The sequence below is a fragment of the Nostoc sp. genome (genome assembly GCF_036917555.1).
Classification (GTDB): domain Bacteria; phylum Cyanobacteriota; class Cyanobacteriia; order Cyanobacteriales; family Nostocaceae; genus Nostoc.
Window position 1 is genome coordinate 57672 of sequence record NZ_JBALDD010000015.1, and the last position, 115343, is coordinate 173014.

Annotated in this window: 84 protein-coding genes, 2 tRNA genes and 5 pseudogenes (2 of these 91 cut by a window edge); 41 read left to right on the plus strand and 50 right to left on the minus strand. The window is 41.4% G+C overall.

Annotated elements, in window-relative coordinates; all coding sequences use genetic code 11:
* From treS to V7K60_RS05430, 3 genes are all read right to left on the minus strand, one after another.
* Positions 1–3098, minus strand: partial view of a maltose alpha-D-glucosyltransferase gene (gene treS / locus V7K60_RS05420; protein ID WP_334923588.1) — the 5' portion only. 289 nt of this gene lie to the left of the window's left edge; only the first 3098 of its 3387 coding nucleotides appear in the window; its start codon is at positions 3096–3098; the stop codon falls past the left edge of the window.
* Positions 3099–3727: 629 nt separating this feature from the next.
* Entirely contained in the window at positions 3728–5713 is a 1986-nt protein-coding gene (dndD, locus tag V7K60_RS05425; protein ID WP_334923590.1) for a DNA sulfur modification protein DndD, read from the minus strand.
* 118 nt (positions 5714–5831) lie between these two features.
* The gene (locus V7K60_RS05430) at positions 5832–6086 is read right to left on the minus strand and encodes a hypothetical protein (RefSeq protein ID WP_334923592.1); all 255 of its coding nucleotides are present in this window, start codon (positions 6084–6086) and stop codon (positions 5832–5834) included.
* Between the two features lie 122 nt (positions 6087–6208).
* Here V7K60_RS05430 and V7K60_RS05435 point away from each other — a divergent pair, with 122 nt between their 5' ends.
* Positions 6209–6451: a helix-turn-helix domain-containing protein gene (locus tag V7K60_RS05435; RefSeq protein WP_298919525.1), complete on the plus strand. Its 243-nt coding sequence runs from the start codon at positions 6209–6211 to the stop codon at positions 6449–6451.
* Between the two features lie 12 nt (positions 6452–6463).
* Here V7K60_RS05435 and dndC read toward each other — a convergent pair whose 3' ends face one another.
* Positions 6464–8164, minus strand: a complete 1701-nt coding sequence (dndC, locus tag V7K60_RS05440; protein WP_334923594.1) for a DNA phosphorothioation system sulfurtransferase DndC — start codon at positions 8162–8164, stop codon at positions 6464–6466.
* Positions 8165–8337: 173 nt separating this feature from the next.
* Between dndC and V7K60_RS05445 the strand changes: the two genes are divergently transcribed.
* On the plus strand, positions 8338–9936 hold the full coding sequence (locus tag V7K60_RS05445) for a DGQHR domain-containing protein (protein ID WP_334923596.1): 1599 nt from the start codon (positions 8338–8340) through the stop codon (positions 9934–9936).
* Here V7K60_RS05445 and V7K60_RS05450 read toward each other — a convergent pair whose 3' ends face one another.
* The 9 genes from V7K60_RS05450 to argF all read right to left on the minus strand — a co-directional run bounded on the left by V7K60_RS05450 (position 9937) and on the right by argF (position 18798).
* On the minus strand, positions 9937–10881 hold the full coding sequence (locus V7K60_RS05450; RefSeq protein ID WP_334923598.1) for an HNH endonuclease: 945 nt from the start codon (positions 10879–10881) through the stop codon (positions 9937–9939).
* Between the two features lie 31 nt (positions 10882–10912).
* Positions 10913–11383, minus strand: a complete 471-nt coding sequence (locus V7K60_RS05455; RefSeq protein ID WP_334923600.1) for a DNA phosphorothioation-associated protein 4 — start codon at positions 11381–11383, stop codon at positions 10913–10915.
* 94 nt (positions 11384–11477) lie between these two features.
* Positions 11478–12029, minus strand: coding sequence for a Uma2 family endonuclease (locus tag V7K60_RS05460; RefSeq protein WP_334923601.1), 552 nt, complete (start codon positions 12027–12029; stop codon positions 11478–11480).
* Positions 12030–12064: 35 nt separating this feature from the next.
* Positions 12065–12634: a Uma2 family endonuclease gene (locus V7K60_RS05465; protein ID WP_334923603.1), complete on the minus strand. Its 570-nt coding sequence runs from the start codon at positions 12632–12634 to the stop codon at positions 12065–12067.
* Between the two features lie 285 nt (positions 12635–12919).
* Positions 12920–14992 carry an AAA family ATPase gene (locus V7K60_RS05470; RefSeq protein WP_334923605.1) on the minus strand — a complete coding sequence of 691 codons (2073 nt, stop codon included), beginning with the start codon at positions 14990–14992 and terminating at the stop codon, positions 12920–12922.
* Positions 14989–15162 carry a hypothetical protein gene (locus V7K60_RS05475; RefSeq protein WP_194043855.1) on the minus strand — a complete coding sequence of 58 codons (174 nt, stop codon included), beginning with the start codon at positions 15160–15162 and terminating at the stop codon, positions 14989–14991. The genes V7K60_RS05470 and V7K60_RS05475 overlap by 4 nt, the downstream gene beginning before the upstream one ends.
* A gap of 327 nt (positions 15163–15489) precedes the next feature.
* Positions 15490–16968, minus strand: a complete 1479-nt coding sequence (locus V7K60_RS05480) for a DNA phosphorothioation system restriction enzyme (protein ID WP_334923606.1) — start codon at positions 16966–16968, stop codon at positions 15490–15492.
* A 64-nt stretch (positions 16969–17032) separates the two neighbouring features.
* Positions 17033–17638 (minus strand): transcriptional repressor LexA, encoded by a 606-nt coding sequence (gene lexA, locus V7K60_RS05485; RefSeq protein ID WP_104909820.1) that lies wholly within the window; start codon positions 17636–17638, stop codon positions 17033–17035.
* A gap of 239 nt (positions 17639–17877) precedes the next feature.
* Complete coding sequence (gene argF, locus V7K60_RS05490; RefSeq protein ID WP_334923609.1) at positions 17878–18798, minus strand: ornithine carbamoyltransferase; 921 nt, start codon at positions 18796–18798, stop codon at positions 17878–17880.
* A gap of 366 nt (positions 18799–19164) precedes the next feature.
* On the opposite strand from argF, the gene V7K60_RS05495 reads away from it, so the two are divergent.
* Positions 19165–19236: transfer RNA gene (locus V7K60_RS05495), tRNA-Thr, on the plus strand.
* Positions 19237–19392: 156 nt separating this feature from the next.
* Here the strand turns inward: V7K60_RS05495 and V7K60_RS05500 are convergent.
* Positions 19393–19722 carry a hypothetical protein gene (locus V7K60_RS05500; RefSeq protein ID WP_334923610.1) on the minus strand — a complete coding sequence of 110 codons (330 nt, stop codon included), beginning with the start codon at positions 19720–19722 and terminating at the stop codon, positions 19393–19395.
* 15 nt (positions 19723–19737) lie between these two features.
* Positions 19738–20361, minus strand: a complete 624-nt coding sequence (gene pyrE / locus V7K60_RS05505) for an orotate phosphoribosyltransferase (RefSeq protein WP_334923612.1) — start codon at positions 20359–20361, stop codon at positions 19738–19740.
* Positions 20362–20467: 106 nt separating this feature from the next.
* Here pyrE and V7K60_RS05510 point away from each other — a divergent pair, with 106 nt between their 5' ends.
* Entirely contained in the window at positions 20468–20899 is a 432-nt protein-coding gene (locus V7K60_RS05510; RefSeq protein ID WP_334923614.1) for a hypothetical protein, read from the plus strand.
* 139 nt (positions 20900–21038) lie between these two features.
* On the opposite strand, the gene V7K60_RS05515 is transcribed toward V7K60_RS05510, so the two are convergent.
* Positions 21039–21111 (minus strand) — tRNA-Ile (locus V7K60_RS05515).
* A gap of 296 nt (positions 21112–21407) precedes the next feature.
* Here V7K60_RS05515 and V7K60_RS05520 point away from each other — a divergent pair.
* Both V7K60_RS05520 and V7K60_RS05525 read left to right on the plus strand, forming a co-directional pair.
* Complete coding sequence (locus V7K60_RS05520; protein WP_334923616.1) at positions 21408–22109, plus strand: hypothetical protein; 702 nt, start codon at positions 21408–21410, stop codon at positions 22107–22109.
* 66 nt (positions 22110–22175) lie between these two features.
* Positions 22176–23570, plus strand: coding sequence for a hemolysin family protein (locus V7K60_RS05525; RefSeq protein WP_334923618.1), 1395 nt, complete (start codon positions 22176–22178; stop codon positions 23568–23570).
* A gap of 31 nt (positions 23571–23601) precedes the next feature.
* Here the strand turns inward: V7K60_RS05525 and queC are convergent, their stop codons facing one another.
* The gene (gene queC / locus V7K60_RS05530) at positions 23602–24279 is read right to left on the minus strand and encodes a 7-cyano-7-deazaguanine synthase QueC (protein WP_334923619.1); all 678 of its coding nucleotides are present in this window, start codon (positions 24277–24279) and stop codon (positions 23602–23604) included.
* A gap of 337 nt (positions 24280–24616) precedes the next feature.
* On the opposite strand from queC, the gene V7K60_RS05535 reads away from it, so the two are divergent.
* From V7K60_RS05535 to V7K60_RS05555, 5 genes are all read left to right on the plus strand, one after another.
* Positions 24617–25699 (plus strand): Gfo/Idh/MocA family oxidoreductase, encoded by a 1083-nt coding sequence (locus tag V7K60_RS05535; RefSeq protein ID WP_334923623.1) that lies wholly within the window; start codon positions 24617–24619, stop codon positions 25697–25699.
* Positions 25700–26169: 470 nt separating this feature from the next.
* Entirely contained in the window at positions 26170–26793 is a 624-nt protein-coding gene (locus V7K60_RS05540) for a DedA family protein (protein ID WP_334923625.1), read from the plus strand.
* Between the two features lie 239 nt (positions 26794–27032).
* Positions 27033–28196, plus strand: a complete 1164-nt coding sequence (locus V7K60_RS05545) for a ParM/StbA family protein (protein WP_334923626.1) — start codon at positions 27033–27035, stop codon at positions 28194–28196.
* Between the two features lie 5 nt (positions 28197–28201).
* Complete coding sequence (locus V7K60_RS05550) at positions 28202–28681, plus strand: plasmid segregation centromere-binding protein ParR (protein WP_094347280.1); 480 nt, start codon at positions 28202–28204, stop codon at positions 28679–28681.
* A gap of 273 nt (positions 28682–28954) precedes the next feature.
* Positions 28955–29710, plus strand: a complete 756-nt coding sequence (locus V7K60_RS05555) for a SinI family restriction endonuclease (protein ID WP_334923628.1) — start codon at positions 28955–28957, stop codon at positions 29708–29710.
* 30 nt (positions 29711–29740) lie between these two features.
* Here the strand turns inward: V7K60_RS05555 and V7K60_RS05560 are convergent, their stop codons facing one another.
* Complete coding sequence (locus V7K60_RS05560; RefSeq protein ID WP_334923630.1) at positions 29741–30913, minus strand: DNA cytosine methyltransferase; 1173 nt, start codon at positions 30911–30913, stop codon at positions 29741–29743.
* Between the two features lie 309 nt (positions 30914–31222).
* Here V7K60_RS05560 and V7K60_RS05565 point away from each other — a divergent pair, with 309 nt between their 5' ends.
* The 3 genes from V7K60_RS05565 (at position 31223) to V7K60_RS05575 (ending at position 35298) form a co-directional block, all read left to right on the plus strand.
* Positions 31223–32659, plus strand: a complete 1437-nt coding sequence (locus V7K60_RS05565; RefSeq protein WP_334923632.1) for a phosphoglucomutase/phosphomannomutase family protein — start codon at positions 31223–31225, stop codon at positions 32657–32659.
* 72 nt (positions 32660–32731) lie between these two features.
* The gene (rdgB, locus tag V7K60_RS05570) at positions 32732–33319 is read left to right on the plus strand and encodes an RdgB/HAM1 family non-canonical purine NTP pyrophosphatase (protein ID WP_334923634.1); all 588 of its coding nucleotides are present in this window, start codon (positions 32732–32734) and stop codon (positions 33317–33319) included.
* Between the two features lie 341 nt (positions 33320–33660).
* Positions 33661–35298 carry a caspase family protein gene (locus V7K60_RS05575; protein ID WP_334923636.1) on the plus strand — a complete coding sequence of 546 codons (1638 nt, stop codon included), beginning with the start codon at positions 33661–33663 and terminating at the stop codon, positions 35296–35298.
* A gap of 279 nt (positions 35299–35577) precedes the next feature.
* Here the strand turns inward: V7K60_RS05575 and V7K60_RS05580 are convergent, their stop codons facing one another.
* The 3 genes from V7K60_RS05580 to thiD all read right to left on the minus strand — a co-directional run bounded on the left by V7K60_RS05580 (position 35578) and on the right by thiD (position 37904).
* Positions 35578–35916 (minus strand): P-II family nitrogen regulator, encoded by a 339-nt coding sequence (locus V7K60_RS05580; RefSeq protein ID WP_012410794.1) that lies wholly within the window; start codon positions 35914–35916, stop codon positions 35578–35580.
* A 347-nt stretch (positions 35917–36263) separates the two neighbouring features.
* Complete coding sequence (locus V7K60_RS05585) at positions 36264–36872, minus strand: hypothetical protein (RefSeq protein WP_334923638.1); 609 nt, start codon at positions 36870–36872, stop codon at positions 36264–36266.
* Between the two features lie 198 nt (positions 36873–37070).
* Positions 37071–37904 (minus strand): bifunctional hydroxymethylpyrimidine kinase/phosphomethylpyrimidine kinase, encoded by an 834-nt coding sequence (gene thiD, locus V7K60_RS05590; RefSeq protein WP_334923640.1) that lies wholly within the window; start codon positions 37902–37904, stop codon positions 37071–37073.
* Between the two features lie 806 nt (positions 37905–38710).
* Between thiD and V7K60_RS05595 the strand changes: the two genes are divergently transcribed.
* The gene (locus V7K60_RS05595; RefSeq protein WP_334923641.1) at positions 38711–41599 is read left to right on the plus strand and encodes a choice-of-anchor D domain-containing protein; all 2889 of its coding nucleotides are present in this window, start codon (positions 38711–38713) and stop codon (positions 41597–41599) included.
* Between the two features lie 324 nt (positions 41600–41923).
* Here the strand turns inward: V7K60_RS05595 and V7K60_RS05600 are convergent, their stop codons facing one another.
* Entirely contained in the window at positions 41924–42358 is a 435-nt protein-coding gene (locus V7K60_RS05600) for a hypothetical protein (protein WP_334923643.1), read from the minus strand.
* Positions 42359–42477: 119 nt separating this feature from the next.
* Between V7K60_RS05600 and V7K60_RS05605 the strand changes: the two genes are divergently transcribed.
* Together V7K60_RS05605 and V7K60_RS05610 are read left to right on the plus strand one after the other, a co-directional pair.
* Positions 42478–44328 carry a S8 family peptidase gene (locus tag V7K60_RS05605; protein ID WP_334923645.1) on the plus strand — a complete coding sequence of 617 codons (1851 nt, stop codon included), beginning with the start codon at positions 42478–42480 and terminating at the stop codon, positions 44326–44328.
* 114 nt (positions 44329–44442) lie between these two features.
* Positions 44443–44676, plus strand: a complete 234-nt coding sequence (locus V7K60_RS05610) for a hypothetical protein (protein WP_289796246.1) — start codon at positions 44443–44445, stop codon at positions 44674–44676.
* Here the strand turns inward: V7K60_RS05610 and V7K60_RS05615 are convergent.
* Positions 44663–44986, minus strand: coding sequence for a thioredoxin family protein (locus V7K60_RS05615; protein ID WP_094327275.1), 324 nt, complete (start codon positions 44984–44986; stop codon positions 44663–44665). The genes V7K60_RS05610 and V7K60_RS05615 overlap by 14 nt on opposite strands.
* A 371-nt stretch (positions 44987–45357) precedes the next feature.
* Positions 45358–46437: a recombinase RecA gene (gene recA, locus V7K60_RS05620; RefSeq protein ID WP_334923646.1), complete on the minus strand. Its 1080-nt coding sequence runs from the start codon at positions 46435–46437 to the stop codon at positions 45358–45360.
* 363 nt (positions 46438–46800) lie between these two features.
* Between recA and V7K60_RS05625 the strand changes: the two are divergent.
* Positions 46801–47394: pseudogene (locus tag V7K60_RS05625) on the plus strand (restriction endonuclease).
* Between the two features lie 18 nt (positions 47395–47412).
* Here V7K60_RS05625 and V7K60_RS05630 read toward each other — a convergent pair.
* Both V7K60_RS05630 and V7K60_RS05635 read right to left on the minus strand, forming a co-directional pair.
* Positions 47413–48396 carry a DNA-methyltransferase gene (locus V7K60_RS05630; RefSeq protein WP_334923647.1) on the minus strand — a complete coding sequence of 328 codons (984 nt, stop codon included), beginning with the start codon at positions 48394–48396 and terminating at the stop codon, positions 47413–47415.
* Positions 48397–48444: 48 nt separating this feature from the next.
* Complete coding sequence (locus V7K60_RS05635; RefSeq protein WP_334923648.1) at positions 48445–48687, minus strand: helix-turn-helix domain-containing protein; 243 nt, start codon at positions 48685–48687, stop codon at positions 48445–48447.
* A 158-nt stretch (positions 48688–48845) separates the two neighbouring features.
* On the opposite strand from V7K60_RS05635, the gene xseA reads away from it, so the two are divergent.
* From xseA to V7K60_RS05660, 5 genes are all read left to right on the plus strand, one after another.
* The gene (gene xseA / locus V7K60_RS05640; protein WP_334923650.1) at positions 48846–50114 is read left to right on the plus strand and encodes an exodeoxyribonuclease VII large subunit; all 1269 of its coding nucleotides are present in this window, start codon (positions 48846–48848) and stop codon (positions 50112–50114) included.
* Positions 50107–50334: an exodeoxyribonuclease VII small subunit gene (gene xseB, locus V7K60_RS05645; protein WP_094348247.1), complete on the plus strand. Its 228-nt coding sequence runs from the start codon at positions 50107–50109 to the stop codon at positions 50332–50334. Before xseA ends, xseB begins: the two co-directional genes overlap by 8 nt.
* A gap of 151 nt (positions 50335–50485) precedes the next feature.
* On the plus strand, positions 50486–52744 hold the full coding sequence (locus V7K60_RS05650) for an ATP-binding protein (RefSeq protein WP_334923652.1): 2259 nt from the start codon (positions 50486–50488) through the stop codon (positions 52742–52744).
* Positions 52741–53214, plus strand: a complete 474-nt coding sequence (locus tag V7K60_RS05655) for a response regulator (protein ID WP_334923654.1) — start codon at positions 52741–52743, stop codon at positions 53212–53214. Before V7K60_RS05650 ends, V7K60_RS05655 begins: the two co-directional genes overlap by 4 nt.
* A gap of 2 nt (positions 53215–53216) precedes the next feature.
* On the plus strand, positions 53217–57782 hold the full coding sequence (locus V7K60_RS05660; RefSeq protein ID WP_334923656.1) for a PAS domain-containing protein: 4566 nt from the start codon (positions 53217–53219) through the stop codon (positions 57780–57782).
* A 21-nt stretch (positions 57783–57803) separates the two neighbouring features.
* Here V7K60_RS05660 and V7K60_RS05665 read toward each other — a convergent pair.
* From V7K60_RS05665 to V7K60_RS05675, 3 genes and pseudogenes are all read right to left on the minus strand, one after another.
* Positions 57804–58508 (minus strand): annotated as a pseudogene (locus V7K60_RS05665) (Uma2 family endonuclease).
* 737 nt (positions 58509–59245) lie between these two features.
* Complete coding sequence (locus V7K60_RS05670; protein ID WP_334923658.1) at positions 59246–61018, minus strand: ShlB/FhaC/HecB family hemolysin secretion/activation protein; 1773 nt, start codon at positions 61016–61018, stop codon at positions 59246–59248.
* Positions 61008–61514, minus strand: a complete 507-nt coding sequence (locus V7K60_RS05675; protein ID WP_334923659.1) for a hypothetical protein — start codon at positions 61512–61514, stop codon at positions 61008–61010. The genes V7K60_RS05670 and V7K60_RS05675 overlap by 11 nt, the downstream gene beginning before the upstream one ends.
* A 217-nt stretch (positions 61515–61731) precedes the next feature.
* Here V7K60_RS05675 and V7K60_RS05680 point away from each other — a divergent pair.
* From V7K60_RS05680 to V7K60_RS05710, 7 genes and pseudogenes are all read left to right on the plus strand, one after another.
* A pseudogene (locus tag V7K60_RS05680) lies at positions 61732–62136 on the plus strand (IS4 family transposase); the annotation flags it as partial.
* A 152-nt stretch (positions 62137–62288) separates the two neighbouring features.
* Entirely contained in the window at positions 62289–63047 is a 759-nt protein-coding gene (locus V7K60_RS05685) for a sucrose-phosphate phosphatase (RefSeq protein ID WP_334923661.1), read from the plus strand.
* On the plus strand, positions 63047–63679 hold the full coding sequence (ruvA, locus tag V7K60_RS05690; protein ID WP_265269913.1) for a Holliday junction branch migration protein RuvA: 633 nt from the start codon (positions 63047–63049) through the stop codon (positions 63677–63679). The genes V7K60_RS05685 and ruvA overlap by 1 nt, the downstream gene beginning before the upstream one ends.
* Before the next feature lie 130 nt (positions 63680–63809).
* The gene (gene bioF / locus V7K60_RS05695; RefSeq protein ID WP_334923930.1) at positions 63810–64970 is read left to right on the plus strand and encodes an 8-amino-7-oxononanoate synthase; all 1161 of its coding nucleotides are present in this window, start codon (positions 63810–63812) and stop codon (positions 64968–64970) included.
* Positions 64971–64976: 6 nt separating this feature from the next.
* Positions 64977–65543 (plus strand): GGDEF domain-containing protein, encoded by a 567-nt coding sequence (locus tag V7K60_RS05700; protein WP_334923663.1) that lies wholly within the window; start codon positions 64977–64979, stop codon positions 65541–65543.
* Positions 65527–65721 carry an EAL domain-containing protein gene (locus tag V7K60_RS05705; protein ID WP_334923665.1) on the plus strand — a complete coding sequence of 65 codons (195 nt, stop codon included), beginning with the start codon at positions 65527–65529 and terminating at the stop codon, positions 65719–65721. Before V7K60_RS05700 ends, V7K60_RS05705 begins: the two co-directional genes overlap by 17 nt.
* 954 nt (positions 65722–66675) lie before the next feature.
* Entirely contained in the window at positions 66676–71706 is a 5031-nt protein-coding gene (locus tag V7K60_RS05710) for a PAS domain S-box protein (RefSeq protein WP_334923666.1), read from the plus strand.
* Between the two features lie 59 nt (positions 71707–71765).
* Here V7K60_RS05710 and V7K60_RS05715 read toward each other — a convergent pair whose 3' ends face one another.
* The gene (locus V7K60_RS05715) at positions 71766–71969 is read right to left on the minus strand and encodes a hypothetical protein (protein WP_334923668.1); all 204 of its coding nucleotides are present in this window, start codon (positions 71967–71969) and stop codon (positions 71766–71768) included.
* A 37-nt stretch (positions 71970–72006) separates the two neighbouring features.
* The gene (locus V7K60_RS05720) at positions 72007–72864 is read right to left on the minus strand and encodes a GNAT family N-acetyltransferase (protein ID WP_334923670.1); all 858 of its coding nucleotides are present in this window, start codon (positions 72862–72864) and stop codon (positions 72007–72009) included.
* 175 nt (positions 72865–73039) lie between these two features.
* On the opposite strand from V7K60_RS05720, the gene V7K60_RS05725 reads away from it, so the two are divergent.
* Positions 73040–73207, plus strand: coding sequence for a hypothetical protein (locus V7K60_RS05725; RefSeq protein WP_334923672.1), 168 nt, complete (start codon positions 73040–73042; stop codon positions 73205–73207).
* An 85-nt stretch (positions 73208–73292) separates the two neighbouring features.
* Here the strand turns inward: V7K60_RS05725 and V7K60_RS05730 are convergent, their stop codons facing one another.
* From V7K60_RS05730 to V7K60_RS05745, 4 genes and pseudogenes are all read right to left on the minus strand, one after another.
* Complete coding sequence (locus tag V7K60_RS05730; protein ID WP_334923674.1) at positions 73293–73868, minus strand: GNAT family N-acetyltransferase; 576 nt, start codon at positions 73866–73868, stop codon at positions 73293–73295.
* Positions 73869–74160: 292 nt separating this feature from the next.
* Entirely contained in the window at positions 74161–74829 is a 669-nt protein-coding gene (locus V7K60_RS05735) for a DUF1345 domain-containing protein (RefSeq protein WP_334923676.1), read from the minus strand.
* 301 nt (positions 74830–75130) lie between these two features.
* Positions 75131–75520, minus strand: a complete 390-nt coding sequence (locus tag V7K60_RS05740; RefSeq protein WP_334923678.1) for a DUF1499 domain-containing protein — start codon at positions 75518–75520, stop codon at positions 75131–75133.
* Positions 75521–75910: 390 nt separating this feature from the next.
* Positions 75911–76234 (minus strand): annotated as a pseudogene (locus V7K60_RS05745) (DUF4114 domain-containing protein); the annotation flags it as partial.
* Positions 76235–76425: 191 nt separating this feature from the next.
* On the opposite strand from V7K60_RS05745, the gene V7K60_RS05750 reads away from it, so the two are divergent.
* Both V7K60_RS05750 and V7K60_RS05755 read left to right on the plus strand, forming a co-directional pair.
* Complete coding sequence (locus V7K60_RS05750; RefSeq protein WP_334923680.1) at positions 76426–77574, plus strand: alanine--glyoxylate aminotransferase family protein; 1149 nt, start codon at positions 76426–76428, stop codon at positions 77572–77574.
* Positions 77575–77751: 177 nt separating this feature from the next.
* Positions 77752–78084, plus strand: a complete 333-nt coding sequence (locus V7K60_RS05755) for a hypothetical protein (protein WP_334923682.1) — start codon at positions 77752–77754, stop codon at positions 78082–78084.
* Positions 78085–78466: 382 nt separating this feature from the next.
* On the opposite strand, the gene V7K60_RS05760 is transcribed toward V7K60_RS05755, so the two are convergent.
* Positions 78467–79894, minus strand: coding sequence for a hypothetical protein (locus V7K60_RS05760; protein WP_334923684.1), 1428 nt, complete (start codon positions 79892–79894; stop codon positions 78467–78469).
* Between the two features lie 155 nt (positions 79895–80049).
* Here V7K60_RS05760 and V7K60_RS05765 point away from each other — a divergent pair, with 155 nt between their 5' ends.
* Positions 80050–80250, plus strand: a complete 201-nt coding sequence (locus V7K60_RS05765; RefSeq protein WP_334923686.1) for a hypothetical protein — start codon at positions 80050–80052, stop codon at positions 80248–80250.
* A 323-nt stretch (positions 80251–80573) separates the two neighbouring features.
* Here the strand turns inward: V7K60_RS05765 and V7K60_RS05770 are convergent, their stop codons facing one another.
* The 10 genes from V7K60_RS05770 to V7K60_RS05810 form a co-directional block, all read right to left on the minus strand.
* Positions 80574–81716 carry a glycosyltransferase family 9 protein gene (locus V7K60_RS05770; protein WP_334923688.1) on the minus strand — a complete coding sequence of 381 codons (1143 nt, stop codon included), beginning with the start codon at positions 81714–81716 and terminating at the stop codon, positions 80574–80576.
* Positions 81717–81796: 80 nt separating this feature from the next.
* Positions 81797–82759, minus strand: coding sequence for a glycosyltransferase family 9 protein (locus V7K60_RS05775; RefSeq protein WP_334923690.1), 963 nt, complete (start codon positions 82757–82759; stop codon positions 81797–81799).
* Positions 82749–82961 carry a thioesterase domain-containing protein gene (locus V7K60_RS35115; protein ID WP_442944343.1) on the minus strand — a complete coding sequence of 71 codons (213 nt, stop codon included), beginning with the start codon at positions 82959–82961 and terminating at the stop codon, positions 82749–82751. The genes V7K60_RS05775 and V7K60_RS35115 overlap by 11 nt, the downstream gene beginning before the upstream one ends.
* 39 nt (positions 82962–83000) lie before the next feature.
* Positions 83001–84257: a glycosyltransferase family 4 protein gene (locus V7K60_RS05780; protein ID WP_334923692.1), complete on the minus strand. Its 1257-nt coding sequence runs from the start codon at positions 84255–84257 to the stop codon at positions 83001–83003.
* Between the two features lie 27 nt (positions 84258–84284).
* Entirely contained in the window at positions 84285–88502 is a 4218-nt protein-coding gene (locus tag V7K60_RS05785) for an amino acid adenylation domain-containing protein (protein WP_334923694.1), read from the minus strand.
* 45 nt (positions 88503–88547) lie between these two features.
* Positions 88548–93182, minus strand: a complete 4635-nt coding sequence (locus V7K60_RS05790; RefSeq protein WP_334923696.1) for a type I polyketide synthase — start codon at positions 93180–93182, stop codon at positions 88548–88550.
* A 386-nt stretch (positions 93183–93568) separates the two neighbouring features.
* Complete coding sequence (locus V7K60_RS05795; protein ID WP_334923697.1) at positions 93569–102457, minus strand: amino acid adenylation domain-containing protein; 8889 nt, start codon at positions 102455–102457, stop codon at positions 93569–93571.
* A complete protein-coding gene (locus tag V7K60_RS05800; RefSeq protein ID WP_334923699.1) occupies positions 102454–104364 on the minus strand; it encodes a non-ribosomal peptide synthetase in 1911 nt (636 codons plus the stop codon). Before V7K60_RS05800 ends, V7K60_RS05795 begins: the two co-directional genes overlap by 4 nt.
* Positions 104365–104405: 41 nt before the next feature.
* On the minus strand, positions 104406–105395 hold the full coding sequence (locus V7K60_RS05805) for an aspartate/glutamate racemase family protein (RefSeq protein WP_334923701.1): 990 nt from the start codon (positions 105393–105395) through the stop codon (positions 104406–104408).
* On the minus strand, positions 105364–106167 hold the full coding sequence (locus V7K60_RS05810) for a hypothetical protein (protein ID WP_334923703.1): 804 nt from the start codon (positions 106165–106167) through the stop codon (positions 105364–105366). The genes V7K60_RS05805 and V7K60_RS05810 overlap by 32 nt, the downstream gene beginning before the upstream one ends.
* 632 nt (positions 106168–106799) lie before the next feature.
* On the opposite strand from V7K60_RS05810, the gene V7K60_RS05815 reads away from it, so the two are divergent.
* The 4 genes and pseudogenes from V7K60_RS05815 to V7K60_RS05830 all read left to right on the plus strand — a co-directional run bounded on the left by V7K60_RS05815 (position 106800) and on the right by V7K60_RS05830 (position 108951).
* Complete coding sequence (locus V7K60_RS05815) at positions 106800–106913, plus strand: pentapeptide repeat-containing protein (protein WP_334923932.1); 114 nt, start codon at positions 106800–106802, stop codon at positions 106911–106913.
* A 15-nt stretch (positions 106914–106928) separates the two neighbouring features.
* Positions 106929–107099: pseudogene (locus V7K60_RS05820) on the plus strand (pentapeptide repeat-containing protein); the annotation flags it as partial.
* A complete protein-coding gene (locus V7K60_RS05825; protein WP_334923705.1) occupies positions 107056–107439 on the plus strand; it encodes a pentapeptide repeat-containing protein in 384 nt (127 codons plus the stop codon). The pseudogene V7K60_RS05820 and the gene V7K60_RS05825, both read left to right, overlap by 44 nt.
* 738 nt (positions 107440–108177) lie before the next feature.
* Positions 108178–108951 (plus strand): MlaE family lipid ABC transporter permease subunit, encoded by a 774-nt coding sequence (locus tag V7K60_RS05830; protein ID WP_334923707.1) that lies wholly within the window; start codon positions 108178–108180, stop codon positions 108949–108951.
* Positions 108952–109102: 151 nt separating this feature from the next.
* Here the strand turns inward: V7K60_RS05830 and V7K60_RS05835 are convergent, their stop codons facing one another.
* Positions 109103–109549, minus strand: a complete 447-nt coding sequence (locus tag V7K60_RS05835; protein WP_334923709.1) for a hypothetical protein — start codon at positions 109547–109549, stop codon at positions 109103–109105.
* A 391-nt stretch (positions 109550–109940) separates the two neighbouring features.
* Between V7K60_RS05835 and cruF the strand changes: the two genes are divergently transcribed.
* Both cruF and cruG read left to right on the plus strand, forming a co-directional pair.
* The gene (gene cruF / locus V7K60_RS05840; protein ID WP_334923710.1) at positions 109941–110849 is read left to right on the plus strand and encodes a gamma-carotene 1'-hydroxylase CruF; all 909 of its coding nucleotides are present in this window, start codon (positions 109941–109943) and stop codon (positions 110847–110849) included.
* A 150-nt stretch (positions 110850–110999) separates the two neighbouring features.
* Positions 111000–112199: a 2'-O-glycosyltransferase CruG gene (cruG, locus tag V7K60_RS05845; protein WP_334923712.1), complete on the plus strand. Its 1200-nt coding sequence runs from the start codon at positions 111000–111002 to the stop codon at positions 112197–112199.
* Positions 112200–112335: 136 nt separating this feature from the next.
* Here the strand turns inward: cruG and rnhA are convergent, their stop codons facing one another.
* The 3 genes from rnhA to V7K60_RS05860 form a co-directional block, all read right to left on the minus strand.
* Entirely contained in the window at positions 112336–113244 is a 909-nt protein-coding gene (gene rnhA, locus V7K60_RS05850; protein WP_334923714.1) for a ribonuclease HI, read from the minus strand.
* Positions 113245–113670: 426 nt separating this feature from the next.
* On the minus strand, positions 113671–113820 hold the full coding sequence (locus V7K60_RS05855; RefSeq protein ID WP_334923716.1) for a hypothetical protein: 150 nt from the start codon (positions 113818–113820) through the stop codon (positions 113671–113673).
* On the minus strand, positions 113820–114563 hold the full coding sequence (locus V7K60_RS05860; RefSeq protein ID WP_334923718.1) for a M50 family metallopeptidase: 744 nt from the start codon (positions 114561–114563) through the stop codon (positions 113820–113822). The genes V7K60_RS05855 and V7K60_RS05860 overlap by 1 nt, the downstream gene beginning before the upstream one ends.
* 355 nt (positions 114564–114918) lie before the next feature.
* Between V7K60_RS05860 and V7K60_RS05865 the strand changes: the two genes are divergently transcribed.
* A protein-coding gene (locus tag V7K60_RS05865; RefSeq protein WP_334923719.1) for a macro domain-containing protein crosses the window boundary here: on the plus strand, positions 114919–115343 show its 5' portion. It continues 175 nt past the right edge of the window; only the first 425 of its 600 coding nucleotides appear in the window; it begins with the start codon at positions 114919–114921; its stop codon lies off the right edge, out of view.

A 115343-nucleotide genomic window follows, 5' to 3' on the forward strand; every position in this document is an offset into this window, starting at 1 on the left:
AGAGCTTCATTAACTGCATAGTTGAAAGATAGCAACATTCCTGCTACATCTCGTAGAGGCGATCGCTTTATGCGTCGTTCGCTGAAACTACGATCTGCTTCGCCTTCAAAATCAGGAATAATAAAGTCTTTTCCTGTGTAAAATACTTGCGATAAATGGTAGTTTCCATGATGACGAGTACGCAATGCAGTAATTTTTTGCCCAACAAGCAACTGAAAGCGTTCTAAGATTTTCTGTTGGCTATTAAGAACTTCTAATGCTAATGGTTGAGTATCGGTTGGCAAGTAGTTTGCTCGTTCTTTTAACAACCGAAATACTTGTCCAGTTAAGTTACGTGCATTTTGATATATCGAACGTTGATAAAGTGATGAAAAAGATTCTGGAGCAAACTCTGAGCTATCTATATTTGTAGCCAGCGCTATATGGAATTCAGCTGTGGATTTACCCAATAGTTCAACACTTTGCAGGTAAGAAGTGATAGTTGCAATTGCCAACTCTGGAATCTCAATTCTCTGTAAATCCAACAAGGAACCTGATGGCAGAGGCACTTCAGTAATAGTGGCGTGTTCTGTAGTCACTAAATCAAAGTACTTTTGCAAACTATCAAGGGTGTAGTCCCAGCCACTGCGGATATCTGAAATGAACTCTTGTAATATGCCTATAGTCGTGGGTTGGGCAGTTTTATTGCCTATTTTATTTGCAGGACGGTATTCTAAAGCACCAGCTAGGAAAACTGAGTGTTGCAAGCGTTTTTTCTGGTATAGGAAACGCCGGATTTCTAAATCTGGCTGCAAACCTTCCTCGACTTTGCGGAAGAGTTTCAACAACAAGTGATCGCCATAAACTATATAAGTATTGGTTTGTTCTTCTTTATTCAGGACAGTCGGCTCATGATTGGTTAACTGTCGGCGCAATTCGGAGAATGAATCAGTAGTAGTGCCAAATAATTCTCCGGTTATCCCTTTATAAGAGTGATGATTAGCGATCGCATCATCTAGCAATGAGGTGAGAAAGTTTTTGTCTGCTAAAGCATCAAATAAAATTCCAACTTCTTGAGTATTGGGTGCAGGAGTGTCTATTTTGCCTTGCACCCCAAGCCGTGCAATTACAGCTTGCGGCATTTCTGCCAAAAGATGTGTTGCTTGCTCACCTTCTGCATAGGCGAGAAATAACAGATAAGTTTCGTGGTTTCCCTGGCTATAATCTACCTGCAACCAAACAATTTGAGCTATCTGCTGGTTATAGGGTAAAGAAATCGCTTCAATGATTTGTGTTGATTGTACAGTCTGAGTTTTGCCGCCAAACCAGCTACAGGTATAGAGGTAATCCCGCAGTGTTGATTCTAGAATGCTTTTTGACTCTCGTTGCCCAGTCACATTCTGCCATGAACCATTTACCAGCAGAGTTACTAAGTCTGCTTGGGGTTTAGGGGGTTGAGTTGAACTAGATTTACGTTGTAAGGTGAACCAGTAAAACCCGTAAGGACTTAAGCTGAGGAAATAGGGCGATTCTGTAATCGCTGGGAACTCAGTGGAACCAAAAATTTCTACTGGTAGTAGTCCATTGAAGGTTGATAAATCTAACGCCACCGTTTGTACATAGTGAGATAAATTTGCTACTACTAAGACATCTTCTTCAGACGTGATCCGGCTGAAGGCAAAAACTTTGCGATTATTAGACTGTAGCAATTCAAAACGCCCTTCACCCAATGCCGGAAACCGTTTGCGAGTTGCAATTAAACGTTTCATCGAATACCAGAGAGAATTGGTATTAGTCCGTTGTGCCTCAACGTTGAGTGCTTCGTAGTGATATTCTGAGTCAACGATGACGGGTAGATACAAGCGTTGTGGGTTGGCGCGACTAAAACCGGCGTTGCGGTCAGAACTCCACTGCATAGGTGTGCGAACACCATTGCGATCGCCTAGATAAACGTTATCTCCCATGCCAATTTCATCACCGTAGTAAAGTACGGGGGTTCCTGGTAGAGATAACAGTAAACTATTGAGTAACTCAATTTGGCGGCGATCGTTGCCCAAAAGCGGCGCTAATCTGCGACGGATGCCTAAATTTACCCGCATCATCGGGTCTTGGGCATAAACCCCATACATAAAGTCGCGGTCTTCATCTGTCACCATTTCTAGAGTCAGTTCGTCATGGTTGCGGAGGAACAATGCCCACTGACAGTTATCAGGAATCGATGGAGTTTGCTGGAGAATATCTACAATCGGGAAATTATCTTCCATCCGCAATGCCATAAACAAACGCGGCATTAGGGGAAAATGAAAGTTCATGTGACACTCATCCCCCGCACCGAAATATTGCGCTGCATCTTCAGGCCATTGGTTCGCCTCAGCTAGTAACATCCGGTTAGGAAATTTCGTGTCGATGTGCGATCGCAACTCCTTCAAATACGCATGGGTTTCGGGTAAGTTTTCGCAGTTCGTTCCTTGCCGTTCGTATAGATAAGGCACAGCATCCATGCGTAGTCCATCTACACCCATCTCCAACCAAAAATCTAGAACATCAAATACTGCCTCGCGCACCAAGGGATTGTCATAATTCAAATCCGGCTGATGGGAATAGAAACGATGCCAGCAATAAGCTTGGGCAACTGAATCCCAAGCCCAGTTAGATGTCTCAAAATCTTGGAAGATAATTCGCGCTTCTTGGTATTTTTCAGGAGTATCACTCCAAACATAAAAATCTCGCTCCTGACTTCCTTTCGGGGCGCGACGTGCTCTTTGAAACCAAGGATGTTGGTCAGAAGTATGGTTAATAATCAATTCTATAATTACACGAATACCGCGCTGATGAGCAGCGCTCAAAAACGCTTTAAAGTCTTCCAACGTGCCATAAATAGGATTGACACTAGTGTAATCGGCAATATCGTAACCATCATCTCTGAGTGGTGAAGGAAAAAAAGGTAACAACCAAATGGCAGTAATACCTAAATCTTGTAAATAGTCTAGTTTTTCTGTCAGTCCTTGAAAATCACCAATACCATCACCATTACTGTCAGCAAATGTGCGAACACCTAGTTCGTAGATAATTGCATTTTTAAACCATAATGAGTCATCTTTCAAGCTGGAGTTTGGCATTATTTTAAAAAGATATGCGATCGCATATCTAAATAGAACTATATTTTTACTTGATATAATCGCTGAGGTTATCAGCTTATTTATCTTACACGAGTAATGTATACACTTTCTTACTTAAGTAATGAAACTACCAAACGAGCTATATTTAGTGATAAATAATCATACCAACTGCGTATATACATATAATTTTTTGAGGATGCCATGAAGATGCCATAATTTAACAAAATTTATTGTAAACTATATCTTTAGTTAGTGGTAAAGTTGTTAAGTATATTCTGTGATATAGACCTCAAAAAATTGCGTAGACGCGTAGCGGTGAGGGAGTCGCAGTCTTCTCTACGAGACGCTGCGCGTTGGCGGAAGCCTCTCGAAGAGAAGGCGGTTCCCGTCGTTAGCGACGCAGGAGCGTCTTGCGATAGCGAAGCGTTAGCGAGTCTTCTCCTTTGGCGTTAGCCTCTCCCTTTGGGAGAAGGGGAGACGCCAAAGGCGAACGAGCGTTACTCCCGAACCCGTTGGCGCACTTGTACTGAGCGACTTGTACCGAGCGAAGTCGAGGTAAGCCGAAGTAGCCTCTCGTAGAGAAAGGCTTGTCGTTAAACATCGCTCAATTTTTTAACAAACAATATCTCCTACCAAAAATATCCTGGTTGGATAGTTGTTTGGCGGCTGGCGGAGTCGTATTTGAGGAGATATTCACGGGTGATCGCTTCATTTTCTCGCAGTGTTTCGACTTCTTTTTTTCCAATCTCAGTGTCGGTGGAAAGCAAAATTACTTGATGGCTGGCGGATGGAAAGTAACGTTCAACTAAATTACTGCGGTGAGAGGAGTCTAGTCTACCTAGCGGCGTATCGATTGCTACTGGTAGGCGGTGTCCAGAGACTTTGGCTAAACCCCAGAGGAATGCGATCGCAAGTAGTTGTTTTTCGCCAGCAGAGAGGCGATGTTTAGGGACAGGTTTACCATTTAAATCATAAAGGGAAAGGCTAAAAGTCTTGGTATCAATAGTGATACGATGAACTAAATCTGATTTGTGGAGGAGATAAAGGAAGCAATTTTTCACTTCTTCCTCTAATTTATTGAGTTTTCGCAGAGTTAATTTTTCCCGAAAAATCTTGAGTGTTTCTTGAACTTTCGCTGCTGACGTAATAATATGTTCGCTATTTTTATGTTTAATATTTTCTACAGTATAATCACTTAATTCTTTTTTTGACTTAGCAATTATAGTTTCTAATTCAGTTAAACGGCGACGGATTGTTTCGTAATTTTCTTTAGCTTCAACAACCTGATTTTGTGCCGTTTCTAGTGCTTGACGCAGCTTTGTATAATCTTCAGGTGCTGCTGCTGTCTGCACTTGTCTTTCTAGAGTATGAATTTCTTCTTCTTTGTTTTTAAGAATAGCTAATTTCTCTTTTGCAGAAAGTTTAGTATTTTGTAAGTGATATATGAGATTATCTAGCTGACTTAAAGTTTCATCATCAGTTAATAACCAAGGTGCTTCTATCTGGATAGTCTTTGCATATAAACTATCTACATCTTGGACTAGGAATGATTGAATTTTTTCAACTTGTATCGTGGAAATTTCCCCTTGATTAAGCCAAGTGAGTAAGCGTTGATCTCGCTCAATTAACAAATCTTTAGAAATTTGTACCTGTTGATGGCGAAATTCCTTTTCTCCCTGTGCTTGCACCTGATTAAGCAAATTGGGAATTAATGCCAGAGGTAAAACATCAGCTGCTAATTCACACATGGACTGACGTACTTGTTCAACTTCCGTAGCTTTTGTATCCTGTTGTAGTTCTAGTTGATTGCGTTCGGCTGCAATCTTCCCGCCTTCAGAAATAAATTTATCAAAGGCTTGTTGCTGCTTTTGTTCTAACTCTTCTACCTGATTTTTGAGAGATTCTAATTTTTCTCCTGTTGTTTGATAATCTTCTTGCTGTTGGGTTAACCTAATTTCAATTTCCTCTAGATTTGCTAAATCCTTACTATTACCAACTTCTTTAAGTTTACGGTTAACTAAAATATCTAAATCAACTGCTAAACGATCTGCTAACTCTAGCCCTAAAAGTCCGCGAATTGCATCTACTACAACTGGTGGTGGTGTTTCCTGTTCTGCAAGTTCTTTAACCTGTTCACCATCAAAGAGAAATAAGTTAGAAATACCTAATGGTAGGAGATTTTCAATATATTCATCCCAGATATTTACCAAAGAATCAACAGGCCAGGTGTCATCGTCACCTAAAATACCTAGTGTATCTTTGCCATCTTTAAGGTTTTTTGTCCAAAAGCGTACAATACGGTATTTTATTAGTTCATCGTTTTCGATATGTTCAAAAACCAGTTCAATACGAGTATCTTTAAGTGGATCTGTTTTGCTGTTAACGCATTGAGTAAGAAAATCGCTATAACTCAAATTACCACGAGTAGAACATTGGGCGCGTTGTCCATATAGAGCGAGACGTATAGCATCCATAAGGGTAGTTTTTCCACCACCATTCATCCCACCTAATAGAATAATTGGGCGAGGATTTTCTTCACTTCTCGGGTCAAGATTGATTACTTGTCTTCCAGCGTAGGGGCCAAAATTTTGTAGAACGAGTTCAAGAAATATCATTAATCTGTGTTCAACCCGCGTAGACGAGTTTAATCTGTATAACTGCGATTTTTAATCTTAAGTATGTGTAGGATGTGCATTGCCCACCCTACCACATTTGTCAATAGCCAAATTATAGTCAGGCCGTCACAATATGCCTTGTTAATATACTCATTACTTCACCAAGATTAGAACTAGGTAATAGAGGACTCCATTCATTCACTTGAGCAAAACCTAGTTTGTAGAGAGTGAGAATCGTGTTGTTGACACCTGTTTTAGTTCCAAAAATTACTACTTTTACAGACTCTCTGGCTGGTGTTGTTGCTGTAGAGTCATCGGATGAAACAAGGGATGTAGGAGTTGGCAAGGTATCTGCCAAAAAGCTTTTATTCATCGAAATTTACCTGTTTGTTAGTCAAATAGTTATGTTATCTATAGGTAACATAACTATCTTACACCCTTTGTTACCGATGGGTAACATTTACTAGGTTATAAGCCTTTGACAAAATCAAAGGCATGGGAAAAGCAGGAAAAGCGCTGAAACGGGTATTGGACATTTATGGCATTAGCCAAAACAAGTTAGCAGTGATAATGGGAACAGGACGGCCAAACGTTCACCGTTGGGTAAACGAGATTAGAGATCCTGTCGCTGATACTGTATTAGAAATTCGTGATGCGCTGAATCAAATTAATCCAGCCGCAGCAGAAGAGTTTATCAGGCTTTACTTGGGAGATGCTGATGATGAGACACAGCCTTAAAGCAGTGTGTACCTATTTTTTAAATTTCATGTTTCCCCAAGTCTTTGTTTGGGCATCAGATTTTGTAAGGTTTGTTGCGTCAACTTTTGCATCAGGCGCGTAAACGCGTAGCGATTTGTCGTTAGACATCGCTTGTGTATCAGGTGTGGCAAAATCTGCTAAAGTTAGCTGCTTGACCTTTTCAATATCGCCTTGTTCAGCTGCTGTTTTCAAATCCCGCTTTAAATGAGCATTTTTAACTGCTTCATCTTTAGAACGCGAACTTGTAGCAAAGCATTTTTCAAGGGTGTCGTAGATTCCCACACGACGGGACATTTTACGAAATTGGCGTTCTGTGTCTAAAAGTTTAGCCATGAGTTCCAAGTGCATACTATCATCTGCACAGATTTCTTCTAACACAGCCCATTCATCACGACCTAGTAGGCTATAGTCAGCACCAGGACGGGGGTCTTGAAATTCTTCACCAGTCACTTCTTGATAAATCCGGGGTAAACTATCATCAAACTCGTGTTTTTCTTCTAGCCAAATGCGGCGAATTTCACTCATTTCTTCGAGAGTAATTAGGGTAATATCGCGCATATTTTCTGGCGCTGTCCGACGAGTTTTTGTTTGCGCTTCTAATAATTGTCTGAGCCAATATTCCCGCCAATATTTTGTGTAAGGGCCATAAATTGGTTCAATAGAGGCTTCACCATCTATTTGACGCTCAAAAAGTTGAACTTCTCCCCAGATGCGACGGAAGTCTCTTTTATCGCGGTCATCTCTATTATCTAATTCATTGCGGATATCTAATAATGGCTGCATCCATTCTTTCTCTTCATCATTTTGAATCATTGCCTCCATTGATTTATCTTTACTAACAATTGTGCAAACCCAGCACCCAAATCGAGAATCACCACAGCTAGCAGTAGAAGTATCAACAACTAGAGGACATTCATTATCTGCTGTAGCACCTCGATACATGGTGAACAAGTCTTTGTTGCTATATTTCCAAGGGTTTTGCCACTGATTTAGATAAATCCAAACTTCATCAGTACGCCAATCTTCGATGGGGCTATAAATTAAAGAATTAGGCAAGCTTGCACTATGGTAAAGCAAAGATGTAGGTGAACTTGAATCAGAAATGAGGCGGTCTTTTAGGCTACCTGCTTGATGTTTTTCCATTGAGATAGCACGTTTGATACTTTCAGCCTTGCGCGTACCTAAAACAAGAATAACTTCCCCATTTACTCTAACTACATCACGGACAAAGCGGTTAGAAGGATGAATTTTTAGACGGTCTGTACACCAACGGAATTTTCCTCGCGGCGTTGGATAACCTTTACCAATCAAGCTTACCCAGAATGTCTCTTTGATTTCTGGTTGTAATAAATGGGGTTCAATGGGCATTTTCTGTTCTTTAGCAGTAACCCTCATCCTTTCTAAGGATTTACGTACCCAAACAGAGACTACAGGGTTTTCTACCAGTGTGTCAGTTGTAATAACATGAATAGTCTTTTTTCGCTTTTCAACTGGTAGTGCTGCGATCGCATTCCAGATAAGCTGTAAGGTAGCAGTACTATCTTTTCCGCCCGAATAGCCCACCACCCAAGGTATCTCATCTAAACAATACAATTCTTGAATTTCAGTGGTGAGAGCTTGGATATAGTCCACTAACTCTGCTACAGTACGTGTTTGCTGAATTTTATTTTCTGGTTGTTGTGCTATAGTCATTTCTCCTTCTCTCTGGAAACACTGGCGTTAATATCCCGGCGAATAGAATTCGCGGCTATACAGACAAAACCCACCGAACTGAATTAAAAAAAAGTTTTTAAAAACTTTACTACTAATATCCAAATTTTTGGATAATTAAACGACATAATCCTATTCTGTTTTTAAAATTTAACATGAAAGATAGTGCATCTGACTCCGCTGCTGACATTGCTAGAGAGTACCTGGAACGGGAAAATAAGGAAAAACAAGTACTAGCTTTACTCCTAGAGAAGTTTTTAGGGAGAAAAGATCAGATTCTCGTTCAAAAAACCGAAATGGGTGGTACTGAGGCTTATGTTAGCTCTGTTACCTTGGAATGGTTTGCAGGTCGAGTTCACTTCGCCTCTGGCTTACCTCTATTTCAAAAAAAGTATAATCGTGAGACTGATAATGTCGAGATTGACGCGGATAGCATTGATGAAATTCAACAGCGTCCCTTAGATTGGTCACGTCAAGCGCCGCTAGTACAGTATTTAGCGGCTCGACACAACCACAAGTTTCCGCCAGTGCTGGTAGTAATTAATCAACCGTGGGTGGATAATTCTAAAGCTGCTGAGTGGGATAACGAAGGACGCGCCATTAAGTCTACGACTGATTTTATACCTCTAGATAAAGACGGTAAGGTAGGTCTGCTAAATATTTCTGAGGATGATGTAACCATTTATGCACTAGATGGGCAACACAGATTAATGGGGGTTCAGGGGTTGATGGAGTTAATCAAAACTCGTAAACTCCAGCGATATAAAAAAGATAAAGGTGCTGATGACAGTTTTATTACAGTAAATGATTTGATAGAAAAGTACCAAGTAGACCTTGCTTACTTGCAAAATTTACCCAAGGAAAAAATTGGTATTGAGTTCATCTGTGCGGTAGCGGCTGGGGAAACTCGCACCGAGGCGAGGCGGAGGGTGAGATCGATTTTTGTTCATGTCAACCTGATGGCTGCACCGTTGACTAAAGGTCAGCTAACACAGTTGAATGAAGATGATGGTTTTGCGATCATTGCTAGAAAAATTGCAGTTACGCATCCACTATTAAAACAACGACAAGAGCGCAATCCTCGTGTTAATTGGAATAGTGCAACAGTGGCTTCCAATTCTACAGTTCTGACAACTTTGCAAGCTCTGCAAGATATGTCTGAGCGATATTTGGGTCAAAAGTTCCCTCACTGGAAACCCTTGGAGAAAGGTCTAATTCCCATGCGTCCAGAGGATGAAGAACTTGAGCAGGGAATTGAGGAATTTAGCAAGCTATTTGATAATTTAGCTAGTCTTTCAAGTTATAAAATTTTAGAACACGAGGATACACCAGCTTTACGGCGCTTCAGTTTTGAGAAAGATGGAGGTGAAGGAAATATGCTTTTCCGTCCGGTTGCTCAAGTTGCATTAGCCCAAGCTTTGGGAATTTTAGTTTTTAAAAAGGGTTTTTCTTTGGAAGATATTTTTAAGAAACTGCGGAAGTTTGACCAGAAAGGTGGTTTTAGTGGTATGGAATATCCCCAATCTCTCTGGTATGGGATTTTGTATGACCCAAATAAAAAGCGGGTGCAGGTTGCTGGACGAGATTTAGCGGCGAAGTTATTGGTTTACATCCTGGGTGGAATTCAGGAACAGATGGAACGTGCTGAACTTCGTAAGGCTTTGGCGGATGCTAGGACTGTAGAAGATAAAACTATAAGTTTTGATGGCGAGTTTGTTGAACCAAAAGCAGTAGGACTACCACCTATTCTGTAATTATGCTTGAAATATATTTTGGCGATGCCATTGCAGCGCTTCCAGTTCTGGAAAGTGTTGCTCTGTATTTGGTAAAAGTATTGTTTCACCATGAAAATCTTTCATAGGTTTAGCATGGGGAGATGCTTCTTCCAAATCATTACTAACTATAATTTTGTATTGCTCATCTACAGCAAACCAACCCTTATCAAATGCCCAATGATGGTTTTTGCAAAGTGCTATTCCATTATGAATCCTATTATCATAAAACTGTGAAAATGGCTTGATGTGTGCGCCATCCACAATATTTGGATTTACTTTTTTAGTTACTTTCAGTCCACAAAAGGCACATCTATAATTATAAATATATATAATTGCTGTCCTAAAGAAAGCATTTCTAATAACTGCTAGTTTCAAGCCCCACCTTGGATTAGTCTCTAAATTTCCTGTTTTAATTAATTTTTCTATATCTACAGCGTCATCTTGAAAAGTTTGATTTATTTGTAAAATAGCTTCTAAATCATTTTCATTATTATCAGAAAAGAAAGCTGCCACAAGTGCATCAATTAGTTCTTTTCTGCAAAACTCGTCTTGCAAAAAGTTAAATAATTCACTGTCTAGATATGCGTATTCAACAGCCTCCTTTAGCTTGTTAATTGTTTTCGGCTGTAACCCATTAAATTCAGGCTTAAATTTTAAGTACCAAAAACCCTCATTTTGCAAATGGAAGAAAGGATAGTGTAAACCACCTTTGTAAGACGGAGAACCGATTACATTCCAATACCTCTCAAATGTTTGAACTAATTCGTCTGAAACCGGAATGTCATTAGTAGTAATGACACCTCGTGCAATTAAATCAATTACAGATAAAAGTAATATTGGTTTATATTGAGCATTACCACGCTTCCGGCTACTACTTACATTTAATTCAGCAAAGCGTTTACAATAATATGCTATATTTTTCATATTTAATAACTTAATTAAGCGAGTGAAAAAATCAGTTTAAGAATTTACTAAGATCAAATTCTTCTTCTAGATGTTCTTTTGTTCCTCTTTCAGAAATCAGAACTAATAGAAGTCGCTCTGAGTAGTCAACAGAACCCCGCAACTCGTTTTGTAAAATTTCCAGTCCTGCGTTAGCATACTCTTCAAATATTTGAGTACGTTTATCTTCATCTTGTTCTTCTCTTGATGAGAGTATATTGATATCTTGAGTTTCATTTATACCTAATAATTTAATGATTAGGTCATATCCCAATGAAGCAAAATTTTCTTGTAGAATTGGAGATGGTTCTCTTTTTGTAGTTTCTCCCAAAGGAACACGCTTTTTATACTTAACGCCCAATGCTGCTGCAAACACCATAACTTCTACATAAGTTTGAAAAGGCCCAGTTGTGTCTTTTGATGTGACTAGAGATTTCACCAACTCAGCCTTATCTTTAGCAACCCTGATTCTATTTGCAGCCATTGTTTTAATATTTACATTGTTGCTATTTTAACCGAAAGTCAAAAGCGATCGCACCCATCAAGGCATTATTTTATACTAGTATATGGGCGATCGCTTAAACAAACAAATTATCCACTAACATAGTCCATCCTGGTACTGCGGGTTCAGCTTCAGCCACCTCATTACGGCGATACACTTGCGGTTCTTCAGGATTACTAGCACGATATACTCTAATAACTTCTTCTTTAAGTACATCTACATCCCAAACTACCAAAGTACCAGCTGCAAAATAATCACCGCGTTTACTAGCCATATCTTTCTCAGCCTTATCACCATAATCATTTTCACTTCTTACCTCAGCAGCAAACACAGGTGCACCATTGAGAAACTTCCCACCTGTAGGTTTGCCAGTATAAAATGCGGCATCAGGACTTAAAGAACAACGATTAGAGAGATTGACAATAAAACCAACATTATCAGGTAAAGCGTAACCACTTTTTGTCAGACGTTCATAATCCCGTAGACTTGCATAAATTTCACCACCTGCACGTCCTGGGAAAAATCCAGTTGGAGACATCAGCATCAATTTCCCATTCACAATCTCTGCTTTAGAATTGTCAGGTAAGTGGTACAAATCTTCAATAGTTGCTTCAGTTTTAATACTCATAAAACCCCTAATAATGAATCGAGGATAATCCTAATTTAAATAGGAAACTGAACATTTTCATACACCAAAGATATCGGAAAGTGGAAATCAACGCTGGTTAAATAAACCTCATCCCCTGCTTCATAAGGATGTAACTCCCAGAGTCCTCTATCATTTAACCGGAAGCAATCTAAACCAATTTTTTCAGCATCAATGAGGATGTATTCTTGCAAAGTCTGAATGCGACGATACCGCGTAAATTTTTTACCTCGGTCGTAAGCTTCCGTACTTGGGGACAGAACTTCAACAATTAAACAAGGATATTGGAGAAATTGAATAGCTTGTTTATCCCGTTCATCGCAACTCACCACAACATCAGGATAATGAAAAGGCCCGTTTTCAGATACACCTACTTTCCCATCCGCCATATTCACACGACATCCACTTCCTCGCAGGTGACTTTTTAACGCTGAAGCTAAGTTTAAAGCAATATCATTATGGGGAAGAGTACCCCCAGTCATGGCGAAAACTTCACCATCAATATATTCATATTTAATTTCTTGGCCTTGTTCCCATTCCAGGTATTCGTGGGGAGACATATAATTTCTGTTTGGACTCGCAACCATAACCTGATTCCTTCTCAAAAGTCACTTTTCTCAACTTTAACTAAAATCGGACTTACGCACAGTAACAGAAAATCGTAGACGCATTCGCGGAGCGTCTCGTAGAGAAGCGGCTTGCCGCAGGCTACCACAGAAGGATAGAGAACACGGAGGAATAAGAGTTTGAGAGGTATTTTGCGTCAGTTCTGTAAAAAACCTTTGCGCCTACTCTACGAGAACGCCTAACGGCGAATGCGCGAAATCATCAGATTCCTTGGAAAAGTCTTTCTCTGCGTCTCTACATGATAATTACCTATCCCGTTCAACTTCCATAATTTCCGTATACTCAAACTCATTCGGACTTTGTTGCACCAAAGGATATCTTTCTCCAGCCAACTCAATATAATCTTGTTCGCAATCTGGCTTAGAAGAATAATACGTAAGCACATATTCTCTACCAATTCTGTCTGTCATTTCTGCTTCAACTTCACCCCGCCACTGAGTCTTAGTAACTAAAACTATCAACTGATTCGCTAATTGGGGAATTGTTTTAGCAATGTGTCGCCGCGAATTCTCATCCAAACTACCGAAGGGTGAATCCATCACAATTGGAAAAGTACTACTATCAGGAATCATCATCATTTTTCGCTTCTCACTCCATTCCCTTACTTTGTCAATGATGCTGGCAATAAAGGATAAACTGAGAATTTGATTCTCCCCCGTAGAAGCTGCAACTGGTGCTTCTATCCCTGTAGTATTTTCTACTAACGTCAGTTCATATTTTTCACTAATTTTAGGAATGTATGGAGTTACAGAAATCTCCATGAATATTTCTTGTACTCGTTTTTCTAGTTGCAGGCGAAATTGTTGCTCTTGACGATTTCTAACTTCCGTTAACCGTTCGATTGCATCTTGAGTGGCGTTAATTCGTCGCTGTGCTAGAGTTTGCTTGTCTTCATTCAGCTTTTGCTTTGCAATTTGTTTATTTAAACCTTCAATCTCAGTTGTGAGTTGAGCAATTTGCTGCTGATTTGCACCCTGTTCTCGATTCAATTCATCAATTTTACTTTCAATTTCATCTAAGCGTTTTTGTAAACTGCTAATTTCTTCATTAGCATCTTTTCGCAACCGTTCTTGAATATTGTCTAAATCACCTTCAATTTGGGATATAGTTTGCCTTAACTGATTAATTCTAGTTTGTTCTCTATCAACCTCTTCCCAAAAACCTATGGCTTGCTTATCAATTTCATCTACTTGTGCACTCATCCGAATTGCAGTTTCTTCCACCGCTGAAGAACCTGCTTTGTTTAACCACGTACTTACATGAGTATGAGAATGATTACCCTCGTGTAATTCTGCGCCACAAATACAGCGTTGAGAATTGAGTAAATCATTCACAAATTCTCTTGAAATTCCTGATGTTAACTCGCCGCGTTGCTTCAAATCATTGATAATTCCTCGGAACTGTGCTGTAGTTTCTGACAGTAAAACTGTATAACCCCGCGCGGAAAGAACTTTTTTCAGTGCTTCCTTCGTTTTTTTATATTCTTCTTGATTCGCTGTCTTCTGCGATTCTAAATCCTGCCATCTTTCTTGCAATTCCTTAGCAGCGCTCAGTTCTCGTAACCGATTACTTGTCTCTTTTTTAAAAGTTTGTTGATATTCTAACTCTTCTTTAATTTCAGTTTGTCGTTTGGTAATGCGTTCGCGCTCTCGTTCTATCTTTTCTTGCTGTCGTAATAGTTGTTTAATTTCAGAATCACCAATAGCTTTTAAATCATTTTCTAAAGTTTTTTTAGCATCTCCCAAATGTCTGATAGAACGGTTAATTACTTCCACACCCAAGAAAATTTTTGTAGCTTCGGCAATTTCAGCTTTTTTGTCAGAACGAACGATTTCTTCAATTCGTTCGCCGTCAAAGAAAAAATATTGATGTAATGTAGCGGGTAAAATTTGATTAATTATATCGTCTGGTTGTTGAATTGGTATGTTCCATTTGCCATCATCCGCACCAACCCACATAGTTAATTGAGTTTTGCCAGCGTCAAAATCACCTTCGTTTTTATAACCCCGACAGGCGCGTTTAACTCGATAGCGTTTACCTTCATGTTCCCAGCCAATTTCTACCCAACATTCTACAGCTTGACCTTTTTGAGTTTCTGCGATCGCACGCTTATTTACTAACTGTTCTACCGATGCAAAGGCTGCACTAAATTTATCATACAATACCCATGTAAAGGCATTCAGTAAGCTAGTTTTACCAGAGCCATTATTGCCATAAATAATTGTCGTATTCTGAGCATCTCCCCCAGCGATGATCATCTCTGGTGTCGTACCATAAAAGGAGCGAAAGTTGCATAGCTTGATTGAAGTCAGCTTCATCGCACCTCTTCCTTAATAATGTCCAAAATATTATCATTTATATGGCTGTTAATCTTCTTATCTAGTCTGCCTTTTTCCAGCTTCCATACCCGCTCAATAATTTGCCGTACTTCTGGCGGAGCGCTAGTTATTGGCTCCTGCACATCATCGATATTCGCATCTTGTGACATCTTCGATTTGGAAATATAGTTTTTCTATATTTTAACTTTCTCTAGTAGTGCATTTACCTCCGTAAAGCCACTGTTAGCGTTATCTTTAATTTTGCAAAAACTATTTTTTAAAATTTATCATTTTCTTTGAAAAAAGACTTTATTATTGGATTATCTTCTGTTATTATTAATATTAATAATTCAGATTATAATGGGATGTAAGTAAAATTTTTAAAGCTGCTTACATCCCATTATGATCAGACTCATAATTTTATTATTTCATACTTAATGCCTCTTTTTTCAAAACTCGAAAAATTTTACAAAATAATACAACTATATAGTCCATCATCAAATATCTAATAAACCATATCGCTTTTGTAAATCAAGTAACTTCATTCTTGCAACACCTGCATTATCAGCTAAATCAGCAAACTCCACAAAGCGACGCAATTCCTTTTTCAACAGATTACGCTCAACTTCTATAGTTTCTCTATCTAAATCTGGTGGTAAAACAATCATGTCAAATATTGTTGCGCGTTCTTTAGCCGGATGAGGACGTAAAACTCGCCCCCGTCGCTGAATAAATTGGCGGGGATTACCAGAACTTGATAAAATTACTGCAGTTTGAATTGCTGGGATATCAACACCTTCATCTAAACAACGAATTGCGACTAAACCTTGCAACTCACCACTTTCAAATTGATGGCGCAACATTTCCCTTTCTTGTAAAGTTGTTTGAGCCGTATAGGTACTTACCTTATACCCTAGATCCACCCCCAGAATTTTAGCAACAGCTTTAAGTTGGCGTAGGGATGAACGTTGTCCCGCATCTTGGGAACCGTCACCACAATAAAAAAGTGTGTGAGTAGTTTCGCGGCGAGTGGTCATTAAATCGCGCAAAGCATTTAATTTATTTTCTGCTGCACCAATTAACCTTGCTCTTTGCATCAACAACGGCTTTAAATCTTCATTGTCTTCAAATCCCGATTCGCCATTTTCTCGATCTCGATAAAGTAGTGATCGCCCAATTCTTTTAGTTAGCTTTAAATAGGCAATACTTTCTGCTTCCGTTAACTCTACCAGCACCGGATAATACAGATAATGCACCAAAGCACCTTGAGCGATCGCATCCCTCAAAGTAAACTCTGGTTGGAGAACTGGCCCAAAATAATCAAATAAAGATTGCGTACCAAAATCATCAAAATATCTTTCCGGTGTGGCAGATAAAGCTAGCCTCAACCCAACACTGCGCGGCAAACTTTCTTCTAACTTAGGTGCGCCTAAATTATGCGCCTCATCCCCAATAATTAAAGTTTTGGCAGGAAAATATTTGAGTTGAGACTGAAAGCCATCTCCAATTAAAGTGGAGTTCGTAGTAATCACCGTGACAAACCGTTGAGAACCAGAGCGCAGATTATAAATTTGTGTAGAAAGTTGACTTTGCCAAGTGCGTAAATTCTCGAAAGCTAAAATGGGTTGCAAATTAAATTTTTCACATTCTCGCGCCCATTGGGTAACGAGATGACGATAGGGACACACTACCAACAGAACTTGTAAATTAATCTGCTGATATAATTCACAAGTGATCGCTAGTGCGGTAATCGTTTTACCACTACCAGTAGCCATTTTCAGCGTCCCTCTGCCATTGTTGGTAAACCAGCTAGCGATCGCTTGGCGCTGGTATTGCCGCAATTGCAGAGACAGAGGCATTCTTGGGCATCCTGGTAATGGTTGCGGAGTGTAATAACTGCCCTTACTTTCCCTTGCAAATGGTAATTTCAACCGGAAAGTGGGCAGTTGCTGCACTGAATTTTTCGTCAGGTACATATTTATTTAGTCATTAGTCATTGGTCATTGGTACTTATCTTTCCCATTCCCCACTCCCCATTACTCAGTTGTAACCACGCCAAACACCAATGAGTGAACCTTGCACCTGCACTTGTTGAGCCATGACTTCAATGGGATTGTACTTAGGATTTGCTGGTTTGAGGGTAACGCGATCGCCTTGGCGATAAAAACGTTTTAATGTTGTACCAAATCCATCAACTCTGGCGGCGACGATAGTACCATTTTTCAAATGATTTGGTTCTGCTACTGGACGCAGAAATACCACATCTCCATCAGTAATTAAATCTTCAATCATACTATCGCCAGCTACCCGCAAAGCGTAAGTTTGGGGAGGTAAATCGAAATTAGAAAAGTCTAAATGATCTACAGCATCAGTAAACGGTTCTATTAAACCACCAGCAGCGATCGTGCCCAAAATTGGTACACCTTGCTTAACAGGACGCAAAATCCGAATCGTTCGCGCTTGTCCTTCAGTCCATTCTATATATCCCTTAGTCCGTAAATGTTCTAAACGGCTTTGAATTGGTGCTGGTGACTTCAAGTTCATCGCTTGCATCATTTGCCGAATAGAAGGCGAATGCTGGTGCGATCTGATGTATTCTGCCAACCATTCGTAAAGTTCTTGTTGAGCTTCTGTTAGACGTTCCATAAAGAAAGCGGAAGTAATTATAAATGTCTCTAGAACATTAGTACTACAAAAAACTCCTTATAACAAGAGAAAAGTAAAAATTATGAAAGGCAAAAGCAAGAATATTGTCTTTTCTTTTACCCATTTATTTTGAATTTTTTACCAGCAAGTAGTCAGGAGCCAATTGCACACTCACTATTTTGACTCCTAACTCCTGTACAGACGCGATTAATCGCATCTCTCCTAACTCCTAACTCCTTTCATTTTGCCCCTAAGATACTTGCAAGTAAAGCTTTTTGAGCGTGCAAACGATTTTCTGCTTGTTCCCAAACTCGTGATTGGGAACCTTCAATAACTGCCTCGGTAATTTCTTCACCGCGATGGGCTGGTAAGCAGTGTAAAACAATTGCCTCTGGATCAGCAAGACTCAATAGCTGTTCCGAAATTTGGTAAGGCTGGAAAATTGGCATCCGGTTATCGGCTTCTGCCTCTTGTCCCATACTCGCCCATACATCAGTGTAAAGTACAGCAGCTCCCTTAGCAGCTAATTCTGGATCGTGAGTAAGGAGAACTTCAGTTTTGTTATTAGCGATCGCTCTTGCTTGCTCTACAATCCTAGAATCTGGCTCATATCCACTAGGAGTAGCAATTCTAACATTCATCCCCACCAAAGCACAGCCCAACATCAGAGAATTAGCGACATTATTCCCATCACCCACGTAGGTTAAAGTTAACTCAGCAAGAGTGTTAAAGCTTTCTTGAATCGTCAATAAATCAGCTAATACCTGACAAGGGTGTTCTGCATCGGTAAGCGCATTAATTACCGGAATCTTGGCATAGTGAGCAAAAGTTTCTAAATCCTGCTGGGCAAAAGTGCGAATTGCCAAAATATCCAGATATCGATCTAACACCCGCGCTGTATCCTGCAAAGGTTCCCCACGACTAACTTGAGTGACATTAGGGTTGAGATCAATTACCTGTCCACCAAGTTGGTACATCGCCACAGTAAAACTTACCCGTGTACGAGTTGAAGCTTTGGAGAACAACAACCCCAAAACTTTATTACACTGCAACTTCAACTGCTGTGATTTAAGTTGAGTTGCCAATTGCAGGAGTTCTTGAAGTTCCGTAGAACTGATGTCCGTTAGACTTAATAAATCTCGTCCGAGCAATGCTGCCATGCTTGTAATCTGTAAAAAATAATTATATATTTCTGTTCCTTTATTCAGCCGTGCCAAGAAAATATAGTTTTAGAACTGACCAGATATTTTTGGGTTCAGCCCAGGATTTGAGTTAGCTTTTGCTATGAATATTAATTTATTAACTTTATCAGTGATTCAGAATCACTGATTTTTTCTGGTTCATCACAATGGCAACGCCAGAAAAACTATTTAGGCGTATATAAGCAGCGATATTGCTAAAATTTCTGGTCTTTTAGCCTAATTTCTGATGAGGCAGATATTTTTTAGAATTCACAGCTAGACAAATAAATGGATTATGGTATAATAATAAATCGTGGTTACTAATTAAGAGTAATGGTCAAACTCGCCAGCATAGCACAGTGGTAGTGCATCCGACTTGTAATCGGAAGGTCGCGAGTTCAAATCCCGCTGCTGGCTTTTGTTGAAACAGAACAATTTTCTTTGTTAGCACTTGCTTGTGGTTTTTGTCTTGTTGCGACTACCACAATAGGTACTTACACAAACCCTCTCGAAAAGTTTTTCAAGAGGGTTTTTTGATTTATTTAGAGCGATCGCGCAAGCTCATTGCATTGGTTAATTCAAAGCATCAGCGATCTTAATACCAAGGTGCAGCAATGCTTTTTCTTTCACAAATTCAGCCGCGCTACGAGCCGATTCTGCCAAAATAGTATCGGTGTTGGGAGTCAGCTTCAGCGCTCCTCCCAGGTATCCCAAAGCTTTGCAATAATCATCAGTCAAGTTGGTAGATGCCAGTCTCTTTACAGTTTGATAATCGCCACTCTGAAAAGCTGTTAACGCTTTGTGGTGTAAATCATTTTCTGGCTTTCCTAGTACTTCAAGAATTGCGTTCACAGCTTTCTCAACCTTTTCTTGTGTTAGTTCTGTAGATATAGTTGCTTGCATATTGATCTCCTTTTTTCATGAATTCGCAAGTTGTCGGTAGCGTTCTTGAACTTCCCGAATCGAAAACAAAGTTTCAAACTTTAACCCTGCTGACTGGTACAATTCACCTCCCCCTTGCTCTCTGTCTACCAGTGAAATTACTAAATTTACGGTATAACCTGCATCTTTAAGACGCTCAACTGCTTTTAGAGCAGATTGCCCAGTTGTTACTACATCTTCCAAAACTACTACTTTTGCGCCCTCTGGTAAACTGGAACCTTCTATATAAGCTCTTGTTCCATAACCCTTGGCTTCTTTGCGAATAATCAGCGCTGGGATCGGGCGGTTTTCATAAACTGAAACTATACTCACTGCTGTCACAATTGGGTCAGCCCCCATTGTTAAACCACCTACTGCCTGTGTATCTACAGGTAATAAAGGAAATAGTAACCGTCCGACAGCTAAAGCGCCTTGAGGATGGAGTGTTACCTGTGTCTTATTAACGTAATAAGAACTACGCAGCCCAGAAGAGAGGAGAAAATCACCCTCTTGATAAGCAAGTTGGCAAAATAAATCTAGTAGCTTGTGGCGCAAAGTGGTCAAATCAGAAGTGGTTGCCCAAATATCTGGGTGGGTAATAGTTTCAGTAGGATACGTCATTACAAAACATTAAAAGTTGTGCTACACCAAAGGTTGAACTCATCAGAGTTCTGAACTTCAGCATAAATTAAGATTCGCCCAAAGCAAAAGTTGAGGAGTCACAAACGTGCGTATAAAATTTAAAACCTTTGGTGGTTTATTAGTGTTGCTTGCTGCTGGTATTGCTTTTCCCTCTATTGCATCTGCCCAAACGGCAACACCCAATTCTGAAACTACGAATGATATATTTGAACGAGCTTATTTTCGTCACGATCCCAATTTCTACGAAAATGGCAGCCTCAAGCGTCAACTAGACTCATTTCTCGGATCTGGTTCCGGTTTCGGTGGTTCCTTCCCAGAAAATGAAATTGCCCGCGATGCTAATTTGATTAATACTTTATATCATGATGCCCTGACTCAGCAAGTTGGCAACGATCCTTATATTCGTACTCTTGATTTACCAAATCCTTATGACACATCGCTGATGATGTCTCCTCGCTATAGCAACAAACTCAAAGTAGGAACAGAATTCAGGTTTGAAACTTTACCATCTCGGTAAGATTGGAGAGTAGGGAGTAAAGAAGGTAATAGGGTACAGCTTATAGGGTAAAGATTATTCCCTCTCACCTGTCACCTGTCACCTCTTTTCTAATCCCAATGCCCCATGCCCTTCTATCTAGTAGTTTTTGATGATTCAGTGCGCCCTGCTGGAATCGAACCAGCCTGAAGACGAATTATGAGTTCGTTGCCTCCCCAATCGGCCAAAGGCGCTTATTTTTTGGGTTTTGGGTTGCTACAAGTAAATTTCTTTAACTCTTAGGTCAACCTCATTTGCTAATTTGTAGAGTGAGAAAAATACCTCACGTACTGAGTTTAGCCAATCCCATGAATATAGCACAAATTTACCACGTGTGAATACTGGACAATAGTTTACTAGATTTTTATACTACATAATTTGATCATAGATATAGTGCAAACTAATATTGATTAAGTTCCTTTAAGGATTGAGGTCAAAAGCTTCACTATTCTTAAATAGACCAGCATTCTATTGTGATAGCTTGTCAGCGATGAAAATAAATTCTACTGTACTTCTTACTTTGATTTTGTTAATTCTGATGATGGGAGCAGGTTCTGTGAGCGCGTTTTTGGGCTTTGAACTGGGGAGTTCAGCACTTAAAGGCGTTAGCACACCAGATGGGCGTCCTACAACCAAATTTGCCAGCAATAAGGCAAATAACTTTCAACAGGGAGGGCTGGTGCTATTAAAAGAGGAAGAGGTTCTGAAAATTGTCAAGGCGCGAATTGAGGGTAAGACCAAAGCTGCTAAATCGGAAAAGCCAGAAGAAGATGATGAAGAAACCAATAGCAGCAAGCAGAAGCCAGAGGAAAAACCCCCAGAAGTAGTTGAAGAAAAACCCCTACCAGGTTTTCCGGTTACAGCCCAAAGTCAGGGTGTAACAATGACTGTGCAATCTGCTCGCTACTCTGGTGGTGATTTACTACTGAAAGTGAAAATGCAGAACAAAGGTAAGGATTCTGTGCGCTTCCTGTATAGTTTTTTAGATGTTACCGATGACAAAGGACGAACCCTGAGTGCAAGTACAGAGGGTTTACCAACAGAATTGCCTGTAAATGGGCCAGCATTTTCAGGTACAGTAAGCATTCCTACAGCTTTACTTGATGATGTCAAGAAAATATCACTTGCTCTGACTGATTATCCCGCTCAACAATTGAAGCTAGAGGCATCGAATATTCCTGTAGAAAGGTAGAAAGGGCATTGGGCATTGGGCATTGGGAATTGGTAATTATCTATTATTTTTTACTATTCCCCCTAAATGGAGGGCGTGAGTTTTACACGAGCTTTGGCGGTGAGTGGTTTTCCTAATTTAAGTTTGATAGAGGTGGCGCTGCGGTTGTTGTCAGTGCTACTACTGATTGCCATAAATGCCTTTTTTGTAACGGCCGAGTTTTCAATGGTGAGCGTGCGGCGATCGCGTATTCACCAGCTAGTTAAGGCTGGGGATATTCCAGCGATCGCTGTAGAAATGTTACAACGCAGTATTGACCAACTGCTATCTACCACCCAGTTAGGTATTACCCTCTCTAGTTTGGCACTAGGATGGATTGGCGAAAGTACGATTGTCGTGCTGGTGAATGCCTGGTTAAGATCCTGGCCTTTACCCAGTGGGATGACTACCTTCCTCGCCCATTCCTTATCAATTCCCATTGCCTTTTTCTTGATTGCCTATTTGCAAATTGTGATCGGAGAACTATGTCCCAAATCCTTAGCCATGCTGTACTCAGAAGAGCTAGCGAGGTTTTTGGGGCCTCCGGTAAAAGCGATCGTCCGTTTTTTTGGCCCCTTCATCTGGATTCTTAACCAATCAACTCGTTTTTTATTACGGATTTTTGGCATCCAATACACAGGTCAAGGCTGGCGACCGCCTGTAACTCCCGAAGAATTGCAACTGATCATCTCTACAGAATGGGGGTCTACTGGTTTACAGCGTGCAGAGCGGGAATTACTCAATAATGTCTTCGAGTTTGGGGATGTCATGGCGCAAGATGTGATGATCCCGCGCACCAGTATTATCGCGCTGCCAAAAGATGCTACCTTCCAGACATTACTCAGGGAAATGGCTTCTACTGGTTACTCTCGCTATCCCGTGATTGGTGAATCTTTGGACGATATTCGCGGTATTGTTTATTTTAAAGATTTAGCACAACCTTTGGCTGTAGGAAAGCTCAGTTTAGAAACACAGATCCAACCTTGGATGCGTCCTGCTCAGTTTGTTCCAGAACACACGCCCTTGAGTGAACTTTTGCCCATGATGCAGCAAGAGAAACCCGCTATGGTTATGGTAGTGAATGAATTTGGCGGTACTGTGGGACTCGTGACAATTAAAGATGTGATTGCCGAAATTATTGGTGACCCCAGCGAACCTGAAAGCAGTGAAGACTTACTGATTCAGATGTTAGATAAGCAAAAATTTTTAGTGCAAGCACAAATCAACCTCGAAGACCTCAACGAAGTTCTGCATCTTAATTTGCCCCTGACCAGAGAATACCAAACACTAGGGGGCTTTTTGCTGTATGAGTTACAGAAAATTCCTGCCAAAGGCGAAACCTTTTGTTATCAAAATCTCGAATTCACTGTGATATCGATTGTTGGCCCACGCTTACATCAAATTCAACTGCGACGATTAGAGGAGTTAGGAGTTGAGAGTTAAGAGTTAGGAGTTATAGATTTTAACTCCTCATTCAAGAAGCATACGCCAGTGGATCAACAAGTCCCAATTCGGCAAAAGCTGCTAGCCGTAAGCGACAAGAATCACACACACCACAGGCGACATCTCCACCTGTATAGCAAGACCAAGTTAGTTCCCAAGGAACTCCCAATTGGTTCCCCAGTTGGATGATTTCGGTTTTTTTCAGGTTGATTAGGGGTGCAACAATATTAATTGGTCGTCCCTCACGCCCTTGTTTGGTTCCCAGGCGAAAAACTTCTTGCATTGCTTGGATATAGTCGGGGCGACAATCAGGATATCCTGAGTAATCTAAGGCATTAACGCCGATATAGACACGCTCTGCTGCGATCGCTTCGGCGTAACTAAGAGCAAAGCTTAAAAAGATAGTATTACGAGCCGGAACGTATGTGACAGGAATATTTTCAGACATTTCATCCAGCGATCGCTCCTGGGGTAAATCAATGGCATCATCAGTAAGTGCGGAACCGCCCCATTGTCGTAAGTCAAAATTAACTACCTGATGTTTTGCGATCGCAGCTTTTTGAGCAATACTGAGCGCTGACTGTAACTCTCGTCGATGTCGCTGCTGGTAATCAAAGGAAATAGCATGACATTCACAGCCATCAGCTTGAGCTTTGTACAGAATTGTGGAAGAGTCTAATCCCCCAGATAACAGAATTACAGCTTTCATCTCAGTTGCAAATTTTGGATTTCAAATCACCAAATCAAACCTAACAAGATGCCAGAAAGCAATGCTAGGCGGAATTTATACTTAGTATTACTGAATTTTTTCAAATTAATAAAAAGACATATATTTTTTGTAGAAAGTGCAAAATCCAAAGCAAACCTGAAATATCGATACAAAAGATATTTGGATTACGGGAACCGATCACAAACTTTGAAATTCTTCATAAACATAGGCTCTATGTTACCATCTGGATGGTTTTAGACGGATCGTAACCGGCTTTCGAGTATAAACGCCAACGGCCGTAGCGTCTCTAAATTTGGTGGTTGAGGAGAGAATAATAGTGCAAAATAGCATGTCAGTGGCAGAACCGAATCCATATACACAGCGCAACCAGCCACGACCAATCCGCATAGGCGTGATTGGAGTGGGTAACATGGGACAACACCACGCTCGCGTGCTGAGTTCAATGAAAGATGTTGAACTAGTCGGAGTGGCAGATATTAACGTCGAGCGAGGATTAGAAACTGCCAGCAAGTACAAGGTGCGTTTTTTTGAAGATTACTGTGATCTGCTACCCCTTGTGGAAGCAGTTTGTGTAGCTGTTCCCACCCGTCTGCACTATGCCGTGGGCATCAACTGTCTGTTAGCGGGAATTCATGTTTTGATTGAAAAACCGATCGCAGCTAGTATTTCTGAGGCAGAGTCTTTAGTAAATGCCGCAGCTGAATCTCAGTGTATCCTGCAAGTAGGTCATATTGAGCGTTTTAACCCAGCTTTTAAAGAACTGAGCCAAGTTCTAAAAACAGAGGAATTGCTGGCACTAGAAGCCCACAGGATGAGTCCTTACTCAGATCGAGCAAACGATGTTTCAGTTGTGCTGGATTTAATGATCCATGACATCGACCTACTTCTGGAATTAGCTGCTTCCCCAGTCACAAAATTAACTGCTAGCGGTACTCGCTCCCTAGACTCTGGTTATTTAGATTACGTAACCGCCACCTTGGGCTTTACCAATGGTATTGTTGCTACTCTGACTGCCAGTAAAGTTACTCACCGAAAAATTCGCCGGATTGTCGCCCATTGTAAAAATTCATTTACTGAGGCAGATTTCCTCAAGAATGAAATTTTGATTCACCGACAAACCACTGCTAATTCTCTCACCGACCACCGACAAGTACTTTACAGACAAGATGGTGTAATTGAAAAAGTTTACACCAGCAATATTCAACCACTAAGTGCAGAATTAGAACATTTTGTCAACTGTGTACACGGTGGCAATCAACCCTCAGTAGGTGGTGAACAAGCTCTCAAAGCCCTGAGACTTGCGAGTTTAATTGAGCAGATGGCGCTGGAAGATCGAGTTTGGAATCCCTTAGACTGGCAATCGGAACCAAGGGTACAATCATTGACCCCCACAGTCTAGAAGAAGAGGGGATGAGGGGGATGAGGGGGACAACAAGGTGAAATTTTCTCCCTTCTCTCTCTGTACTACCCCACAGCCCCAACTTCAGCAGAAAACCCTAGAGTATGTTTTTAAATTTGCCATCAAGTCTTTAGATCCTTCCTAGTCCCTTTAAAAAGAAGACTAAGGGGGATCTAAAAAATTAGAAAAAAAAACCTAGTGGTTCGTTTCATTAATTTTGTGAGGTTTGTAGCGAGCAGATAAATCGTTCAATCTCAAAGGCTAGAGATACTTACGAACTTTTATAACTCTCAACATTAATGAAACAGACCCTTAGCTTCCACTTGTCTTACTCTGTTTTTCAGTTGTGATGCCAATTTTGAGTGCAGCCAAATTACCTTGACTCTAGCAAGCGGGGATAATTACCCTTTAAAAAAGCTAAAGCTGAATTTAGTAACAAGACTAGTCCAGCAATTTCAGGAATTGACTTAATGCTTGAATGGATAACTAATACTATCAACTATTTTGGCTATTGGGGAATCGCCCTATTAATGTTTTTAGAGAACCTTTTTCCCCCCATTCCTTCAGAATTGATTATGCCACTGGCTGGATTTACAGCAAGTCCATATCAACCAGGAGGAGCAAAGCTGAATATTATTGGTGTGTTTTTCGCAGGACTTTTGGGTTCTGTATTGGGCGCACTTATTTGGTACTATCCAGGTAAGTTTTTGGGTGAAACTCGTTTGAAAGCTTGGGCTGACAAGTATGGCAAATGGCTGGCTATATCCAGTAAAGATATCACCAAGGCCAAAGAGTGGTTTGACCGACAAGGTAGAACAGCAGTATTAATTGGTCGTCTTGTGCCAGGAATCCGCACCTTGATTTCTGTTCCGGCAGGTATTAGCAATATGCCCTTGCTACCATTTTTGTTTTACACAACATTCGGTAGCGCTGCTTGGGTGGGTTTGCTAACATACTCAGGATACATATTGGGTAGTCAGTATGAACTTGTGGACAAGTACCTTGCTCCTGTATCTAAAATCGTACTTGGCGGTTTGGTTCTAGCATTTGTTTTCTGGATATTCAAGCGCCAGTTAAGACGTACTAGAAGATGAAACACGGACGCTTTTGGTTTGAAAGCAGTGAAAGCAGGGGTTACATCTGGCCAAAATTCGCCTACACTATGCCAAATAATACTAGATATGCGTTGGCAGAGCTTACCAGAGGTATCGCCGGAATTAATTTTTGGCGTATTTCTAGCTACACTTGACGCAACCTAGAATTTCTGGTTGCTCGCATTTTTGTAAGATGAGCATGACAACTTTTTACAGTTAAGTTTGAACTAGGAGCTTTCATGACAGACCAACCTTCCGCCGCTACCCCAATCAATGCTGCTGCTATACCTATGAATAGGCAGCCGTTAGCATCGACTCCCATAAATGCTGTTAATAATAATCCTCCCATTGGCAAGCCAGCCGGTGTTCCGGGAAAAACCATTCTCAGTGTTGATTTAGGAAGAACTTCCACAAAAACTTGTGTGAGTCGTGAACCCGGCAGTGTGGTGTTCGTACCTGCCAACGTCAAGCAGATGTCAATCGAACAAGTACGCGGTGGTGTTTTTGAAGCCAGAGCTACTGACCCCTTAATGGATTTGTGGCTGGAGTATCAAGGAAATGGATATGCTGTTGGTCAACTTGCAGCCGATTTTGGGGCGAATTTAGGAGTCGGACAATCTAAGGTAGAAGCTGCACTGGTAAAAGTTTTAGCAAGTGCTGGTTACTTCAAACTCAGAGATGATATCTCAGTCGTACTGGGTCTGCCTTTTCTTTCCTTAGAGCAATTTGAAAAGGAAAAAGCACAGTTGATTAGCCAAGTAGGTGGCCCTCATGTGTTGAACTTCCGAGGTGAATCTGTATCGCTGAACGTCAGTAAGGTATGGGTCATGCCAGAAGGTTACGGTAGCCTGTTATGGTCTGAAGCTCAACCCAAGAAAAACCCTGGCAGTCCCGATTTTACAAAAATATCGGTGGCAATCGTTGATATTGGACATCAAACCGTCGATCTTTTGATGGTAGATAACTTCCGTTTTGCCAGAGGTGCTTCTAAGAGCGAAGACTTCGGGATGAATAAGTTTTATGAATTGGTGTCTGCCGAAATCGAAGGAGCAGATAGTCAATCTCTAGCACTGATTTCTGCTGTCAACAAACCCAGAGGTGAACGGTATTACCGTCCTAAAGGCGCTAGCAAGCCCACCAACCTAGATGATTTTCTTCCCAACCTCACGGAGATGTTTTCGCGCGAAATTTGTAGCCGTGTGCTAGCCTGGTTGCCAGAACGCGTCACCGATGTAATTCTTACTGGCGGCGGTGGTGAGTTCTTCTGGGACGACGTTCAACGTCTGCTCAAAGAAGCAAAGATTAATGCTCATTTAGCAGCACCTTCCCGACAGGCGAATGCTTTGGGGCAGTATATTTATGGAGAGGCACAATTATCCTCCAATCGCGCTGCTAGGGCATAAAGCTGATGTTCCAATGGTCAAAAAAGGTAGTTAAATCCGTCACGTTCAACCCAGAGCTTGCTGATGAAAGCTTGTTAGCGCAAGTAGAAAGTTATTTGGAAAAACAACCAGACAAGACTTTCAGCGACCTCTGTAAAGAAGCCTTATGGCAATCTTTATGTGTACCGGAACCTGTACAACCTGCTCCACAAACAGCAGTAACAACACCGATTGATCAACAAATCGGTGAACTGCAACGTCAAGTGGCTGGACTTGAGGAACGTTTTTTTGCCAAGGGATCTAATCGTTTGGAGGCGATGGAACATCATCTACTGCAACTTTCTCAACAAGTTGCACAACTGGCGCTCATAGTCAACGATCGATCGTTCATTCCGTCTCCAACTCAATTAGAAGTAGTAAATAATACTTCTTATACTGTTGCTACCCCTCCTCAAGAGGTTGACCCCGTAATCAGTCGCCTTAGTCAGTTTCTCGATGATTTTTAAGGAACAATCAGGTTTGTGAGCTGTTTTTGCTCATGTTAACAATCCTTAATAGTTAATACTATTAAGGATTATTAATGTTTATATATAAAAATATTTGATTATTGAAATTTGTATAGATGGGACGATTGCTCATACTAAATATGAGCATGGCGAACAAAATTTGGGTATAGTGGAGTTTTTGGAGGTAGGTAAGGTTTTAGGTGTTACTCCTTGTGAATTGTTGGGAAAACTATAACAAGTAACTGAAACAGCAGATTTTACCCAATAGTAACTGTGAGTATAAAAAGAGAGATATCTAATAAAAAGATATTTGATTTCGATAGCAAAGAAATCATCTCTTATGCTGAACGAACAGCGACAGATATCACTGACATGTCATGGAATGATTCCGTCAAAACAGTTTTATCTGTTTGTTGTGATTCGCCTACTCTATTTCCAGAAATAAAAAGCTGGAGTTCAAATGAAGATTACATTACCAAGTGGTTAAAAAAGTATTTTGGCGGTTATAATAACCGACCCTCAAAGCGAACTAGTAAGAAGATAGGCACTGTTTCAGACGACATTATTGACACAATTATTTCAGATCGTTTACCTACTCTCAGCACTGGCGCTATTAATCACATAAAGTATGCTCATCGTCTTTGCATGTCGGCAGAAAACATATTAGGTCTACTTTTAGAAGAATATATTGCTGAAAAGTTGTCGTCTTATGGTTGGCATTGCGCTTGGGGTGCGACTATCAATAAAATAGATTTTTGCACCAAGAAAGGTGAGCTATTACAAGTTAAAAACCGTAGTAATTCTGAAAATAGTTCGAGTAGTAGTGTCCGCAAAGGAACTATCATTCGGAAATGGCATAGAGTCAATGCTCAAAATGGAGCTTACTATTGGAAAGAACTGAATCAATTAATAGGATGCTCTCATCTTTCTGAAGAAGACTTTGCTACCTTTGTGAGACAAACTATCGCTGAAAACCCCGCAGCATTGTATGTAGAAGATAGTAAATACTGGCAACAAGTTCAGTCATAAGAGTCCTCAAATAATCAACAAGCTAGGAATTTACTGATTAAATAGCGAAAGCTGTTCAAAGACTGGTATCCCTTTAGGTTTCTCCTGTCTAATTAAACTATGTAAATAGTCACCAATAGCTTTAGCTAAGAGTACAGGTACAGCATTACCTATCTGTCGGTACTTAGAGGCTGTCGAACCATAGAAAATCCATGAGTCTGGAAAGGTTTGAATCCTGGCGCACTCTCGAACACTTAGAGGACGCAGTTCCTCTGGATGACACATATCTGTAGCCTTTTGGTAAGGACTTGTAGTAACAGTAGGAGACGGCTTATCCCAACATAACCTTCTGTAAAACCCTACTTTACCGCCTCCAGATTCGTAAGCGCCTCCCATTGCTTCTTTTCTCAAGTCGTTAGGTAAATCTCTCCAGTTTTGACCACTTTTTAAAAGCTTTAAATATTGAAGACGGTTTTTTGAGTAGGAAGTATACTCCAGTTGTGGATCTTCTAAGTTGATCAGGGCATCTTTAAGAGTGCGCCATTGAGGTAATAAAGAGCCATTTTTACTATGAGTAGGTAAAGGGAATGTAGCTGATTCACCATCTCTTGAACCGATAAAGATTACTCGCGCTCTGTTTTGCGGAACACCGTAATCTGCTGCTTCCATTACTTTATAAATAACTTGATAACCAAGGCGCTTAATTTCTTCTAGAACAATCTCAAGAGCGCTTCCTTGCATTTCATCTAGTTCCAGAGGAAGAGAACCCATTCCTCGTTCCAGATGAGGTCTATGACGAATGGGAGCCGAGAGTAAACCTTTAACATTCTCCATAACAAAAAAGCGTGGCTGCACTTGTTCCACAATACGTATGAAGTCCATAAACAAGCTGCCACGCGGGTCCATAACTGAACCACGTTTTCCTGCTGTGCTGAAAGGTTGACAAGGAGGGCCGCCAGTTATCAAATCTACTTCTCCAATACGTAGGGGTCTACCAAGGTTAATAACATATCCCCCTTCTTCCAAAAGATTTTGAGCAGTGATTTTCTGTATATCTCTTGCTACAGCACTATTTAGGTGAGGTCGGTTGAAAGCTATAGTCTTCGCAGCATCAGGATCTTTCTCAACAACACTTACTACCCGAAAACCTGCCTGTTCTATCCCAATATCTAGTCCACCTGCTCCTGTAAATAAACTGATTGATATTGCCCGATTGTCTATCACTGCTTTTATCCTTACAGCCTTAATCAAATATACGATTTACTGGAACCCTCAAGTCTGCTTCATGCTAACGATAGATACCTGCAATTCTAATAGTGTAAGCTTTTTGAAACAGTATGTTACAAAAATGCTATTCTCTTTTAAATATGGCAGGCGTAGACGGGCTTATCGTTAGACATTGCATTTGTACAATACACAAATTGGCTCACTTTTGTATTGAATATTCTTAGTACATATTATTACTAGATTCTTTTTTTACTCTGCACACTGTATAAATGCTAGAATCCTCAAGTAGACAGTTAGGATACCAAGATGCCAGTTGTAGCTAACTCAATCAAGTTTGGTACAGACGGCTGGCGGGGCGTTATTGGTGACGAGTTTACCTTTGAACGCCTAGCCCTGGTCGCGCCAGTTGCCGCAAAAGTATTATATGATACATATTTTTCTACGGTGGGTAGCCGAACAATAATTGTCGGTTATGATCGCCGATTCATGGCCGAAGATTTTGCTCGTGCTGTTGCCGATACTGTCACCGCTATCGGTTTTGATGTCCTACTGAGCGAAACCTTTGCCCCAACCCCAGCTTATAGTTGGGCAGCAAAACAACTCAATGCTTTAGGAGCGCTGGTAATTACAGCCAGCCATAATCCAGGTGCATATTTAGGCTTAAAAGTCAAGGGTTATTTTGGTGGTTCTGTGCCGCCAGAAGTCACAAAAGAGATAGAAGCGCAATTGTCGGTGGGAGTACCACTAGCAGCTACCCCAGGTAAGCAAGAGAAATTCGATCCTTGGCCCAGTTATACCCAAGCACTAGAAGGTAAAGTTGATATTGCCAAAATTCGAGAAGCGATCGCCTCTGGTAAATTGACGTTATTTGCCGATGTCATGCATGGCGCTGCTGCTGGCGGATTGGCGAGACTATTAGGCAATCAGGTCAAAGAAATCAACAGCAAACGCGACCCCCTATTTGGTGGCGGTGCGCCGGAACCCTTGCCTAAATACCTTTCAAAGCTATTTGAAGTCATCAAAACTCACCGAGAAACCGATGAATCAGGTTTAACGGTGGGGTTGGTATTTGATGGGGACTGCGATCGCATTGCAGCCGTGGATGGAGAAGCCAACTTTTTGAGTTCCCAAGTATTAATCCCGATATTAATCGACCACTTAACCCTGCGACGCGGCTTTAGTGGTGAAATAGTCAAAACTGTTAGTGGTTCTGACTTGATGCCTCTTGTAGCGGCACTACATAACCTCTCAGTATTTGAGACAGCAGTTGGTTATAAATACATCGCTGACAGAATGTTAGCAGCAAAAGTGTTGCTGGGTGGCGAAGAGTCGGGAGGAATCGGCTATGGCAGCCATATTCCCGAACGCGATGCACTGCTGTCAGCATTATACGTTCTAGAGGCGATTGTAGAATCTGGTTTGGATTTAGGTGAGTATTATCGCTACTTGCAGAAACAAACAGGGTTTACCTCAGCTTATGATCGCATTGATTTACCCTTAGCAAGTATGGAAGTGCGATCGCGTCTTTTGCAACAACTGCAAACCCAACCCTTAACAGAAATTGCCGGGTTAGCAGTAATTGATTGTCAAACAATTGACGGCTACAAATATCGTCTAGCTGATAAAAGCTGGTTAATGATTCGGTTTAGCGGTACTGAGCCAGTTTTACGGCTATACTGCGAAGCCCCAACAATTGAGCAAGTGCATCAAACTCTTGCTTGGGCGAAACACTGGGCAGAGTAAAATTAATTATTAGTCATTTGTCCTTGGTAAATGACCAATGACCAATGACTAATGACCAATGACTAATGACCAATGACTAAATTACTTGTAGTAGCTACAGGAAATCCAGGTAAGTTGCGGGAAATGCAAGCTTACCTGGAAAATTCTGGTTGGGAATTAACCCTCAAACCTGAAGAGTTGGAAATTGAAGAGACGGGCGAAACCTTTGCCGCCAACGCTTGTCTAAAAGCTTCACAAATTGCTAAAGCTACGGGAAACTGGGCAATTGCTGATGATTCGGGCTTGCAAGTAGATGCCCTAAATGGCGTACCAGGAGTGTATTCTGCACGTTACGCCAAAACTGACTCAGAACGGATTGCTAGGCTATTGAGGGAATTGGGAAACGAGGTAAATCGACAAGCCCAGTTTGTTTGTGCAGTAGCGATCGCTCGTCCTGATGGTGCGATCGTATTACAATCTGAAGGTATTTGTCGTGGTGAAATTCTCCACACGCCTCGTGGTGATAGTGGTTTCGGCTACGATCCAATTTTTTATGTGCCAGAGTTGCAATTGACCTTTGCTGAGATGACACGGGAGTTGAAGGGGTCAATAAGTCATCGAGGCAAGGCTTTTACAGTTTTACTTCCCCAACTAGACACAGTGCTTATTCCTGAGTCCTGAGTCAGGAGAAGATAAATCACCATTTGGCTTTACTCATTTTAAATTGACTTCAAAATAATTATGTAGAAATTTAAAGAATTGGATGGATTAGAGAAAAGGAAAGCAAAGACATAAGCTTAACCTCTTGTTAATATAGTTTTACCTTGCTTGATTATGGAGAAATATAATAATTTGCAAAGCATTTCAAATTTCCACCATTTTTATAACAAATCAAGCAAGTCTAATTACTATTTAAATCATATAAGAATTTACATATGCTGAAGCTAGCATTGTTAATTGGAGTAAGTAAGTATGAGTCTGGTTTAGCCCCTTTAGTTGCTGCCAATAGGGATGTATAGGCAATGCAGCAAGTGTTGGTAGATCCAGAAATTGGTGGTTTTGATGAAGTAAAACCTCTGATAAATCTTGAGCGACAAGTGATGGAAGAAGCAATCTTTTCCTTGTTTGCAAATCGTGAAAAAGATGACCTTGTACTACTGTATTTCTCTGGACATGGAATTAAAGATGATAGTGGTAATCTTTATTTAGCAAGCTGTAATACCCGCAAAGAGCAAGAAAAGTTGGTTCAGCCAACTGCGGTGGCAGCAAGTTATGTACAGAACACGATGAGTGATAGTCGCTCTAAACGACAGGTGGTGATTCTTGATTGTTGCTTTAGTGGTGCTTTTAGCCAAGGAATGAAGGTTAAAGATGACGGTTTCATACCTATTAAGCAACAATTAGGTGGAGAAGGACGAGCTATTCTTACCTCTTCAACTTCAACTCAGTATTCTTTTGAACATCCAGGATTTGAACTTTCTCTTTATACACATTTTTTAATTGAGGGTTTGAAAACAGGCGTAGCAGATTTAGATAGTGATGGGAACATTTCCATTGATGAACTACATACATATACTAGCCAGAAAGTTCAAGATACTGCTCCTGGAAAAATGAAACCTGAATTTTATCCATTCAAAGAAGGTTACAAAATTTTCTTAGCTAAAGTACGCATTAATGACCCAAAGTTGGAATATCGTAAAGTAGTTGAACGTTATGTCATAAACGGCAAATTTTCTAAATTTACACGTAAGCTGCTAGATTTAAAGAAAGATAATTTAAAAATAACTTTATCCGAAGCCAGAAAAATTGAAAATGAAGTTGTCAAACCTTACCAAGAATATAATGCTAAATTAAAAGAATATAAGGAAATGCTATCAGAAGCAATTCAGCATTTTTATCCTTTAGATAATTCTATTATTGATGATTTTAAGTTAATTCAACAAGACTTTGGACTTAGAGAAAAAGATGCAGTCAGAATTCAACAAAGAATTATTGCTCAACGGGAAGCAGAATTTTTAATATCTTTAGCTACTAGCATTTTGGATAAGCTTGGATTTGAGGAGTATTTCATAAAGAGTAAAGGTATATCCCCTCCATGTGTAGCTTATAAATTCAGGCAACCTAGAGAAGCCAATGAATTTTATCAACTTGTCTTACTTCAACGAAATGATGGTCTAGAAATTTATATTCTTAAAGAGATTTTGAATATTGGTTTATTAAAAATGAAATGTTGGGAATATAACGAATTTACGGGAGAAGCAGACGCTTTAACAAAAGGTGTTTTTTGGATATTACCTAGTAAAACTGATATCTTTTTAGATTCACTTCACCCTGTATATGCAGATTTATTGAAAGGTAAAGTACAAGGTGATTTTTCTTTGAATCGATTTTACCAACATGAATATGGAAATGAAGAATTCACTAAGCCTAAATTTTCCTTAGTTGAATTTCCCTTTGAGATAATCAGTAACAGAAGCGATAGCTATTTAGTAGTTAGTGACACTGAACTTTTTACCAATACTTGGAAAATATCTCTTATATCCCGTGAAGTACTAGAAGAGGTTATTGATTATTTATTCCAGCAAATGACGATACAAGGTTTATTACAGCCACTTCCCAGTCCTATTGGTAACACTGAAAATCCACCTATGAGTAGTTGAACGAATAATGTATGCCAAGGAATCCCATTGAAGCCCGACCCAGCAACTAGATTGCACAGCATTAGTAGGTGAAAATGTAAACTAAAAGAAATAAAGCGTAACTAAGTAAAAAACTCTTGATGCTGTTTCTTACTTTTTTTGTGTCCATTTCAAACTCAATAAAAGGCATTGCTGATTTAAGAAATGAAAGACTATCTCAAAGTTAAGATTTTCGATATATTTCATCCTACTATTCAGCAAGGCCCACCATACTGCCACTCAGTACTCAGTATTTAGTACTCAAACTGCTTCTGTGTTCTTTTCGCCGGTACGAATCCGAATCACTTGCTCAACAGGCGAGATGAAAATTTTACCATCGCCGATTTCACCAGTGCGGGCAGCAGCAATAATTTTATCTACTACCATATCAACTTGATTGTCGTCAACAACGATTTCCACTTTGAGTTTTTGCAGAAACTCAACAGTGTACTCAGAACCGCGATATCGTTCAGTTTGGCCTTTCTGCCGTCCGAACCCCCGGACTTCAGAAACAGTCATGCCGACAATACCTGCGTTAACCAAGGCAATTTTTACCTCATCTAGCTTAAATGGGCGGATGATAGCTTCTACTTTTTTCATCTTCTTGACTCCTGACTTCTACTAGCTTCGTTTATATATCTAACCAGATCCACTGTCGGAAGCTGTAACTAGCAGAGCTTTTCCTAAAAGATATGTAATAATTACCACTTTCTTAAAGTGTAGATGCATTGCCTGATGCTTGAGACATGAGAACCAGCAAGGATTTATTAATTGGACAATCTTTGAGGTTCTAACATAAAGAAATTGCTGTCAACTTAGCATTTTATGTAGCTTTTATAACCTAAAAATAGATAAATTCCGTTATTTAGCAGATATCCTCAAATATTTAGACAGTAATTGCAGAAAAATTGCTCGGTAGCCTAGTTACTGACTGTGGGAGTTTCAAACTAACGTTTCTGATGTTCAAACAAGGGACGCACAACGAAATATCCAGCGCTAAAGGCAGTAAGCATAATTAATAAGATGGTGATAATTAACCACCAGCCATTGAGTCCCTTGACATCTGGCTCAGTAGTGGAATAATAACTTACTTGTTGCTCTTCTATAAAAACTGGTTCTGGTATCGGGAAATTCATTTCCATTACAGGTGTGGAAAAGTTTTGGCGGTGGCTTTTTTCGGGTGGGGCTTTGGGGACAACAGGTGGACGCGGATAGGAAACCTGCTGACGTGGAGGTGCTTGAGTTACTGGCTGTTTGGCGGCGCTTTTTACGCCGCTAGAAGCTTGAGTAGCTTGGTGATAATTAGGCGTAGTATGAAAATCCACAAAATTTTGCAAATGAGAAAAAGACTCAGCAACTTTGATAATTTCTTGACGTAATAGTTGATTTTCTTGTACTAGCTGCTGATTTTGAATGGTGAGTGCATTTAGCCTCGCCTGTGCTGCTTGCAACTCTGTTGATAATTCCCTGTATACAGATAATGGTACAGAGGCAGGGTAGGCTTGAGTAGTCGGTGTTGGCGAATTCCTGTGAACAGAACCTATGGTTGTTCGCATCGGGGGCTTGGTATTAAAAATTAAAGTAATTAGATCGTACAGAGATGCTAACAGAGATAGTCACCCCTGAAACTATGCCCAAGAATAATAGAAAAATACCGAAAGGGCAAAGATTTTTATTTGGGCCTTGGGGATGGAGTACTGAGAAAACTTTTCTCTAGTCCCCATCCCCAATGCCCAGTCTCCAATCTCTAATCACTAGTCTCTAGTCCCTAGTCCCCACAATGGGAAGAAGTGTCCCACAGGACCTTGCCCTTCGCCAATATCTAGGGCGTAAGTGAGTGCGGTAGTCACATATTCCTTTGCCTGTTGCACTGCCTGCCACAAATCTTTTCCTTTAGCTAGATTAGCAGCGATCGCAGCTGATAGTGTACAACCAGTACCGTGGGTATTTTTTGTCTCTACTTGTTGGCAAGTCAAAACTTCCAACTTGTCCCCATCAAACCAGATATCTACGCCACGCAAATCTCCCTGCATACCTCCGCCTTTGACTAAAACAACCTTCGTCTTTAAAGTCTTGTGAATAATTTCAGCAGCAGCTTGCATATCCTCTAAAGAATTAATTTGTAAACCGCTCAAAATTTGAGCTTCATAGCGATTGGGCGTAATCATAACCGCTTTGGGAATCAGGGCATGGCACAGAGTCTTTACAGCATCATCATCAATCAATTGTGCTCCCGTGCGTGACACCATTACTGGGTCAACTACTAAATTATTGATTTGTAAAGCTTCCACTTGCTGGGCAACAGCAAAGATAATTTCCTGATTGAGCAACATTCCCGTTTTGACAGATTGTACGCCAATATCCTCAACTACTGCCTGAATTTGCGCCACAACAGCCTCTGTTGGCATAGCATCAACTCTCTTCACTCCTAGAGTGTTTTGTGCCGTGACGCAGGTTATAGCGCTAGTACCGTGGACACAGTGAAAAGCAAAGGTGCGTAAATCAGCTTGAATTCCTGCACCGCCACCGCTATCTGAACCAGCAATGGTTAAAGCAACGGGTATTCTGGAGTTTATTTGGGTGTTCATATTATGAAGATAAAGTAAGTTGGCATAATCAAACCAAACTATCTCAAACATTGATGAACTAGGTTAAAACCCTCTTCCTTCCAACCTCCTTGCTGATCGCAACCACAAAGATTTGCCACAACCTGACTTGAAAGTGCTGTTAATGGTAGCGGGGCGTTTGCTAAAGAAGCGATCGCTTCTTTAAAAATGTTTTAGAAAAAATTCATAAAATCCTTGCACAAAGCGCTTTACACTCCCATATCACTCTGAAAATTAACAGGACTCCAGCATGATATCTCCATAATTTTTTTGAGAATGTTGTAAAAAATATAACCTTGTTCAGCGTATTCACTGGTTTAAATTCTCTATGTAAAGGTTAGTTTTAATACATGAGTTCACAAGGCTCAGTTACACCGCATACAACAAGTTCGACTAAGTTGTTACATTAGTTCCCTTAAATTAAGGGGTAAACCTACTAAAGTTTCAACCAATTCAACTTTGACCACTCAACAAACGCAGAGATGACAGGAAATGTCTTTGGCTTTGCGCTGCATTGTCTGCGTCCAAATTGGTCGATCACCTTCAATAAAACATTGACGATTGACGGTATTGACATTCCTACTTTAACCATTAACGGTTGATAGAAGAAAAATTTTAAGTTTTACAAAAGTGTTTCTACAATCGACACGATTTTAAGTTGTGATCGGACAACTGTGACTGTTTTTAACAGTGCAGATAGATGACTCATTCAAATAACTACTTAGCAACTGAAGAAAGTTGCTGAAATTGTACTACCAATTTTCCTTACACATATTCGGAGTAAACAAATGGCTGGCACAACATACTACGTTTCTGCAACAGGCAGTGATAAAAATAAAGGCTTAGACGAAGATTCTGCATTTCTCAGCTTGGGTAGAGCCGTGTATGAAATGAAAGCAGGTGACACGCTCTACGTCATGAATGGAAATTATCAAATGAAAGGGGTTACGCTTTTAAACTTGAATGGCTCACCAGATAATTGGACAACAATAAAAGCTTATCCAGGGGCTACGCCGACGATAACAACAACGGGAAGTGGCATTAATATATTGAGTTCATCCTATGTGCGGATTGAAGGACTTGATATAAAAGGCAATCGGGAAAACATCACTCTCGACTATGCCTTGAAAGAGAAGGATAAGCCTAACCCTGACCCCTTGATCAGTAGTAATGGAATTGCTGTTAATGCATGGAAAAACAACGCTGGTGTAAGTGGTACTAATCCTCATCATATTGTCATTACTGGTAACACAATTCGTAACTTTCCAGGTGGAGGCATAGCATTCAGTAATTCAGACTATATAACTGTTGAGAAAAACATTGTGTCTGGAAACGCTTGGTATTCACCTCACGGCAATCAGGGAATAACCTCCCTCAACAGTTTTAATTTTGATAACAATACTACTGACTACAGAATGATTTTTCGAGACAACATTGTCTACGATAACAAAAGTTTAGTTCCATGGAAAGATGGAGGCACTGACAAAATCACTGAGGGACATGGGATTATGCTTGATACTACTGATATCAGCAAAGATAACGTGGCCTATACAGGTAAGGCATTAATTGCAAATAACATTACTTACAACAATGGAGGTGCAGGCATTAATGTTTTCAAAGCTACCAATGTTGATGTTATCAATAACACGGCTTACAAGAATGGCCAGGTTCTAGCAGATTCTGGAGAGATTGGTGTTACTTACTCGGAAAATGTACGTGTCTACAACAACATTTTGTATGCAAGCGACAATCAAAATGCTAACAGAATTAAGTATGACACAAATGTAATTTTCGATCGCAATCTTGTTTATAACTCGAACCAATTCCAAGCTTCAGATAATTTAAACGCTACAGGGTTACAAAATCTTTTGGGTCAAGATCCTCAATTTGTTGATCCAGACAAAGGGAATTTTGCACTCAGACCTGGAAGTGTTGCGGTTGATGGTGGTTCCAATGCCTTCAATAGCATCACTAAGAAGACTCCTCAAGATGGTGATGGTAATGGCAGTACAGTCATTGATATTGGTGCATACGAAGCTCCCCGCAACCCTACCAAAACCCCAGAAATTCAAGTTCTCAATGGCAATATTGACATTATAGATGGCAACACCGCCATTAATTTTGGCGAGACTCTTGTTGGTGAACCCTTGACTAAAACCTTTACCATCAAGAACATCGGTATAGCTGCACTCAAGCTGAGTAATCTTAAACTTCCCGACGGATTTAGTTTGGTTGGAACTCTTCCAACGAGTGTGGCTGTTAATGCTTCCACCACCATATCGGTGGCACTCAACCCCACTACACCCGGCATTTATAGTGGCAGCCTCAGTTTAAACAACAACGATATTAATGAAAGCCCCTTTGACTTTGCTATTAGTGGCACAGTTACTACCCCGGAAATTCAAGTTCTCAATGGCACTGTTAACATTACAGATGGCAACACCACCGCCATTAACTTTGGTGAAACGACTGTTGGGGATACCTTAACCAAAACCTTTACCATCAAGAACACCGGTACAGGCGCACTCAAGCTGAGTAAACTTGATCTTCCAGATGGATTTAGTTTGGTTGGAACTCTTCCAACGAGTGTGGCTGCCAATGCTTCTACTACCATATCGGTGGCACTTAACCCCACTACAGACGGCAGCTATAGTGGCAGCTTCAGTTTAAACAACAACGATATTAATGAAAGCACCTTTGACTTTGCCATTAATGGCACAGTCAAACGCGCTCCTGCCCCAGGAATTCAAGTTCTCAATGGTACTAACTCCAATGACACCTTTATTATCCAACGAGGCGATGGCAATTACAGCATCACCAACTTTGGTGGTGTCGGTACTGGCTCAAACCCTCCGGCTACGGTGGTTGCCAAGATAGACACCTTGCAATTTATTGGGACTGAGTTGACTGCGAGAAATCTGCAATTAACTCAAAATGGCAACAATTTAGATGTCACCTTTGGAAATGTGGGTAATACCAAAGTAACTCTGCAAAACCTTAAGTTAGAAAACTTAGACAACTTAGCCGCATCGACAACAAGACCTGCCATCGGCAATATCATCTTTGATGGAGAAGACACTGTTACTAAAAGCTTTGATGTGATTAGTGCCAACTCCACTCAAACGTATATTTCCACTGCAAACTGCGTCACTTTCCTCAATGACTTGAACAATAACATCAGCGGTTTTTACAATTCCAACGACGTGATTAATGGTCAAGGGGGTAATGATACCATCAATGGCAGCGGTGGTGACGATCTACTGCGGGGTGGTACTGGCAACGATCTTCTGATTGGTGGACAAGGCAATGATACTCTTGTGGGTGGTATCGGTGCTGACTCTTTCCTCTACGACACCGATGCTATCTTTAATACTGCTGTTGTGGGTATTGATACTATCGCTGACTTCAATCGCTCTCAAGGTGATAAGATTGTCCTCGATAAGACTACCTTTAGTGCTATTACTTCTGATGTGGGAACAGGTTTTAGTAACGCCAGTGATTTTCAAATCACCAGTTCAGGAGCACTTAGCAATGCTGAAATTGTTTACGACCGTATGACTGGGCAGTTATTTTACAATCAAAATGGTAGCGATGCTGGTTTCGGCAGTGGTGGTCAATTTGCACAACTTACTGGTATGCCTTCTCTTACTGCCTCTGATTTCATCATTCAAGCATAGGTGGGTCGGGTCAACTGAGTGGAAGTGTAATCCAAACATGAATCGAGTTTAAGGCGGCTTTCAATTAGATAGACCACACCTATAGGAGCACAACATCTAGTGAAAAAGAATGTAGAGATGTAGCCGTGCTACGTCTCTACGAGAGTTTTGGATAACGTATATTTAATTTATGGAGATGTTGAATAAATTAGTAGTCAAGTAAAAGCCATTGAAAAAACATCTTTTTAATAAAAATGTCGTTGCCCATGAATAATATCACTACTAGCGATCTAACTTTTTGACCAGAAATAGCCGTATTATTTGTCACTTATAGTTTTAATATAACTACTGCTGTGGTTGCGATCGCAAGTCTTGTAATACTCCCTGCAAAAACTTACCCCATTCTGCTGCCAAAGGGATTTCTGTAAACGGAACCCGCACTGAGTTACTAGATTCGGAAAATAGAAATTCTAATTCTATAGAGCGACCTTTCTGCGGTGGATTATTTACATCTACTGATTTGTCATCTACTAAAAGCTGGATTTGTTTGATATCAAGCAAGGAGAATGTTTCTAGTTTAATAGGCCCTTGAGGCGTGGGTTTTCCCCAAGTGATATTGTTGTCTTTTTGACCTAATACAGCATAAATATCATACTTGGCCCGTTCAAATTGCTCTGCCCAAGTGCGATAGGCTTCGACTTTTTGATACTCCTTCGAGCCTTGCCAAGCCAACCAGAAAAACATTACTAACAGCGGCAACCACAAAAGACCACGTTCCATCGTTTAAAAAAATCCTCAGTTCTGAATAAAACTTGTAACTAAAAGTGCAAAATCTACCAACAAGGGGTGCAGATAAGTTATGGTATGAGCAAACTGGCAAAAAGCGGTGATGAGTTAATATGAGAAAACTTATATTATTGTGCTTGTTTGTCATTGGGCTGGGAGCTGCTATATTTGGTTTCCTGAATTTTCAGGGATTGGCAGCTAAAGGAGAGTTTGAGACGATTTTGCTTGATTTTCGGGAAGATATTCCATCACTTGTAGTGGAACAGAACCTGCAAGCGATCGCCAAACAATACAACGTTACACCCCAATTAGACAACAAGTTTTCCAAAAAAGATAATGTGTATATTATCAAGGGCGATCGCCAACGGCTCCAACAACTGAAAAAATCTCAGTTTGCCCAAGCTACAGAATTCATTGAACCAAACTATATCTACAGCAAGATTCCACAACCAGGTAAAGCCGCTTGGTTAGGAGAATTTTTGCGACCCCAAGAAGATGAAGAAGCAAGTCCTTCATTAATTGGTCCCAATGACCAATATTACAGCAAGCAGTGGAACTTGCACAAAATCGGTATTGAAGGCGCATGGAGTCAAACCAAAGGCAGTGGCATTACAGTCGCAGTTATTGACACTGGAATTACCAAGGTTCTCGACTTGCATGAGACAAAATTCGTCAAGGGCTATGATTTTGTTAACGACAGAGAAGAAGCCACAGACGATAATGGTCACGGTACCCATGTTGCCGGAACTATTGCTCAAGCCACAAATAACAAATATGGCGTCGCTGGAATTGCCTACGAAGCCAGTCTGATGCCGCTGAAGGTACTCAGTTCATTTGGTGGCGGTACAGTTGCCGATATTGCCGAAGCGATTAAATTTGCTGCTGATAAAGGCGCAGATGTGATTAATATGAGCTTAGGCGGTGGCGGTGAAAGCAAGTTGATGAAAGATGCGATCGAGTATGCCCATAGAAAAGGTGTAGTTATTGTTGCCGCAGCCGGAAATGAAAACACCAATGGAGCAAGCTATCCAGCCCGCTATCCCTATGTCATCGGCGTTTCGGCAATTGGCCCAGATGGCGAAAGAGCGCCCTATTCTAACTTTGGTGCAGGGGTAGATATATCTGCTCCTGGTGGTAGTGAGGCTGGTAAGATTCTCCAAGAAACTATCGATGAAAATGGCGAAGGCATATTTCTGGGTTTCCAGGGTACAAGTATGGCTTCTCCCCACGTTGCTGGTGTTGTAGCATTAATTAAAGCTGCTGGCATCAAAGAACCAGATGAAGTTTTAAAAGTCCTCAAGCAATCGGCACGAGTTATCCAGGATGATGGTTTGAACTATTATGGCGCTGGACAACTCAATGCAGAAGCAGCAGTCAAACTAGCCTTTAGCGGGCAAATCAGTTTCCCAGATTTCTTTCGGTGGTTACGGGATAGCGGCTATCTTAACCCCGGCTTTTGGATTGATGGTGGTGCGATCGCACTGTTACCCAAGGTTTTAATGGTAGTTGGTTCCTATCTGCTAGCTTGGTTTTTACGCGTTTACTTCCCCTTCGCTTGGAGTTGGTCTTTATCCAGTGGACTAATTGCCGGTAGTTCTGGGTTATTCTTCCTCAAGGGAATCTATATTTTTGATCTTCCTCAATGGCCTTTCCGGGTTTTGGGCAGTTCAATTCCCGAATTAGGCAATACCCTCCAGGGAACTGATGCATTAAATCCTCTATTTGCCAGTGTACTAATTCCCATTGTGTTGATGGCATTGCTGCTGGGACATCCTAGTTGGAAATGGTTTGCCATTGGTTCAACTTTAGGTATAGCAGCGTGCTTAACTACAAGTGCGTTTTTCGAGCCGACAGTTTGGGGATTGGGAAGTGGTCACTTAGCACGCCTCTTCCTCATTGCTAATGCCCTAATCTGTTATGGACTTGTTCGTTTAGCATTGAAAAACGAAGAGAAAATTGCGTAAACGGGGAGTGGGGAGTGGGAAAGAATTTTTAATAACTCCCTACTCCTAACTCCTAACAGACGCGATTAATCGCGTCTCTACTCCTAACTTTTAACTCCCCCACTCAGCACTGTTATGAGCATCACACTTACAGGTACAGTCGAACGTCGTGATATTGGTACAGGCGCATGGGCGTTAGTTACAGAAGAGGGCGTTACTTACGAAATCCTCAGAGGGGCTGACAAAGACTTACTCAAAGCCGGACAAAAAGCAAAAGTTAAAGGACAGGTGCGTGAAGATATTATGACAACTGCCATGATTGGCCCTGCCTTAGAGGTCAAATCTTTTGAGGTAATTAGTTCTGATTAGCTGTGGAATTCAAAACTTCTTGCAGACGGCTTCTAAACTCCCCTTTGGGATGACCTCCTTTTACTTCACCAACAATCTGAAATTCCCCCTCTGGAGAATTGCAGATGATGTAAGTAGGCCATCCCATTTCTGATTTATCGGGATATTGAGTCAATAAAATCTTGCGATACTTGCGGTAAGCAGTCGTATCTTGCATTTTTACATCAATAAATTCTAAACCCAGTTCTTCAGCCACCTTTTTGTCATAAAAAGACATTTTGTGGCAGATGCCGCATTCTTCTGAAGAGAACTTAATTACAGCTAAACTCATGGGTTGGCTACTCTTTGATTATAAACAAAGTTTTTTAGCATAATGCCATGAAATATTACCATATAGCTGGTCATTAGTGTCAATCTAAGGCTGAAACCCCGAACCAGTATTTTTTCCTTTTTCCCTAATAGTAGTCTGTCAAGTTTAAATTGATGGATTCATCGGTGACAAAACAGTGCGATATTTACGACGGGCTACGTCTACGCCAAAATATCAAGTAGGATGTGTTTATCAGTCCAAATCTATTCACTGTCTGGATTTAGGCTTGCATTTAACGTACCAAAATCAAAATTTAAAAAAAAATAAGGTGCGTCATCTATCTTCATAACGCACCATCTATTAGCAATTGCAGATTAATAAATTCACATTCCTTATTCTTCTGGCTCTAAATCGACTTCTTCCTCTTCATCTTCTTCACTGGCTTTAGCTACGGAGTTAGCAGAAACAACAGCGCCTTTATCTAGCTTTTCACGCACCAGTTTCTTAATTTCTTCAGCAAATTCAGGCTTTTCTTCTAGATACTTAATGGCGTTGTCTCGTCCTTGGGAGATATTATCACCGTTGTAACTATACCAAGCTCCTTTGCGGATAATTATACCAGTTTCTTCTGCTAAGTCAACAACACAACCCAAGGTAGAAATACCTTTGCCAAAAATAATATCAAATTCCGCTATTCTAAAAGGCGGCGCTACTTTATTTTTGGCGACTTTGACCTTAACGCGATTACCATATTCGTCTGTACCTTTTTTCAAGGTTTGAATTCGGCGAATATCCAAGCGCACCGAAGCATAAAATTTCAATGCGTTACCACCAGTGGTAGTTTCTGGGCTACCGTAAGTAACACCGATTTTTTGCCGCAACTGGTTGATGAAAACTACGGTACAACCAGATTTACCAATATTCCCAGTAATTTTACGTAGGGCTTGGCTCATTAATCGCGCTTGCAAACCTACGTGAGCATCACCCATATCGCCTTCAATTTCAGCACGGGGAACCAGTGCTGCTACTGAGTCAATGACTACAATATCAACCGCAGCAGAGCGCACAAGCTGATCGACAATTTCCAAAGCTGATTCGCCAGTGTCAGGTTGGGAAATCAGCAAATTGTCAATATCTACACCCAATGCCGCAGCATAGGTAGGGTCTAGGGCGTGTTCAGCATCAACGAAGGCAGCAATACCGCCATTTCTTTGCACTTCAGCGAGCGCGTGTAGCGCTACTGTAGTCTTACCGGAACTTTCCGGCCCATAAATTTCTATTACCCGACCCTTGGGTAAACCACCACCCAATGCTAAATCTAGGGTAAGCGCCCCACTGGAAATCGTTTCCACCCGCATCCGGGTAGCATCGCCCAGGCGCATGATTGCTCCTTTACCAAAGCTGCGCTCAATCTGGTTAAGCACCATAGTCAGCGCTTTTTGCTTGCCTGAAGTATCGGTGTTGATAGCCATTCCTGCCTCTAATGCCTCTAAATATATGGTTTTAAGGAGTGTTGCTCTGGGAGTTGGAGTAGAACAGATATACTATTTTAACCAGAAAATTCTGGAATAGGACTTCTCAAATCAAAAAAAGGGTGTAACAAGATCGTAACTCGATCGCTACCGGATTAGGGTAGTCTTGCACAATGATACCAATTTGCATTCAGAGATAGCTTTTTTTGGCTGAGTAAGCAAGGGGTTTTCAACAAAAAATTATCTAAACAACACACGAAACGGTAATCAGCATATCATCGATAGGACAGGGACATCATCGGGTAAAGGGGAGATGTAGACGGCTTCTAGAGTGGTGGGAACAAAGTCAAGTGAGAGTCAGTGATGAAGATTGTTCAAGAAGTTTCTTTAATCAGTGTTGGAAGTTTTGAAGAATCAAGCGATTGGTGTATCATACGCACTGAAATTCGTGATGCTATCTCTTTAATTGTCTATCCTCCCGGTACATCAAGCTTTACAATTAATCCAACAAAGCATGGTAATGGTGTCAAGCCAATTAAAGAAGCTTGCATGATTGCGTTGAAAGATCAGTTTGGATGGAGACTTGAAACTCGAATTAACTATGCAACTAAATCACCAGGAAAGGTTGATGCAACAAAGGTCATTGACAATTATCTTTTCGCTTTTGAGTGGGAAACTGGTAATATTTCCTCAAGCCATTGAGCAGTCAATAAAATGGTTCTCGGATTACTACGTGGTATTTTTTTAGGTGCTGCGTTGGTACTCCCTAGCAGGAAACTTTATCCTTACCTAACGGATCGAATTGGTAACTACGAAGAGTTAGAGCCATACTTTGATGTTTGGCGGGCAGTTCAAATCCAAGAGGGTTTTCTTGCAATCTTTGTAATTGAACACGATCGCGTAGATAGCAATGTCCCAACACTTACTAAAGGTACTGATGGTCGTGCCTTGGTCTGAAGTTTCTTGCATACATAGCTATGTAGAATAAGGAATTGGAAGTTGTAACGCAGTTGTGCTTTGTTTTAATTTCTTGCTTCCCCTTGCCGATTCCCATTGTTCTATAATGCCATTAGCCAGATCAGTCAATCGTTCTAGTGCTGGATGTGTATCCCCAATTTCTGAGCCAATCCAGTAACGTTGTAGCTTTTCTGCTGCGTAAAATGTCGTGCCAGAGCCTCCAAATGGATCAACCACAATTTGCCCTGGATTAGATGCCATTGCAATAATTCGCTCTAGCATAATCGGAGCAAGTTCGTTGGGAACTCGTTTTTTGTGCCGACGATGCCGAACTGGTGGAATATCAGTCCATATTTCCTCTGTCAATGTCCATAAAATATCAGTAGAGTCGGCTTCAGAAGCATCTTCCCAAACGTCTTCTGGCGCATCCCAAACATCCATTAAGTTGATACCTTTCTCATTAAGTTTTTTGCGATGCCCACCATAGTCACGAATTTCTCCACCGCAATGCCGACAAACTTGAATGGGTGTGTAGACTTTATTGAAGACTGCTGGTTCTCCTTTGGTGTAGTAAATTAGTCCGTAGTGAGCAGGAGACATCTTCTTACCTCTGGGAAAAGCTTTTGGCATTCTGCAAGCAATCCAATGCCGGAACCACATTTCTTGTTTATTAAGGTATGCACCATACTCTATGCACCATTTGGGCAAGTTGAATACAAATAGACTTCCACCGGGTTTAAGCACTCGAATGCTCTCACTAAGCCACTGTTGCGACCATATTAAGTATTTATCAGCCTCCATCTGATCGCTTACACCTTCACCATATTCTTTACTAAGGTTAAAAGGTGGGTCAGCAAATACCAGATCCACAGACTCATTAGGCAATGCTGAAAGGAGTTTAACACAATCTCCCTGATAGAGAATTCCATACTCACTCTTATAAATCTGTTGCAATCCTTGTTGAGTTGCAACTTCAGTAGCAATCAGTTGAAAAGGGAGCATATTTAATCTTTAGTATTTTATTATAGCTTGAGTTTACGACTTCTATTGTCAATTGTCAATAGAATTATTCTGAGATGTTGTACTACGAGGTTGATAAGGTTTTCCAGTAGGCTGATTCTTATATCTCTCTACTTCAGCAACTTCCATATAGTAATAACGCCCAAGTTTGCAAGCTATAATCTGACCATTCTTAATTAAGTCATGTACTCGCTGACGGGTTATACCAAGTAATTTGGCAGTTTGAGCTACAGAGACTAATTCAGAACTGTTGTTAGAAGCAGAGTCTGTCATACGTATTTTCTCGATTAAGATTTACTAGAAGTGATTTTAGTCGGTAAGCGCAATGATGATGTCTACAAAACATTAAAGTAAAGCATTTACTAGCATAAACTTCCGTTTTCATCAAAATGCTAAAATCGCTCTAGCACAAATGCTTTCAGGCATCTTTGATGACTTTCGACCTTTCCGACTCTCTGATTCTCGATACAGCGCTTTCAGTATCTGGATTAACTGACTATATCCGCTTGCTGTTAGAGCAAGATAAACAATTACGGCAAGTTTGGGTAACTGGTGAAGTCTCTAGTGCTAACCACCATCGCAGTGGGTTATTTTTCACGCTGCAAGATCCCGATCGCACTGCCGGAATTAAGTGTGTAGTATGGAATAGCCAATTGCCAAAACTCGCTCAGATACCCGTTCCTGGTGAGCAGATAATTATTTTGGGCAGTATTCGCGTCTATCCACAACGGGGAGAGTATCAGCTATCAGTTTGGCAGACTCTACCTGCTGGTGTTGGTTTACAGGCGCTGCGCTATCAACAATTAAAAAATCGCTTGCTGGCTGAAGGTTTGTTCGACGCGCAAAGAAAGCGATCGCTCCCCACTCATCCCCAAACGATCGCTGTCATCACTTCCCCAACGGCTGCTGCTTGGGGTGATATTCAAAAAACCCTCAAACAAAGGTATCCAGGTTTACACGTTTTATTTTCTCCGGCTACAGTACAAGGTGAGCAAGCGCCAGAATCTATCGTTAAGGCAATTGAGCGGGTGGAAAGAGATGGACGCGCCGAAGTGCTAATTTTATCGCGGGGTGGTGGTGCCGTGGAAGAGTTGGCTTGTTTTAATGATGAACGAGTGGTGCGATCGCTTGCTAGTTGTTCTATTCCTGTAATTACTGGTATCGGCCATCAACGAGATGAGTCTTTAGCAGATTTAGTTGCAGATATCTGTGTGCATACACCCACTGCGGCAGCAGAAATGGTTGTACCAGCACTTTCAGAGTTGTATAGTGAGCATCGCCAGCGAGTTGTCGCTTTACATGAGGCGGTGCATGACTTTAGAGAAAATGCTGAGAGTAAACTGCAAGTATTACGGAACCGTTTGCGACGTTTGCGGTTAGATCGGCAAGTGCAGCAGGAAGTGGAAAAGCTAGCTTGGAAGCGTCAGCATTTGGTACAAATTACGACGGGGCAATCGCAGCAAGCAACGCAGCATTTAGAATTATTGCGGCAGAAGTTGGCTAGTCTTGACCCGAAAGCGGTGTTACAGCGTGGTTATGCGGTGGTGAGAAGGGAAGATGGAGCGATCGCTCGTTCGGCAACGGAGTTGGTTGTGGGGCAAGAGTTAATGATTCAATTGGGGCAAGGTGGGGTTAAAGTGAAGGTTATGGAAATAAACGAACCGCAGAGGCGCAGAGGACGCAGAGAGGTTAATGGTTAAACGTAAGAGTGCTTCTAGTTCTGAGGAAGGTTGGAATTATGAGGCGAAGGTTGCTGAAATAGAGGGAATTATTACTCGCATTGAGGCAGGTGAGTTGGAATTAGAAGCTGTGTTTGACCAATTTGCAACTGCTGTGGAGTATTTGCGTCAGTGCGAAGGTTTTTTGCAACAGCGACAACAGCAGGTAGATTTGTTGATTGAAACATTAAGCCAAGAGTAGAAGCTGGAAAATCTAGTTTGAGTCTAGGCTAGTGTGAACACAGGAGTTTGCTTTTAAGTAAGGTACAAAATGCCGGACTCAAAATCTCAGATTTAAAGAGTTTCTGCCTTTTTTAAGCCGGAGTTCTGATGAGGAGTTGGATAAATAGAGAATGACTGATGAGATCATTGATTTGACAAACTGCGATCGCGAACCGATCCACATTCCAAGTTTGATCCAGCCTCACGGGATTTTACTGGTTTTGCAAGATCCCACCCTGGAAATCCTTCAGGTGAGCAGCAACACTCAGGAAGTCGTTGGCCGTCAACCTGATGAATTGCTGGGCAAGCCGCTGTCAGATTTACTCGATGCCAAGCATATTCAGCTGATTCAACAATGTCTCGCAGAGGATTTTGAGAGCGTCAATCCCCTCAATTTATCTATCAAATCTCTGAATAAATTAATTTATTTTGATGGCATTGTACATCATTTAGATACTATTATTATTCTGGAATTAGAGCCGAAAAAAGCGAAGGACAAAACAGGCTTTTTTGACTTCTATCAACAGGTAAGAGGAACCATTACCTGTATTCAGAAAGCAGCAACGCTGCTAAAAATGTGCCAGATTGTGGTAACAGAAGTTCGGAGAATCACTGGCTTTGATCGCGTCATGGTCTATCGATTCGATCAAGAAGGAGCAGGCAGCGTCATTGCTGAAGACACCAATCAAAAAACGCCCTATTTGGATTTACACTATCCGGCCTCTGACATTCCCAAGCAAGCCAGACAGCTATACACCCTCAACTGGCTGCGGCTGATTCCAGATGCCAGCTACCAGCCTGTTACCTTAATTCCAGCAAACAATCCTTTAACAAATCAACCGCTCGATCTCAGTCTCTCGGTGTTGCGGAGTGTTTCTCCATTACATCTAGAGTACCTGCAAAATATGGGTGTGACCGCCTCCATGTCTATTTCTCTGATGCACGAGCAAAAGCTTTGGGGATTGATTGCCTGTCACCATTCGTCACCCAAATATATTTCTTACAATATCCGTACCATCTGCGAGTTCATTGGACAGGTGATGTCTGTGGAACTGGCAAATAAAGAAGCGAGTGAAGATATTGATTACAAAAGTCAATTAAAGTCATTACAAACTCAATTTGTGGAAGGGTTGTCTCAGGCTGAGTATTTCCTGGATGGCATGGTACAACTGAAATCTCAATTACTGAATCTGGTCAGCGCCACAGGAGCGGTAATATGTAGTGGCGACCAGTATATTCAAGTGGGTAAAACGCCATCGGAGTCAGAGGTTCAAGCCTTACTTGATTGGATTAAACCTCAACTGCATCATAACTTGTTTGAGACGCGATCGCTCACGAAAAATTATCCTGCTGCCGAGTCATTTAAAGCGATCGCCAGTGGTGTTTTAGTCCTAGAAATTTCTAGAGTTCATCACAATTATATTATTTGGTTTCGTCCAGAGGTAATTCAAACAGTGAATTGGGGCGGCAACCCCAACAAGCCTGTGGAAGTTTTGTCAAATGGCAGTTTAAGAATGTCTCCTCGCAAATCCTTTGAATTATGGCAAGAAACGATGCAAGGGTGTGCCTTACCTTGGAAACCTTGCGAAGTTGAAGCGGTTGCTGAACTGCGAAGCCTGGTTGTGGGTATTGTGTTGCGGCAGGCAGACAAACTGGCATTGATGAATTTTGAATTACAACGGAGTAACGAAGAACTCGATTCCTTCGCCTACGTTGCCTCCCATGACCTGAAGGAACCGCTGCGGGGCATTCACAACTATGCTAACTTCTTAATGGAGGACTATGCAGAGGTACTGAATAACGATGGGGTTGCAAAACTCCAAACCTTAGTGCGGTTGACGCAGCGAATGGAAGACTTGATCAATTCGCTCCTCTATTTCTCCCGGTTGGGACGCGCCGAACTGATCCGACAACCAGTGAATCTGAATCAGTTAGTGCAGCAGGTAATCACCACCTTGACCATTACCCGACCACAAAGCGAAGTCGAGTTTCGCATTCTTCAACCCTTTAAGAGCGTTCAATGCGATCGCGCTCAGATCATTGAACTCTTCACCAACCTGATTAGCAACGCTATTAAGTACAATGATAAACCCCAAAAGTGGGTCGAAATTGGTTTCATCGAAGGAAATGGGGAAACAAAAGTTGCTTCTACTTCTGTAACTTTCTACGTTCGTGATAACGGCATTGGCATCCCCGAAAAACATCTTGACAAAATCTTTCAGATATTCCGCCGCTTACATGGACGGGATGACTTTGGCGGTGGGACTGGGGTAGGGTTAACCATTGCTCGCAAAATCGTGGAACGGCATGGTGGTAGAATCTGGGTGGAATCTACCCCAACTCTTGGCAGTACGTTTTATTTCACCCTGTCAGCGGAGGCTAACACATGACTAGCTTCTCAGCTTCTCCTGTCAAGCAAACGCCATTGCTTTTAATTGTGGAAGACAGCAACGAAGATTTTGAGGTACTGCAACGATTTCTAAAACGCTCTAGCATTGTGGTTCCCATTCAACGGTGTATAGATGGAGAACAAGCGTTGGCGTTTCTTTATCGGACTGGCAACTATATTGATCGCAAAAGTGCGCCCCGCCCCGGCTTGATTATGCTTGACTTGAACCTGCCCGGAACCGATGGACGAGAAGTATTGCGCCGGATTAAACAGGATGACAACTTAAACATGATTCCAGTCGTAGTGTTTACTACCTCTAATAATCCCAAAGATATTGAAGTATGCTATCGATATGGAGTCAACAGCTACATCGTTAAACCAATCAATTTCGCTCAACTGAAACGAGATATTCAGATGCTGGTAGAGTATTGGTTTGAAGTGACGACACTGCCCGATTCCCCGAAGGATTAGTTATGAGTCAGAGATCGCGCATTGTCTTAATTGTCGATGATTCGCCAGAAGATCGAGAACTCTATCGGCGGTGTTTGCTGCGCGATCGTGAGTATTCCTATACATTTTTGGAAGCAACCTTGGGGCGGCAAGGACTAGAACTTTGGCAGCAGTATCAGCCCGATGTTGTGTTGGTTGATTATCGACTGCCCGATCTGGACGGACTGGAATTTATCGCTCAATTGCAACCCCTGAACCAACAGCCGTGCTTACCTGTGATTGTCATCACGGGGCAGGGCAATGAAGCGATCGCAATTAAGGCGATGAAAGCGGGCGCACAAGATTATCTTGTCAAAGAGCAAATTACCCCAGAAGGGCTGCAAATATCAGTCAATGGGGCAATTGAAACAATGCAGTTACGCACCCAACTGCAACAGCGTATTGAACGAGAGCGCGTAGTCTCACATATTACCCAGAAAATTCACCAATCGCTAAATCTAGATGAAATTCTTCAGACAACTGTAACCGAAGTGCGAGAATTTCTGCACACCGATCGCATTTTGGTTTTTCAGTTAAAACCTGATGGGAATGGGACAGTAGTAGCAGAATCGGTTGGGGCAGAATGGCGATCGCTGCTCTTTTCGACGATCCATGATCCCTGCCTCGCAAAGAACTACCTTGCATGGAATCGGCCGCAAACTCTCAGCTATGATCCCGCTTTTGTCAAGAATTATATCGAACGTTATCGTCAGGGTTGTGTAACCGCGATATCTGATATTCAGAATAGCAATATTGACCCATGCCACGTTGAATTGTTGGCTCAGTTTCAAGTGAAAGCTAATCTGGTCGTGCCAATTCTGCAAGACAACCAATTTTGGGGATTGCTAATTGTTCATCATTGTGCATCCCCTCGCGTGTGGCAACCCTTAGAGATTGACTTGCTCAAAGACCTGGCAATTCAGCTAAGTATCGCGTTGCGACAGGCAGAACTGTATCAGCAGGCACAGCATGAACTAAGGGAACGCCAACAAGTAGAAGCAAAATTGCACCAGAACGAAGAACGGTTGCAATTGGCACTCTCAGCTTCTGGTATGGGAACCTGGAACTGGAACATCCAAACGGGAAAAATTTCCTGGTCAGATAACCTGGAAGCCTTATTTGGAATGCAACCAGGAGAATTTGACGGTTCATTCGAGATGTTTGCCGCGCGGTTGCACCTTGACGATCGCGATCGTGTACTAGCAGCCGTAGATCGTGCTGTTGCCACCAAAGAAGACTATAACATTGAATTTCGGGTAGTATATCCCAACGGTACAATTCGGTGGGCACTGAGCCAGGGCAAGGTGTTCTACGACCAACACGGACAACCAATTCAGATGGCGGGTATCGATCTAGATATTACCGAAGGCAAACAGTCAGCTGAAACTCTGCGCGATAGTGAAGAACGTTTCCGGCAGCTTGCAGAAAACATTGATGCGGTATTCTGGATCAGAGAAGTGCCTGAAAACCGAGTCAGCTATGTCAGTCCCGCCTACCAACGCCTGTGGGGATTGAACCCACAGGAATTGTATCAAGGACAACAAGCATGGATTACTCGTATCCACCCAGAGGATCGAGAATCGACTGAGAGAGCGTTTCAGGAAAAAGCTGTCGCAGGTAAATTTGATCAGGAATATCGGATTATTTTACCCGATGGTAGTATTCGCTGGGTAAGAGATCGCTGCTTTCCACTTCGAGATGAAACAGGAGAGATTTATTGGTTTGCAGGTATTGCCGAAGACATCAGCGATGTCTACGACGAGCTTCGCTTACGCAAGCAGGCAGAGCGAGCCATGCGAGACAGTGAAGAACGCCTGCAAATGGCGCTGGAAGGTTCTGGTAGCGGTCTATGGGATTGGAACATTGTTACCAATGAAGATTATTTAAGTTCACGATGGCTGGAAATGCTGGGATATGAGCAAGGAGAATTACCTGGGAACTTTAGCAGTTGGGAGCGACTGATTCATCCTGACGATAAAGTTTGGGTAATGGAACGGTTGAATGCTCATCTTCAGGACGACTCGGTATCTTACAAATTTGAATACCGGATGTTAACCAAGTCTGGGGAGTGGAAATGGATTGCTAACTATGGAAAAGTAGTTTTGCGCGATCAACAAGGCAATCCACTCCGCATGGCAGGCATCCATCATGATATCAGCGATGTCTACGACGAGCTTCGCTTGCGCAAACAGGTAGAACTTGCTCTGCGAGAGAGCGAAGAACGCTTCCGCACGTCGGTTGAAAATATGCTGGATTGTTTTGGGGTATACCGTGCTGTGCGGAATGAGCAGGGAGAGATTGTCGATTTTTTGACTGAATATGTCAATAATGCGGCTTGTTTCAACAATCAAATGACTTATGAGCAGCAGATTGGACGGAGGTTGTGTGAATTACTACCAGGGCATCGTAACAGTGGATTGTTTGATGAGTACTGCCAGGTAGTAGAAACAGGACAGCCGCTCATTAAAGACAGCCTAGTTTATGAGGATGATTACGGAGAACAACGCCTAGTTAGAGCGTTTGATATCCGCGTGGCTAAATTTGGAGACGGATTTGTTGCCACCTGGCGAGATATCACCGTTCGCCAACAAACTGAAGAAGCCCTGCGCCAGAGTGAAGAATTTAAAAACTGTATTTTAGACAGCAGTTCTGACTGCATCAAGGTATTAAGTCTTGATGGGCGGCTCCTGTACATGAATACAGGCGGGCTGTATTTGATGGAAATTGACGACTTAAATCCCTATCTCAATACTGAATGGCTTAGTTTCTGGGAAGGCAGCCATCGGCAACAGGCAGAGCAGGCACTCGCTGCCGCTAAAGTAGGTGAAGTCAGGATTTTTCGCGGATACTGCCCAACCGCAAAAGGCACTCCGAAATGGTGGGAAGTGGTTGTTAGCCCGATGCTGGATGCCTTTGGGCAGCTGGAAAAAGTCTTGTTGATTTCGCGAGACATCACCGAACGCAAAAAGATAGAACTCCTTTTGCAGGAGAGCGAAGCCCGGTTGAAATTGGCGTACAAAGCTACGCGATCGGGATTATGGGACTGGGACATTACCCGCAACAGTATTCATGTATCTGAAGAGTACTACAATCTGTTTGGGCTTGACCCAACAATAGAGGAAGTCAGCTATGAACAGTGGTTAAGCCTCCTGCACCCAGACGATCGCACCTCAGCCAATGAAACAGTGAGTCATACCATCCAGCAACAGCAAGAGTATTATGAAGCTGATTACCGTGTCCTACATCCTAATGGCATTCGCTGGTTAGCGTCTAGAGGTCAGGTTTTCTATGATGGAGCGGGTAATGCGGTACGGATGGTGGGCAATGTCCAGGATATCACCGATCGCAAACAAGCTGAAATCGAACGCGATCGCTTGTTAAAATTGGAGCAAGCAGCCAGAGCCGAAGCCGAACGCGCTAATCGCATCAAAGATGAGTTTCTGGCCATTCTCTCCCATGAATTGCGATCGCCTCTCAACCCGATTCTCGGCTGGACAAAACTGCTGCAAACCCGCAAATTTAGTGAAACTAAAACAGCTGAAGCTTTAGCCACCATTGAACGCAACGCCAAACTGCAAACTCAACTGATTGATGACTTACTCGATGTAGCCAAGATTCTGCGCGGCAAACTTAGCATAGATGCGGCTCCTGTGAATTTGGCATTTGTGATTGAATCTGCGATCGACACAGTAAATACAGCAGCCCTTTCCAAATCAATTGTGTTGCATTCAGTACTGCCGAATATTGGGCAAGTCTCTGGAGATTCCAACCGCCTTCAACAGATCGTTTGGAATTTACTTTCTAATGCTATCAAGTTTACCCCCAAGGGAGGACGAGTAGAAACCCGACTAGAGCGAGTTAACGATCAGGCACAGATTATCGTCAGTGACACTGGCAAAGGCATTAACTCTGACTTTCTCCCGTATATTTTTGAATCATTCCGTCAAGAAGATGTCTCAATTACTCGCAAGTATGGGGGATTAGGATTGGGGTTGGCGATCGTCCGGCAGTTGGTTGAGGCTCACGGCGGCACCATCACGGCTGATAGTCCTGGTGAAGGCTTGGGAGCCACCTTTACAGTCCAGTTGCCACTACTGAATGTTGAACTGGAAATCAAGCAGCCAGATGAATTGCCACAACAAGCATTCGAACTCACGGGGATTAGAGTCCTCACAGTTGATGATGACCCCGATGCTCGTGAACTATTAACAGTATTGCTTGCTGAATACGGAGCGCAAGTCTTAACTGTTACCTCTGCGACGGAAGTATTGGCAAACCTAGAATCCTTTCAACCCGATGTCTTAGTCAGTGATATTGGGATGCCTGAAGTCGATGGTTATTCTCTGATTCAACAAATCCGCAGTTTAACGCCCGAAAAAGGAGGAGAGATTCCCGCGATCGCTTTGACTGCTTATGCCAGAGTTGATGATTACCAACGAGCGATAAGCAGTGGCTATCAACGGCACGTTACTAAACCCCTCGATCCAGAAGAGTTAGTTCAAGCTGTGGTGGCACTGGCGCAGACTAAACTAAATTATACTATTCCTTAAAATGATTTGGTTTAACCCTTTTTAAATATTTATCTGCTGAATAAACATCTGATGTTCTGCTGAACTTAGTCCTTTCTGCAACACTGCTAAAACTTGTTGCATATTTACCGCAACTAATGCTTATACATCAAGCCACAATCCTGGAAACACTTGACTTTGAATTATGCCTGACGCATTTGGTATTAGTGCTACGTATTCACCATTTTGCAAGCTGAACCAACTAACAGTGCGATCAAAAACCTGCCAAACAATATATTCCTGAATGCCATTGCGACGATAGGCACGTTTTTTATCATACAAATCTTTGCTCGTACTGCTAGTGGCAACTTCTGCTACTAATTCTGGCGCACCTTCCACGTATCCAGCAGTACCCAGATGAGACGACCCGCCACACGCTGCATCAATTAACAAAATGGCATCAGGTTGGGGTTCATTATCTAAATCTAGCCGCACAGTTGGATTATCGCCCAGTCTGACACCAGGCGTGGCTACTTTATAATTTCCCAGCCAAATCATTAAATTACCATGCGGTTCGGCGTGTGATTCAAAGCGCAAAGGTGATGCCACGTAAACGACTCCTTCAATCAATTCAGCTTTCTTGAAGTTGGACATGGCATTATAGCGACGCTCAAACTCTGGACGAGTCAGGCGATCGCCACTCTCAGGAGACGGAATGTCGGAGGTAGAATCAGTTGGAGTCGAATGTTGTGGAGAGGTGTTGACCACGAGCGCAGGCTGTAGAGGTGGTTAAATTGATTGTATCGTAGTGCATTAAGCCAAAGAGACGTAGTACTAAGTCTCTACATTGTTTTTCGGTGCTAAGTCTTTTTCGACATTGCTCAAATTTAAACATTAGTTGTCAAAAATTGAGCGTTTGCAGCTAATGTTCTTCCATATATAAGAAACGCTTAAGTATTTGCAGTAAATGTATAATTAGTTGTTGCAAACGCTTAATACTTTGCAACAAATGCTCTTCCATGTATAAGAAACGTTTAAGCATTTGCAGCAAATGTATAATTAGTTCTTGCAAATGCTTAATGCTTTGCAACAAATGCTCTTCCATGTATAAGAAACGTTTAAGCATTTGCAGCAATCATTGTAATGAACTTATAAATCTATTTATTTCCTGAAATATAACAGATATTTTAAGAAGCTACGGTGTACACACAAGTCCTAAAAAGCTGGTTTGATGAGGCTTGACTCAACGAGATAAAGACTGCATATTAGCGATTGCTCTTTCTGCAACATAGCTGATTATCACTTGATTTACCCCCAAGTTTCTATCCTGTGAGAAAAGAAGGGGCTTTTTTATTAATGAAAATGCCTATAACCTTTCAATCCCGTTGCCAATTTACGAGGCTTCAACGCTTGGCTCTATGTATCATCGATATCCGATGCTACCACAGGCGGCTTTTCTTCCTCTAACGCGCTTGGGTTATTAGCCTAAATTTTAACTTTTGAAATTAAAATAAATTATATTGTACAAAAAAATACAAACCATTTTCTTGCCATGTATTATGTGAAGTATCAACAGAAACTAAAGGAATACCCCACTCAACAGCAGCAGTAAAATTATTACCTTGTAACCACCGCAAACCCAAACCAACAGCAGCTAGAGTGTTAGTGTTAATGTTAATGTTAATAATATTATTTTCATCTCTATTGGACGAATTACTCCAAGCAGTACCAACATCAACAAAAGGAGTCACTTGTAGAACTCCCTTCCAGGAACGCACACGTAAAATTGGTAGTCGTAATTCAGCAGAAGCAAGAGCGCCATTATCTCCCACCAACAAATCTTGACGGAATCGCCGAACACTATTTACACCACCTAAACGAAATTTTTCTGAAGCTAAAAGTGTTGTGGAAGCTAGTTGCACATCGCCACGAATCAAAAGTACGGTATCAGGAGCTAATAGGCGTACCCATTGTGCTTGGCCTCGCCAAGCGAAAAAACGGCTATCAGGACCGGTATCATTGATTGTGACATTGAATGCATCAATTCCTAAACTAAATTGAGAACGAGCGGCAATTACTTCTTGGCTATTACGGGAAATCCATTCTTGGAAGAATCGCAGGGCAGATACTCTGGTGCGTCCTTGTGCATCATCTCCTGGTGATGGGAAGGGAATCTCGCCTCCCAGCAGCGTTGCTTCACTTTCGCGATAGCTGCCTGTCAATCCAAGAGCGAATTCTTGGTTAGGAGTTTGGAGTAGTGGCTGGCGGAATGTGAGTTCGTAACGTTGGGAAGTTGATTCAATATCTAGGATATCAAAAGGACGTTCAATAAAATTGGCTGGTCTATTGCCATAGCGGAAGGTGAGAGTGCCATTGTGGGGATTGAGGGGTAAGCTGTAACTGGCATCTATAGCATTACTGCCATCAGTATTGCTGTATGTTAACGATATACTATCTCCAATTCCCAGTAAATTGGATTCCTTAACTTGCAGTTGGCGACGAAAGCTACCAGAATCAGGGGGAGGACGATTGTCCAGTACTATTTTTGTATTGAATGTATCTGCCTCAGTTACCTTGATGGCTAGTAAACTAGTATCGGTTCGTGAGCCAGCAAACAGTTCCGCAGACAAGCTTTTAATTAAAGGATTAAGCTGCAATAGTTGCAGGGACTGTAATAGGCGTTTTTGATTCAAAGGGGTGGATGCACCATTAGCTATACGACTGCGAATATAATTTGGGTTAAGTCGCCTAGTACCAGTGACTTGGATATCCTCTAATTTGCCTTCGATTACCTGGATTCGGACAACACCATCTGTGAAAGTTTGTTCAGGAATATAAGCTTCAGAAGTAATGTATCCCTTTTGATTGTACAATTCGGTAATTTTGGAACGAGCTTCTAATAATTGTGCAAAAGTAATCGGTTTGTTGATAAAGTCCTTAAGTACCTCATTCAACTTTTTTTGGCTAAAAACCGTACTACCAACGACTTCAAACTGTTTAACAGTGAAAGTGTAGGGAATTTCAGGGAATGGTTGCTCTAGTGTGGGTAGCCCTTGAACTGGTTGGAGTAATTGGGATGGAGGGGGTAGTTGCGGTGCTGGAGACGGTGGTGTTGATTGTGTTTTGGTTGGTGGCTGAATATCCGGCACTCGCCCAAGTAACCCAAGCGAGGGAGAATTGTTTTGAGGTAACTGCGCCTTACCAGGTGTAGTTGTGATGCTGTTAAACAACATCAGTAAACAAGATATGGCAAAAGTATGAGTAACTTTAGCTACCATAACACTGCATAGGCTTTTGCGTGGAAGTATAAGGAGTAAGAGTGGTTGGATTAGCACTAAAAACTATTTGTCCAAAGGCATTTAGCGTTACTCCTGTGGCCTCAACAATACGTTTAGGAATATAAATAGTTGGTTTAATCCTGACAGGTAGTAGGGAACGCTTCTTGTTGCTGGGTTTAAGAGATACCCAATCTATTTGTATTGCATCAGGGTTGAGAATATCTTTAGGATTGGATGGTAAACCGCCGCGTCCGAGAATAACAAACTTGCTTTGAGCATAACCTGGACTGTAGCAGCTCGGCCCAAAAATAATTTCATTCGGGTTGAGAAAAAACAAGTTAGGAGAGCCATTGTCTTCAATCAAATCGTTGTCAATCCCGCTAATCGAGGGAAATTGAGATTGAGCAAAAACACGCCCTTGCAAAGAAACAATAAACATACCCGTCAAAATCAGAGAACTATACCAAAACTGCAAATTTTGAGTTATTCCTGACATAACACCCCTCAATTAATCAGTAATTTGACCGTGGGTAGTAGTGCATAGTAACGATCAACTAAATAAGTGTCGTTTAATCAATACCTTCGCCAAAATAAGAGGATGAAGAAAAAGATCCGATGTAGTAGAGCTATTGTCTCTGACAACGACAACTCAAAACTACAAACAGCCCATGCCTGACATCTTATCACTGTTACAATGCCTATTACTGCAAATAAATAGCCATGTAATTCTATTTTCTAGTGACCTAAACTTGTCATTTGAAAAAATTATTGACTATTACAAACTACGCTTTCAAATCAAATTTACTTTTCAAGATGCAAAGCAATTTTGGGGATTAGAATATTTTATGAACCTGAGCCAAACTGCCGTGACTAATGCTGCTAATCTGGCTTTTTTTATGGTTAATTTATCCTATCATTTTCTGGCGGATTTTCGCCTCCTTAATCCTGACTCTGGCATTATTGACCTGAAGGCTCACTATCGTGGCTTTCGATATGTGCATGAAATATTAAAAATGCTTTCAGAAATCCCTGAGCCTATTTTATTAACTCATATTTTTGCCAAGCTTACATCTTTAGGTCGTATCCATCCCGTTTCTACTGGCTTTGAACCCTCGTAAATTGGCAAAGGTATTGACCTTTTACTGACAATAATTCTAACTATCCTTAATCTCGAATTGAATATCTGACATATTTTGTTTTTAGCAAACAAATCTCTTGCAAAAGTCCCTTCACGCGGTAGAATAACGAAATTTTGCAAGAGGTCTTAATCATGAAACCATTTCTTTTTGTAACCGATTTAGATGACACCCTCGTGTATCGCACTGTCGGTGATGACAGTGCTTTACCAGAACTAAATCAACTGCTGGAGAGACATCGCCAAGAATACGGCACTAAAATCGTTTATTCTACCGGGCGATCGCCTGTACTTTACAAAGAACTCCAAGCTCAAAAAAATCTTTTGCAACCGGATGCCCTCGTCCTATCTGTGGGGACAGAAATTTACCTTGATGGTACTGATACTCCAGACTCAAATTGGTCAGAAATCCTCTCTCCAGGATGGGAACGGGAAACTGTATTATCTATTACGAAAAAATATTCTGAGTTAGTTCGGCAACCAGATTCAGAACAGCGTCCCTTCAAAGTGAGTTGTTTCCTAGAACAAGAAGCATCTGTCAGAGTGATATCACAACTTGAAGCAGAGTTGCAGAAAAATAAATTAAATGTAAAGTTAATCTACAGTAGCGGTATTGACCTTGACATTGTACCCCATAGCAGCGATAAAGGTCAGGCAATGCAGTTTTTACGCCAGAAGTGGAAATTTGCAGCAGAACAAACAGTTGTCTGTGGTGATTCGGGTAATGATATTGCTTTATTTGCTGTAGGCAATGAACGGGGAATCATTGTGGGGAATGCCCGCAAAGAGTTACTCCAATGGCACAATGAGTATCCCGCAGACTATCGCTACCTGGCAAAAGGTTTTTGTGCAGGTGGAATTATTGAAGGCTTAAATTATTTTGGTCTCTTGTAATGATTAGTTATCTAAAAGGTATAGTCGCTGGTATCCAAACAATTGGCGCTAATCGCGTGATTCTGACTCTGGAAGTGAATGGCTTGGGGTATGATTTGCAAGTTCCCCAACGGCTAGCAAACCAATTACCAGAGTCGGGAGGAGTGGCGCAAATTTTTACCCATTTCCAAATTCGTGAAGAAGTGCCCTTTCTATATGGCTTTGCTTCCCCAGCCGAACGCGATTTATTTCGACACTTGCTGACTGTCACAGGTATTGGTGCAGCCTTAGCGATCGCACTCTTGGATACTCTGGAACTACCAGATTTAGTCCAAGCAATTATCGCTGGCAATACACAAATCTTGATTCAGGCTCCAGGTGTCGGTAAGAAAATCGCAGAACGCATCTGTTTGGAACTGAAAAGCAAATTGGTCGAGTGGCGTAAATCAGCCGGGTTCTTCGTCGCCACAGGTGGGCCAGCACCGGGAATTCTCGAAGAGGTGCAAATGACCCTCTTCGCCTTGGGATATACTGCCCATGAAGTCAGTCACGCCCTGCATGTGGTCAGCGAAGACATCGGACTACCCAAAGATGCTTATGTCGAAGATTGGATTAAACAAGCGATCGCTCATCTCAGTAGCGAACAAGTTTAATTGTCGTTGGTCATTGGGCATGGGGCATGGGTTATTCTCTTTGCCCCCTCATTCTTTTCATCCTTTTCATCCCCCTCATCTCCCTCATCTCCCCACTCCTCAATGCCTAATGCGCAATGCCCTATCCCCAATGACTGACCCTTATGCTTGGCTAGAACAGTCCTTAGCGACAATTCATCGGGCGGACTGGTATCGTTCAGTACAACCTATCAATGGTCGTCCTGGTGCAACGGTGGTTTTAGCTGGGCAAGAGGTAATTAATTTTGCCAGCAATGACTATTTGGGATTGGCTGGAGATCAGCGTTTGATGGCAGCGGCGATCGCAGCCGTCGCCGAATTTGGGACTGGTAGTACTGGTTCGAGATTACTCAGTGGACATCGGGGATTACACAGAGATTTAGAATCTGCGATCGCATCTACCAAACAAACAGAAGATTCCTTGGTATTTAGTTCCGGGTATCTAGCCAATTTGGGTGCAATTACCGCCCTCGTTGGCAAGCGTGATTTAATATTCTCTGACCAGTACAATCATTCCAGTCTAAAAAATGGAGCGATTCTCAGCGGTGCAGCAGTTGTGGAATACCCACACTGTAATATGGCAGTATTAAAAACTCAGTTGAACCAGCAGCGGCAAAATTACCGACGCTGTTTGATTGTTACTGATACCGTCTTCAGCATGGATGGCGATTTATGTCCGTTGCCTGCACTCTTGGATCTTGCTGATGAATTTAGCTGTATGCTGCTAGTCGATGAAGCTCATGCCAGTGGGGTACTAGGAAAAACTGGCGCTGGATGTGTCGAACATTTTCGGTGTACAGGAAAGCAGTTAATTCAAGTTGGCACCTTGAGTAAAGCTTTAGGTAGTTTAGGCGGGTATGTAGCAGGAAGTAGCGCCCTAATTGACTTTCTGCGGAACCGCGCACCCAGTTGGATTTATACCACTGGGCTTTCACCTGCTGATACAGCCGCGGCCTTAGCAGCAATCAAGATCGTGCAACAAGAACCACAACATCGTGCCCAATTGTGGGGGAATATACATTACTTGAAAACTCTGCTACAACAGTTACCTAACCTGAAATTACTGCCTTCTGAATCACCCATATTATGTTTTCAATTGCTTAATGCCACAGATGCCCTCAAAGCTGGAAAACAGCTAAGAGATGCTGGCATTTTTGCCCCAGCAATTCGTCCCCCCACAGTGCCCACAAGTCGGATCAGAATATCTGTGATGGCAACTCATGAAGTAGTACATATTGAAAAATTGGTAGCAGTATTAAAGGATGTCATCTGACGACAGTTGGGCATTGAGCATTGGGCATTGGGCATTGGGCATTGGGCATTGGGCATAATTAACAGATTTATCCAGACTTGTTTGAGCAACGATCGCAAACAGGCACAAGAACTGATTATTCACAACGCCTTGCACGATCCGTTGACAGATTTACCGAATCGGACGCTTTTGGTAGAACGGCTAGAATTATCGATTAACCGAGCCAAACGAATAGAAACCTATTGTTACGCCGTCTTATTTCTCGACCTAGATCGGTTCAAAGTGATCAATGATAGCTTAGGACATTTAGCTGGAGATCAACTACTCAAAAGCATTGCTCAGAAGCTAAAAACCCATCTACGAGAGATTGATTTAGTCGCTCGAATCGATGGTGACGAATTCGTAATTCTGCTGGAAGATATTGCTGGTATTGAAAAAGCTATTCAAATTACTGAGCGGATTATCAAAGATTTTCAAACACCATTGATACTTAATGATTCCGAAGTGGTTATCAGTACGAGCATCGGTATTGTCTTAGTAACAAAGGATTATTCTCACGCCTCCGATTTACTCCAACATGCCGATACCTGCTGATAATTTGAAAATTGATCGCTCCTTTGTAAGTCAGATGCAGGCAGGGAACCGTAATTATCAGGTCGTTAGTACTATTATTGCTTTAAGCAATCAACTTGGATTAGCCGTTATTGCAGAAGGTATTGAAACACCACAACAACTTCAATGGTTACAGGAACTTGGATGCGAATTTGGTTAAGGTTATGTGTTCTCTAAACCTCTAAGATATGAGACAGCAGAAGTACTTATAGCAAGTCAAACTATGTATTTATCCTCTGGGGAATAGGGCAAACTCATCAGGTAATTAAAAAAGCAGAAAAAGCTCTTGGTGAAGCTAAATTATAAGGAGGCGATCGCGTTATTATTGTACTTAATGCTTAAGTAGATATCCTGGCAATATCAATATTTAACTTATTCACTTAAATTTCAATATCGATTGCTGCCAAATAAAGAATAGTCTAACAGGTAATGAGCGATTAACGAAAAATTTTACTAAAAGGAAGGGAGCTAAACAATTAACTCGTAATTTTCACCAATTTGGATAATAATATAGATTCTTTTACAACTACAGTCAAGATTTTATATTTATCTCTATCTTTATCCAGATATTATTCCCTAATTTTTGTTAGAAATTTGATAGATTGCACCTTTATAGAATAGAATTCAGGAGTCAGGAGTCAGAATTCAGTTGGGTATTTTGACCGAAAAAGCAGATGAATAATCGACGTTTTTGCACCCCCACTAAATCGTAGATTTGGTGGTGCAACAATTCAGTCGAGGATTCAGACCCGCGACTGATAGCGAGTCTGCGATAGCAGAGCAGTAGCGAATATTCGTTCGTGCAGCGTCTCGTAGAGAGCGTCGCGTCTTGATTTTGATCGAAAGCGGAGCGTCTCCGGCTTTGCTCCTAAATTCAGAATAGCTGAATTCTTCTTCAATTAGGGTTTTACATTAGCAAAACAGTGTTATTTATTTTAAAGGTTCGAGATAAAATTTTCCTTTGCATATCAGATAAATAACAACTTAACCTCTAGCAAAAGATGTTTTTATAACTCAGGCAAAATCTATCTAGAGATAAATTACTAAAGTTTGCAAACTAGCTTAGGGTATGTACAACCTCTGCAATGAGTATTGGTTGTTCCAAGAACTTTTCATGCCCCATATTCATTATTCTCAGTTACTGCGTGATGGCATCGTTGTATTAATTGTCGCACTTGCATTAGTGCTAATGTTGATGCTAGACCCCTGGTTAAGCATGAGTGGAACTCCTTTTCTGCTGTTTTTTAGCGCTGTAATGGTGAGTGCTTGGTATGGTGGTTTGAAGTCAGGGCTATTAGCAACTTCCTTGTCTGCGTTACTGAGCGATTACTTCTTTCTTCCTCCAGCTTATGAGCTGAGTTTTGACTTATCCAATTCTGTGCAAATTGGGTTATTTGCATTACAAGGATTGCTCTTTAGTATCATCTGTGAAGCATTAAAAACTGCTAAAAAACGGGCTGATGAAAATCTCCAAAAACTGAGAGTTAGTGAGGAGCGATTTCGATTAGCGTTAAGTAGTTCAGATATCGTGGTCTTTCAGCAGGATCGCGATTTGCGATATCAGTGGATTGATAATCCTCAAGCTCTAGAAACTGCTGAGGAAATGTTAGGTAAGTCTGATGATGAATTATTTCCAGCCTCAGTAGCAGCGCAATTGCAGGCAATTAAGCTAAAGGTAATAGAGACTGGTGTTGCAACCCGTGAAGAAGTTTCTCTGACAACTTCTGGAGAAGACTGTTTTTATGATTTGCTAGTTGAACCACTAAGGGATGCAGACAATAGCATTTTAGGTATTACCTGTGCAGGTGTGAATATTACCGAGCGCAAGCAGGCAGAACTAGAAAAAGCCAGGTTGCACCAGGAACTTCAGCAAGCTATTGGGCAAAAAGACGAATCTCTGGCGTTACTCAATGCTTGGCTTACTAGTTCACCAGTAGCACTGGCTTTTCTGGATACTGAACTGCGCTACATTCATGCAAATGAAGCGCTAGCCGCTATTAACGGTGTACCGCAAACTCAACATATTGGTCGCACCTTTAGGGAAGTACTACCAGAATGGGCAGCGCAAATTGAGCCTGTTTTTGAGCAAGTAATGGAAACGAGGCAGCCCTTACTCAACCAGGAAGTAAGCGGTGAAACCTATCCGCCTGGGGTATATCGTTATGGTCTTGTCAGCTATTATCCGGTGTGTTTGGCGGATGGGCAGTTGTTGGGAGTGGGCATTAGTTCAATTGATATTACTCAACTGAAACAAACTGAACAAGCATTACGGGAAAGCGAAGCTAAGTTTCGTAGTGTGGTTGAGTCAAACATGATTGGTATTGGCTTCTGGGATAGAGACGGCAGGATTACAGATGCTAACGATGCCTTGCTGAATATGGTCGGTTATACCCGTGAAGAATTACTTGCCGGCACACTTCGTTGGCAAAACCTAACTCCTAGAGAGTACGTGCAACTCGATAAGCAAGCACTAACTCAATTTCAAGACAGTTTCTTTTGCACACCATATCAAAAAGAATATATCCGTAAAGACGGCTCACGCTTGCCTGTTTTGGCAGGTGGTAGCCATTTTGAAGGGACTGTAGATCGAGGAGCTTTTTTTGTTCTCGATATTACAGAGCGCAAACAGGCTGAGGAAAGACTCCGCTATATCGCCCAAATTAGTAGTATACTCTCTACTTCGTTAGATTATGAACAAACCTTACAACAGATCGCCAAAATTTCAGTTCCCCAGTTTGCTGATTGGTGTAGCGTCGATATTTTAAATGAAGATGGTTCCATTCGCCGCCTACCCATTGCCCATGTAGACCCAGCGAAAGCGGAGTTGGCGCATAAACTTCAAGAGTATGTGACAGATTACAAAGGTGCAAGTGCAATTACTAGAGTATTGCAAACTGGGCAAAGTGAATTGATCTCAGAGGTATCTGACTCGCTATTAGTAGCAACTACTCAGAATCAGGAACACTTAGAACTTGTTCGGCAATTGGGGATGAAGTCTGTAATGATTGTGCCATTAATCGCAAAAGGGCGCATACTCGGCTGTATTACCTTTATCAACACCCAATCGGATCATCGCTACGATCGCACTGACCTAACTTTAGCAACAGACATTACTCATCGTGCTGCCTTAGCAGTAGAAAATGCCCAACTTTATCGAGACATCCACCAGGCTTTAGTCCATTATGCCCAATCGCTATCTCTTCTAGATGCGCTGCTAGAAGCAGCTCCTGTTGCCGTATGCTTTTTCGATCGGGAACTACAATATATTCGCATTAATCAAGTTTTCGCTGACATTAACGGTTTAGCTATAGAAGAACATCTAGGACGCAAATTTAGGGAAGTGTTGCCAGCGATGGCAGCTAAGTTAGAGCCACAGTTACAGCACGTGTTAGATACTGGAGAACCCCTGCTGAATATGGAAATCAGCGGTGAGACAAGAGGACAACCAAGACGTTACGGTTACTGGCTGGGCAACTATTACCCAGTTCATAACACAATGGGTGAAACGGTAGGAATTGGCATTATTTTGGCAGATGTGACAGCAGCAAAGCAAACAGAAGTTGCTTTGCGAGAAAGCGAAGAAAGGTTTCGGGCAATGTTCAATCAGGCAGCTGTGGGTATTACTCTAGTAGGGTTGGATGGACGATTTCTGCAAGTTAATCCTGCCCTATGCGAAATTACTGGGTATAGCCATGAAGAGTTAATTCAAATGAACTTTCAAGAAATTACCCACCCTGACGACTTAGAAGTTGATTTGGAAAATGCTCGGCGAGTTTTAGCAAAAGAAATTAGTGGTTATTCCCTAGAGAAGCGCTACATCCGCAAAGATGGTTCCATAGTTTGGGCAAACCTAACTTCATCAGCAGTTTGGGATGCTAAGGGAGTTCCAATGTATGCATTAGGGATTATTGAGGATATTAGCCATCGCAAACGAATTGAAGCCACACAAAACTTTTTAGTCGAAGCCAGCACCTTACTAGCTGCCTCATTGGATTATGAAATCACCTTGGAAAATGTGGCAAATCTAGCAGTTCCAACTTTAGCCGATTTGTGCATTGTAGATGTCTTCCAGGAAGATTGGTCAAGTAAACAAATTGCGATCGCAATTGCTGATTCCACAAAACTAAATATTTTAGACGAAATCCGACGGCGTTATCGACCCCAAACCAGAGCCAAACAGCTTGTACAGCAGCTACACTTAGGGATATCTGTCTTTTATCCCGAATTATCTGACTCACATCTTCTACAGATGTCTGAAGACAACGAACATCAGCAATTGCTGCAAAGTCTGGGTATTCGTTCTCTGATGGTGATTCCAGTTCGTTCCCGTGGGCAATTATTTGGAGCAATCTCTTTTTTTACCGCCGAATCTGGTCGGTACTATCAACAAACAGACTTGGCTTTAGCAGAAGATATTGCTCGGCGGGCAGCGACAGCCATCGACAACGCCAGACTTTACCAGGAAACTCAACGGTCTGTCAATCGCACGGTACTTTTACAAAAAATAACTGCTGCCTTCTCGGAAGCCTTAACTCCCCAACAGGTGGCTGATGTAGTGGTGAACCAAGGCATTGCCGCCTTGGAAGCTACTGGTGGTTCCGTTGTTTTACTTACTGAAGGAAATACTACCCTAAAAGTTGTGCAAGCAATTGGCTATCCGCAAACGCTCATAAATACTTCGACAAGTTTTCCGCTCGCAGCACCTAACCAAATAGCAGAAACAGTCAGAACTGGGCAGCCGATTTTTTTAGAAAATTTAGCAGCCATGATTGCTAGATATCCCGACTTAGCAGATGTTGTGACTGTTATAGCGAATAATGCCTGGGCTTCCATTCCCTTGATAGTAGAAGGTAAAGTAATTGGGGCTTTGGGATTAAGCTTTACTCCTCTTCAAATATTTAACGAAGAAGACCGGGGATTTATGTTGACACTGGGACAGCAGTGTGCACAAGCGATCGCCCGTGCTCAACTTTACGAAGCTGAAAAGATTGCCAGGGCAGAAGCCGAAACAGCCAACCGGATTAAAGATGAATTTCTCGCTGTCCTTTCCCATGAACTCCGAACTCCCTTGAATCCGATTTTAGGGTGGGCAAAGTTACTCAGAACCCGCAAGTTCGACGAAGCTACTAAAATCCGGGCATTGGAAACAATTGAGCGGAATGCCAAGTTACAAACCCAGTTGATTGGAGATTTACTTGATGTTTCGCGGATTTTGCAAGGTAAGGTTAGCTTAAATCTCCATGCAGTGGATTTGAAAATAGCGATCGCAGCGGCACTAGAAACGGTGCGTTTAGCAGCAGAAGCCAAATCAATTCAAATTCAAACGGTGTTAAGTAATGATATCGGCAAAGTTCTCGGCGATGGCGATCGCTTGCAACAAGTAATGTGGAATCTCCTCTCCAATGCCGTTAAATTCACACCTACAGATGGACTTGTAGAGGTGCGTCTAGAGCAAGTTGGTTTAGATGCCCAAATCCAGGTGATTGATACAGGTAAAGGAATCAACCCAGAATTTTTGCCCTACGTCTTTGATTACTTCCGGCAAGCAGATGCTAAGACAACCAGAGTATTTGGCGGACTGGGATTGGGACTGGCAATTGTGCGTCATTTAGTAGAACTTCACGGTGGCACAGTTCAGGCAGAGAGTCTAGGAGAAGAACAAGGGGCTACCTTTACAGTTAAATTACCTTTGCTTAAAAATTCTCAGTTACGAGTTAGCAGTAGTGAAGTTTCTCAACCAGAACTCAATACTGAGGAGACATTACTTGCTGGAGTACAAATCCTGCTTGTAGACGATCAAGCTGATGTGCGAGAGTTTTTTAGCTTTGCGCTGGAACAATACGGTGCAACGGTAACGGCAGTTGAATCAGCAAATGAAGCGCTGCAAACATTAGTGCAATCAAAGCCAGATATCCTCTTAAGCGATATTGGAATGCCTTTCATGGATGGCTATATGTTGCTACGCGAAGTGAGAAAATTACCGCCAGAACAAGGCGGACAAATTCCCGCGATCGCCTTGACTGCTTATGCTGGAGAACTTAACTACAACCAAGCAATGGCAGCAGGATTTCAAAAACATCTACCTAAACCCGTCGATCCAGTGGATTTAGCTACAGCGATCGTTAGTCTCATTGGGCACACTTAACCTTGAGAGTAAATCAACTCTTCAATTGTAAGTTTTCACATTCCCCCGCTAACAATAAATTAACAAACAAGAGGGATGGGTGAATATTTGATACCCTGACGACCTTGAGTAAGAACTTGAGCAATATAATTCCAAGGATCAATTTTCCTCAGATGACAAGTTTCAATCACACTTAGAATGAAGCAATAATAATCAACCACAAGGCAATCACATTTCTGAGTATGGCAGATGGATAAGCGATCGCCCTTGGTGTATTCTGCCATTGAAAGTAATTTAATTGGAGCGATCACTTTATTATGTTTACTCCTTAGAGATGAATGAATATTCGTGCCAATCGCAAATGGGGCGATACCCAATCGCTTGATAAATATGATTGGCTGTGGGATTGGCTAAATCTGCAATTAGAAAACAATGGTGGCATCCCTGGTCTAGCAGTTTTTGGCTTAACGCTGCGACACAGGCAGTGGCATATCCTTTGCGACGATACTCTGGTGGTGTATAAGCTAAATTGATCCGACCAATTGTAGGTAACACTTGTTTACTAGACGCAACTGAAACAGGAGTGCTATCAACCCAAAAATAAGTATTCTGCTCTTTCAACCGATTATCTACTTGGTGTTCGACATCTTCGCTCACCGCCTCACCTATCTCAGATAAAAATGCAGAAAGCCACTTGATCAAAAGAGAGCGATCGCCTTCAGTTAGCAATCTGAGATATCCGCTGGCCGTTGAGACTCTTTGCACTGCTGTTAATTGGTAAATTTTCATTACCACCGACTGTTGATAGAATTGTCCTGTCAGTGCTTGCCAAGTCTGCGAGAATATTTCTGCCTCTTTAGCCGGTCCCTTGCTTCCTGGCAGTTGCTCTAAATCTTGAGCAATCAACCGCAAGGCATCCATATTCTGGGCTTTGGATAGTATCAATTTTTGGGGTGGGGTGCGGATGGCAACAGCTAGAATCTCGTCGCTTGTTTGGACAATTGCTAAATAAGGCTTACCCAGGTAACGTTCTGGGTTATGCAACAAGGTATGCGAAATATTCAGCAAAACATTATTTTCTACCTGATGCTGGAGTAAGTCTGAGTGCAGTGCCAGAATTCCTAAATGTTGTCGAATCGATGTAGTTGCATGATTTGCCTTTCTCACTAACCAAGTCAAGAGTTGTGCTATCTAGAACCTGCTTCTTTTATTGTATAGCTGCAATTTTATCTTCAATTTCTCTTCTTTACTTTACAAATTAAATATGTATTTTTTATTTTTCTTCAGAAATTTGCTGTTTGCAAATTGATGTTATAAATTGGTGTTCAGGTTTTAATCAGAGATTTATTTACCAATGAAAACCCAACAATTCAGTTCAATAACCCTAGAAAATAGACCTACCAAGACGAAAAAACAGTCTTTTCCTGGTATGAGTATTGGTACTCCTAAAGTACCATTTCATAAATGCCATAAAATAGTACAACAGCATGAGTTACTTGGTGACTGGGAACACGCAAGTTAACTCAGTGACATCCTCTTACACTACAGTGTAGACTTATCCGCCACTCTCGGTATCCGGTCAGACATTAACTGAGGAACCATGTAAATTAGAGGGGTGATGATTTCTTTGGCTCTATTGCCATCAGCCAACAATCTGAGTATTCTCCTTCATGCAGTTCATTTGCAGACAATAGCTTTACTTTCACAAAACCACATTTCTCATAGCAGCGAATAGCACGATAATTGTCAACGTGCGGATCTATGACAATTTTATGAGCTTGACACTGTTCAAAAAGATAGTTGATCACTGCTGACAGCATTTTTGTACCAATTCCCTTGTTCCAATAGTCGGTTTCGCCTATGAACAAGTCAATCGCATAGACACGATCGGTTTGGTCGAGATGATACAATTGTCTATCAGTTTCCGATAAGTCATTGAGCATACAATACTGCAAATAACCAATGGGAATATTTTGATAGTAGAAGAGGCACGGAACAACTGGTTCATCTCCCCTAATCATCGGTTTGTACGTTTCTATAATTCTTTCTAAGGGAAAAGGATTATCTCTTCCTTCATAAAATTCTAAAACTTTTGCATTAGTTAACCATTTGGCCATCAACTCATAATCATACATTTCATCTTGCATGAGACGAATAGCTATTTCACCGTTTTGAATCAGCATATCTTGTGTATATATTTTTTTATAAAGCGGGGAGGGGAACAGTGGGCGACCTAATTCAACCCTTTACCAATTACAAATTCTTGCGTGGAGGGTTCAGAGCAAGCACTGATTGCAACTACGAATTACTGTCTTCTCTACGAGATGCTCCGCAAACGTAGCAGTAGCGAGTCTGCGTACTCTTACAAAGAAGCAAGCTACGCTTTTAGTGTCTGTCTGCGACACGCTGCACGAACGTAGAGAGCGTCATTATCAATTACGAATTATTTTGACACCTCTTGTTTATAGAAATTATTTAAATCAGCGATGCAATGATATTAATACTCATAGCTAAAATGGTGGTATTGAAAAAGAAGGATAATATGCCATGTAACAGAGTCAAGCGTCTCATATCGGGTGATGTTGTCTGCACATCTGAAACTTGACTGGTCATGCCGACTACAAATGAATAATATAAAAATTCCCAGTAGTCTGGATAGTCGTTATGAGGAAAATCTAAACCTCCGGTGATTTCTTGACTATGATTACGATTAATATATTTGTAATAGCTGTGTGCATATTGCACTGCAAACATCGTATGCACTAGTAACCAGGAACCAACAATGGTCATAATTGAAAGTATGACATGTAGGTTAAGTAGAATTGTTGACAACCCTTTTTTATCGGTTAATAAAAACCCAATGGCTAAAACACTGGCACAAGCCGCAGCAATTACCAGCAGAAATATAGCCAAATGCCCTTCATATTCACTCTCAGCATAACGGCGAATTTTTTCTGGGTTAGCCTTAGTCATTTTCCACCACGTTATAGCTAAGAAAAAGTCAATACCGGAGTTCCAAGCGCAGAGAATGCGAGTAGGTAAGTGCAGAGAATGCGGCAGGATTACTGAAACTAATACAGCCAGTCCGATAGCAACTATCAGTCGGGGTCGGGAGTCAAAGTTTTTAAACAAATTAAGTTTCACAAATATTGCGATCGCAGAGTTTAACTAATTCGTAATTCATAATTTTCGGTGAAACACTACACCACATTACACAATCGTCATTCCAGATTTGACTGGGGTCTGAATCCACATAAGTAGATGGACAAAAATATTTACAACTATTGCAAACCAAATGAATCAATCCAATACTCTGAGATTGTCTCTCTTTTCTACGAGAGGCTACGCAAATGTCTCACTCATAATGATATTGTGTAATTAATTTTGTCCAACTACTTCTTTATCTTCCCAGTCTTTAATCTCCAGTCCTTAGTTCAATTACAAATTACTTGAAATTGCCTCTAATCGTCTCTATTCGTTGACGATTAACACCCAAATCGCTCTGACCTAAACGTGAAGCTGAACGCACGTGGATAACATTGCCATTCCGGTCTAGATAGAATTCTACATCATCCACAAATCCCAGTAAAGCACTTTTAAATTCTGCATATAAATAATCTTTACTTTCGGTAATGATTTTGGTTCTTGGTAAAGACTCAATAATCTGTTTAAGATTAGTAATCGCTTCTTCTGGAGTAGATGTAAAAGCCAGTGGTGCAATTTGGTGAGATGCATCTGTACTCTGACTAGAAACGCAATTGGGGGAATTAGGGCAGGGTGCTAATTTATCGTTGCTAATACCTAAATTATTTGGTCGTTTGCCAGCAAAAACCATAATTATGTCTCCGGGTGAGTGAATAAATATACTCTCACACATTTGTTTAAATCACTGTAATACTTTGCCGTAATCGCATCTTCTGACAAATGACAGATTTACTAAAACATTGGTGATGTGATCGCTTTTTATGACTCATATTTGACTTTAAAAAAAAAAAGCCTGTATTCATTGCTCAATAAAGCTTACAGGCTATATTACATCTATACAAGTCACTTCAGACTAATACAGTATGGCGTAAATAAACATACCATTTCAAATGGCGCAAGAGCTTGGAATATAATTATTTTGACTTTTGACTTTTGAACGCCAGTCGCCTCAATTCGGGAAACCCGCCCACAGCACTGTTTCCCCAACGCACTGGCTGCTTTTGACTTCCGCCTTGCGGTACTAGGCGATACTCAAATTAACTCGGACAATCAAATCGTTGTAATCTCGATCACCGCCATTTGCCAAATCCTCAAAGCCAAAAGCGTTATTCCCTAACAGACGAATATGATCTGCTTTGTCAGTGTTAGCGCCCAAGAAGGAGAAGTAAACTGCCGGATCGTTATTGGGATTGTTATCAAGAATTGCATCAGCCCCGGCATTAACAATGATAAACGGGACGAAAATAGCACCAGGTTGGAAAGTGCCTGTAAAACTTGCTGTAGCTTCGTTAGCTACACTCAAATCAATACCAGCGACACGGTTACTAATAGCAGCTTGAGTGTAGGTGAGGCTATCGCCAGCATCGATATCAATAAAAATATCTTCTGAGAAAGTGAAATTGAAAACCGTGTCTTCTGTTGCTTCTTGGTTTGCATATTCCCGGATTTCCTGTTCCCTCCCTACACAAGTAAGTTCAAGAATCAAATCGGATTCCTATATGATCCGGTAAGTATCGTCTAAATGAAGAGAGATTTATGACGCAAACAATTTCAATTAACGACTCCGGGCGCTTGCAACTCACGCCGCTAGAAATTCCATCCCGTCTGCTGTTGGGACCAGGGCCATCTAATGCCCATCCCACAGTTCTCCAAGCGATGAATACTTCACCTGTTGGGCATCTTGACCCAGCTTTTCTCACACTCATGGATGAAATTCAATCGTTGCTACGCTACGTATGGCAAACAGAAAACTCACTTACCATTGCAGTCAGCGGTACGGGAACAGCTGCAATGGAAGCAACCATCGCCAATGCTGTAGAACCCGGTGATGTAGTTTTAATTGGTGTAGCTGGTTACTTTGGTAATCGCCTTGTGGATATGGCTGGACGTTATGGCGCTGATGTGCGAACCATTACCAAACCTTGGGGACAAGTTTTCAACTTGGATGAACTCCAAACTGCCTTAAAAACTCATCGTCCAGCTATCTTAGCTCTAGTTCATGCCGAAACTTCCACCGGCGCACGTCAACCGTTGGAAGGGGTCGCTGATTTATGTCGTGAATTTGGCACTTTGTTATTAGTGGATACGGTGACAAGTTTGGGCGGCGTCCCCTTGTTTTTGGATGCTTGGGGAGTTGACTTAGCCTATAGTTGTAGCCAAAAAGGGTTAGGTTGCCCGCCTGGTGCTTCTCCTTTTACAATGAGTGCGCGTGCTGTTGAGAAATTGCAACAGCGGCAAACCAAAGTTGCAAACTGGTATTTAGATATGTTGTTGCTAGGCAAGTATTGGGGCGCTGAACGCACCTATCACCATACAGCACCCATTAATTTATACTATGCATTGCGGGAAGCACTACGTTTGCTTGCAGAAGAGGGATTAGCAAATTCCTGGCAGCGGCATCAAAAGAACGTAGAATATCTCTGGGAAGGTTTAGAGAATTTAGGACTGAGTATGCACGTTGAGCAAGAGTATAGACTGCCAACGCTTACCACTGTCCGCATTCCACCCGGAGTAGATGGTAAAGCGATCGCTCGGCAGTTACTCAATGAACATAATATTGAAATTGGCGGTGGTCTTGGCGAACTCGCGGGTAAAGTTTGGCGCGTCGGATTGATGGGCTTTAATAGTCGAAAGGAAAGCGTTGACCAACTTTTAGCAGCACTACGGCAGATTTTGCCTAAGTAGCTTTGATATAATTTGGTGCGTTAACAGTAGCTTAACGCACCTGAGAAAAAGAGCGTAGGCGTAACCTGCTGTAGGCTTCGCGCTAACATTATTTAAGAATTAAAGGGAAGTTGATACTTTACCCTTATTTACTCTTTTTACTTATCACAAAAATTAAAGAAAGAGCAAGGTTAATTTTTGCAGGTCAATACAATCGCATTGTCAGGCGAAACAATTGCATTGTCAGACAAAACAATCGCATTGTCAGGCAAAACAATCGCATTGTCAGGCGAAACAATTGCATTGTCAGGCGAAACAATTGCATTGTCAGGCAAAACAATTGCATTGTCAGGCAAAACAATTGCATTGTTAGTCGTTGCATTAACTAATGTAGTATTGTTTTTGGATAATAGTTATTATTTCCACAGTCATTGCACCCCACCCCTTAATCCCCTCCCTTTAGCAAGGGGAGGGGAGACAAAGCGTAGCTTTGGTGGGGTGGGGTTATTGAAGTTCATTAATATCTATTGAGTATTCCTCACTAGTTCACTGCGAGAAAAAACCAACAACCAGCAGAGGCAAGAGTATTAAGACAGATACAATCAAAACGAGGGTTGTCGGCTCAACTTTTATGTGGTTATTCTCTGGATCGCGCATTTGGCACTCTCTCGAACAATAAATATATTAACTAAGCCTAAATGATGTTTACTTTGTTTTCCAAGCCCAATGAGGTTTATAAGTGTAAACTTTTTAGCCCATCAGCTTATTTCTTCCAAGGCAATTTAGTCCCTATTTCAGTTAAAGCTGAGAAGATCAGATAAAGAATGAGTAACCCAGCAGCCGCAAAGAAAGCGAGTAAATCGTTATCCATAAATGCTATTTGCTAAAACTTCGCTAATCATAGCGGAATCATCTAATCTTTAGCATTTTTTTGAGTCTGCAATCGTTGATCTTCTGGGTGCAAACTGTACCAGCCATACCAGTGACGAACTGCTAGCCAAACCGCTGAAAGCAAACCCGCTAAACTAAGAGTTAGCCCGCTAAACGGTACTAATAATCCAAAAATAGGTAACACTGCTCCAGCAATAGTAGCAACGATCGCAGCCAGGGAAGCACTGCGGCTAGCTCCCAATCCCCATGTTAAAATTAGTAAAATGATGGAAATTAAAGTCCAAGCCAACTGAGCATTGATAACGCGAGCTAGATAGGTCAAAGTCAATAGACAAGCAAAGAAAATACTAGCAGCGATCGCAATATTTCTGAAACTCATTGGCAGTGACAAATATAACAACAACATCCACCACAAAAATATTGCCGGTGCTAGTAACAAAAGCCGGGGAATGATGCCAGTATGACGAATCGGGTCAGTGTTAGTAAACACTCCAAATGGATTTTTGACTGAAACATTATCGTCAAATTTCCAAGTAAACTGAGTACTGCGGCCATCAACTTTAATCTCATTTGGTATAACACCACTAGCAAAATCAGCCGGAGCAAAGTTGGCAATTGCTGTGAGGCGAAAATTAGAAAGCAACTGTCCTGCGGCGCTGTAAACCCAGCGAGGCCCGCCTTGAGCTTGATAGGTGACTCGAAAGGTGGTTTCTTCTCCTGGTTGCAGCCGGAAGGGAAAGCCATAGTCTCCCGGATTGGTTTGTTGTAGCCTAGTACCGTTACGCTCTACTTTGTAGCCAGCAAGCAGTGTGTAGCCGTTAGGCGGCGGTGCTTCAAAAAAGAAATTATTAATATCCTTGAGTTGGTTAACTACTTTATAATCAGCAGTGTATTCCACGCGATAAATTGAACTGCGACCTGGAACATCTACGCTTTGGTCTAGCTTGACTTGAATTTGCGAACCACCCAGCGTTAAGAAGCGGTTAATCTCTCGCGTATCATTGACTTTGACTATTTTGCCATTGGTTTGCGTAGTATAGGAGTATGGCTCCTGGGTAGTGTAGCGCACTTGCGGGGCAGATTGTTCGAGCTTTTCACCTGCGACACTTTGGGCCACTTGAGCCACCCTTGTTTGTTCCCAGTGGTGATAACGATTGCTCAAAGTTGAACAGAGGAAAAATCCCGCTATTAGCAGAACTAATATTAGAGTTAAATGCTGTAATCCCCGCAATAGTCGGGAATAACGAACAGCCCATTCGCCAATGAATATAAATTGTTCCGGCTGGCTGCGACGCAGAGAAAAACTGATAAGTGCGATCACAACTCCCAAAGCTACGACCAAAAATACTAATAACAGTGAAGCTTTGAGCGCCTGGGTTCCAAATTGAACAAGCTCAATCGGATGCGTCAAATCAGGTAATCCGGGAATACCTTGAGCAGAAGATAACATTGGTTGATTTTTACAGAATTTGAAGAACCAGACCAATAAAATCTCTTAAAAGTTTCTGGACAATAGTTTTATTTGATACGTAGACAGTTTAAATAAGTGCTGCGTTGGCGTAGCCAGCACTTCTCTACGAGACGCTGCGCGAACGACAAAGCTCAGTGACCACCGTAAACATCGCTCTGTCCCTGACTTGCCCGACTGTAACTTGGTATAAACACCAAAAACCCGGTCTTTATGACCGGGTTTTTGAGGGAAAACAATGGGGATATATTCCCCGAAGGTTAGTTATAGAGGTTCAGTATAATATCGATGCTCTGATATTTACTACCACGCCATTGTTACCCATTCCGGAAAATTAGCTAAGAATTTTTGACTAGTCTTCTTTAATCTCCTAAAATTGCTAAATATGGGTGCTGCGATCGCATCCGTGACTTACTCGTAGTTCCTAAGTCTGCGGATATCCCAAGGCAATTTTACAAATGATTTAGGACTGCTATAAGTAGGTGGGTGGAAAAATTTATCGTTGAGATAAGGCAGGAGGCAGGAGGTAGAAACTTTTTATGAGTCCTGCATTTGTACCTCATTTACTTGCAAACTGCTGTAACACTTGCTTAGGCAGCGATTTTTGCAATACAACCTATTTCATCAAACCCATTCTCGATTACGCGAATGGTAAGCAATTTCACACCATTTTTTGACAAACTTTCTTTAGCAGGCTTTGGAGATAATTTATAACTTGTTGAGAAGACAGATGGCTCATGCAAGGGTGGTCTGGCACGAGACAGGACTTATTGCTAAAACTATGCTCTTGACACAAGGTACATTTGAAAGTTGAAAACGCTATATGTACGTGAGGTTGTCTTGGTTTCCATAAATGTATTGGACTGGCTCCATCGCCGTCAACATCATTACCGAAAAGAGCAATTGTATGGCATCCCACCGCAGCTGCAATATGCAGTGGTCCTGCATCCACTGAGATGAAAGCTTTGGTTTCAAGAAATGCGCCTGCCAATTCTAATAGAGATGTCTGACCTCTAAGATCAATCAAAGCAGTAGTTTGTAACAACTCGTCTTCTATAGAACCTGCATTGTACAGCGTTTTCTGTATCTTCGGCGCACTGCCTACTAAACCGACACTTAGTCCTTGTACCATACACCAATGAATTACTTGCTGCCAAGCGTGAATCGGCCAGAGTTTAGCAGGTCGGGTAGCTGTTACATGAATTAGTACATCGGGTACAGGAAAATTAGGTTGATGACTGGGCAGTTCTAGCTTGAAAAAGTCGGTTTCAACATAGGCTAAACGACAGAAGATTTCCCCAATGTAGTTGCTCTGAATCACGCCTTGATGCCGTTCGATCAATTCAGAACTATTCCAATCTCGATCCTGGAGCAGACGTTGAATTGAATTCGCATTTTCACCTCCATCAAGCTTTTTCTGAAAGTCTTGTGTCAGGGCCGCTCCTGTGACATACAGTGGACGTAGGGCAGTTGTCATCACTAGGTTGATGGGGCTGAATTCATCACAATTAATCGCTAAATCGTAAGAGCCTGCAACTTGTTGCCGTTGATGCACTACTTGCGCTAACTGCGCTAAGATATCGTCGCGATCGCTATACAGAGAAAAGCGCCAATCAATGTAGGGACAATAGAGTTCAAAGTCTTGGGTTACGTCACTGCCAAAAAAATCCAACGTGCAATCTGGATATTTTTCTTTCAAACCTCGCAGCAAGGGGGTAGTTACTACATAATTGCCAACTTTGCTGGAGCCGAATACGGCAAGATGGGGATGAGGGCGTAAGGATTGATCGACAAAGACTTGCATATTACGGATTTCTTACAAATTTTTCAAGTTATTTTTAGATGATGCTTGACAACAACTTTCCAAATATTCTCTTAGTTTTATCAATTTGTGATTAGTTTACTGGGTCGATTAAAGGAGTTGAGTTGTTTAAGAATGAATTCCAGACAGTCTTCAAGGACTTCCTTATTTTTCTCACCAACAATAACTAAATTCTGATTTTGAGGATAAGACCATCGACGCAGATGGGCAATACTAAATCCTTCTTGTTTCTCTTCTTCTAAAGAAGCTTTTCTCACAGCATCCCATAAGACCAGTGTTGGTTTCGCAAATGCAGTGGCAATATGAGAAGGCCCAGTATCAAATCCTACATATAAATCGCTTGCCCAAATCAGAGCCATTGCTTGTCTAATAGTTGTTTTTGGTGTAAAGATAGAAAACGTCTTTTGCTCAAAGTCATTATTGCCAATATGTAAAAAACTTACTTGATTTTTCAAGTAATCGACTAATTCTAGCCAGTTATCTAAGTGCCAAGGTGAGTCTTCAGTACTCGATGAAGTCCCATAGGGACAGATACAAACAACGGGACGTTTCAGGTGAGCAAGGGTCTTTAATCCCCATTGCATTTCTGCGTAAGATAAAAATAAAGAACCCCTTAATTGACGAGGACACAATCCATGAGCAAAACAGATATTTTCTATGATATGACGGCTTTGACAAAAATTATCTGACTCGATGGTCAGTTCTACCATGATGTTCTGGTCTATCTCATCGGCATTGATAATTTTTTCAATATATGGGTTGTTCTCCCAGATTGAGTAGCCTTTTTCTTGAGCCTTTTCATTGTAGTTTAAAGGAGCAGTCAATAATTTTATTAGTCGCCCTTTGTTTAAAGATAAGGCTTCAACTAATGGTGTATAACATACACAACTTCCTATTCCGATATAACTAGGTATTGCCAAGTCACAGTTATATTTTTCAGTATAATATTTTGATGCAACTAATGGTTTTGAATCTCTAAATCGTGGATAGAAGGTAGATTGACTTGTGCCGCTGTTATTGAACATATTTGGTTATTCTGTATTTAGGGTGTTTAATTTTTAGTAAGAAGGCAGTTTTTTGATTTTGCGATCGTAACAGTTGAGCCATTTCAAAAGCTACCAATCCACCAAAACACCAACCTATGAACAAATAAGGACTGTAGAAATTTTTAATTAGCTTGCAGAGAAAAAAAAAGAGAATAAGTATAAAAATGAGTTTACCCAACAAAGTTAATATGATGAAGTGCTAGTTTGGTTACTTCTACACCTATAGGTTAAGAATTTGCTGGTACAATTGAATGTATCGTTGGGCTTGTACTTCTAACGAGTACTCTTCAACCGCAACCTTGCGGCAATTTTGACTCATCCGATCGCGTAAATTAACGTCTTCTAATAGTTGGACAATCCCATTACAGAAATCATCAGTATCTTCAGGTTTTGCTAAATAGCCAGTGATACCAGGACGGACTAAATCTGCAACACCACCAACATTGAAACAAACCATTGGTGTAGCACAAGCCATGCTTTCCAGAAGGACTAGAGGTGAGTTATCAGCACGGGTTGGAAATAAAAATAAATCGGCGGCAGAATAAGCAACCGCTTTCAAGCGATCGCTGCTGATATAGCCAAGATGCAGTACTTCTATTTCTACAATATTTGAGATTGCCTTCGCTTGATCCCCAAAAGTCAGCAACACGATTTCAGCTTTGAGTGATTTAGGTATGCGAGAAAGGGCTTTTAGCAATAGATCGCTACCTTTACGCCGATTGGTCAAGTCTTGCGCTCCAAATATAAGAACTTTTTTATGCTGGGGAATTCCCAGTTCAGATTGACACTGCTGTTGATCGAGTGGTTGATAGGCTACTATATCAATTCCGTAGGGAATGTGATGAATGGGGAAACAGTTGAGCATACTCTGTTTAGCGCATTCAGCCACCCAGCGACTAGGAGCCACAATCGTTAAGTTGGAGTGTTGATATGCCCAATTCTTTAACTTCCACTCTAGAAATGTGGCATCTCGTTCAATCGCAGGTAACGCATTCGGATAAGGACATTTTCCACAACCAGTTTGCCATTTTGAACAGTCGTAACTGTAGGCACAGTGTCCCGTGAAACTCCACATATCATGTAGTGTACAGACGCCAGGTTTATCTCTTGTCAATGAGGGAAGCATGAGATAGGAAAAATAATCATCATGAATTGTGTGAAAGTTAAGTAAAGAAGCATTCTGATAACAGGCTTGATGTTTAAGAGTAGCAATTGAGGGATTGGCAACGAAATTCAAGCCAACTCGTGTTGTAATTGAGTTTGCTAAATCGATAAACTGATTGTTTTTTTGGACAATCTCTACCGTATTTTTCAAATCCTTAGCTTTTTCCCGAAACACTCCCTCAATCTCATCTTTATAGGCAAAGAAAGATTGAATATCGGCTCTGGATAAACCTTGATGCAGATTGTAGGCAGCAATAAATGCACCACCTATGCCAAAGCAGTTATTAATATGAAGTATATTGAGAGAATTCATTTTACATTGTTTCCAGTGACTTAATTATTAAAAAGTTTTCAATATTTCAACCTGCTCAATGCAAAACTCTAGTTTTTTTGCAAGTTTCTGTACATGGGGATGATGAAACATTGACAAATGATCCCCGCCTACCCAGTGCAAATTTACTTTATCTGCTTGCATTTCCCAACCTAAAGTTGGATTATTCAAAGTAGCAGAAGTATCCTCACTAGCCCGAATCAGAGTAACTGCACCTGGGTAGGGTTGAGGAAAATATTTTACTGAAGCTTGGTCATGGCTTTTGCCAACTTCAAAAAGACGCTTTATCCTATCCAACCCAAAATTGCGAGGAAGACGGTTTGCTTGTTTTGCTTGCTCAAAAGTGTAAGTGATTCGCTCATTTATCTCCATTTGTCGGAGCTTTTCTGTTGGAAATTCCACTCCAAATAACTCAGAGAATAACCCAAATAATAAATCTACATCATCTAGAGGTACTTGTCCTGAACGAATGTAAGTGTCTATCAATCCCAAGAAGGCAGTTTTTTGATTTTGCGATCGCAACAATTGAGCCATCTCAAAAGCCACCAATCCACCAAAACACCAACCCATGAACAAATAAGGGCCCTCCGGCTGAACCTCCCGTATAGCTTCTAGATACTGCACCGCCATCTCCTCTACCGTTTCTTGAGGCGTTTGTCCCTCCTCAAAACCCCTTGCATCCAGCCCAAAAAGCGGACGCCCATCATCCATACAACTAATTAAATCTTCATAAGCCAAGAGACTAGCACCACCTGGATGGATTAAAAACAAAGGAGATTTAGTACCTTGAGGCTGAATTTTGACAAGGACAGACCAAAAGTGAGAATCAGTTTTTTGATTAAGAATTTCTGCAAATTGCTCAACAGTTGCGCTTTGAAAAATACTACTTAGTGGTAAATTTTTGCCGAATTTTTGTTGAATTTTATTCATCAAAGCGAAGGCTAAAAGGGAATGACCACCTAGTTCAAAAAAATTGTTTTTAATCCCGACCACTGGCACATCTAGCACTTCTGCCCAAATTTGTGCTATTTGTCGTTCTAGTTCGTTACGGGGAGCGACGAAACCGTTATCCTGACTAATATTTTTTGTTGGTTTAGGGAGAGCGCGATAATCTATTTTTCCGTTAGAAGTTAGAGGTAAAGAATCTAGTTTAACCCATGTTGTCGGTATCATATAGTTTGGTAGCTTTTGGCGAAGAAATTCACTCATACCGCTAGTTGAAAAATTTTCATCAGCAGTAACATAAGCTACGAGGCGCTTGTCTCCTGGCTGATCTTCTTGAAGAGTAACAGCCGTCATGCGGATTAAGGGATGTTGAGCGATCGCAGCTTCAATTTCTCCTAATTCAATTCGGAAACCGCGAATTTTTACCTGTTTGTCAATCCGACCGATAAATTCTAAATTTCCATCTAATCGATAGCGTACCAAGTCTCCAGTTTTGTAAAGTTTGGCATCTTGGGTGTTATTTGAGAAAGGATTGGGGATAAATTTTTCTCGGGTTAAATCAGGACGGTTAAGGTAACCTTTAGCCAAAGAGATACCAGCAATATGCAATTCCCCAGGAATACCAATCGGAACAGGTTGCAGATATTTATCTAGGACATAAACTTGAGTATTCCCAATCGGTCGCCCAATCGGGACTTCCCAGTCTGCTGTTTCTGCTAGTGTGGAGTCTGGGAAAGGATAGATGGTAGTCACAATGGTGGCTTCTGTAGGCCCATAGGTATTGACTAATTTAGGTGGGTTTTTTGAGCCTTTTAAACTCATCTGCCATCTTTTAAAATTTTCTGCTAGTGCTTGCTCTCCACCAATAATTACTAATCGCAAACATGAGGGAATTCTGCCATCAGATGCTTGCAAGTCAGCAGTTAAGTAATGCCAGTAAGCTGTTGGCAAGTCTAACACTGTCAATTGCCAATCTTGACAACATTGCCAAAATTGATGACTAGAGCTTAACAAATCCTCTGTCCGCAATACTAAAGTTGCACCAGTAGTTAGACAGGGATAGATTTCTTCAGCAGCAGTATCAAAACTAATAGAAGCAAACTGCAAAATCCGGTCTTGCTGATGAATGCCATATTCCTTGATGGCTTGTGATGTAAAGTTAACTAAAGACTGATGAGCGATCGCAGTTCCTTTTGGTTGACCTGTAGAACCAGAGGTATAAATAACATAAGCTAAATCATGAGTAGACACTGCACTCACCGGATTTTGCTGATTTTGATTCGCGATCAAACCCCAGTCTCTATCTAAACAAAGGACTTGTATCCTGTCTAAGGAATTCTCCCTCTGTTTGCCATGACTCAAAACATCTAGTAATTGAGCCAATAACTTTTGTTGAGTCAGGAGTATAGGTACTTGCGTATCTTGCAAGATGTAAGCCACCCGTTCTGTGGGTAATTGTGGATTTAAAGGAACATAAGCACCACCAGCTTTGAGAATTCCCAAAATGCCAATTATCATCTCAATGGAACGTTCAACACAGATACCCACCAGTGTTCTTGGTTCTACCCCTGCATTTTGTAAGTAGTGTGCCAACAAATTCGCCTTTTCGTTCAAATCTCTATAGGTAATTTGTTGATTTTGGAATTGTACAGCTATAGCATTTGGCGTTTTTTCTACTTGTTCTTCCCACAAGTGATGGATACATTTAGTGTGGGGATAATCAGTTTGAGTAGCATTCCAGGTAGTGAGTAACTGCTGTTCTTTTGCTGTCAGCAACGGCAATTCATTGATAGACTGTTGAACATTAGTCACAATACCCGCCAATAACACCTGATAATGTTCTGTCATTTGGGATATCGCCTCGGTCGCAAACATAGCCCCGTTGTATGACCACATCCCTTTTAAACCTGTGTCAGTCTCTGTTATGGTTAAAGATAAATCAAATTTCCCCATTGGCCTTGGTGGAGCAAGCGATTTCATCTGTAATCCAGGTAGTTTCCATTCATTGGAGCTTGCATGTAGCCAATCAAACATCACTTGGAACAGAGGACTGTGGTTAAGATTTCGCTCTGGGTGTAAAGCTTTTACTACCTTTTCAAAAGGTGTATCCTGGTGTTCATAAGCCTCTAGAATAGTGCGGCGTACCTGATTTAAAATTTCCCTAAATGTAGTATTTTCTGCTAATTTGACTCTCAGTACTAAGAGATTGACAAAAAAGCCAATTAATGAATGAGTTTCTTTGTATTGACGATTGGCAATTGGAAAACCAATAGCAATATCTTCTTGATTACTGTAGCGATATAGTAAAGTAGCAAAAGCAGCGAATAGCAGCATAAAAGGGGTAACACCTTCAGTGCGGCTCAGTTCCTCCAAGGGCTTAGTTAAGTTAGGGTTAATTTCAAAAACATAATAGCAGTCTTGGAAGTTTTGGGAATGATGCGATTGCGTTATAGGCAAAGCTAGTTCTGGTATAATTCCTGCTAACTTTTGCCGCCAATAGTTCAGTTCTTCTTCAAATCTTTCACTCTTAAGCCACTGGCTTTCCCAGACTGCAAAGTCAATATATTGGAGTGGTAATTCGGGTATTGGAGATGGCAGTTTTTGCAAATAAGCACCATATAGCACAGATAACTCTTGCATTAAGATCCCCATAGACCAGGCATCAAAAATAATGTGATGCATATTTAGTAAGAGTACATGAGTTTGGGCATTCAGACGTACTAAGGTGAGACGTAACAAAGAATCGTGTGCTAAGTCAAATGGTTTACTAGCATCTTTCTCGCTAAGAAACTTAACTTCAATAGCTTGTTCATCAGCAGTTAAGTCTTCTAAGTTAATAATTGGTAGTGTTACTTTTTGGGGAGAGTGAATAATCTGGACTGGTGAACCATTCACCGCTTGCAAGTTAGTTCTAAGAACTTCGTGTCGTCGCAATAGTTCAGTAATTGCTTGCTCTAAGGCTGTAATATTTAAGTCACCAGTTAATTGATAAGGATTGGGTAAACTATAGGTGGTGTTACCTGTATCAAGTTGTTCTAGAAACCAGAGTCTAGCTTGAGCAGAGGATAAAGGTAGATTTTCTGTTCGCTTAACCGGACGAAGCGGTTGGATTTGATTTTGCTGCAACCAAGCAACAATATCTGCTTTGTAGTTAGCTAATTCTGTTTTGATTTCTGGTGTCAGCGCTCCCTTGGGAGCATTACAATGCAGATGTCCATCTGCTAAAGAAATATAAATATCTAAACGTTTAAGGTGTGTTAAAAATTCTTGGGTACTTTTCATTGGTAATAATTCGAGGGTCGAAGGTTAAGAGTCAGAAATTAGGATTTATAAGATGAATTCCTCGCGATCGCTAGACTCTAAAATCTCCATCAAGTGTTTATCTATACCAACCTTATTAACTAAGCTAGCAGCCATCTCTGCTACTGTTGGAGTTTCAAATAAACTAGCCAAAGACAATTTGACTGCTAGACGTTCCCTGAGTTGGGCAATAATTTGTGTTCCTAGTAAGGAATCTCCACCCAAATCTAGGAAGCGATCGCCTACACCAACTGCTGCAATACCTAAAAATTGCTGCCATACTTGAGCGATCGCTTCTTCTAAAGGATTACGAGGTGCAACATAAGGATTGCTGAGTTGAGGACGTGGATAAGCGTTCGCATTGGTGTTTTCTGATATAGCATCATTTTGAAAAGCAACTGTTTGAGAAAATTTATTTTCCGGCTTAATTGATGTTTCTAAATTGACAGTTGAAACTAACACTTGAGTCAGCCCATAACCAAGAATTCGGCTAAAAACATTAACTCCTTCGCTGGGTAACAACCATTTTTGCACATTGCCTTGTAACAAGTTCTTCAAGCCATTTGTGGTGGAACCAGCAGCAGAGGTATCATCTGTATGGGACACTGCTTCAGCTGCCATACCCACTTCCTGCCAAGCATCCCAGTTAATGGCAATTGTGTTTGTGCCTTGGTTAGTTTTATAGTGAGCAAAGGCATCTAGAAAAGCATTAGCAGCACAATAATCTACTTGTCCAAATACTGCTTGAACAGAGTTGAGTGATGAACACAGAATCAGCCAATCTAACTTGATATCCTGGAGGACTTGATCTAAAACAAGAGTACCTTTGATTTTCGGTGCAAAAATCTCTTCTGTCATCGACCGATCTTTAAGTTGAATTATTCCCCCAGCCGGAACACCAGCAGCATGGATAACACCATGAATATCACCAAAGTGGGTTAAGGAATTTGCGATCGCCTTATGCATCTGTTCGTGATTCGCCACATCAGCAGTAATTACTAAAACCTCAGCCCCCAATGCCTCCATTTCTTGGATTTTTTGAATTTTTCGGCTGGTAGCATTCTGCTCATCGTAAGTTAACAGCCATTGTTCCCACTCAGAACGGGCCGGAAACTCAGAACGTGCAATCAGAATTAGTTTTGCTTGTACTGTTTTGGCTAAGTATTCAGCTAGGGACAAGCCAATACCACCCATACCACCAGTAATTAAATAGACACCGCCTGTTTTTAAAGGTAATGTGCTTGCTTGGGGCGTTTCCAAACGAACAGATTCAAAGCTACGTACCCAACGATAATTTCCCCGATAAGCAATCACCCGATCTTCTGACTCAGCCTGTAATTCTTTTAACAGTTGATCGAGGAGTTTAGCTTTTTGCCCTCGTGCAGGCGGTAGTACAATGTCAAGACTACGACAGATAATATTTGGGTATTCCTGGGGAATAACGTTAATCGGCCCCATCAGGGTAGCTTTTTCTGGAGATAACCATCCTTCCGAGGCGATTTCCCACATATTGTTGGAAATAACCGTAAGTTTGCAATCGTTGGTAAAGTTTATTTGCCCCAATGCTTGAGCAAGATATAGCAGACTATAAAAACCTAAATCTTGTGCTTCTTCTAACCATAAAGGATGTTCAGTAACAGCCGTTTCTCTAACACTCCAACAATGAACCAGTTGCTTAGGAGTGAGTTGTAAAGCTTGAAGTTCAGTTAAAAGGCGATCATAGTCATCGCGCTGTTGAGGATTAAGGGTATAAATTCCATCATCTTTTTTAAAAAAGGATTTTCCAGGCTTGACAATTATCACTTTTTGCCCAGTTTCTGCAAGCCTGTTAGCCAGTTGTTCTCCAAAACCGGATTCATCAGCAAAAAACAACCAACATTCTGTTACCTGTTTTGTTGATAGAGGCAAAATAGAACGTTTCCAAGATGGAATATAAAACCAGTCAGCAATATCTGTTTTTTTTGCCGACAAGGATTTATCAAGTGTCTGAATAGTTGTTATTGGCTGCAAATGCTTTTGATTGTTTGCGATCGCCTCAATCCAATAACGCTGACGCTCGAAAGGATAGGTTGGCAATGGCAAGCGATGGCGGTTTTGGTTTGCGTAAAAACCAAACCAATCTATCTCAATTCCCGTTAACCACAGTTGCCCTAAAGTAGTTAACAAGAAATCCATATCTGAGCGGACTTCTTGAGGATGACGCAGAGATGTTAGCACAACTTGGGATACTGCTGTACTGAAATGCCGTTTGGTAAAGGTGCTTAATGTCCTTCCCGGCCCCACTTCTAGCAGCAGGTGGTCAGATTTCAACAATAAATCAATCCCACGGGAAAATTGCACGGGAGAGCGTAAATGTTGACTCCAATAGTCAGGGTTAGTTGCCTGCTCTGCTGTAATCCATGTACCTGTGAGGTTAGAAATGTAGGGGATGCATGGCACATTTAAAGTGACTTTTTGCACAGCTTTAGCAAACAATTCCAAAATCGGTTCCATCATCTGAGAATGGAACGCATGGGAAGTGTGCAAGTAACGAGATTCAATTCCTTGAGATAGCAACTGATTTTCTAAGGCAGCAATTGCTGACTTAGTACCGGAAACTACACAACGGGATGGTTCGTTAATAGCAGCTAAACAAAGCTCTCTGCCCAAGAAAGGTTCAATTTCTGTCGCAGATAGAGGCACAGACAGCATCGCTCCAGGGGGTAGTTGCTGCATCATATGTCCACGTATGGCTACCAGAGATAAGGCATCTTTAAGGGAGAAAACCCCGGCTAAACAGGCGGCGACGTATTCACCAATACTGTGACCAATGAAACCTTGAGGACTGACTCCCCAGGATTCCCAGAGTTTTGCTAGGGCGTATTCAATAGTAAAGATGGCTGGTTGGGCGATCGCTGTTTGTAGGAGTTGCTCTGTGGCTGCTTTTGTTTGTTCAGGAGTAGGGTAAAGGATATCACATAAATTCAGCCCTAATTCTGGTTGGAGTAATTCTGCACAGTAATCAACTTGTTCACGAAAAATGGTTTCAGTTTCATAGATTTCCCGTGCCATATTCACATATTGGGAACCTTGACCAGAAAACATGAAAATAACTGAAGGGGGCGAAGATTTTGCCTGACCTGTAAAAATCTGTTCTGATTCGGAACGCACCAAAATCCGCCGATGTTCAAAAGCTTGACGACCGACACTTAGGGTATACGCCACATCAGCTAAATTTAATTCAGGATGTTGCTTCAGATGGACTGAGAGATTGTTGGTTGCTGCTTCTAGGGCAGAACTCGTTTTTGCAGATAAGACTAATAACTGTACTGGTCTTGTTTGCTCTAAACTGCTTTCTAAAATAGGGGCTTCTTCCAGCACAACATGGGCGTTTGTTCCGCCAATGCCAAAAGAACTAACTCCAGCCCGTCGCTTAATTCCATCGGTTTTCCATTCAGACAACTGAGTGTTGACATAGAAGGGAGTGTTGGCAAAATCAATTTTCGGATTGGGAGTCTCAAAGTTTAAACTTGGAGGGATTTGTTGATGCTTCAGCGCCAAAACTGTCTTGATTAAACCTGCAACACCAGCTGCGGTATCTAGATGTCCCATGTTTGTTTTCAGGGAACCGATTGCACAAAAACCTTTTCGCTGGCTATTTTGGCGAAAAGCTTGAGTTAAAGCAGCGATTTCAATGGGATCGCCCAAGGTTGTACCTGTACCATGAGTTTCCACATAGGTGATGGTTTCCACATCTATACCAGCGATCGCCTGTGCCTCAGCAATGACATCTGCTTGACCTTTAACACTAGGAGCTGTAAACCCGATCTTATTCGTGCCATCGTTATTAATAGCGGAACCTTTAATGATGGCATGAATATAATCTCTGTCAGCGATCGCATCTTTTGCTCGCTTCAGCATGACAATACCCACACCATTGCCCCGAAAAGTTCCTTGTGCTTTGGCATCAAAAGCGCGACAGTGACCGTCAGGGGACGCAATCATCTCCTCTTGATATAAATAACCCATCTTCTGGGGAACGGCGATCGCAACACCACCAGCTAAAGCCATGTCACACTCGCCATTCACCAAACTTTGGCAAGCCATGTGAACTGCAACCAACGAAGTTGAACAAGCCGTTTGAATATTGACTGCGGGCCCGGTAAGATTTAGTTTATAGGCTACCCTAGTCGGCAAAAAATCTTTTTCATTTGCCAGCGATAATTGATAAGTACTAACTGACTGGTTGAGTTCCTGATTGGGGTAAAGATTTTTGATTAGATAACGGCTTTCAATCAGTCCAGCATAAACTCCGATTGACCCAGTGTAAGTTTGAGGGTTATAACCAGCTTGTTCTACAGTTTCCCAAGCACATTCCAAAAAAAGGCGTTGTTGCGGATCAAGTATCTCAGCCTCTTTCGGATTAATGCCAAAGAAATTAGCATCAAATAACTCAATGTCATCAAGTATAGCACTAGCCCTAACATAGTTAGGGTTTTGCAACAGTTCTGGCTGAACTCCATTCATCAGCAATTCTTGCTCAGATAACCAAGAAATAGTTTCGATACCATCTCGCAAATTTTCCCAAAATGCATCTATATTTTTCGCACCTGGGAAACGCCCAGACATGGCAATAATGGCGATATCTGATTCTGAAATTTCATCTGTAAAAAAATTTATCATCTCTACTCTTAAATTATTAAAAAAAAATTGAAATCTTGAATTGATGAAATCCAATACGGTTCAGTTAGAGGATGTTTGAAAAGTCATGATTGATGTATCAAATGTTTTTTTACCCCACCCTAACCCTCCCCTTGGAAAGGGGAGGGAACTGGATTTTCCGGTTTCCCCCCTTTATAAGGGGGGATTAAGGGGGGTAATAATTCGATTAAGATCACAGCCAACCACTTTTCAAACAACCTCTTAAGCATTTCTTCCTTCTCTTCCTTTGCGTTCTTCTCTACGAGACGCTACGCGAATGCGTCCTTAGCGATTTGTTAAAAAATTTGAATTTGATAAAGAGTTAAGCCTTGACTGAAGAGTATTGTGATAAAATCTCCCAAATCGAATTACCCTTTTTTCTGCGAGCGATACTGTTGTCTAATATTTTTTTGTTGGTTCCGAGAAACTTGATTGCTACGAATTTGCGATCGCTCTGGAGCTAATTTATCAATATCTGCTTTTGGTGATATCTGTCCATTTAAATATTGCCCCAATGCCCTCACCGTTGGATACTGAAACATCTCTATTATTGATAATTCTTTGGTAAAGATAGTTTGCAGTTGCTCCCGCACCTGAACTAATCGTAAGGAATTTCCACCCAGGTCAAAGAAATTATCATCCAGCGCAACTTTTTCTATTTGCAGGTTTTTTTGCCAAACATCAGCAATAAGTTGTTCTGCCTGGGTTTGTGGCATTTCCAACGAAGATGTTCTTACAACTGAGTTGGGGCTGGGAAGGGCGCGACGGTCTACTTTGCCATTAGGTGTGAGTGGCAAGGCATCAAGGATTACAAATGCCTGGGGCATCATGTAATTGGGTAGCTTCTGTTGGATAAATTCGCGTACTTGGGGTACCAGCTTCTGAACTAACTTGCCCCGTAGGGGATTGTTTGTATAGTGATTCCAGGGCTTGGAAGTGATTGTTTGGGTATTCCAATTTGGCTTTGTTACCTCGCTGCGAGAAAACACAACATCATAACAACCGTCTTGACTGGCATTCCACCAACTTACGTGCATAGTATAAGCAACTTGTTTGCTCAGTTCCCAAAACTGCTCAGGATCGACACCTGCTGCTGGTAATTGCATCAGTTGCTGTTGCAGTTGTCCTACTGTCTTAGCGGCGGGGGGATTTTGTAACCATTCACGCAATTGTACTGAGTGCTGCACCCGGCTGTTAGGAATATGCCGGATTCCTAACATTTCTGGCTGCTCCTGCAACAACCTTTGATGTATCTTTGCTAAAGTTAGGTTGTCTAGTTGCCAGTCTAACCAGGAGATTGCAGTTGTTAGTGCTGATTTACCTAAATGCAGTGTGACATCGTAACGGAATTGGGTTAGCTCATTATGATAGTGACCACGCTTGAGTTGAATTTCTACCTGAGTTATTTGAGGAAAGTGTTGCTGTAAAGCTAAAAAGAAAGCAGGAGCGATAACCAATTCCTCTTCTGCCGGCACACTTTGATGTACCTTCTGCTGCCATTGTTCAACAGTTAGTTCCTTAGAAGCTCTAGATAACTGAACTAAGGCGTGGTAAGCATCCAGTAACGGTAAGCTGCGGACATCACCGATAAAGATAGTGCCGCGATCGCCAATTGCCGTCATAGCTCCTTTTATAACCCGGAGGAGATAGTCTGCACTAGGAAAATACTGCACCACTGAGTTAATAATTACAGTGTCAAATTGACCATTGACAATTCCCTCGAAGTCATCAGCAAGCTTATACAGCAATTTTACCCGTTCTAAACCCGGAACCACTTGTTTAATTTGCTCAATATGCTGGAGTGCTGGTTGAGAATAATCAATTCCCCAATACTCTTCGCAGTGAGGCGCAATGCGGCATAGCAGCAGTCCTGTACCACAACCAATTTCCAATACTCGTTGAGGAGAAAAAGCTAGAATTCTGTCTACTGTGTTATTTACCCACTCGCGCATTTCTGATGCTGGAATAGGTTTCCCAGTATAACTATTGTCCCAACCAATGATATTGAAGGTTAAGTCATCAGATGCTGCTGACAGACTATCATTTTGTTCGTAGACTTTTTGCCAAGTACTAATCTGTTCGTTTTCCCATTGGTTCATTTCCCCTGATATAGTTTCACCTTTGAGATTGACGACTAAATAAGCCACAAGGCGTTTGTCATTAGGAGCAGTTTCTCTGGCAATGACTATACTTTCCTGCACCAAGGGATATTGATTCAACGCAGCTTCGATTTCTCCCAATTCAATGCGGAAGCCCCGAATTTTCACTTGGTTATCAATCCGACCAAGAAATTCCAAATTACCATCAGGTCGATAGCGAACTAAGTCTCCTGTTTTGTAAAGGCGATCTCCTTCTATCTGTTGACTCTTGAATAGATTGGGGATAAATTTCTCTTGGGTTAAGTCTGGGCGGTTAAGATAACCCTGCGCCAGACCTGCACCACCAATATGAAGTTCTCCAGGGACACCAATCGGTACTAATTGCAGATGTGGATCTAGAACATAAACTTGAGTATTATCAATCGGTCTTCCAATTGGTACTTCGGGTAACTCCATTGTTAGAGCATCTGAGTTTGCTGCTCGCCAGAGGGTAGTCACGACGGTTGCTTCTGTCGGTCCGTAAGTATTGATTAATTCTGGGGGATTGGGCAGGTGCGCCACACTCCTTTGCCAGCGCTTCAAATTCTCTCGATCTGCCTGCTCACCACCAATAATTACCAGTTTGAGAGATTCAGGAATAATCGGGTCTGAATGTGTCAATTCAACGGTTAAATTATGCCAGTAGGCTGTTGGCAAGTTTAACACTGTTAATTGCCAATCCCGGCACTGCTGCCAAAAACGATCGCTAGAACTCAACATTGCATCCGTCCGCAGTACCAGTGTTCCACCTGCAATTAAACACGGATAAACTTCTTCTACAGATGTATCAAAACTAACTGAAGCAAACTGGAGAATCCGGTCTTGCTGATTGATACGGTATTCCTGAACTGCTATTGAGGCAAAATTCACCAACGATTCATGAGCTATCGCCACTCCCTTCGGCGATCCTGTAGAACCAGAGGTGTAAATCACATAAGCCAAGTTAGTTGGAGATACTTCAGTCATTGGATTGGAGACACTGCGATCGCTAATTTCCTCCCAATCGGTATCTAAGCAAATGGCTTTTGCCTTCAGTTCTGGAAGCTTTGAAAGTAATTTTTGTTGCGTCAGTAGTACTGTTAACCGAGTATCTTGCAAGATATAAGCTATTCGTTCTTGAGGATAAACTGGGTCTATGGGAATGTAAGCTCCACCAGCTTTGAGAATTCCTAGCCAACCAACTATCATCTCAATGGAACGTTCGACATAGATACCCACCAGCACTTCTGGTTGCACACCCAATATGAGCAGGTAATCGGCAAGCTGATTAGCTCGTTGGTTCAATTCCCGATAGCTAATTTGTTGCCCTGAGTATTGCAAGGCTATAGCATTTGGAGTTTTTTCCACCTGTTGTTCAAACAAGTGGTGGATACATTTAGAGGTAGGATAAGTAGTCTTTTTTCCTTGCCCAGCTAATAGCAACTCATGGGTTTGTATTGCAGTGAGCAGAGGTAAATGAGTAAGTGGCTGCTGTGGATTCTCCAGGATTCCCGTTAATAAAGTCTGAAAATGGCCGATCATGCGGATGATTGTCTGTGCATCAAATAAGTCGGTGTTGTAATAACAAATCCCATTCAGACCTCCAGCTACTTCCCAAAAGTCCATTTCCAGGTCAAACCGCACACCCCCCAGAGACAAAGGCATCTTTTGCACAGTTAAACCAGGTAGATCCCAAGCGTGAGTGGGAGCATTTTGGAGGGCAAACGTCACCTGTACCAGAGGGTTACGATCCAAATGGCGCTCAATTTGTAATGTTTCAACCAACATCTCGAAGGGCAAATCCTGGTGAACATAGGCTTCTATTGTGACTTCTCGCACCTGTGCCAATAACGCTTCAAAGTTCGGTGCTTTGGATATATCAAATCGTAGAGCTAGAGTATTGACAAAAAAGCCAATTAACGGTTCTATTTCCTGACGATTGCGGTTAGCGATCGGAGAACCGATAACAATGTCAGTTTGATTGCTTATTCGTGACAGTAAAACGACAAACGCTGCTAGAAGCGTCATAAATAAAGTTGTTCCGGCTTTCTGACTCAGTTGCTTGAGTTGCTTTGTTAAATTTTGATCCAGTTGAAAATATTCTCTTGCACCGCAAAAAGTCTGTACTGCCGGACGAGGACGATCTATTGGCAATGCCAGTAGGAGCGGCGCATCTGCTAACTGCTGCTGCCAATAGCTCAAGTGATGCTCAAGCACTTGACCAGTCAGCCATTGACGCTGCCAAACAGCAAAGTCGGCATATTGAATCGATAATGGTAAGAGAGAAGATGTACCATTGTTGATGGCTTGATAATGGGCAGATAGTTCGCGGATGAAAACCCCTAGTGACCAACCATCGCCTGCGATATGGTGAATTAACACCAACAGTACATGTTCCTCTTCGGAAAGTTGCCAAAGCCTGACCCGTATTACCGCATCTTGAGCCAAATCAAATGGTTGATGACCTAACAAAATAGCTTGCTTTTCCAGTTCTTGCCAGGGATCTGAGAAATTTTGGAGGTTTACCACTGGTAGCGTTAAAGTCAAATGCGGAACAATGACCTGCACTGGCTGGTTATTTACCATCTGAAAGTGAGTACGCAAAACTTCATGCCGCTGCACTATTTCCTGTAGGGCTTGTTCCAGCACTTTGACATTTAATTTTCCACTCATCTTTAGAGGAAAGGGTATTGTATAGGCACTACTTTCACTCTCCAATTGATGGAGAAACCAAAGACGCTGCTGTGCCCAAGATAGGGGTAAGTTTTTCTCTCGGTTGGCGGGTAAAATCGGTGGTACTGTTAGACCGATACCTTTTTGCAACTCGGCTAAGATCACCTCACTTAACTGTGCAACTGTGGGTGATTCAAATATACAGCGTAAGGGTAAATCAATTTGGAAGGCTGTTCGCAGTCTAGAAATAACTTGGGTTGCCAGTAAAGAATGTCCTCCCAATTCAAAAAAGTTATCGTAAATCCCGACTTTCTCAATACTGAGAATCGCAGCCCAAAGGTTAGCTAAAATTTCTTGGGTGGGGGTATTAGGTAGTACGAAGCTAGATTCTAATCTACTCTTGAAATTTTCCGGTATGGGTAGAGCGCGGCTATCAACTTTTCCATTGGATGTTAAGGGAAACTTTTCTATGACAACAAAGGCAGATGGAATCATGTACTCAGGCAGTTTTTCATTGAGATAGTGGCGAAGGTTTTGAATATATCTCTCTAAACTGTTCCAAGTTGATTGGCGATCGCCTAAACTTTTTGCTTCCGTTTTTTGAGGCAAACACTGCTTTATTGTTGTCCGTCTCGCATAAATATTATAGAGGGGAGTTGCTTCGAGTAATTTGTCCTGAACAATGGTCAAATCATATCCATGAAATTTCAGCAACTCTGTAATTTCTCTAAGTCTGCCATTAATATCATGAACTTCAACAATAATTTGCTGAATTTTTAACCAATCTCTTTCTTGAATTCCTGCTAATACATCCCGTTCACTTTTTTCAACATCAACTTTGAGTAAATCAATGCGCTCAATTTGATTTTCTTCAATAATATTAGAAATGGTTTTTAGCTGACAAGTAAATTGCTCACTCTGCAAGCGTTCAACTAATAATTCATCCAGTACTTCTTGTGATACAGTTGTCCCATTGCCTGTTCCCGCATGTTGCTTGAGCAAAAAGGATTTGACAACTTCTTTTTCCTCTGATGCGTCAGCAAAGCGCCCAGAAATGACGGAAACATTGGGATAATAGGTAAATTCAGCAGATTTAGTTTCCCCAGAAAGACCAATATTAAAGACTTTGGCATCAAGATTGTAAAGTTCCGCATTCAAGCGTAACAATTCAAAGACAGGGGGAATAGGTTCAAAAGCATAGATTTTTACCTTCGGGCAAGCTTGAGCAGCAAATAAACTAAACAAACCGATATTCGCCCCGACATCAAAAATGCAATCTCCTTCATCAAGGGTAATCCCATGCTGTAAATAGGATTGATCGGTAAATATTTCTTGATAAAGAAATTCTGTTTCCGTTTTATTGAGATGAGCGATCGTCATCCCATTAGGTAACTCATAGAGAGAGCGATCGCTCAGTATACTCTGCTCTCTTAAACTCACCAAATTGAAAATAGTTGAAGCTTGGATCTGGTCAGGAACAATATAAGCTACCAATCGCTTATTATTAGGTTCATCCTCTCTAGCAAGTACAACACAATCTTGTACAGCTTGGTGCCCAGAAAGTAGTGCTTTAATTTCTCCTAACTCAATCCGAAAGCCCCGAATTTTGACTTGATGATCGATACGTCCTTTATACTCAAGCTCACCTGTAGGCAGATATCGCGCTAAATCCCCTGTTTTGTATAAACGCCCTTGCTGCTGATTACTAAAGGGATTGGGCACAAATCGCTCCTCAGTCAGTTCACTGCGCCGCCAATACCCCCTCGCCACACCACCTCCACCAACATAAAGTTCTCCTACCACCCCAAGGGGTACAGGTTGTTGGTATTTGTCCAGAAGGTAAATTTGCAAGTCGGAAATTGGCAGCCCAATTAAGCTACTAGTGGCTTTCACATCAGCTAAGGTTAAACGACGGATTGTCACATGAACCGTTGTTTCTGTAATGCCATACATGTTTACTAAGTGGGGCAGTTGATCCCCATGCCGCTCAAACCAAGGCTGCAACAAAGGTAACGAGAGTGCTTCTCCGCCAAATATCACTACCCGTAAACTCAATTTTTCTGTTGTCTTGGAGTGTTCATCAACTTGAATTAGTTGGTAAAAAGCGGATGGAGTTTGGTTGAGAACAGTTACTTGTTCAGCAATTAGTAAATTGTAGAATGCTTGCGAGTCTCGGCTCACCTCGTAAGGTACAACCACAACACACCCGCCATACAGCAACCCTCCCCACAGTTCCCAAACCGAAAAGTCAAATGCAAATGAGTGGAACAGCGTCCATACATCCGTTTCATTAAACTCATACCAATCTTCCGTTGCTTTGAATAACCGAACGACATTGTGATGAGTGATTAATACTCCTTTGGGCTTTCCTGTAGAGCCGGATGTATAAATCATGTACGCTAGGTTATCATCCTGCACACCACTGATTAGGTTATTTTGGGAGTACTGAGCAATTTTGTCTGCCTCTTTATCTAAATAGACAACAAAATTGCTTTTATCTAGAGTGTTACGTAATTGCGAATTCGTTACTAACACTTGCACTTGTGCATCTTCTAGTATGTGGTTCAACCGTTCTTGCGGATTATTGGGGTCTAGTGGTACGTATGCCCCTCCGGCTTTGAGTATTCCCAATATGCCCACGATCATTTCTAGTGAACGTTCTACGCAAATGCCTACCTTAGTTTCTGGTTTTACCCCCAGGGTTTGCAAGTGATGTGCCAGTTGATTAGCCTGCTGATTCAATTCCCGATAAGTCAGCTGTTGTCCTTCAAACTTAAGTGCTACAGCTTCGGGTGTCTTCTCCACCTGTGCTTCAAACAACTCATGCAAACAGACAAACTCAGACTCAATCCCCTGTATTTCTTTCCCTAGCAACTGCTCCCTTTCTGTAGCGCTGAGTATTGACAAATTGCCGATACGCTGATTTGGAGATTCAACAATTCTTGCTAGCAAAGTCTGAAAATGTTCACTGATACGCTGGATTATTTCCTTATCAAACAAATAGGCGTTGTACTCTAGTTTCCCTTGCAGTTCTGAGTTTGTTTCCGACAAGTTTAAGGTTAAATCAAAGGTTGCTCCGGCTGTTGGTTTACTCAACTCCAGTTCCGTTGTGATGACTCCTGGAAGTTGCAATTTCTCCTGATTGATAGTTTCTAGAGTGAACATCACTTGCAAAAGGGGATTATTACCCGATTTGCGGTCTATTTTCAGAGCTTCAATAACTTTAATAAAGGGAACCTCACTATGAGCATACGCTTCTAAAACAACCTTTTTTACTTCAGTTAACAGTTCTTGAAAGGTAGGATTATCAGAAATCTGAATACGTAAGCCAAGTGTATTGACAAAAGCACCAATAAGTGGGTTTATTTGCGCTGAGGTGCGATTAGCAATACCAGTTCCAATAACTAAATCTTCCTGATGGGTGTAGCGGGAAAGTAAGATAGCGAAAGCAGTCAGGAGGGTGGTAAAAACGGTTGTCCCAGACTGTTGACTTAACTGCTTCAACTTGCCAGTTACCTCAGCACTCACAGACAACGGTACTATACCAGATTGAAACGCTTGCTTTAGATTATCATTGCTGCGATCGCGTAGCGTCTCCGAAGGAGAATCGCTTAAATAAGGCAGTTCCAAAACAGGCACAACGTCTGCCAACTGTTGCTGCCAGTAGTTTAACTGTTGGGTAAAATTTTCAAGAGTGCTCTGTTGATTTTGCCAATGAGCAAAATCAGCATATTGAATGGGGAGTTCTGGTAAAGAAGCTGTTTTTCCTGTCGAAACTTCTTGATACAGAGCTGATAATTCCCGCAAAAATATCTGGATTGACCAATCATCACAGATAATATGGTGCAGATTGAACATCAACAAGTGAGTGTAAGGATGAAGACGGATAAAAGTCACTCGCCACACAGGAGACTGATTCAAATCAAAAGCACGGATACGCTCTTGCAAAAGAAGTTGTTGTGCTTGAGAAATCTGCTCAGTTTCTGATAAGTTCTGCAAGTCAATTACAGGAATCTCAAAAGTCAGGTGAGGTGTAATAACCTGTACTGGCGAACCATTTACCACCTTGAACCCAGTTCTAAGAATCGAATGACGCTCAATCAGACATTGAATTGCTCGCTCGAAACTGGGAATATCCAGATCCCCTTCCAAGCGAAACGCCCTCACCATGTTGTAGATATAATTTGACTCTTCTAGGTGATGAAGTAGCCAAAATTGTTGCTGAGTAAAAGATAAAGGTAAACCATCATTTTTTATAGTCGCATCAACGGGTTTAATAATTGATTGTGACTCAATTGCTGATTGATTGAGGAAGGCTACAATTTTTGTTTTATATGTTTTTATTTGAGCTAGTATATCTGAAGTTAGAATACCTTTAGGTGCTTGATAGCGGAGGTTGTTGCCATCAGCCCAGACTTTGATATTGAGGCGACCAAGTTCTAACAAGAGTTCATCAAGCGTTTTCATAGCATCCCTTCATCATAATCATCTGTGCTATCAGGCACTTCTTTTTGTACTAATATCCGACAAGTGTTTTCAATACGTTTGGCTAGTTGAGCGATCGTTGGTAATTCAAATACAGTAATTAAAGGAATATTTATTGAGAAAGCGTTAAATAATTGTGCAATAAGTTGATTAACAAGTAGGGAATGACCCCCTAATTCAAAAAAGTTATCATGAATCCCAATTTTTTCTATTTCAAGAATTTGAGTCCAGATGTCAACCAGTATTTGCTCAGTAGAAGTGCGAGGCAAAACTAAACTTTCTAACGGCGCTCTTTGCACCTGACTGAAAGCGGGTAAACCCAAACGATCAACTTTGCCATTGGGCGTTAGGGGTAGCGCTTCTAAAGTCATAAAAGTTGAGGGAACCATGTAGTCTGGTAGGCTTTCTAAGAGCAGACTTCGTAGTTCTCGGAGTGAGAGTGCTTGTTGGAGAACCGGCACAATATACGCTCTTAGTTGTTGCTCACCCAGATAATTGGGTGATGCTACGACAGCAGCCTCTCGGATAAGGTTGGTATTAATCAATGCCATTTCGACTTCCGAAACGTCGATGCGGTAACCCCTGACTTTCACCTGGAAGTCTTTTCTACCTAAGTGCAAAAGACAGCCATCTGGCAACATACAGCCTAAGTCACCCGTTTTATACAGCAGTTTATTTTCTTCTTGGACATCTTTTAAGAGTACTGCTTCGGTTAAGTCTGGTCTTTGCCAATAACCACAAAAGAGATAACGACTTCTGACGACAATTTCACCAATCTGATTAAACTCAACTGGTTGACCTTCATCATCAATTAACAAAACCTCATGATCCTCAACTGCGTAGCCAGCTGGTACAGTACTACCAATAATTTCCGTTTCCCAATCCACAAAGTACTGCCGAATTGGACTAATTTCCGAACCTCCTAAATTGGCAACAAAAATACACTCATCAGAGAAATGCTGCTTGAAAAGTTCTACATCTTTTTTGTAGACTGTCTCACTTCCTACCTGAATCAGGCGCAGTTTGGGGAACTTATCTTGTTGAGTTAAGGTGTTGACAAAATGGCGAAACATAGTTGCCACGGCAAAAAAGATAGTTATTTCTTGCTGGTTCAGCCAGTTACTTAAACCTATTAACCCTTCTTGTTTAACGTTATATGGCAGAAGAGTTGCACCATTGAGCAAGGAGCAGAAGATATCCCTGACAGCACCAGCAAAATTTGGGGAGTACAAAAGCGCTAGCCTGTCATCGGCACAAATATGACCACTGTTGGTATAGTTCATCGTCAGATGCAGAACATAACGATGGTTTTGGATTACGCCTTTGGGCTGCCCTGTCGATCCAGAGGTATAAATGATGTAGGCAAAATTATCTGGTTGCAGAGGGAAATCTAGATTTTCACTAGAAATGCTGGGATCTATCTCGTCAATATTGAGTATTTCTAAGCCGCTAATTTGCAATTTTTTGGCAAATGAGATATTTCTGCTATCTGTTAGCAATAAACCTGCTTGTGAATCTTTGAGAATATAGTTAATTCTTGCTGGTGGCAGCGAGGTATCTAGTGGTACATAAAACTTACCAACTTTTAATACACCCAAAATTGCAGCAATTATCAGAGCGCCACTTTCAAATAATATTGCAATCGGTTCTACTTGGTGATCGCGCTTGATTAAGATAGCCCTGCCTATCCGATTGGCGAACTGATTCAGGTCATTATATGTGAATACATGCTCCCCAGTTTTAACAGCAATCTGTTCAGGATGCAGATGTACTTGTTTTTGAAAGCGCTCAGGAACCGATAGTTCAACATCTTTCTTGTCGAACTTTACAAAGGGGTTATTTGGGTGGACATGATGTCTCTGAATTAACTGTTGCAACGGGTTATTCATCGTTGATTTTCATGATTAGAGCTATTTAATTTTTCTTGGTGTTAATGACTCACTGTCCTCAAATTCTGCAAGTATTTAAGTCTACTGTTCAAAGTTAGTTGCACAGGATCAATAATTTCCAATTCTGATAAGAATCCCTTCACTTGCTTAGAAGTGCTAGTTTTCAACCATTCCAATAAGTAGGGAATTTCGCTACATCCAGCGATGATACAGTCAACATTAGGCTGGAGCTTGAGTAGCTCAACGAAAAAATGTTCGCCGACTTTACAAGCAAAATTGCAGTCAGATGCTTTTATGCCTTGATAAATAGATTGCATTAATATTGATTGCAATTCATCGTTAGGTTCTAAGCAAACAATACCCACTTCTTGAAGTGGTCGAGAGTAAACACACCCTAGCCGCGTTGCTGTGGTGCATAGAACTAAAGGCCGACAAAAGTTTTGTTGTTGCAAGTATTGTATTGTAGTGTCAATCAAAGAGATCCATTGCAGTCTGAAAAAAATCTTTGAATAATCAATCAGGAGTTGCTGCATCACTTCAGGTAAGAAATAATGAGCGCCATTGCACAGAACGATTAACTCAACAGCTTCAACGCTAGAGCAAATATACTGCATTGCTTCTCGGATAGCGATCGCCAGCATTACCACCAAATCCGGCTCTTGAGATGCACCAATTTGAGTCTTTTGTTGAATGGCTGTAGTCCGATTAGGCAGCGAACAAGCTTGAAACAGAACAATTTCTCTACTATTCTGGAACATCTGACAGGCTATCTCAAAAGCTCCCAAACCAGCTAGAGGGCCCATTCCACCCAATAGTAGTAAAGGAGGCGCTTGAGTCTGTTTTGGTCTCAGCACAATCACTTCAGTGGGATAACTTTGATCCTCAACAGCTTCTGAGCGTAGCTTTTTATTTTGGGCGATCGCATATAAATATTGTCGAAAATCTAAAGTTGCAGCAATAGTTTGTTGAGCATCATCAAAAAAATATTGAGCTTGAGGTTTAAGGCACGGAAAGCAGATGTTTTGCTGCATTTATTTCTTGTCTCATCTCTATAGTTAGTGCTTCCATTACAGTACCTAACCGAGTCAAGTACTCCTTAAACAAAAGTTTTGCTTGTGTATAGTCAATTGGAGTATTAGTAGCTTCGCTGTACTCATTCAAGGCTTTGACGACCACTTGAAAGTGAGCCACTTCCGTTTCGTCTGCAACATGAACACCGATATAAAATAGAGCTTTCTCTTTTTCTTCAGGGGAGAAGTGGTAATATCTCTCAATTAATTCTGAAACAGCAAATAGGGCTTTAGTATACTCACCGTGGTTATAAATTTCTGAGAACATATTTGTGAGTAACCCCTTGGAAATATCATCTACTACCATATTGTGATATATCCATTTCTGAAAATCACACGCTTGGGGTAAACAATATTCTTTTAATTGCCAAGGATAATTTCCTAAAAAGCTGTTAGCAAAATCTTCATAGAGTGCAGCGTGAGTTACACCTTCGTAATCTAATCCCAAATCTTCGTGACTAGTTTCAGCATTGAAGGCGCTAGCTAACAATAATTGTTCCCGTTCTTGAGTATCTCTCGTTAAAGCAAGACGTTGTAAACGACAAGATAGCCCATATATAGCTAACATTTTCAAGTGCGTAGCTTTCCAGGAATTAAAGACTGTGGCTAATATTTTGTTTGACCAGCAATGCGTAGGTAAAAGCTCAAAAAAGTTTTCACAATGTTGCAATGGCTCACTAGCTTCCGAGAAACTCTGACGAAAAGCCTGTTTCAACTTTTCGTCAGAAACCATGTTGATAATACTGCTAACCGTGCTAAAAATGCTAGATGTTGATGTGATCATAGATATAGATGTTAAAGGCTCCCTTTTCACCAGGAGGATTGTATGAATCTTTTTCAAGCTAATATTGGGCATATTTTTCAGGTTGTCAGCAATAGAATCCGTTACCAAAATTCAGACTTACAGAGGTTTAAAAATTCTCATGTAAATGAATAAAAATTAAAAGAGTAAATATGAATTTTTTGGATAGCTTTTGCAAATACCCTTGCTCTAGAAATTTATTAAAGCATTTTCTTTGAAATCAAACAAGTACATAAATGTCATATATTTATCTCTGCTGCAAGATATTTTTAGTTACTGCCTCACAGATTAGTTTTTTGTCACTATATTAAATATCACAACTTTGAACAGACAATGTTATAAATATTATTTTTGTACATTTAACATATATATAAATAATTTGTCAACAGATAATATTTATATATTTAGTTAAAATATATTAACTTTGATAACAGAAAATTAAATATTGCCATATTGGGAGACGATTCATTGTGAGCGGTAGTTTATTGTTATTTAAACTAGCTCAAAACAATGATTGCCTAAGAAATTATCAAACGCTATGCAGCTAATAAAAGAGATTTTCAATACCTGAATTTAAGCCAGATTTATTTTATTTACAGGGTGTTGATTTTAGCTATGTTAACCTCAGTAGTGCCAATCTCAGTGAGGCTAACTTGAGTTGTACCACTCTGGTTTAGACAGATTTAAATCGAGCAGACTTCCAAAAAGCCAATTTGCAAAATGCAAACTTGTTAAATGTGAGTCTACTGTGGGCAAACTTAAGTCCCGCTAATCTAACTAGAGTAAACTTAACCAATGCTCACTTAAATTATGCCAGGCATGGATTCTGTCTGCTTAAGAGAGGCAAATTTAACAAAGACTAATTTAGAAAAGGCTTGTTTGACTCAAGCAGATTTAACTGGGGCAAATTTGTTTAAAGCAAGTCTCAAAGCTACAGACTCTACTGGTGCTATGTTTGATAATGCCAATCCGCGTCAATCAAACTGGGAAAAAGCGATTTTGTCTACTGCTTCTTTACGACGACTTTATTTAGAAGGAGCGCAATTACAGGATACTATTTTAAACGGAGCAGACTTAACACACTCAGATTTAATTAAATCAGACTTGAGTAATGCAGATTTGAGTGATGCAATTTTACGTCAAGCTGCCTTGGAGTTAGCCTTTGCTCAAAGGGCAAAACAGTACCAGCTTGTTGAACCTTGACTAGTTTGCGACAATTGTAAACCTCTGTAGGTCTTTTTATGCCATCTACGCTAATAATTGCTTTGTATTCCCAATAATTTTTGGCACTTCGGCTGATACTGAGAATGCAAATCTGCTGGCGTAGACCTTCGTAGACAGCGTAATTGCGGCATACAGATGCAAAAGCCGGATGTACCACGGAGAAAGGTAGTATTAATAGCAACAGAAATATTATGTATTTAATCCTGCTCAGAAAAAATTGTTTAACATTATTTGGAAATATTATTAAATTTTTCAACTCTTTGAGTTGATTCAATTACTTTTCCTAGTTTGACAGACCAGAGATGAGCAGCAGCAAAAAAGCTCACAATGCTTTATGTGCTATTTTCCACTAAAGTTTACTAAGCTAAATTGAACCATGCCCAAACACCTTCTCTACTTTGAGGGTAAACGTTTAGTACAACACGGCTTAAATAAACCACCGATTCCAAATCAATCAAACGCTTACACTGTATACCTGTTTGAATTTTGAATTTTAAATTTTGAATTTTGCCTTGCAGTACTAGTGCGTCTGTTCATGTACCATACCCTAATACCAATTCGTAATATCTTACGGTAAGCTGCACTTAGTGCATCTATTGAATTGAGAAAGTCAGATCACATCTGGCTGGGTTCCCACCATTTGTATCTGTAGTCTTATTTTGGAAAATTGATATAACAATAAATGTGCAAAAAAAGTCAGTCGTAAGGACGATAAAATTGCAACCAAAAACAAATTTTGAGCAATCTGGGATTACACGCTGTTTTGCAGCAATACTGCTCTTTGGTCAAGTGTGGCTACATTTACTCCAAGGGAAAACCTACTATCGCAAGATTTTGCAACATCTTGTTACCGCTGGACCAGGTTCTATTTCTCCAGTTCTCCTTGTCAGCTGTTTTGCAGGAATGATTTTTACTATTCAGATAACGAGGGAATTAGCCCGATTTGGGGCTATCGATGCAGTGGGAGGTGCATTTGCCTTAGCTTTTTGTAGAGAATTAGCTCCAATTTTGACCGCTAGTATTATGGCGGGACAAGTAGGTTCTGCCTTTGCAGCAGAAATAGGTGCAATGCGAGTCACTGAGCAAATTGATGCACTTTATATGCTCAAAACCGATCCAATTGATTATCTAGTACTTCCTAGAGTAATTGCTTGTTGTTTGATGGTACCTTTGATGACGATTTTGGCTTTAGTTACAGGCATCATTGGCGGAGTTTTTGCCGCATCAAAGTTCTACCAAATTATTCCCGAAACATTTTTAGAATCAGTCAGAAATTTTTTAGAACCGTCAGATTTGTTTATTATTTTGCTAAAAGGGTTTATTTTTGGAGTGCTGGTTGCTGTCATTGGCTGTAGTTGGGGTTTAACTACTAGAGGGGGAGCAAAGGAAGTAGGAGAATCGGCAACAAAAGCAGTTGTTACTAGTTGGGTATCCATTTTTATTATGGATTTTTTCCTATCTTTACTGCTGTTTGAACAGCCTGCATTTTGAACCCAAGTAAGTATTGAACAAAATTTTCAACTTTTTAAGAAGTTGGGAATTTGAACTACAAAGTAAGTTGTGGGTAAATAATACTGCTTCTTCCTTTAAAGCATTGGCACAACCCAACCCAGGCATTGCTTGCTTTCTCGGATATACTTCATCACGTTAACGGAATTTGGGAATATATGAACTTGTAGATTAGCGCACCCAAAGCTAAACCTCCCAATGAAAAGATAGAGGCAGTCGAAAAAGCTAGACCTTCTTTAAGACCCGCTATTTGAAAGTCTATTCTGACTAATATAGTCGCTGAAATGATGAGTAAAGTATCAAGAAATACCCGAAACCAGGCAATCATGATAAAGAATGAAAAAGCTGCTAAGACGGCAACGCCGAAAGACCTAGTATTTGATTGAAGAAAAATACTGTAGTAATATGTCATCTTCGGCCAAGGAGCAGTCAACGTTACGATTAAAAGCAAGATAGCAATTACAGTTGCCACCCACACAAATATAGGAGCACGTGTTTCTGATATTACCCAGCCCAAAGTACTGTAACTCACCAGTACTAGTGCCAGGGACACCCAAGGAACTCTTTTCCAAATTGACATGGGTTTATATTTCTAGTACAGGGTTAAGGTCTTATCGCATAAATTAAGTGTAGTAACTCAAGACTTTATTTTGCTTGAGGACTTGCTCAGTTTATGATGGTTATTCTCCCTTCACCATATCCCAGCCCAATATCAAAGAAGTTTTTTCCGATACGGGTATCAGTGAGACAAGAAACTAGAAGTTCTTACAGATAAAATTATGTAGATTTTGAATATATGGCTTAAACTAGTAAGTTTAGCATCATATTTTTATAGCTTCAATCAATAGATTTTTATGCTGTTCCCAAGAAAGCCGAACAAGTTTGTCGAGAATTGCGGTACAAATTAATTAAAGATTTGTAAACTGTTAGCAGCCTAGTAGCCGCGTGTCACATCTTGTTAAGGAATTATCATGAGACAACTTGTTATTGCTGAACGCGTATGCCTCATTGGTCATATCGCGTCAAAAGCCTTTGGACTGGTAGGGATGCTACTGGTAGTACCTAATGCCGAAATAATTTTCAATTTATCGCAGGTAGGTGAAACTGCCATACAGTTAAGTATGGCTGGCGGCGGTGTAGTTGATATCATCTTAGGGACAATAGCTGTCTCCATTTATGCCTACCGGACGTTGGGATTAGGAACTTGGCTAGCATTTATGCTACCAGCTATGTTTATCTCTTTAGGGAGTGAACTACTGGGAACTAGCACAGGGTTTCCATTTGGTGATTATAGCTACCTGAGTGGCTTGGGTTATAAGATTGGGGGGCTAGTTCCTTTCACAATACCCTTATCTTGGTTTTATGTTGGGCTGTCGTCTTACTTAATAGCGAGAACTGGTTTGAAAGTGGCTCAAAAACCCAGTTGGGGACGCCATATTGCTGCAATAGCCGTTGGTGCTTTACTCTTCACTTGCTGGGACTTTGCCCTTGAGCCAGCTATGAGTCAATCTTCTCTGCCCTTCTGGTATTGGGAACAACCAGGAGCTTTCTTTGGAACACCTTACCAGAACTATGTAGGTTGGTTTGGTACTAGCGCCCTGTTTATGAGTGTGGCAGGATTATTGTGGAGAAATACCTCGATAAAATTAGAGCGATCGCAACTAAATCTGCCCTTAGTCGTTTATTTAACTAACTTTGCCTTCGCCGCCGGACTCAGCTTGGCCGCTGGATTCTCCATTCCTGTATTACTCGGCTTATTGCTAGGTGTGATTCCGGCTGTGGCGCTGTGGTTAAGGAGTTCAACCACACCTACTCAAGTTACTGTTGAACCAGTAACCAAAGAAGTATCAGTAGCAAAGGTTGAAGTTGCTTTGAAATAAGCCTATTTGGGAACTGGGGACTGGGGACTGAGAATTGGGGAGGGAAAAGGGAATAAACCAATACCCAATACTTCGACTTCGCTCAGTACAAGTGCCCCATGCCCCATGCCCATTTATGTTGTATAGTAGCGATTTTAATTGTTAAGTATTTTGACAACAGTAGACAACGCTTCGATAGTGGAAAGCGCAATTTCTCTTTTATTGCTACTTATCCAAGTACCAGCAACGGCGATTCTGTTTTCGCGGCTGCTAAAGGGGCCAAGACGCCATCCTCCAATAGAACCCCAACAGCCGACACCTGAGCTTTTGGGTAAGGTTAGTATCGTTGTTCCCACACTGAACGAAGCGCTTCGTATTAGCCCTCTGTTGGCTGGTTTAAGTCAGCAAAGCTATGAAGTTCGGGAAATTACGGTTGTAGACAGCAAATCTAGTGATGGCACCCCCGACTTAGTAAAAGCCTCACAGCAGAAAGATCCGCGCTTTCGCCTGATGACAGATGATCCCTTACCCTCTGATTGGGTGGGGCGCCCTTGGGCGTTACATAACGGTTTTCTATATAGCTCAGAGGCTAGTCAGTGGTTTCTGGGGCTGGATGCTGATATCCAACCGCATCCTGGTTTAGTTGCTGGTTTGGTGAAGACGGCCGAAGCACAAGGCTACGATTTGGTTTCTCTTTCACCCCAGTTCATCCTCAAATATCCTGGGGAGTGCTGGCTACAACCGGCTTTGTTGATGACTTTGCTTTACCGATTTGACCCAGCGGGGATCACTACAGAGCAACCAGAACGGGTAATGGCAAATGGGCAGTGTTTTTTGTGTCGTCGCTCCGTTTTAGCTGCTGTAGGTGGTTATAGCAGTGCGAAGAGTTCTTTTTGTGATGATGTCACGTTGGCACGCAATATTGCTATTCAAGGTTATAAGGTCGGCTTTTTAGATGGCGCAAAGGTATTAAAGGTACGGATGTATGAAGGGGCGATGGAGACGTGGAAAGAATGGGGGCGGAGTCTCGATCTCAAAGATGCAACTTCTCGCTCTCAGTTGTGGGGAGATTTATGGCTACTCACATCTGTTCAAGGTCTACCCCTTTTAATTGTCCTGACTTTTTTGTTGATTTCTCCCACACTCTCATATTCGCCCACTCCCCCATTCCTGCTGTTGGGACTGAATTTATTTCTGTTGGTGATTCGCTTTGCGATGCTAATAGCGATCGCACCTTCTTACGATCGCACAAACGCTAAAGGCAGTTGGTTATTCTGGCTTTCCCCTTTGGCCGATCCCTTAGCTGTGCTACGAATCTTCTTATCTGCATTCCGCACCCCACGCGAGTGGCGAGGACGCAAGTATATATAATAGTGGGGCATTGGGCATTGGGCATGGAGAAGAGACAAGGTAGACAAGGAAGAGGGGGAAGACAAGGGAGAGACTTGTTCAATAATTCCCCCTTGTCCCCAATTCTCCCCTGCTCCCCTGCTCCCTGCTCACTCCCTTACTCCTCTTCACCTCCTACTTGATCCCCGCGTTCCAATTCCCAAAGAATTTGATTTCCTTCACGGCGTACCCGTGACACTATCCAGTTTCGCCAGCGCCATTGATCTCCACGACTGGTGACAGCGCTGGCATGGACATCCATCAAGTCTGCTAACTCCGAACTGGTGATTAAGTAGCCTTTTTCAGAAATTTCGTCAGCTATACGCAGAGTTTCGACCAAGCTGCGGAGTTGCAAAACCCTCATTTCTGGCGGTTTTTCATCGGTTACGGCCGCAGTTGGCCCAGTTGATAGTTCCATAACGGTTATTTCTGGTGCAGAAGTACTGATTTCTTGCGGACTTTGGTTAGTTATTCTAGAGTTTTTTTCATAATCAGCTACTTTTGCTACATTTAGTTCATTTGTGGAAGGTAAAGATTTATAAAAATCTGTGGAAGATAATTGTTGTAGGGAAAGGGTTTTGCCACTTGCATAAGTGCGAGCGATCGCATCACAACGTTCGTTACCTATGTTACCAGAATGTCCCCGGACGTGTTGCCATTTTACTTGTTGGGTATTGAGTTCATCTAAGATTTCTAAAAGGTCTTGGTTTTGGACGGGTTTACCATCTGACTTTTTCCAGCCTTTATTTTTCCAGCCTTTCACCCATTTGGTAACGCAGTTAATCAGGTATTCGCTATCGGTATGAAGGGTGATGGGTTGGGCTTGTTGAGATGTTTGCAGAAATTGAAGGGCGGCGATCGCAGCTTGCATCTCCATTTTATTATTAGTGGTATGAGGGGATGCATCGCCCATTTCGTGGATTGAGCCGTCGCTGAAGTAGACGACAACACCCCAACCGCCAGGGCCAGGATTACCGGTGCAAGCACCATCGGTATATATGCTTTGAATTATGGGTTGGGTGGACATCTTAGAGTATCGAACCGCGAAGGTAAGAGTGATTAGCGGCGAATTTTTTTAACAATATCCAGGCTATTATACTGATAAAAACTCTTAATTTTTACTCCTGAATTCTGACTTCGGAATTCTTCTTTAATCCTCATCATCAGGCAAATTTTCCATTTCTTCAGTAATTAACGCCTGAAAATCTTTGTCACAATGATTATACAGATGAACCGCAGCAGCTAAGAGTTCTACGAGAATTTCAGCTTGTTGGTTATATTAGCAGTTAAACTAGTTCAACTGTAACTGGTTAATTAAGGCTTGTACTTTCAGGCATTCTGTACCTAATTCAGCAATCAAGATACTGAGGGTTGAATTGGTGACTGCAAGAGGGCGATCGCTATCTGCATATTTTACTTATTGTCCCAATCTTTTACGTGCTTGTTGGATTGCCTAGTCAAAAGCACAAATCTCTTTTTCCCAATACTTAATTAAACCTTCGTCAGGAAAACTCTTCTCTGATTCCAGTCTAATCTTTTCTTGATGTTTGGTAATTCTTTGAGCTAAAGATTCAATCGTCTTTTGATGGTGCTTCTTACTCATTACTCAGAACGATAAGCAACACGGAGACTTTGGATTAAAATTACCAGAGATGCGATCGCCATTAACCCGCCCCAAAACCAGTAAGGTAAAAGCAAATATCGCTGCATTTGCGCTGTATCAGAAATTCCAAGGGGGCCAGCAGAACTACTAAATAGATAATCAAGTTGATGGTACGTACTTACACAAGCTTGTACACCCAAAAATTGAATCACAAACCCTTGCGTCCAGCGAGGTGCTCTTAAGGCAATACCTAAGATTATTAAACCTAGTAAGGGAATTGCCACCAATCCAAACCAGGAACGCACCCAAATTAATGTGGACAACAGCAAAAAACTTCCTAAAATTTTCAAACAGAGGGTTGCTGCTCTAAAACTGCGGGAAGCCAGAATCAAAGCTGCACCGGCAAGAGGCGGCCCCATTGGCCCGGCTGCGGCGATTATTGCCGGGACAATTGGCGCCAACGACGACCGGATGCCATAAGTTGCGACACCAGAACCATTGCTAAAAATCTGCAACTTCTGAAACTGTCCCCCTAATAGCAGTGCCATTAAACCGTGGCCCATTTCATGAAACCAAGTTGCCAGAATGGTAAATGGGTATAAGATATAATCCCCTCCTGGTACTTGCCACAATAAAGCAGTTGCGATCGCTGCTGCAACTAGCCAGGTTAGCCCCATACGTTCAACAACTGGCGGGGCTTCTTTGGTGAGCAAGGTTTTAAAATTTTTACTTGGTTCCCTCATAGGTCACTCATTGGCAGTGTATTTCCATCCATCCTAGTGTAATTATTCAGGTAATGGAGTTGCTGGACAATGCAACAATTCGCACCTGGAAGCGACGGCTGTCAACTATAGCGCTATCAATAAAAAGTAGCCATACCAGAGTCGATGTGGGCAGAGATACCAATATTTCGGATGCGTGTTCGGGGAATTATAAAATTTCCTTTTGTTCAAGCGACAAACAGTCACCAACTGAGTGGTGATATATTGTATTATTTATGTATTATAATTATAAGACAAGGCTGATAATACAGAAAAACCGTTGATTGTTGCCCTAGCTGACGTTTAAAATAGGTATTCAAGCGGAGGAAATGAAAGCTTGAAATTGATATTAGTAGCTCCCGACTCTTTGTTGTGTGCAGCCTTTGAACAGCATTTTAATTACTTACCCAATGTAGAAATAGTGAATAACTATTTCGAGTGGTTGCCGGATTTTGATTGTATGGTCAGCTCTGCTAACTCTTTTGGAATGATGGATGGTGGCATAGATGCGGCAATTATTTGTTTTTTCGGTCATTCCTTAATGGCAAGAGTTCAGCAGCGCATTCTTGAGGATTATTTGGGTGAACAGCCTGTGGGAACATCAATGATTGTGGAAACAGGTCATTACAAGCATCCTTTTTTGGCTCATACACCCACTATGCGAGTTCCCATGATTATTGCTGGGACAGATATTCCTTATACAGCGATGTGGGCCATGCTGCTGGCAGTTCGACACCATAACCAATACGCTAGGCAAAAAAT

Coding starts and splice junctions, on each gene's coding strand:
- dndD (WP_334923590.1), bottom strand. CDS start 5,713: ATGATATTTCTTGAACTCGTTCTACAAAATTTTGGCCCCTACGCTGGA.
- V7K60_RS05430 (WP_334923592.1), bottom strand. CDS start 6,086: ATGAATAAAAGCTTTTTGGCAGATACCTTGCCAACTCCTACATCCCTT.
- V7K60_RS05435 (WP_298919525.1), top strand. CDS start 6,209: ATGGGAAAAGCAGGAAAAGCGCTGAAACGGGTATTGGACATTTATGGC.
- dndC (WP_334923594.1), bottom strand. CDS start 8,164: ATGACTATAGCACAACAACCAGAAAATAAAATTCAGCAAACACGTACT.
- V7K60_RS05445 (WP_334923596.1), top strand. CDS start 8,338: ATGAAAGATAGTGCATCTGACTCCGCTGCTGACATTGCTAGAGAGTAC.
- V7K60_RS05450 (WP_334923598.1), bottom strand. CDS start 10,881: ATGAAAAATATAGCATATTATTGTAAACGCTTTGCTGAATTAAATGTA.
- V7K60_RS05455 (WP_334923600.1), bottom strand. CDS start 11,383: ATGGCTGCAAATAGAATCAGGGTTGCTAAAGATAAGGCTGAGTTGGTG.
- V7K60_RS05460 (WP_334923601.1), bottom strand. CDS start 12,029: ATGAGTATTAAAACTGAAGCAACTATTGAAGATTTGTACCACTTACCT.
- V7K60_RS05465 (WP_334923603.1), bottom strand. CDS start 12,634: ATGGTTGCGAGTCCAAACAGAAATTATATGTCTCCCCACGAATACCTG.
- V7K60_RS05470 (WP_334923605.1), bottom strand. CDS start 14,992: ATGAAGCTGACTTCAATCAAGCTATGCAACTTTCGCTCCTTTTATGGT.
- V7K60_RS05475 (WP_194043855.1), bottom strand. CDS start 15,162: ATGTCACAAGATGCGAATATCGATGATGTGCAGGAGCCAATAACTAGC.
- V7K60_RS05480 (WP_334923606.1), bottom strand. CDS start 16,968: ATGTACCTGACGAAAAATTCAGTGCAGCAACTGCCCACTTTCCGGTTG.
- lexA (WP_104909820.1), bottom strand. CDS start 17,638: ATGGAACGTCTAACAGAAGCTCAACAAGAACTTTACGAATGGTTGGCA.
- argF (WP_334923609.1), bottom strand. CDS start 18,798: ATGGCAGCATTGCTCGGACGAGATTTATTAAGTCTAACGGACATCAGT.
- V7K60_RS05500 (WP_334923610.1), bottom strand. CDS start 19,722: ATGCAAGCAACTATATCTACAGAACTAACACAAGAAAAGGTTGAGAAA.
- pyrE (WP_334923612.1), bottom strand. CDS start 20,361: ATGACGTATCCTACTGAAACTATTACCCACCCAGATATTTGGGCAACC.
- V7K60_RS05520 (WP_334923616.1), top strand. CDS start 21,408: ATGAAAATAAATTCTACTGTACTTCTTACTTTGATTTTGTTAATTCTG.
- V7K60_RS05525 (WP_334923618.1), top strand. CDS start 22,176: ATGGAGGGCGTGAGTTTTACACGAGCTTTGGCGGTGAGTGGTTTTCCT.
- queC (WP_334923619.1), bottom strand. CDS start 24,279: ATGAAAGCTGTAATTCTGTTATCTGGGGGATTAGACTCTTCCACAATT.
- V7K60_RS05540 (WP_334923625.1), top strand. CDS start 26,170: ATGCTTGAATGGATAACTAATACTATCAACTATTTTGGCTATTGGGGA.
- V7K60_RS05545 (WP_334923626.1), top strand. CDS start 27,033: ATGACAGACCAACCTTCCGCCGCTACCCCAATCAATGCTGCTGCTATA.
- V7K60_RS05550 (WP_094347280.1), top strand. CDS start 28,202: ATGTTCCAATGGTCAAAAAAGGTAGTTAAATCCGTCACGTTCAACCCA.
- V7K60_RS05565 (WP_334923632.1), top strand. CDS start 31,223: ATGCCAGTTGTAGCTAACTCAATCAAGTTTGGTACAGACGGCTGGCGG.
- rdgB (WP_334923634.1), top strand. CDS start 32,732: ATGACTAAATTACTTGTAGTAGCTACAGGAAATCCAGGTAAGTTGCGG.
- V7K60_RS05575 (WP_334923636.1), top strand. CDS start 33,661: ATGCAGCAAGTGTTGGTAGATCCAGAAATTGGTGGTTTTGATGAAGTA.
- V7K60_RS05580 (WP_012410794.1), bottom strand. CDS start 35,916: ATGAAAAAAGTAGAAGCTATCATCCGCCCATTTAAGCTAGATGAGGTA.
- V7K60_RS05585 (WP_334923638.1), bottom strand. CDS start 36,872: ATGCGAACAACCATAGGTTCTGTTCACAGGAATTCGCCAACACCGACT.
- thiD (WP_334923640.1), bottom strand. CDS start 37,904: ATGAACACCCAAATAAACTCCAGAATACCCGTTGCTTTAACCATTGCT.
- V7K60_RS05595 (WP_334923641.1), top strand. CDS start 38,711: ATGGCTGGCACAACATACTACGTTTCTGCAACAGGCAGTGATAAAAAT.
- V7K60_RS05600 (WP_334923643.1), bottom strand. CDS start 42,358: ATGGAACGTGGTCTTTTGTGGTTGCCGCTGTTAGTAATGTTTTTCTGG.
- V7K60_RS05605 (WP_334923645.1), top strand. CDS start 42,478: ATGAGAAAACTTATATTATTGTGCTTGTTTGTCATTGGGCTGGGAGCT.
- V7K60_RS05610 (WP_289796246.1), top strand. CDS start 44,443: ATGAGCATCACACTTACAGGTACAGTCGAACGTCGTGATATTGGTACA.
- V7K60_RS05615 (WP_094327275.1), bottom strand. CDS start 44,986: ATGAGTTTAGCTGTAATTAAGTTCTCTTCAGAAGAATGCGGCATCTGC.
- recA (WP_334923646.1), bottom strand. CDS start 46,437: ATGGCTATCAACACCGATACTTCAGGCAAGCAAAAAGCGCTGACTATG.
- V7K60_RS05630 (WP_334923647.1), bottom strand. CDS start 48,396: ATGCTCCCTTTTCAACTGATTGCTACTGAAGTTGCAACTCAACAAGGA.
- V7K60_RS05635 (WP_334923648.1), bottom strand. CDS start 48,687: ATGACAGACTCTGCTTCTAACAACAGTTCTGAATTAGTCTCTGTAGCT.
- xseA (WP_334923650.1), top strand. CDS start 48,846: ATGACTTTCGACCTTTCCGACTCTCTGATTCTCGATACAGCGCTTTCA.
- xseB (WP_094348247.1), top strand. CDS start 50,107: ATGGTTAAACGTAAGAGTGCTTCTAGTTCTGAGGAAGGTTGGAATTAT.
- V7K60_RS05650 (WP_334923652.1), top strand. CDS start 50,486: ATGACTGATGAGATCATTGATTTGACAAACTGCGATCGCGAACCGATC.
- V7K60_RS05655 (WP_334923654.1), top strand. CDS start 52,741: ATGACTAGCTTCTCAGCTTCTCCTGTCAAGCAAACGCCATTGCTTTTA.
- V7K60_RS05660 (WP_334923656.1), top strand. CDS start 53,217: ATGAGTCAGAGATCGCGCATTGTCTTAATTGTCGATGATTCGCCAGAA.
- V7K60_RS05670 (WP_334923658.1), bottom strand. CDS start 61,018: ATGGTAGCTAAAGTTACTCATACTTTTGCCATATCTTGTTTACTGATG.
- V7K60_RS05675 (WP_334923659.1), bottom strand. CDS start 61,514: ATGTCAGGAATAACTCAAAATTTGCAGTTTTGGTATAGTTCTCTGATT.
- V7K60_RS05685 (WP_334923661.1), top strand. CDS start 62,289: ATGAAACCATTTCTTTTTGTAACCGATTTAGATGACACCCTCGTGTAT.
- ruvA (WP_265269913.1), top strand. CDS start 63,047: ATGATTAGTTATCTAAAAGGTATAGTCGCTGGTATCCAAACAATTGGC.
- bioF (WP_334923930.1), top strand. CDS start 63,810: ATGACTGACCCTTATGCTTGGCTAGAACAGTCCTTAGCGACAATTCAT.
- V7K60_RS05705 (WP_334923665.1), top strand. CDS start 65,527: ATGCCGATACCTGCTGATAATTTGAAAATTGATCGCTCCTTTGTAAGT.
- V7K60_RS05710 (WP_334923666.1), top strand. CDS start 66,676: ATGCCCCATATTCATTATTCTCAGTTACTGCGTGATGGCATCGTTGTA.
- V7K60_RS05715 (WP_334923668.1), bottom strand. CDS start 71,969: ATGGCAGAATACACCAAGGGCGATCGCTTATCCATCTGCCATACTCAG.
- V7K60_RS05725 (WP_334923672.1), top strand. CDS start 73,040: ATGAAAACCCAACAATTCAGTTCAATAACCCTAGAAAATAGACCTACC.
- V7K60_RS05730 (WP_334923674.1), bottom strand. CDS start 73,868: ATGCTGATTCAAAACGGTGAAATAGCTATTCGTCTCATGCAAGATGAA.
- V7K60_RS05740 (WP_334923678.1), bottom strand. CDS start 75,520: ATGGTTTTTGCTGGCAAACGACCAAATAATTTAGGTATTAGCAACGAT.
- V7K60_RS05750 (WP_334923680.1), top strand. CDS start 76,426: ATGACGCAAACAATTTCAATTAACGACTCCGGGCGCTTGCAACTCACG.
- V7K60_RS05760 (WP_334923684.1), bottom strand. CDS start 79,894: ATGTTATCTTCTGCTCAAGGTATTCCCGGATTACCTGATTTGACGCAT.
- V7K60_RS05770 (WP_334923688.1), bottom strand. CDS start 81,716: ATGCAAGTCTTTGTCGATCAATCCTTACGCCCTCATCCCCATCTTGCC.
- V7K60_RS05775 (WP_334923690.1), bottom strand. CDS start 82,759: ATGTTCAATAACAGCGGCACAAGTCAATCTACCTTCTATCCACGATTT.
- V7K60_RS05780 (WP_334923692.1), bottom strand. CDS start 84,257: ATGAATTCTCTCAATATACTTCATATTAATAACTGCTTTGGCATAGGT.
- V7K60_RS05785 (WP_334923694.1), bottom strand. CDS start 88,502: ATGAAAAGTACCCAAGAATTTTTAACACACCTTAAACGTTTAGATATT.
- V7K60_RS05790 (WP_334923696.1), bottom strand. CDS start 93,182: ATGATAAATTTTTTTACAGATGAAATTTCAGAATCAGATATCGCCATT.
- V7K60_RS05795 (WP_334923697.1), bottom strand. CDS start 102,457: ATGAAAACGCTTGATGAACTCTTGTTAGAACTTGGTCGCCTCAATATC.
- V7K60_RS05800 (WP_334923699.1), bottom strand. CDS start 104,364: ATGAATAACCCGTTGCAACAGTTAATTCAGAGACATCATGTCCACCCA.
- V7K60_RS05805 (WP_334923701.1), bottom strand. CDS start 105,395: ATGCAGCAAAACATCTGCTTTCCGTGCCTTAAACCTCAAGCTCAATAT.
- V7K60_RS05810 (WP_334923703.1), bottom strand. CDS start 106,167: ATGGTTTCTGACGAAAAGTTGAAACAGGCTTTTCGTCAGAGTTTCTCG.
- V7K60_RS05825 (WP_334923705.1), top strand. CDS start 107,056: ATGGATTCTGTCTGCTTAAGAGAGGCAAATTTAACAAAGACTAATTTA.
- V7K60_RS05835 (WP_334923709.1), bottom strand. CDS start 109,549: ATGTCAATTTGGAAAAGAGTTCCTTGGGTGTCCCTGGCACTAGTACTG.
- cruF (WP_334923710.1), top strand. CDS start 109,941: ATGAGACAACTTGTTATTGCTGAACGCGTATGCCTCATTGGTCATATC.
- rnhA (WP_334923714.1), bottom strand. CDS start 113,244: ATGTCCACCCAACCCATAATTCAAAGCATATATACCGATGGTGCTTGC.
- V7K60_RS05855 (WP_334923716.1), bottom strand. CDS start 113,820: ATGAGTAAGAAGCACCATCAAAAGACGATTGAATCTTTAGCTCAAAGA.
- V7K60_RS05860 (WP_334923718.1), bottom strand. CDS start 114,563: ATGAGGGAACCAAGTAAAAATTTTAAAACCTTGCTCACCAAAGAAGCC.